This is a genomic window from Paraburkholderia domus, from assembly GCF_905220705.1.
Taxonomy (GTDB): Bacteria; Pseudomonadota; Gammaproteobacteria; order Burkholderiales; family Burkholderiaceae; genus Paraburkholderia; species Paraburkholderia domus.
Genome location: NZ_CAJNAT010000009.1, coordinates 57302 through 169080, shown reverse-complemented (window position 1 = coordinate 169080; position 111779 = coordinate 57302). Strand labels below are relative to the sequence as shown.

General features: G+C 60.7%; 117 protein-coding genes and 7 pseudogenes (1 of these 124 cut by a window edge). 60 read left to right on the top strand and 64 right to left on the bottom strand.

Annotated elements, in window-relative coordinates:
* Nucleotides 1-96 precede the first annotated feature (96 nt).
* Nucleotides 97-198: pseudogene (locus KHO31_RS39340) on the top strand (TOBE domain-containing protein); the annotation flags it as partial.
* Between the two features lie 63 nt (nt 199-261).
* Here KHO31_RS39340 and KHO31_RS18330 read toward each other — a convergent pair.
* Together KHO31_RS18330 and KHO31_RS18325 are read right to left on the bottom strand one after the other, a co-directional pair.
* Nucleotides 262-459, bottom strand: coding sequence for a hypothetical protein (locus KHO31_RS18330; protein ID WP_201072486.1), 198 nt, complete (start codon nt 457-459; stop codon nt 262-264).
* A gap of 28 nt (nt 460-487) precedes the next feature.
* On the bottom strand, nt 488-781 hold the full coding sequence (locus KHO31_RS18325; RefSeq protein WP_236071301.1) for a hypothetical protein: 294 nt from the start codon (nt 779-781) through the stop codon (nt 488-490).
* Nucleotides 782-992: 211 nt separating this feature from the next.
* Between KHO31_RS18325 and KHO31_RS18320 the strand changes: the two genes are divergently transcribed.
* Nucleotides 993-1307, top strand: coding sequence for a DUF6566 family protein (locus KHO31_RS18320; RefSeq protein ID WP_201072484.1), 315 nt, complete (start codon nt 993-995; stop codon nt 1305-1307).
* 86 nt (nt 1308-1393) lie between these two features.
* On the opposite strand, the gene KHO31_RS18315 is transcribed toward KHO31_RS18320, so the two are convergent.
* From KHO31_RS18315 to rhaM, 7 genes are all read right to left on the bottom strand, one after another.
* Nucleotides 1394-1753 carry a host attachment protein gene (locus KHO31_RS18315; protein ID WP_236071299.1) on the bottom strand — a complete coding sequence of 120 codons (360 nt, stop codon included), beginning with the start codon at nt 1751-1753 and terminating at the stop codon, nt 1394-1396.
* Nucleotides 1754-2111: 358 nt separating this feature from the next.
* Nucleotides 2112-3119: a rhamnose ABC transporter substrate-binding protein gene (rhaS, locus tag KHO31_RS18310; protein WP_201072482.1), complete on the bottom strand. Its 1008-nt coding sequence runs from the start codon at nt 3117-3119 to the stop codon at nt 2112-2114.
* Between the two features lie 94 nt (nt 3120-3213).
* Nucleotides 3214-4230: an ABC transporter permease gene (locus KHO31_RS18305; RefSeq protein ID WP_211623866.1), complete on the bottom strand. Its 1017-nt coding sequence runs from the start codon at nt 4228-4230 to the stop codon at nt 3214-3216.
* Complete coding sequence (locus tag KHO31_RS18300; protein WP_211623863.1) at nt 4223-5281, bottom strand: ABC transporter permease; 1059 nt, start codon at nt 5279-5281, stop codon at nt 4223-4225. The genes KHO31_RS18305 and KHO31_RS18300 overlap by 8 nt, the downstream gene beginning before the upstream one ends.
* Nucleotides 5278-6807: a sugar ABC transporter ATP-binding protein gene (locus tag KHO31_RS18295; protein WP_211623861.1), complete on the bottom strand. Its 1530-nt coding sequence runs from the start codon at nt 6805-6807 to the stop codon at nt 5278-5280. Before KHO31_RS18295 ends, KHO31_RS18300 begins: the two co-directional genes overlap by 4 nt.
* Nucleotides 6808-6885: 78 nt before the next feature.
* The gene (locus KHO31_RS18290; RefSeq protein WP_201072475.1) at nt 6886-7779 is read right to left on the bottom strand and encodes an amidohydrolase family protein; all 894 of its coding nucleotides are present in this window, start codon (nt 7777-7779) and stop codon (nt 6886-6888) included.
* A 41-nt stretch (nt 7780-7820) separates the two neighbouring features.
* Entirely contained in the window at nt 7821-8156 is a 336-nt protein-coding gene (gene rhaM, locus KHO31_RS18285; protein WP_201072474.1) for an L-rhamnose mutarotase, read from the bottom strand.
* 131 nt (nt 8157-8287) lie between these two features.
* Between rhaM and KHO31_RS18280 the strand changes: the two genes are divergently transcribed.
* Nucleotides 8288-9286, top strand: a complete 999-nt coding sequence (locus KHO31_RS18280) for a LysR family transcriptional regulator (RefSeq protein ID WP_201108308.1) — start codon at nt 8288-8290, stop codon at nt 9284-9286.
* A 15-nt stretch (nt 9287-9301) separates the two neighbouring features.
* On the opposite strand, the gene KHO31_RS18275 is transcribed toward KHO31_RS18280, so the two are convergent.
* From KHO31_RS18275 to phoU, 5 genes are all read right to left on the bottom strand, one after another.
* On the bottom strand, nt 9302-10084 hold the full coding sequence (locus KHO31_RS18275; RefSeq protein ID WP_201072472.1) for an SDR family NAD(P)-dependent oxidoreductase: 783 nt from the start codon (nt 10082-10084) through the stop codon (nt 9302-9304).
* An 84-nt stretch (nt 10085-10168) separates the two neighbouring features.
* Complete coding sequence (gene rhmD, locus KHO31_RS18270; RefSeq protein WP_201072471.1) at nt 10169-11347, bottom strand: L-rhamnonate dehydratase; 1179 nt, start codon at nt 11345-11347, stop codon at nt 10169-10171.
* A gap of 48 nt (nt 11348-11395) precedes the next feature.
* Nucleotides 11396-12724 carry an MFS transporter gene (locus KHO31_RS18265; protein ID WP_201085009.1) on the bottom strand — a complete coding sequence of 443 codons (1329 nt, stop codon included), beginning with the start codon at nt 12722-12724 and terminating at the stop codon, nt 11396-11398.
* Between the two features lie 90 nt (nt 12725-12814).
* On the bottom strand, nt 12815-13567 hold the full coding sequence (locus KHO31_RS18260) for an SDR family NAD(P)-dependent oxidoreductase (protein WP_201072467.1): 753 nt from the start codon (nt 13565-13567) through the stop codon (nt 12815-12817).
* Between the two features lie 216 nt (nt 13568-13783).
* On the bottom strand, nt 13784-14479 hold the full coding sequence (gene phoU, locus KHO31_RS18255) for a phosphate signaling complex protein PhoU (RefSeq protein WP_211623860.1): 696 nt from the start codon (nt 14477-14479) through the stop codon (nt 13784-13786).
* A 574-nt stretch (nt 14480-15053) separates the two neighbouring features.
* Between phoU and KHO31_RS18250 the strand changes: the two genes are divergently transcribed.
* Entirely contained in the window at nt 15054-15251 is a 198-nt protein-coding gene (locus KHO31_RS18250; protein ID WP_201072462.1) for a DUF3562 domain-containing protein, read from the top strand.
* 247 nt (nt 15252-15498) lie between these two features.
* Here KHO31_RS18250 and KHO31_RS18245 read toward each other — a convergent pair whose 3' ends face one another.
* Both KHO31_RS18245 and KHO31_RS39335 read right to left on the bottom strand, forming a co-directional pair.
* A complete protein-coding gene (locus tag KHO31_RS18245) occupies nt 15499-15912 on the bottom strand; it encodes a RidA family protein (RefSeq protein ID WP_201072460.1) in 414 nt (137 codons plus the stop codon).
* A gap of 8 nt (nt 15913-15920) precedes the next feature.
* Nucleotides 15921-16136, bottom strand: a complete 216-nt coding sequence (locus KHO31_RS39335; RefSeq protein ID WP_236061009.1) for a GDCCVxC domain-containing (seleno)protein — start codon at nt 16134-16136, stop codon at nt 15921-15923.
* 234 nt (nt 16137-16370) lie between these two features.
* On the opposite strand from KHO31_RS39335, the gene KHO31_RS18240 reads away from it, so the two are divergent.
* The 4 genes and pseudogenes from KHO31_RS18240 to pstS (KHO31_RS18225) all read left to right on the top strand — a co-directional run bounded on the left by KHO31_RS18240 (nt 16371) and on the right by pstS (KHO31_RS18225) (nt 19443).
* Nucleotides 16371-16685, top strand: coding sequence for a hypothetical protein (locus KHO31_RS18240; RefSeq protein ID WP_201072458.1), 315 nt, complete (start codon nt 16371-16373; stop codon nt 16683-16685).
* A 346-nt stretch (nt 16686-17031) separates the two neighbouring features.
* Nucleotides 17032-17250 (top strand): hypothetical protein, encoded by a 219-nt coding sequence (locus KHO31_RS18235; RefSeq protein WP_201072456.1) that lies wholly within the window; start codon nt 17032-17034, stop codon nt 17248-17250.
* A gap of 226 nt (nt 17251-17476) precedes the next feature.
* Nucleotides 17477-18238, top strand: a pseudogene (gene pstS / locus KHO31_RS18230) (phosphate ABC transporter substrate-binding protein PstS); the annotation flags it as partial.
* Nucleotides 18239-18412: 174 nt separating this feature from the next.
* Nucleotides 18413-19443, top strand: a pseudogene (gene pstS, locus KHO31_RS18225) (phosphate ABC transporter substrate-binding protein PstS).
* A 134-nt stretch (nt 19444-19577) separates the two neighbouring features.
* Here the strand turns inward: pstS (KHO31_RS18225) and KHO31_RS18220 are convergent.
* The gene (locus tag KHO31_RS18220) at nt 19578-20513 is read right to left on the bottom strand and encodes a CHAD domain-containing protein (RefSeq protein ID WP_201108983.1); all 936 of its coding nucleotides are present in this window, start codon (nt 20511-20513) and stop codon (nt 19578-19580) included.
* 257 nt (nt 20514-20770) lie between these two features.
* On the opposite strand from KHO31_RS18220, the gene KHO31_RS18215 reads away from it, so the two are divergent.
* Nucleotides 20771-21010 carry a hypothetical protein gene (locus tag KHO31_RS18215; protein WP_201108982.1) on the top strand — a complete coding sequence of 80 codons (240 nt, stop codon included), beginning with the start codon at nt 20771-20773 and terminating at the stop codon, nt 21008-21010.
* Between the two features lie 59 nt (nt 21011-21069).
* On the opposite strand, the gene KHO31_RS18210 is transcribed toward KHO31_RS18215, so the two are convergent.
* The 5 genes from KHO31_RS18210 to KHO31_RS18190 form a co-directional block, all read right to left on the bottom strand.
* Complete coding sequence (locus KHO31_RS18210; RefSeq protein ID WP_201108981.1) at nt 21070-21675, bottom strand: EAL domain-containing protein; 606 nt, start codon at nt 21673-21675, stop codon at nt 21070-21072.
* Nucleotides 21563-22258 carry a PAS domain-containing protein gene (locus KHO31_RS18205; RefSeq protein WP_211623858.1) on the bottom strand — a complete coding sequence of 232 codons (696 nt, stop codon included), beginning with the start codon at nt 22256-22258 and terminating at the stop codon, nt 21563-21565. Before KHO31_RS18205 ends, KHO31_RS18210 begins: the two co-directional genes overlap by 113 nt.
* Nucleotides 22259-22666: 408 nt before the next feature.
* The gene (locus tag KHO31_RS18200; protein WP_201108979.1) at nt 22667-22951 is read right to left on the bottom strand and encodes a hypothetical protein; all 285 of its coding nucleotides are present in this window, start codon (nt 22949-22951) and stop codon (nt 22667-22669) included.
* 139 nt (nt 22952-23090) lie between these two features.
* Nucleotides 23091-24338 (bottom strand): MFS transporter, encoded by a 1248-nt coding sequence (locus KHO31_RS18195; protein ID WP_211623856.1) that lies wholly within the window; start codon nt 24336-24338, stop codon nt 23091-23093.
* Between the two features lie 300 nt (nt 24339-24638).
* On the bottom strand, nt 24639-24947 hold the full coding sequence (locus KHO31_RS18190; RefSeq protein ID WP_201079906.1) for a hypothetical protein: 309 nt from the start codon (nt 24945-24947) through the stop codon (nt 24639-24641).
* A gap of 446 nt (nt 24948-25393) precedes the next feature.
* Between KHO31_RS18190 and KHO31_RS18185 the strand changes: the two genes are divergently transcribed.
* On the top strand, nt 25394-25552 hold the full coding sequence (locus KHO31_RS18185) for a hypothetical protein (RefSeq protein ID WP_201079904.1): 159 nt from the start codon (nt 25394-25396) through the stop codon (nt 25550-25552).
* A 163-nt stretch (nt 25553-25715) separates the two neighbouring features.
* On the top strand, nt 25716-26042 hold the full coding sequence (locus tag KHO31_RS18180) for an H-NS histone family protein (RefSeq protein ID WP_201079902.1): 327 nt from the start codon (nt 25716-25718) through the stop codon (nt 26040-26042).
* A 180-nt stretch (nt 26043-26222) separates the two neighbouring features.
* Here KHO31_RS18180 and KHO31_RS18175 read toward each other — a convergent pair whose 3' ends face one another.
* Nucleotides 26223-26723 carry an arsenate reductase/protein-tyrosine-phosphatase family protein gene (locus tag KHO31_RS18175; RefSeq protein WP_201079900.1) on the bottom strand — a complete coding sequence of 167 codons (501 nt, stop codon included), beginning with the start codon at nt 26721-26723 and terminating at the stop codon, nt 26223-26225.
* Nucleotides 26724-26907: 184 nt separating this feature from the next.
* On the opposite strand from KHO31_RS18175, the gene KHO31_RS39720 reads away from it, so the two are divergent.
* A complete protein-coding gene (locus KHO31_RS39720; RefSeq protein ID WP_268963685.1) occupies nt 26908-27030 on the top strand; it encodes a hypothetical protein in 123 nt (40 codons plus the stop codon).
* Nucleotides 27031-27046: 16 nt separating this feature from the next.
* Here the strand turns inward: KHO31_RS39720 and KHO31_RS18170 are convergent, their stop codons facing one another.
* Nucleotides 27047-27727 (bottom strand): J domain-containing protein, encoded by a 681-nt coding sequence (locus KHO31_RS18170; RefSeq protein WP_201079898.1) that lies wholly within the window; start codon nt 27725-27727, stop codon nt 27047-27049.
* A 459-nt stretch (nt 27728-28186) separates the two neighbouring features.
* On the opposite strand from KHO31_RS18170, the gene KHO31_RS18165 reads away from it, so the two are divergent.
* The 5 genes from KHO31_RS18165 to KHO31_RS18145 all read left to right on the top strand — a co-directional run bounded on the left by KHO31_RS18165 (nt 28187) and on the right by KHO31_RS18145 (nt 33120).
* Complete coding sequence (locus KHO31_RS18165) at nt 28187-28846, top strand: NADPH-dependent FMN reductase (protein WP_211623854.1); 660 nt, start codon at nt 28187-28189, stop codon at nt 28844-28846.
* Between the two features lie 354 nt (nt 28847-29200).
* Complete coding sequence (locus KHO31_RS18160) at nt 29201-29416, top strand: transcriptional regulator (protein ID WP_201079894.1); 216 nt, start codon at nt 29201-29203, stop codon at nt 29414-29416.
* A 192-nt stretch (nt 29417-29608) separates the two neighbouring features.
* The gene (iaaH, locus tag KHO31_RS18155; RefSeq protein WP_201086209.1) at nt 29609-31063 is read left to right on the top strand and encodes an indoleacetamide hydrolase; all 1455 of its coding nucleotides are present in this window, start codon (nt 29609-29611) and stop codon (nt 31061-31063) included.
* A gap of 79 nt (nt 31064-31142) precedes the next feature.
* Nucleotides 31143-31919, top strand: a complete 777-nt coding sequence (locus tag KHO31_RS18150) for a CDP-diacylglycerol diphosphatase (protein ID WP_201086208.1) — start codon at nt 31143-31145, stop codon at nt 31917-31919.
* 112 nt (nt 31920-32031) lie between these two features.
* Nucleotides 32032-33120, top strand: a complete 1089-nt coding sequence (locus KHO31_RS18145; RefSeq protein ID WP_201079888.1) for a fatty acid desaturase — start codon at nt 32032-32034, stop codon at nt 33118-33120.
* Nucleotides 33121-33204: 84 nt separating this feature from the next.
* Here the strand turns inward: KHO31_RS18145 and KHO31_RS18140 are convergent, their stop codons facing one another.
* On the bottom strand, nt 33205-33411 hold the full coding sequence (locus KHO31_RS18140; RefSeq protein WP_407945945.1) for a PAS domain S-box protein: 207 nt from the start codon (nt 33409-33411) through the stop codon (nt 33205-33207).
* A 683-nt stretch (nt 33412-34094) separates the two neighbouring features.
* Here KHO31_RS18140 and KHO31_RS18135 point away from each other — a divergent pair.
* Nucleotides 34095-34628, top strand: a complete 534-nt coding sequence (locus KHO31_RS18135; protein ID WP_236071297.1) for a hypothetical protein — start codon at nt 34095-34097, stop codon at nt 34626-34628.
* 147 nt (nt 34629-34775) lie between these two features.
* Here the strand turns inward: KHO31_RS18135 and KHO31_RS18130 are convergent, their stop codons facing one another.
* Entirely contained in the window at nt 34776-35768 is a 993-nt protein-coding gene (locus KHO31_RS18130; protein ID WP_201079885.1) for an acetyltransferase, read from the bottom strand.
* Nucleotides 35769-36067: 299 nt separating this feature from the next.
* Between KHO31_RS18130 and KHO31_RS18125 the strand changes: the two genes are divergently transcribed.
* The 5 genes and pseudogenes from KHO31_RS18125 to KHO31_RS18105 all read left to right on the top strand — a co-directional run bounded on the left by KHO31_RS18125 (nt 36068) and on the right by KHO31_RS18105 (nt 41641).
* Nucleotides 36068-37006 (top strand): transporter, encoded by a 939-nt coding sequence (locus KHO31_RS18125; RefSeq protein ID WP_236061604.1) that lies wholly within the window; start codon nt 36068-36070, stop codon nt 37004-37006.
* A 98-nt stretch (nt 37007-37104) separates the two neighbouring features.
* A pseudogene (locus KHO31_RS18120) lies at nt 37105-38562 on the top strand (putative PEP-binding protein); the annotation flags it as partial.
* A gap of 40 nt (nt 38563-38602) precedes the next feature.
* On the top strand, nt 38603-39535 hold the full coding sequence (locus KHO31_RS18115; protein WP_201079881.1) for a 1-phosphofructokinase family hexose kinase: 933 nt from the start codon (nt 38603-38605) through the stop codon (nt 39533-39535).
* A gap of 200 nt (nt 39536-39735) precedes the next feature.
* Nucleotides 39736-40386, top strand: coding sequence for a BON domain-containing protein (locus tag KHO31_RS18110; protein WP_201079879.1), 651 nt, complete (start codon nt 39736-39738; stop codon nt 40384-40386).
* 151 nt (nt 40387-40537) lie between these two features.
* Nucleotides 40538-41641, top strand: a complete 1104-nt coding sequence (locus tag KHO31_RS18105; protein ID WP_211623850.1) for a phytoene desaturase family protein — start codon at nt 40538-40540, stop codon at nt 41639-41641.
* 294 nt (nt 41642-41935) lie between these two features.
* Here KHO31_RS18105 and KHO31_RS18100 read toward each other — a convergent pair whose 3' ends face one another.
* From KHO31_RS18100 to KHO31_RS18085, 4 genes are all read right to left on the bottom strand, one after another.
* On the bottom strand, nt 41936-42106 hold the full coding sequence (locus KHO31_RS18100) for a hypothetical protein (RefSeq protein WP_211623848.1): 171 nt from the start codon (nt 42104-42106) through the stop codon (nt 41936-41938).
* A 166-nt stretch (nt 42107-42272) separates the two neighbouring features.
* Nucleotides 42273-42770, bottom strand: coding sequence for a TPM domain-containing protein (locus KHO31_RS18095; RefSeq protein WP_201079873.1), 498 nt, complete (start codon nt 42768-42770; stop codon nt 42273-42275).
* Between the two features lie 2 nt (nt 42771-42772).
* On the bottom strand, nt 42773-43609 hold the full coding sequence (locus KHO31_RS18090) for a TPM domain-containing protein (protein WP_211623890.1): 837 nt from the start codon (nt 43607-43609) through the stop codon (nt 42773-42775).
* Between the two features lie 20 nt (nt 43610-43629).
* Nucleotides 43630-44250, bottom strand: coding sequence for a LemA family protein (locus KHO31_RS18085; RefSeq protein ID WP_201079871.1), 621 nt, complete (start codon nt 44248-44250; stop codon nt 43630-43632).
* A 497-nt stretch (nt 44251-44747) separates the two neighbouring features.
* Between KHO31_RS18085 and KHO31_RS18080 the strand changes: the two genes are divergently transcribed.
* From KHO31_RS18080 to KHO31_RS18045, 9 genes and pseudogenes are all read left to right on the top strand, one after another.
* Complete coding sequence (locus KHO31_RS18080) at nt 44748-46181, top strand: DUF2252 domain-containing protein (protein WP_211623846.1); 1434 nt, start codon at nt 44748-44750, stop codon at nt 46179-46181.
* Nucleotides 46182-46547: 366 nt separating this feature from the next.
* On the top strand, nt 46548-48017 hold the full coding sequence (locus KHO31_RS18075) for a patatin-like phospholipase family protein (protein WP_201079867.1): 1470 nt from the start codon (nt 46548-46550) through the stop codon (nt 48015-48017).
* A gap of 105 nt (nt 48018-48122) precedes the next feature.
* Nucleotides 48123-49211, top strand: coding sequence for a transporter substrate-binding domain-containing protein (locus KHO31_RS18070; protein WP_201079865.1), 1089 nt, complete (start codon nt 48123-48125; stop codon nt 49209-49211).
* A gap of 625 nt (nt 49212-49836) precedes the next feature.
* A complete protein-coding gene (ydiK, locus tag KHO31_RS18065; protein WP_236061606.1) occupies nt 49837-50952 on the top strand; it encodes an AI-2E family transporter YdiK in 1116 nt (371 codons plus the stop codon).
* 1 nt (nt 50953) lies between these two features.
* The gene (locus KHO31_RS18060; protein WP_201079861.1) at nt 50954-51610 is read left to right on the top strand and encodes a hypothetical protein; all 657 of its coding nucleotides are present in this window, start codon (nt 50954-50956) and stop codon (nt 51608-51610) included.
* Nucleotides 51611-51702: 92 nt separating this feature from the next.
* On the top strand, nt 51703-51969 hold the full coding sequence (locus KHO31_RS18055) for a hypothetical protein (RefSeq protein WP_201079859.1): 267 nt from the start codon (nt 51703-51705) through the stop codon (nt 51967-51969).
* 171 nt (nt 51970-52140) lie between these two features.
* Complete coding sequence (locus KHO31_RS18050; protein WP_201108393.1) at nt 52141-53397, top strand: cation:proton antiporter; 1257 nt, start codon at nt 52141-52143, stop codon at nt 53395-53397.
* Nucleotides 53398-53608: 211 nt separating this feature from the next.
* Nucleotides 53609-53827 (top strand): annotated as a pseudogene (locus tag KHO31_RS40025) (SulP family inorganic anion transporter); the annotation flags it as partial.
* Complete coding sequence (locus tag KHO31_RS18045; protein ID WP_201139279.1) at nt 53824-55308, top strand: SulP family inorganic anion transporter; 1485 nt, start codon at nt 53824-53826, stop codon at nt 55306-55308. The pseudogene KHO31_RS40025 and the gene KHO31_RS18045, both read left to right, overlap by 4 nt.
* A 124-nt stretch (nt 55309-55432) precedes the next feature.
* On the opposite strand, the gene KHO31_RS18040 is transcribed toward KHO31_RS18045, so the two are convergent.
* The 3 genes from KHO31_RS18040 to ppk2 all read right to left on the bottom strand — a co-directional run bounded on the left by KHO31_RS18040 (nt 55433) and on the right by ppk2 (nt 57831).
* Nucleotides 55433-56449 (bottom strand): hypothetical protein, encoded by a 1017-nt coding sequence (locus KHO31_RS18040; RefSeq protein WP_201086203.1) that lies wholly within the window; start codon nt 56447-56449, stop codon nt 55433-55435.
* A 23-nt stretch (nt 56450-56472) separates the two neighbouring features.
* The gene (locus KHO31_RS18035; protein WP_201079849.1) at nt 56473-56727 is read right to left on the bottom strand and encodes an RNA recognition motif domain-containing protein; all 255 of its coding nucleotides are present in this window, start codon (nt 56725-56727) and stop codon (nt 56473-56475) included.
* Between the two features lie 285 nt (nt 56728-57012).
* Nucleotides 57013-57831: a polyphosphate kinase 2 gene (ppk2, locus tag KHO31_RS18030; protein WP_211623844.1), complete on the bottom strand. Its 819-nt coding sequence runs from the start codon at nt 57829-57831 to the stop codon at nt 57013-57015.
* Between the two features lie 633 nt (nt 57832-58464).
* On the opposite strand from ppk2, the gene KHO31_RS18025 reads away from it, so the two are divergent.
* Entirely contained in the window at nt 58465-59121 is a 657-nt protein-coding gene (locus KHO31_RS18025) for a nitroreductase family protein (RefSeq protein WP_201079846.1), read from the top strand.
* Nucleotides 59122-59235: 114 nt separating this feature from the next.
* On the opposite strand, the gene KHO31_RS18020 is transcribed toward KHO31_RS18025, so the two are convergent.
* The gene (locus KHO31_RS18020) at nt 59236-59670 is read right to left on the bottom strand and encodes an Hsp20/alpha crystallin family protein (RefSeq protein WP_201079844.1); all 435 of its coding nucleotides are present in this window, start codon (nt 59668-59670) and stop codon (nt 59236-59238) included.
* A 218-nt stretch (nt 59671-59888) separates the two neighbouring features.
* Between KHO31_RS18020 and KHO31_RS18015 the strand changes: the two genes are divergently transcribed.
* Entirely contained in the window at nt 59889-61589 is a 1701-nt protein-coding gene (locus KHO31_RS18015; protein WP_211623842.1) for a bifunctional aminoglycoside phosphotransferase/ATP-binding protein, read from the top strand.
* A gap of 108 nt (nt 61590-61697) precedes the next feature.
* Nucleotides 61698-62210, top strand: a complete 513-nt coding sequence (locus tag KHO31_RS18010) for a universal stress protein (protein WP_201079842.1) — start codon at nt 61698-61700, stop codon at nt 62208-62210.
* Nucleotides 62211-62547: 337 nt separating this feature from the next.
* On the opposite strand, the gene KHO31_RS18005 is transcribed toward KHO31_RS18010, so the two are convergent.
* Genes KHO31_RS18005 through KHO31_RS17995 form a run of 3 tightly spaced genes read right to left on the bottom strand, consistent with a single transcriptional unit; the run spans nt 62548 to nt 64336 of the window.
* Complete coding sequence (locus KHO31_RS18005; protein WP_211623841.1) at nt 62548-63534, bottom strand: zinc-dependent alcohol dehydrogenase family protein; 987 nt, start codon at nt 63532-63534, stop codon at nt 62548-62550.
* A gap of 1 nt (nt 63535) precedes the next feature.
* Complete coding sequence (locus KHO31_RS18000) at nt 63536-63850, bottom strand: CBS domain-containing protein (protein WP_201086200.1); 315 nt, start codon at nt 63848-63850, stop codon at nt 63536-63538.
* A 30-nt stretch (nt 63851-63880) separates the two neighbouring features.
* Entirely contained in the window at nt 63881-64336 is a 456-nt protein-coding gene (locus KHO31_RS17995; protein WP_236061608.1) for a hypothetical protein, read from the bottom strand.
* Between the two features lie 684 nt (nt 64337-65020).
* On the opposite strand from KHO31_RS17995, the gene KHO31_RS17990 reads away from it, so the two are divergent.
* Nucleotides 65021-66811 carry a PHA/PHB synthase family protein gene (locus KHO31_RS17990; RefSeq protein ID WP_211623839.1) on the top strand — a complete coding sequence of 597 codons (1791 nt, stop codon included), beginning with the start codon at nt 65021-65023 and terminating at the stop codon, nt 66809-66811.
* A gap of 10 nt (nt 66812-66821) precedes the next feature.
* Nucleotides 66822-68225 (top strand): bifunctional enoyl-CoA hydratase/phosphate acetyltransferase, encoded by a 1404-nt coding sequence (locus KHO31_RS17985; protein ID WP_201079834.1) that lies wholly within the window; start codon nt 66822-66824, stop codon nt 68223-68225.
* Between the two features lie 74 nt (nt 68226-68299).
* On the opposite strand, the gene KHO31_RS17980 is transcribed toward KHO31_RS17985, so the two are convergent.
* The 4 genes from KHO31_RS17980 to KHO31_RS17965 are packed head-to-tail and all read right to left on the bottom strand — an operon-like array spanning nt 68300 to nt 72766.
* A complete protein-coding gene (locus KHO31_RS17980) occupies nt 68300-69442 on the bottom strand; it encodes an ABC transporter permease (protein ID WP_201079832.1) in 1143 nt (380 codons plus the stop codon).
* A 2-nt stretch (nt 69443-69444) separates the two neighbouring features.
* Entirely contained in the window at nt 69445-70977 is a 1533-nt protein-coding gene (locus KHO31_RS17975; protein ID WP_236071295.1) for an efflux transporter outer membrane subunit, read from the bottom strand.
* Complete coding sequence (locus tag KHO31_RS17970) at nt 70977-72062, bottom strand: HlyD family secretion protein (protein ID WP_201079830.1); 1086 nt, start codon at nt 72060-72062, stop codon at nt 70977-70979. Before KHO31_RS17970 ends, KHO31_RS17975 begins: the two co-directional genes overlap by 1 nt.
* Nucleotides 72059-72766 carry an ABC transporter ATP-binding protein gene (locus KHO31_RS17965; protein ID WP_201079934.1) on the bottom strand — a complete coding sequence of 236 codons (708 nt, stop codon included), beginning with the start codon at nt 72764-72766 and terminating at the stop codon, nt 72059-72061. The genes KHO31_RS17970 and KHO31_RS17965 overlap by 4 nt, the downstream gene beginning before the upstream one ends.
* Before the next feature lie 396 nt (nt 72767-73162).
* On the opposite strand from KHO31_RS17965, the gene KHO31_RS17960 reads away from it, so the two are divergent.
* The 3 genes from KHO31_RS17960 (at nt 73163) to KHO31_RS17950 (ending at nt 76491) form a co-directional block, all read left to right on the top strand.
* The gene (locus KHO31_RS17960) at nt 73163-73999 is read left to right on the top strand and encodes a universal stress protein (RefSeq protein WP_211623837.1); all 837 of its coding nucleotides are present in this window, start codon (nt 73163-73165) and stop codon (nt 73997-73999) included.
* A 255-nt stretch (nt 74000-74254) separates the two neighbouring features.
* Nucleotides 74255-74617, top strand: a complete 363-nt coding sequence (locus tag KHO31_RS17955) for a Bax inhibitor-1 family protein (protein ID WP_211623835.1) — start codon at nt 74255-74257, stop codon at nt 74615-74617.
* A gap of 38 nt (nt 74618-74655) precedes the next feature.
* Nucleotides 74656-76491 (top strand): AMP-dependent synthetase/ligase, encoded by a 1836-nt coding sequence (locus tag KHO31_RS17950; RefSeq protein ID WP_211623886.1) that lies wholly within the window; start codon nt 74656-74658, stop codon nt 76489-76491.
* 140 nt (nt 76492-76631) lie between these two features.
* On the opposite strand, the gene KHO31_RS17945 is transcribed toward KHO31_RS17950, so the two are convergent.
* The 11 genes from KHO31_RS17945 to KHO31_RS17895 all read right to left on the bottom strand — a co-directional run bounded on the left by KHO31_RS17945 (nt 76632) and on the right by KHO31_RS17895 (nt 84726).
* The gene (locus KHO31_RS17945; protein ID WP_201086198.1) at nt 76632-76952 is read right to left on the bottom strand and encodes a chaperone modulator CbpM; all 321 of its coding nucleotides are present in this window, start codon (nt 76950-76952) and stop codon (nt 76632-76634) included.
* Nucleotides 76953-76957: 5 nt separating this feature from the next.
* A complete protein-coding gene (locus tag KHO31_RS17940) occupies nt 76958-77899 on the bottom strand; it encodes a DnaJ C-terminal domain-containing protein (protein ID WP_211623833.1) in 942 nt (313 codons plus the stop codon).
* Nucleotides 77896-78396, bottom strand: a complete 501-nt coding sequence (locus KHO31_RS17935) for a universal stress protein (RefSeq protein WP_201086197.1) — start codon at nt 78394-78396, stop codon at nt 77896-77898. The genes KHO31_RS17940 and KHO31_RS17935 overlap by 4 nt, the downstream gene beginning before the upstream one ends.
* A gap of 71 nt (nt 78397-78467) precedes the next feature.
* Nucleotides 78468-79157, bottom strand: a complete 690-nt coding sequence (locus tag KHO31_RS17930) for a CBS domain-containing protein (protein ID WP_201079820.1) — start codon at nt 79155-79157, stop codon at nt 78468-78470.
* A 261-nt stretch (nt 79158-79418) separates the two neighbouring features.
* Nucleotides 79419-79655 (bottom strand): UDP-glucose 4-epimerase, encoded by a 237-nt coding sequence (locus tag KHO31_RS17925; protein WP_201079818.1) that lies wholly within the window; start codon nt 79653-79655, stop codon nt 79419-79421.
* A 74-nt stretch (nt 79656-79729) separates the two neighbouring features.
* A complete protein-coding gene (locus KHO31_RS17920; RefSeq protein WP_201079816.1) occupies nt 79730-80380 on the bottom strand; it encodes a BON domain-containing protein in 651 nt (216 codons plus the stop codon).
* Nucleotides 80381-80464: 84 nt separating this feature from the next.
* The gene (locus tag KHO31_RS17915; protein WP_211623831.1) at nt 80465-81505 is read right to left on the bottom strand and encodes a zinc-dependent alcohol dehydrogenase family protein; all 1041 of its coding nucleotides are present in this window, start codon (nt 81503-81505) and stop codon (nt 80465-80467) included.
* Between the two features lie 117 nt (nt 81506-81622).
* Nucleotides 81623-82369 (bottom strand): beta-ketoacyl-ACP reductase, encoded by a 747-nt coding sequence (locus tag KHO31_RS17910; RefSeq protein ID WP_201079812.1) that lies wholly within the window; start codon nt 82367-82369, stop codon nt 81623-81625.
* Between the two features lie 335 nt (nt 82370-82704).
* The gene (locus KHO31_RS17905; protein ID WP_201079810.1) at nt 82705-83163 is read right to left on the bottom strand and encodes a universal stress protein; all 459 of its coding nucleotides are present in this window, start codon (nt 83161-83163) and stop codon (nt 82705-82707) included.
* A 74-nt stretch (nt 83164-83237) separates the two neighbouring features.
* Entirely contained in the window at nt 83238-83573 is a 336-nt protein-coding gene (locus KHO31_RS17900) for a hypothetical protein (protein ID WP_201079808.1), read from the bottom strand.
* A 319-nt stretch (nt 83574-83892) separates the two neighbouring features.
* Nucleotides 83893-84726, bottom strand: coding sequence for a potassium channel family protein (locus KHO31_RS17895; protein ID WP_201079806.1), 834 nt, complete (start codon nt 84724-84726; stop codon nt 83893-83895).
* Between the two features lie 370 nt (nt 84727-85096).
* On the opposite strand from KHO31_RS17895, the gene KHO31_RS17890 reads away from it, so the two are divergent.
* Together KHO31_RS17890 and KHO31_RS17885 are read left to right on the top strand one after the other, a co-directional pair.
* Nucleotides 85097-86710 (top strand): oleate hydratase, encoded by a 1614-nt coding sequence (locus KHO31_RS17890; protein WP_236071313.1) that lies wholly within the window; start codon nt 85097-85099, stop codon nt 86708-86710.
* A 91-nt stretch (nt 86711-86801) separates the two neighbouring features.
* Nucleotides 86802-88103 carry an NRAMP family divalent metal transporter gene (locus KHO31_RS17885; protein ID WP_211623828.1) on the top strand — a complete coding sequence of 434 codons (1302 nt, stop codon included), beginning with the start codon at nt 86802-86804 and terminating at the stop codon, nt 88101-88103.
* A gap of 37 nt (nt 88104-88140) precedes the next feature.
* Here the strand turns inward: KHO31_RS17885 and KHO31_RS17880 are convergent, their stop codons facing one another.
* Genes KHO31_RS17880 through atpD form a run of 9 tightly spaced genes read right to left on the bottom strand, consistent with a single transcriptional unit; the run spans nt 88141 to nt 94755 of the window.
* Nucleotides 88141-88986: a F0F1 ATP synthase subunit gamma gene (locus KHO31_RS17880; protein ID WP_201079800.1), complete on the bottom strand. Its 846-nt coding sequence runs from the start codon at nt 88984-88986 to the stop codon at nt 88141-88143.
* Nucleotides 88983-90551, bottom strand: a complete 1569-nt coding sequence (locus KHO31_RS17875) for a F0F1 ATP synthase subunit alpha (protein ID WP_236061614.1) — start codon at nt 90549-90551, stop codon at nt 88983-88985. The genes KHO31_RS17880 and KHO31_RS17875 overlap by 4 nt, the downstream gene beginning before the upstream one ends.
* Nucleotides 90538-91287 carry a F0F1 ATP synthase subunit delta gene (locus KHO31_RS17870; RefSeq protein WP_211623826.1) on the bottom strand — a complete coding sequence of 250 codons (750 nt, stop codon included), beginning with the start codon at nt 91285-91287 and terminating at the stop codon, nt 90538-90540. The genes KHO31_RS17875 and KHO31_RS17870 overlap by 14 nt, the downstream gene beginning before the upstream one ends.
* A gap of 9 nt (nt 91288-91296) precedes the next feature.
* Complete coding sequence (locus KHO31_RS17865) at nt 91297-91545, bottom strand: F0F1 ATP synthase subunit C (RefSeq protein WP_054037454.1); 249 nt, start codon at nt 91543-91545, stop codon at nt 91297-91299.
* Nucleotides 91542-92240 (bottom strand): F0F1 ATP synthase subunit A, encoded by a 699-nt coding sequence (locus KHO31_RS17860; RefSeq protein WP_211623824.1) that lies wholly within the window; start codon nt 92238-92240, stop codon nt 91542-91544. Before KHO31_RS17860 ends, KHO31_RS17865 begins: the two co-directional genes overlap by 4 nt.
* A complete protein-coding gene (locus tag KHO31_RS17855; protein WP_201079795.1) occupies nt 92237-92518 on the bottom strand; it encodes an N-ATPase subunit AtpR in 282 nt (93 codons plus the stop codon). Before KHO31_RS17855 ends, KHO31_RS17860 begins: the two co-directional genes overlap by 4 nt.
* Nucleotides 92511-92828 carry an AtpZ/AtpI family protein gene (locus KHO31_RS17850; RefSeq protein ID WP_201079794.1) on the bottom strand — a complete coding sequence of 106 codons (318 nt, stop codon included), beginning with the start codon at nt 92826-92828 and terminating at the stop codon, nt 92511-92513. The genes KHO31_RS17855 and KHO31_RS17850 overlap by 8 nt, the downstream gene beginning before the upstream one ends.
* Entirely contained in the window at nt 92825-93283 is a 459-nt protein-coding gene (locus KHO31_RS17845) for a F0F1 ATP synthase subunit epsilon (protein ID WP_201079792.1), read from the bottom strand. Before KHO31_RS17845 ends, KHO31_RS17850 begins: the two co-directional genes overlap by 4 nt.
* Nucleotides 93280-94755 carry a F0F1 ATP synthase subunit beta gene (gene atpD, locus KHO31_RS17840; RefSeq protein WP_201079790.1) on the bottom strand — a complete coding sequence of 492 codons (1476 nt, stop codon included), beginning with the start codon at nt 94753-94755 and terminating at the stop codon, nt 93280-93282. Before atpD ends, KHO31_RS17845 begins: the two co-directional genes overlap by 4 nt.
* Nucleotides 94756-94904: 149 nt before the next feature.
* Between atpD and KHO31_RS17835 the strand changes: the two genes are divergently transcribed.
* From KHO31_RS17835 to KHO31_RS17805, 7 genes and pseudogenes are all read left to right on the top strand, one after another.
* On the top strand, nt 94905-95300 hold the full coding sequence (locus KHO31_RS17835; RefSeq protein WP_211623822.1) for a hypothetical protein: 396 nt from the start codon (nt 94905-94907) through the stop codon (nt 95298-95300).
* 383 nt (nt 95301-95683) lie between these two features.
* Complete coding sequence (locus KHO31_RS17830) at nt 95684-95923, top strand: hypothetical protein (protein WP_201079787.1); 240 nt, start codon at nt 95684-95686, stop codon at nt 95921-95923.
* Nucleotides 95924-95960: 37 nt separating this feature from the next.
* On the top strand, nt 95961-97421 hold the full coding sequence (locus KHO31_RS17825) for an MBL fold metallo-hydrolase RNA specificity domain-containing protein (protein WP_201079785.1): 1461 nt from the start codon (nt 95961-95963) through the stop codon (nt 97419-97421).
* 136 nt (nt 97422-97557) lie between these two features.
* Complete coding sequence (gene arcC, locus KHO31_RS17820; RefSeq protein ID WP_201079783.1) at nt 97558-98469, top strand: carbamate kinase; 912 nt, start codon at nt 97558-97560, stop codon at nt 98467-98469.
* A gap of 148 nt (nt 98470-98617) precedes the next feature.
* Nucleotides 98618-98953: pseudogene (locus KHO31_RS17815) on the top strand (universal stress protein); the annotation flags it as partial.
* A 60-nt stretch (nt 98954-99013) separates the two neighbouring features.
* Nucleotides 99014-99199, top strand: coding sequence for a universal stress protein (locus KHO31_RS17810; RefSeq protein WP_211623818.1), 186 nt, complete (start codon nt 99014-99016; stop codon nt 99197-99199).
* On the top strand, nt 99196-100023 hold the full coding sequence (locus KHO31_RS17805; RefSeq protein WP_211623816.1) for a universal stress protein: 828 nt from the start codon (nt 99196-99198) through the stop codon (nt 100021-100023). Before KHO31_RS17810 ends, KHO31_RS17805 begins: the two co-directional genes overlap by 4 nt.
* Before the next feature lie 111 nt (nt 100024-100134).
* Here KHO31_RS17805 and KHO31_RS17800 read toward each other — a convergent pair whose 3' ends face one another.
* Nucleotides 100135-100611 (bottom strand): universal stress protein, encoded by a 477-nt coding sequence (locus KHO31_RS17800; RefSeq protein WP_201079775.1) that lies wholly within the window; start codon nt 100609-100611, stop codon nt 100135-100137.
* A 325-nt stretch (nt 100612-100936) separates the two neighbouring features.
* Here KHO31_RS17800 and KHO31_RS17795 point away from each other — a divergent pair, with 325 nt between their 5' ends.
* The 5 genes from KHO31_RS17795 to KHO31_RS17775 all read left to right on the top strand — a co-directional run bounded on the left by KHO31_RS17795 (nt 100937) and on the right by KHO31_RS17775 (nt 106500).
* The gene (locus KHO31_RS17795) at nt 100937-103081 is read left to right on the top strand and encodes a sensor histidine kinase (protein WP_211623814.1); all 2145 of its coding nucleotides are present in this window, start codon (nt 100937-100939) and stop codon (nt 103079-103081) included.
* Nucleotides 103078-103725 carry a response regulator gene (locus tag KHO31_RS17790; RefSeq protein ID WP_201108401.1) on the top strand — a complete coding sequence of 216 codons (648 nt, stop codon included), beginning with the start codon at nt 103078-103080 and terminating at the stop codon, nt 103723-103725. Before KHO31_RS17795 ends, KHO31_RS17790 begins: the two co-directional genes overlap by 4 nt.
* A gap of 185 nt (nt 103726-103910) precedes the next feature.
* A complete protein-coding gene (locus tag KHO31_RS17785; RefSeq protein WP_201079769.1) occupies nt 103911-104342 on the top strand; it encodes a response regulator in 432 nt (143 codons plus the stop codon).
* Nucleotides 104335-105117, top strand: a complete 783-nt coding sequence (locus KHO31_RS17780; protein WP_201079767.1) for a helix-turn-helix domain-containing protein — start codon at nt 104335-104337, stop codon at nt 105115-105117. Before KHO31_RS17785 ends, KHO31_RS17780 begins: the two co-directional genes overlap by 8 nt.
* A 351-nt stretch (nt 105118-105468) precedes the next feature.
* Nucleotides 105469-106500: an Acg family FMN-binding oxidoreductase gene (locus KHO31_RS17775; RefSeq protein WP_211623812.1), complete on the top strand. Its 1032-nt coding sequence runs from the start codon at nt 105469-105471 to the stop codon at nt 106498-106500.
* 27 nt (nt 106501-106527) lie between these two features.
* On the opposite strand, the gene KHO31_RS17770 is transcribed toward KHO31_RS17775, so the two are convergent.
* Nucleotides 106528-106803: a DUF1488 family protein gene (locus KHO31_RS17770; protein WP_201079763.1), complete on the bottom strand. Its 276-nt coding sequence runs from the start codon at nt 106801-106803 to the stop codon at nt 106528-106530.
* 349 nt (nt 106804-107152) lie between these two features.
* Between KHO31_RS17770 and KHO31_RS17765 the strand changes: the two genes are divergently transcribed.
* The 3 genes and pseudogenes from KHO31_RS17765 to KHO31_RS17755 all read left to right on the top strand — a co-directional run bounded on the left by KHO31_RS17765 (nt 107153) and on the right by KHO31_RS17755 (nt 108381).
* Nucleotides 107153-107446 carry a c-type cytochrome gene (locus tag KHO31_RS17765; protein WP_201079928.1) on the top strand — a complete coding sequence of 98 codons (294 nt, stop codon included), beginning with the start codon at nt 107153-107155 and terminating at the stop codon, nt 107444-107446.
* Between the two features lie 46 nt (nt 107447-107492).
* Nucleotides 107493-107867 carry a DUF3564 domain-containing protein gene (locus KHO31_RS17760; protein ID WP_201079761.1) on the top strand — a complete coding sequence of 125 codons (375 nt, stop codon included), beginning with the start codon at nt 107493-107495 and terminating at the stop codon, nt 107865-107867.
* 36 nt (nt 107868-107903) lie between these two features.
* Nucleotides 107904-108381, top strand: a pseudogene (locus tag KHO31_RS17755) (hypothetical protein).
* A gap of 46 nt (nt 108382-108427) precedes the next feature.
* Here KHO31_RS17755 and KHO31_RS17750 read toward each other — a convergent pair.
* Complete coding sequence (locus tag KHO31_RS17750) at nt 108428-108619, bottom strand: DUF2964 family protein (protein WP_201079757.1); 192 nt, start codon at nt 108617-108619, stop codon at nt 108428-108430.
* 291 nt (nt 108620-108910) lie between these two features.
* Between KHO31_RS17750 and acs the strand changes: the two genes are divergently transcribed.
* The 3 genes from acs to KHO31_RS17735 all read left to right on the top strand — a co-directional run.
* Nucleotides 108911-110887, top strand: coding sequence for an acetate--CoA ligase (gene acs, locus KHO31_RS17745; RefSeq protein WP_201079755.1), 1977 nt, complete (start codon nt 108911-108913; stop codon nt 110885-110887).
* Nucleotides 110888-110994: 107 nt separating this feature from the next.
* Complete coding sequence (locus KHO31_RS17740; RefSeq protein WP_201079753.1) at nt 110995-111600, top strand: acetate uptake transporter; 606 nt, start codon at nt 110995-110997, stop codon at nt 111598-111600.
* Between the two features lie 51 nt (nt 111601-111651).
* Nucleotides 111652-111779 carry the beginning of a YoaK family protein gene (locus KHO31_RS17735; RefSeq protein WP_201086185.1) on the top strand. Its footprint extends 616 nt past the window's final position, so only the first 128 of its 744 coding nucleotides appear in the window; the start codon lies at nt 111652-111654; its stop codon lies beyond the right edge, outside the window.

Here is a 111779-nt window from a genome sequence, read left to right as displayed (position 1 = left end):
TGGCCGACATGTGATTCGCGCCGAATGACGACCATACGACAAGGCGCATTCATCCACCCTAAGGCTAGGATAGTACTAATTTGTAGAGATCGAAGTGCTATCTCGGCCAACGATAGCGTTGAACGCCTTGCGCTCGCGGCCGGAAAATCCGCCACCGCAATTTTCAAAGCCTCGAGCGTGATCGTCGGGGTCGAATGACAGCAGTGAATCGATGCGCGGCCGTTCAGGAACAGCGCGCGCGACTCGCTATGGCATCAACGCTCACGCACCCAACTCCTGAAATGCGTGACCATTGGTCTCGAGCCCCTTCAGGATGTCCGGTGTCAGCTCGCTCTGCCACACATGTCCATCGAATTGCCACTCACTTGTGTCAACGAGGTCCGGAAGACCCGCGCCCTGACGCACATACAGTCCGAGTGTCGGTTTCTTCAGGTTGATGTAGAAATCGAATTCCTGCATGGAGCACCTCATGCGAGAGTCGGCAGAGTCAACTATCGTCGACGTTGTCCGCGTAGTGGTCGATAGCGACCTTACACTCGTCCACAACGACCTGAAGGAACGCGGGTTCATTTCTTTCAACCCATCGTTCCACATGGAGAAAGCGTTCCGTTCCAAGATCGGCGATGCGCTCCGCATCTGAGGTCGTGACATCGACTGTGGCGATCCCCCGGCTACCCTGCAGCGGTGAAATCGTTGCGGCAATCAGAAACCGCCGGTATGAAAGTTCATTCTGTGCCATAAAACCTCCCGCCAACCGAAAAGTTTGAGCCTCAAGATTCATTTTGTACTCGAAGTCTATGAGCAAGTCATACCTAGGGGAACATGGGTTTCTCCGATGTTAGATATTGGTGAAATACGTCTGCCGGTTTGCCATATAACCTCAATATCCACGTGCCGGACTGCCGGGGTTACGGCATGATGACGCTGGAGAGAAGCGCGCATGCTGCATTGCGAGCGGATATCAATCATTGAACGCTGCAAAGGAGAGAACGATGCCAGCACGCACTGTTTCTTACGGCGAATTCGAGATCGCTGTGCACCCTGAGCGTAACCAGCTCGGCGCCTGGATCGCCAGTGTGAGTGTGAGTCACGGCGCCCGAACCATCATTGATGTTCGCCCCAAAACCGTTCAACCCGAGTGGCTAACCGAAGAAGAAGCGGCAAGAGATGGGGTCGAATGGGGGCGACGGTTCATCGATCAGGAGTTCAACACGCCGGAGTCTCGCTCCTGGGTTGCCGAGCGGTCTCATGCGGAACGCTGGTTCCGTGATGCCGAAGAATCGGGTGGCTCGGAAACCAGCGCATAAGTAGCGCACAGGCCCTGCCAGGTCACGATCCGCGGCAAGGCCGAATTCACTCTATGTGAATGCTATATGACACCAAAGACAGCTGATCAGTGTCGCCGCAGGCGTGCCTCAATTTCCCGGGTATTGAGCGTCGACAGATCCTCGCTCACTTGCTCGAATATCATTCGGCGGGTTTCCTCGCTGAGATCGGCTTTGACCATGCCGAGAAATTTTGGCTCGATGGCGAGTCTCAGACGATTGTAGAGTTGATGGAGCCGGCCGGCCTCCAGATATTCGGCAACGCGCTTTGCGAATTTCTCGCGGTCCTTTTCCGTGAGCATCGTGCCCGTATACTCGGTGTTGATGAGAGATTCTTTCTCATGCAAGTCGATCGTCAGTCCTGGCGTCTGGAAAAAACGCGCGCGACCTCCGTCAGCCACAACAAGCCACGTCATTCCGATCATCATGCACCTCTAAGCAGGGATTAGTCTCCGTGTACGGCATCCGTTCTGACTGCTCGCCGTCGCCCTCGCCGAAAACCGAAACCATCAAAGTCCGGTAATGATTACTCGCTGTTCGAACTGCTATCACCCAAGATAGCAGTTCGGACCCACTACGCCCACGGGCGATTCACCGATTCAAAGTATAGGTCTTAAAGTTGGCGCAGAAGCCTCCTGCGTACATCCGCAGCGGCTTCCGGCTCGATCGTCCGGCACGCATATCCCGTACCAAACAGAGTGCCAGGTTGAGTACGGTGGCCGCAAATTGCCTGACGCCGCGCACCTTGCGCGACGGCGCCCGGCGCAGCGGCGCCCCGCTCGCTGGTTAGAAGTTGAAGTTGTCGATATTGCTCGCATCGAACGTGGTCGGCGGTCCGAGAATGATTTCGCCTTGCGGCCCGATCGTGCGCTTACCGAGCTTGCCGGCGTCAAACGATTCGCCCTCCTTGCCGCTGATCGTTCCCGAGGCCAGCGCCGCTGCCGCATAAGCCGCGAGGTATCCAAGCTGATTCGGGTCCCAAAGCTGGAACGCCTTCACCGTCCCGTTCTTCACGAACGCACGCATCTGGTTCGGTGTGCCCAAGCCGGTCACCTGCACCTTACCCTTGCTCGACGATGACGAGATATAACGCGCCGCCGCTGCAATGCCCACCGTGGTCGGCGCAACGATCGCCTTCAGATTCGGATACGCCTGCAGCAAACCTTGCGTTTCGACGAACGACTTCTGGTCGTCATCGTTGCCGTATGCGATCTTCACGAGCTTGATCTTCGAGTACTCGGGCTTCTTCAACTCCTCCTGCATCCACTTGATCCACGTATTCTGATTGGTCGCGTTAGGCGTAGCCGACAGCACCGCGAACTCGCCCTCCCCGCCCATCAGCTTCGCCACCAGTTGAATCTGACCTCGGCCGATGCCTTCCGCATTCGCCTGATTCACGAACAATTGACGTCCTTCAGGCGCGGTGTCCGAGTCGAAGGTCACGACCTTGATGCCTTGCGACATCGCTTTCTTCAAATATGGCACGACCGCGTTCGCGTCGTTCGCCGCGATCACGATCGCGTCCTGGCGCTGCGTAATCAACGTGTTGATGTATTGCACTTGCGACGAGGCGCCCGCATCCGACGGCCCCACTACCTTGCCCACGCCGTTGAATTCCTTGATCGCGGCCATGCCGCCGTCGTCGGCAATCACTTCATAGGGGTTGTTGATCTGCTTCGGCACGAAGGCAATCTTCAGACCGCTTTTCAGGCCCGCCGCGGACGCGGCACAACTGATCGCAACCAGAGCAATGCACAGCGCAGTCTTGCCGGTGTGACGTAGGGGATTGAACATGAGGCGTCTCCTGCTTTGTTGTTGGACGAAAGGCTGTCCGGGTTGTCGGTATTTGGTATTAAGTATTTCTTTTGGAGCCGGTTTTAAGAGGACGTTATAAAGATGAAGCGGACTTCGCGATGAACCGCCGGTCACGCGCAGCGCGCCAGCGGGCAACCAGATTGGGAATCAGCACCGATGCGAGCAGCAGCACGCCGGTGACGATCGTCAACGTTTCGCTCGATACATCATCGAGCGTCAGCGCGTTTTTCAGCACGCCGATAATTAGCAGCGACAGCAGGACGCCGAACATCGAGCCGCGTCCGCCAAAAATACTCACACCGCCGAACAGCACCGCCGCGATCACCGACAATTCGAAACCTTCGCCGTTGTCGCCGCGTGCACTGGTGAACCGCAGCGTATAGACGACACCCGCCAGCGCGCTCATCGCGCCGGACAGCACGAACAGACGCAACCTGATTTTCGCCACCTCGATACCGGAGAAAGCCGCTGCGGTCGGATTTGCACCGATTGCGTAGAGGCTGCGGCCGAACGCCGTGGATTGCAGCAGCACGGTAAACAGCACCGCGCCGACGATCACGATCGCAAAGGGCAACGGAATAAAGGTCGAGCCGACCGTGTCCATGCCGAACGCCGTATAAGCCGCCGGAAAATCCGCGACCGCCTGGTCGCCGAGCAGCACGTACGCCAGGCCGCGAAACAGTGCCAGCGTGCCGATAGTGACCGCGAGCGAAGGCAGATTCGGCTTCACGATCACGAGGCCGTTCAGCAGGCCCGCCAGCGCGCCGGCAATCAATACCAGCACGATGACAACCGGCATCGGCAAGCCCATGTGCCACAGCACCCCCATCAACGCACTGGACGCGCCCAACACCGATGCCACCGAAAGATCGATTTCCGCGGCGACGATAATCAGGGTCATGGGCAGCGCCATCAACGCGATCTCGGTCAGATCGGCGAGGATGTTGCTGACGTTCGCACCGGTGAGAAAGACAGGTGACAGCAATCGCCCGAGTGCGAGCGACAGGGCCAGCACGACGACCAGCAACACTTCCCATTGCAAAGGCGTTTCGCGTTTGCGCGTGAGCAGCGCGGAATCGGGTTTAGCCATGATCGCGTTTCCTCATCATGCGTTTGGCGACAGAACGGGCCAGCAAGGTGTCGGCGGTAATCGCTGCGACGATCAGCGCGCCCTGGATCGCCTGCTCCCAGAATGGCGAGACGTGCAGCACGACGAGCGCGATGCTGATCACACCTAGCACGAGCGCGCCGAGCGTGGCGCCGAGAATGGTGCCCACACCGCCGGTGATCGCGACGCTGCCCACCACGGCGGCGGCAACGACCTGCAGTTCGATGCCCTTTGCGGTGCTTGCATCGACCGTGCCGAAGCGCGCCAGCCACAACGCGCCCGCAAAACCGGCAATCGCACCGGACAGCAGAAAGCCCGCCATGACGCGACGTTCGACGTTCACGCCCGCCAGCCGCGCCGCTTCCGGATTCGAGCCGATCGCGTAGTGCTCGCGTCCACCGCGAAACTGCTTCAGATAGACAGCCAGACCGGCCAGCACGACGATCGCGATCAGCGCGAGCGTCGGTATGCCGAAGAACGTGCCGGTAGCGAGACGGGAAAACGCATCGGGCAAACTGGTCGCGTTGATCTGCCCGCCGTGTACCCACGCATAGTCCGCACCGCGGAAAATGTAGAGCGTGGAGAGTGTCGCCACCAGCGACGGCACACGCCCCACGGCAACCAGCAACGCATTGATAGCGCCCGCCACCAGCCCGATCGCAAGTCCGGCCAGCAACGCGACGATCACCGGCATATGCGGAAACGCAACGTAGAGACTCCCGACCGCATACGCGCTAATGCCGACCGTCGACCCTACCGACAGATCGATATGCCGCATCAGGATCACCACCGTCATGCCGGCTGTCAGCAAGCTGATGATCGATACGTTCAGCAACACGTCACGCAGGTTCTGCAGGTTTAGAAACTGCGGCTTCGCGAGCCCCGTGCCCACAATCAACAGAATCAGCACGACGAAGAGCGTCGTTTCGCGGCTCTTTGCGATGCTTGCGATAAAGCCGCCCGGCGCATTGCCGGTGCGCTTGGGGACCTGCGCCTGAACCGGCGCGGGGTGGGTAGAAGAATGGCGCATCATGCGGCGGCCCCCAACGGTGGAATCGGCTGGCCGAGTGCGGCGCCCATGATGCGTTCTTCGTTGGCTTCGGCGCGCGCGATATCCGCGCTGATACGCCCCTCGTGCATGACCAGTACGCGATCGGCCATGCCGAGTACTTCCGGCAGTTCGCTCGAAATCATCAGCACGGCCATACCGTCGCGCACCAGTTCCGCCAGCGCGCCATACACCTCGGCTTTGGCGCCGACGTCGATGCCGCGTGTGGGTTCGTCGATGATCAGGACCTTCGGGTTAGTGGCTAGCCACTTGCCCAGCACGACCTTTTGCTGATTGCCGCCGGAAAGCGTGCCCACCGGCGCATTCGGATCCCCCGCTTTGAGGCGCAAACGCGTGCCCCATTGATTGGCCAGTTGCGTTTCGCTGCGGGTGGAAATCAGGCCATGTTTGACGAGACGCCCGAGCACCGTCATCGAGGCATTGCGCGCAATGCTCAACTCCAGGGCCAACCCTTGCTGGCGACGGTCCTCCGGTACTAGCGCGAGGCCCGCACGCACCGCTGCGGCCGGACTGCCTGCGGTAAGACGCTTGCCGCCAAGCGAAATCTCACCCGAGTCGAGCGGATCGATGCCGAAGATCGCGCGTGCGACTTCGCTGCGACCCGCGCCGACAAGGCCCGCCAGCGCGACGATCTCGCCGGCGCGGACGTCGAAGGAAATGTCCTTGAAGACGCCCACCCGCGTGAGTCCACGCACTGACAGACGCACTTCGCCCGGTGGCCGGTCTGCTTTCGGATAGAACGTCTCCAGGTCACGGCCCACCATCTTCGCGACGATGGATTCGGTGGTGAGATCGGCGGTGAGGCCGTCGAATACCTTTGCTCCATCGCGCATGATCGTCACGCGTTGCGTCAGCGTGAACACTTCGTCCAGCCGGTGCGTGATGAACAGAATCGCCACATCGCGCTCGCGCAGCTTGCGCACAATCGCAAAGAGCCGCTCCACTTCGGGCAGCGACAAGGCGGCAGTCGGTTCGTCCATGATCAGCACGTTCGCGTTCAAGGACAACGCCTTCGCAATTTCGATCACCTGCTGATCGGCAATCGACAGACCACGCACCAGTTGATCCGCACGCAGATCGACCCCCAGCGAGGCCAGCAAGCCATCCACCTCGCGACGCATGGCGTCATACTGAATACGTCCGATCCGGTCGACCGGCTGCCGCCCCATGAAGATGTTCTCCGCGATCGAGAGATCGAAGAACAGCGTCGGCTCCTGATAGATCACCGCGAGGCCCGCGTCACGCGCTTCAGCAGGCGTAGCGAAGCGGCGCGCCACGCCGTCGACCAGCAGCTCGCCGGTATCCGGCTGATGCACGCCCGCGAGAATCTTCACGACCGTCGATTTACCCGCGCCGTTTTCGCCGAGCAGCGCATGCACTTCGCCCGGCCACAACGCGAGATCGCCGTCGGATAACGCACGGACCCGGCCGAATGATTTGCTCGCGTGCCGCAGTTCGAGCCTGGGCACCGCGGATGGGGATGGCTGCACGACTTGTCTCCTTCTTTTTTCGCTTTCGGGAATGCGTCAGATGCGATGGGTCAGATGCGATGGGGCAGATGCTATGTGTCAGATACGATAAAAGCGCTCCGCGTTACGGCAAAACAGCGCTTCTTTCTCAGCAACGCTCGCGCCGTCGACGATCGACGCGTACGCGCGCCACAAATCCACGTAAGAACCGAACAACCGGTCGACCGGAAAGTTCGACGCGAACATCGCGCGTTCGACGCCGAACGTATCGATCGTTTCGAGCACATAAGGCCGCAGGCTTTCGACGGTCCACTGATGATCGAACATGGCGAGTCCGCTGATCTTCACCGCGACGTTTCTGCATCCCGCGAGCGCGCGCATACCGTCACGCCACGCGCGATAACCGGCGACGCTGCTGCGGTCCACGAACATGCCCGCATGGTTGATGATGAAAATCGTATCGCCATGCGCGCGAGCCAACGCAGCCGCCTCTTCCATCTGCGCCGGATACAGTTGCAGATCGAACGACATGTCGTAACGGCGCAGTAAGGCAAGATGCTCGCGCCACTGCGGCTCACGCATGAAATGACGGCCAACGTAATCGAACAGCTTGTTCTCGTGCACGTTCAGGATCTGCCTGATGCCACGCGTATTGGCGAACGACGCGTGCGCTTCAAGGATTTCCGGTGCGTTTGCCGCGGACAGATCCACGGCGGCGACAATCGCATTGGGCATGCCGCGCGACGCCGGACGATCCGCGATCGACTGCAACCAACGGGTTTCCTCGACCGGATCGGCGGGATCGTGATTCGCTTCGACGTGCACCAGTTTCAGCACTTCGATATCGCCCGCCTCGCCGAGCAAATCGTCGAGCAGATAGTCGTGCTTCAACTCCCGCGCGTCACCCACGAACGACACGCCCGGGTTTTCCAGCCACGGATAGCGATGCGTTTTCAGATCCCACAGATGGATATGCGAATCGACAACCTGCATGCGACACCCTCCGCCCATTGGGCTAAGCACAGTCAGCAACGTCAGCGGTTAAATGAGCTAAGCGAATTCAGATGAAAGACCGGTTCAAGCGGTTGCTGAAACGGCGTATGGTCAGGGGCCGTCTGCATGATGTCGGCCATGTAATCCCACCATTTGCGCATGACGTCGAGTTGCCGCAGCGCGTTCATCGTGTGATTCGTGCTGCGCGTCAGAACGGCGAAAAGGTGGTGCGAGTCCGCATCGAAGAAGATCCGATAGTCGCGCACACCGGCGTTGTGCAATGCATCAACCAGCTCGGGCCAGATTTGCGCATGACGTCGTTCGTATTCCTCGCGCATGCCGGGGTTGAGCACCATCCGGAAAGCGATTGTTTCCATTGCGGCCTGTCTCCCGTCGTATCCGGGCGCTTTCGCTGAGAAGCGTCTGATACGACTATAATTCCTGCGTCGATAGCATCTCAATCCGTTGTTGGGATTGGGCGATCCACAAACCGAATCGCACCGGAACCATGAGCCAACATTCAGCTGCCATCGCACTCGTCAACCGGCTCAAGTTCAAGCATCTCGCACTGCTCGTCGCGCTTGACGACGCGCGCAATCTCCATCAGGCCGCCGAGGCGATCAACGTCGCGCAACCCAGCGCGAGCCGCATGCTCGGCGACATCGAGGAAGCGTTCGGCTTCCTGCTGTTCGAGCGCAACGCGCGCGGCATGACGCCCACGCCGCTCGGCGTGGTCACGCTGGCGTATGCGCGGCGCGCGCTCGCCGAGCTGACCCGTTTTGCCGAGGACCTCGACGTCAAACGCCGCGGCGGGCATGGACAGTTGACCGTCGGCGCCATCATGGGTGCCGCGCCCGATCTGCTGGCCATGGCCGTCGCCGCGCTGAAAACCGAAAGCCCTTTGCTGAACGTGCGCATTCTTGGCGAAACCAGCGACCAGGTCGTGCAATTGCTGCATCGCCGCGAAATCGATCTTGCGCTTGGACGCCTGACCAGTCCGTTGCAACACAACGATTTCAGTTTCGAACCGCTCGCACGCGAGACATTGCTGCTGGTCGTGCGTTCGGTGCATCCACTGGCGCAGCGCTCGCACATCACACTGCGGGAGCTGATCGACTGGCCGTGGGTGGCACAACCTGTTACCAGTCCGGCGCGCGTGCTGTTCGAAGAGGAACTCGCGCGCGCGGGCCTTGCGACGCCGGTCAACCTGACCGAGTGCGCGTCGATTTTCGCTACGCTGCAATTGCTCGAGAACTACGACGCTGTGGCCATGCTGCCCGAGTCGGTCGTGCGCGATCATGTGCGCGGCAAGCTGCTGGTCGCGCTGCCGCTCGAAATCGGCAAGAGCCTCGCCGGTTTCGGCATTCTCACGCGCAAGGAAGAAGCCCTCGCTGAACCGGCGCTGCGCTTTATCGATTTGCTGCGCGGCTTCTCGCGCAAGCTCGCACGCGACGATTCCGTCTCCGCAGTGAGCACGCCTGTGATCGTATCCGCACCGGTTCATTGACGCCGGCATCGCGCGCTACTGCAAGTTGACGAACAGGCCGCCGTCTACCAGCAGCGCGGCGCCGGTTACATAACGCGCGCGGTCGGAAGCCAGGAATACCACGCAATCGGCCACGTCCTCCGGGCGGCCCAATCTGCCCAGCGGAATACGCTTTTCGAAGTAGGCTTTTTTGGCTTCGTCGGCGAGATCTTCCGCATTCAGGTCGGTCGCGATCGTGCCGGGCATCACCGAATTGCAACGAATGCCGTATGGCCCCAATGCCACCGCGCATGACTGCATCAGCGAATGCACGCCCGCTTTGGTCGGCGTGTAGTGCGTTTGCATGCCACCGCCTACCAGGGCGCTGATCGAGCTCGTCGCCACGATCGCGCCGCCCGTGCCCTGCGCTTTCATCTGCTGCGCGGCAGCTTGCGTGACGTAGAACGCACCGTTCAGATTGACTGCCACCGTCGACTCCAATACTTCAGGCGGCATATCGAGAAAAGCGTGAAACGGACAGATGCCGGCATTGCTCGCGAGCACGTCGACTTTGCCGAAGGCTTCGACCGTGTGGCGAACGAGCTCGTGACCGGTTTCGCGTAAGGCAACGTTGCCTTCGATCGCGATGACGCGCCGCCCCAACGCTTCGATTTCGCCAACGACTTCCGCGACGGCCGAACGGCGCCCATACGATGCGTCGTTATCACCCCAGTAGTTGATCGCCACATCCGCGCCTTCGGTTGCGCACGCAACCGCTATCGCACGACCGATGCCGCGCGAGCCACCGGTAACGATCACGACCTTGTCCTTGAGCAGCACGTCATTCTCCTGTTGGCTGGATCAATACTGTGTCTTGCGAGTTGAAAGCGAGGCCAACTCGCCTTCAATACGTATTCAACGCGTTCAGCGTGGATAAGGCCGCACCAGCGCGCATTCCGGATTGAGCCGAACGCCGAACCCTGGCGTGTCCGGCACCTTCATCCGTCCATTTACCGGGATCGGTTCGTCGAGCAGCAGCGGCGTAAACATCGGCACGACTTCATCCGCCTTCGGCGCCATCATCAGAAATTCCGCGAACGGCGAGTTGTGCCGCGTGACGACGAAGTGATAGCTATACACCGACGATCCATGCGGCACCACCATCACATTGTGGGCATCGGCGAGCGCGGAAATCTTGATGAGTTCGGTAATGCCGCCGCACCAGCCCACATCCGGCTGAATCAGATCGCAGCACTGCATTTCCAGCAGCATGCGAAAACCCCAACGCGTCGCTTCATGCTCACCGGTCGATACCATCATGCCGCGTGGCACGTTACGGCGCAGTTCGGCGTAACCCCAGTAGTCGTCCGGCGGCAGGCACTCTTCGATCCATTTCAGACCGTATTCGTGCGCCGCCTGTGCGAGCCGCGTTGCATACGGTACGTCGAGGCTCATCCAGCAGTCGTACATCAGCCAGAAGTCGTCACCGACACGGCTACGCATCTCGGCTAGCTTTTCCAGATTCTTCCTGAGGCCCTCGTCGCCTTCAGCAGGACCATGCTGCAACGGCAATTTTCCGCCGATGAAACCCATCTCCTTCGCGAGGTCCGGACGCGCGCCGGTCGCGTAGAACAGGAGTTCATCACGCACCGGACCGCCCAATAGTTGGTACACCGGCTCCTTGCGGACTTTGGCGAGCAGATCCCACAACGCGAGATCGACACCCGAGATCGTATTCAGCACCACGCCTTTACGGCCGTAGTACAGCGTCGAGAAATACATCTGGTCCCACATCTTCTCGATGTCGGTAACGAGCTGCCCCTCGAGAAAGCGTGCGAGATGTTTCTCAACGATGAACGCGCCGATTTCGCCGCCCGTCGTCACCGCAAAACCGACCGTGCCGTCGCTCGCTTCGATCTCTACGACCAGCGTGCCGAGCACATTGATACCGAACGACTGGCGGCTCTGGCGATACTCTGGATACCGCGCCATCGGTGTCGAAATATGATCGTCGATCCAGTGTCCGTCGGGTTGATCGTGATAGTCCGCACCGCCACCGCGGACGATGAAGGCACGCACGTGCCGGATAGTAGGCATGGCCATGAAATGGGCTCCGTTGTTGGTGCGTCGAACGCGCAGCCGAAAATACGCCTAGCGGGCGCGGTGCTGTAAGTGCTGGAACGACCCGCTCGAATGTGCGCCATCACGACGCAACAGCGTGCCGATCATGAGCGCCGCCAGCAGACTCGACACGCCCAATACGATCAGCCCTGCCGAGGTCGACGAAAACGCCCGTTCCGCAGCGGTGCGCAGACTCGGCGCAATAAATCCGCCGAGGCCGCCCAGTGAATTGATCAGCGCAATCCCGCCCGCCGCCGCGGCACCCGTGAGGTAGCGCGTTGGGAATGTCCAGAACAGCGGTTGTGCCGCGATGAAACCGCTGGCCGCGCAGCACAGCGCGATCAAGCCGATCGACGGGTTATGCGCGAGCCCCGAGGCGCCGATACCGAGGCCTGCGAGCACCAGCAGCGCGACCGCCCAGCGCCGGTGGCCACCTGTGCGATCCGCACGACGCGGCACATACCACGTCACCGCCAGCGCACACAGCCATGGCACAGCGCCGACGAGGCCCACGCGCAAACCGACTGTCGTGCCGAGCAACGCGGCCACTTGCTGCGGCAAATAGAAGATCACGCCGTAGACACTCATCTGAATCAGCAGATAGATCGCCGATAGCAGCAACACACGGCGGTCCAACAGCGCTGCGAGAATGTGATGTGGCCCATGAGCAGATGCGGCGCGCGCGTCGTCGTCGAGCGCGCTGCGCAAGGTGCGTCGCTCTTGCGCAGCGAGCCAACGCGCGTCTTCAGGGCGGTTGTCGAGATACCAGAACGCCCATACGCCGACCAATGAGGCCAGCGTTCCCTCGATCAGAAACAGCCACTGCCAGCCGGCCAAGCCCATTGCGCCATGCAATTCGAGCAAGGAACCCGACAACGGACTGCCGAAGATGAACGCCAGCGGCGCACCGAAATAAAACACGCCCACCGCGCGCGCTCGCGCCGCTTGCGGAAACCAATGGGTCAGGTAATAGATCACGCCAGGGAAGAAACCTGCTTCGGCGACACCGAGCAGAAAACGCAGTGAGTAGAAAGCAGTCGGCGTATGCGCAAGACACATCGCCGCAGAGACAAGCCCCCAGGTCACCATGATCCGGCACATCCACGCGCGCGCGCCGACCTTATGCAGCAAAAGATTGCTCGGCACTTCGAATAATGCATAGCCGACGAAGAACACGCCCGCACCGAAGGCGAAAGCCGCATTGGACAAACCCGTATCGTGCTGCAAGGCCTTCTGCGCGAAGCCGATATTGGCGCGATCGAGAAACGCCAGCACGTACATCAGCAGCAAAAAGGGCAACAGCCGGCGCATGACCTTGCTGTTGATCGCCTCCAGCGAAGCGGGCGAATCCGGATTCATGTCGTCTCCTTCACAGAGTACAAGGGTCGCGCTCTGCGGGTTTTACCTTTTGCACGGCTACGGCTACTGCTCAGGTGACGCTGTGATGACTCAGTATGTGGCGCGGCCGCCGGAGAGGTCGAATACCGAGCCGGTGCTGAACGCGCAGTCTTCGGAAGACAGCCAGAGAATCAGCGACGCCGCTTCTTCCGGCAGCAGGAACCGGTTCATCGGAATCTTCGAGAGCATGTAGTCGATATGCTGCTGCGACATCGAATCGAAGATCTCGGTTTTGGCCGCTGCGGGCGTAACTGCATTGACGAGGATGTTCTTCGTCGCCAGCTCTTTGCCGAGGGATTTGGTCAAGCCGATCAGCCCGGCTTTGGAGGCGCTGTAGTGCGAGGCGTTCGGGTTGCCCTCTTTGCCAGCCACCGAGGCAATATTGACGATCCGGCCGTAGCCCTGTTTGAGCATTTGCGGCACGACCGCACGGCAAGTCAGATAGGGGCCGATCAGATTCACGTCGATCACGCGGCGCCAGACCTCGGGGTCCAGCTCCCACGTCGCGCCGTTGCCGCCGGTGATGCCGGCGCAGTTGATCAGCACGTCGATCGCGCCATGCGCGGCGACTGTTTGTGCCACCGCCTCAACAACTGAGGCTTCCTGGGTGAGTTCGACCGTGACCGCCGTTACCTTGCCCAGTTCGCTGAGCTCGCGCTCGCTGCGCGCCAGGCGCTCGGCGTCGATGTCCCATAGAGCGACCGACGCGCCCGAGTTCAGCGCCCGTTGAGCCACCGCGTAGCCAATGCCGCGCGCACCGCCGGTAATGGCGACAACACGCCCCTCCAGATCGATTCGATTCATCGCTGTGCTCCTGTGACAGGCCCGAGAGGCTTGCCTTTCAGTTGTTGTATTGCTGCTGTCCGTGATGGCTCTGCTTTCGTTCAGCAAATATACGAGCGGTGCGATGCGCTAACAATCCGTGTATTGGAGGGGGCGATAACAAAAGCGGATCGCCCGGCGGGATGCCTCGGTCTGCGTCATTCGCAAATCAAACCTGCCTGAGGTCGCGAATACTGTTCAGTAACGCTCAATCTGCTCTCGGGGCACGTGGCGCACGTCGGTACCCTTGACGATGTAGACGACAAGCTCAGCAATGTTGGTGGCGTGGTCGCCGATACGCTCGATGGCCTTCGCTATGGACAGATAGTCAAGCCCCATCGGGATTATCCGGGGGTCTTGCGTCATGGACGTAATGAGCCTGCGCACGAACGCCTCGAACTCGTTATCGATGGCTTCGTCGTCACCGACAATCTGTGCGGCCGCAACGGTATCCATTCGTGCAAATGCATCCAACGCATGACGAAGAATATCTGCGGCCATTTTGCCGGAGGCCTTGATTTCAGAAATGTTAACGGGCTGCGCGGCGGTCTCCATGGCAATGCGGCGTGTTCGCTTGGCGATCTTCCGTGCTTCATCGCCAGCACGCTCGAGGTTGGTGATGCACTTCGAGGCGGCCATTAGGAGTCGAAGGTCACGAGCGGTGGGCTGCCGACGAACGATGACGTTGCTAACTTCTTCGTCGATTTCTATTTCCATCGCGTTGAGCCGGTGTTCGCTCTCCAGTACCTCCTCAACAAGTGCCAAATCAAACGTGTTCAGTGCCTCCATCGCGCGCGCGATCTGGGCCTCCACCAAGCCGCCCATTTCGAGCAACCGGGTTAAAAGCAGGTTGAGGTCGACGTCAAACCTGCTGGAAAGATGCTTATCCGACATCTTCGTTCCTCCGACAAACTTGCCTGTGGCGCAATGCTCGGTTGCACGATGCCGTGGTTACTGCGGACAAACTTGCCTGTGACGCAATACCCGGTTGCACGATGCCGTGGTTCCCGCGAACAAAAGGCAGCGCGACTACGTCGCGTTGTTCGGTCGGCTTCATGATGCTGGCTTCGGGCATGGCCATCGCCCTGGTTGACAAACGATATAAACAGTATATACAGTTTTTGGGCGCTTCTGGTTTGGCGCCACCACCCCACAGATACGGCCCCCGAGTTGTCCACACAATCTCGTTGCAAGGCTGCGGATAATTCACGAGCAAGCGGCGCAAGCCCCTGAAACGATTGGATTTGCTCCGTGCGCGCTCGATGCGTGCGTTCGACAGATCGCCAGTGACCCGTACGGAATTTTTCAGTAAGCACATCATTGATCAGGTATACGAAACAATCTATGCAGATAGAACGATGGCACTGCTCTTCCCTCAACGATAGGCCGATTCAATTTGCATGCAGGCCGACAACATCGTCTAATCGCCTTTCCGCGCGTCTCTCTCTTCGAAAGCCAGGAGCACACCATGGCCCCACCCGACTTTGAACATGTCGTCAAGACAATCGCCGCTGACACCAATACACCTACTGAGACAGTGTCGAAAATGTATGTGGACGTCTGGGCCGAATACAGCGACGGCGCGAGAATCCTGGACTACCTTACCGTCCTGGTTGCCAAACGCGTTCGTGAAAATCTGCGCGGCGTTCGGCAAGACCGGCACTAGGCGATGACCACAACGTTCATCGAATCGCTCATGACACCCCGCGTCGATGTCGCGTACCGGAAAGGCCGCTGTCGCGGTGGCACACGGATGCAGGCATCGACGCGCAACAGCGACAGGCTGGGGGAAAATTAACTGGCGCGACGATGCACCCACAAAGTGTCGCCTAGGTGGTCCACGACTGCAGTTGCCATCAGATGCGATGAACCCTGCCTTTTCAAGCCGGCAAGCGTGCAGAAAAACTTCGACGTTATTTCCGCTGCGCCGCGACCATCTTGATTTCGATTAACAACTCGGGACGCGCCAGCGATGCCACGCCGAGGATCGTCCATGCGGGGAAGTCGGAACGGATGTAACGTTCCTTGACGGCCCGAAAATCGGCGAGTTGCGACGTGACGTCCATGTGGTACGAAACCAGCTCAACGAGATCGGTGAAATCGAGACCGAGATTCCGCAGAATGACTTCGGCACGCTTGAACGCCAAATCAATCTGCTCTTCAGCCGACACGGGAATGGTCCCATCCGCTCGCAGCCCGACCTGCCCTGCAATGAACACAAGACCCTTCGCCGAGACAGCAGGCGAATATTGAAAGAGGTCGAATATCTTGTTGCCGCCGAACGTTTCATCGTTTTCAGGCAATCGCAGGCGCTCAATCTTGCTCATTTTTAACGTCAGCGCTCACAGCACCGGCCCGACTGCTGCATCGGCGGACATTTGTTGGTGCCATACGAACAGTAGACACAGCAATCACCAGGTTTCGGTCTGAACGCAGCTTTGCAATGCTCGCATTCGTAACACCACACACAGGCGTCGGTGGGCATCGTCTCGTCTTTTTTATGCCCGCAGGTCGGGCACGTAATGGTGGAATCCAGCACGACCGAAATCATCATGGCGCCTGCTTTACATGGGACGGATAGATGAGAGATTCTGCCCGAGCGCGAGAGTCCAGGTTGAGCGGATCTGTCACGGCGATATCGCATCCACGGGAAAGGCTTCCATTGTATTGCGGCGTTGCAAGAATCGTAGCGATACACATGGCGCGCCGAAAAACCTGTATATTTATACAGCACTCAAACACAGATGCGCGCTAGTGAACTGGCACTTTTAATCGGGGCTGAGCCATGGATGCATGCGTTCGGAAGGATGGCCATCCGATGCCGGAAATGGCGGCGTTCATAGAAAAACTTCGCTCTGTTTTCGGCAACGAATCCGTTGATGATGCGCTCCGGCGCGGCAAAGCTGGCGAGCCGACGTTTTACGCCTGCGAAAATGGTCACGCTGTTGGCACGGCAAGTCTGGCGAACGACAATGTCTGGCGCGTCAGCGCTGACATACGGGACCGGCAATATTGCACCGGATGCGATGGCGGGTGCGTCGGACAGGGTGTTGGTTGCAAAGAATGGCTTCAACGAAAGGCAGGCAAGGAGAACTTGTGAAAAGAATTGGATTGGCCGTACTGATGACTGCACTCGCGCCGGTCGCATACGCTGCTGGCGGCTATACGGAGGTCTGGAATCCGCCCGAGGCTCGTGCGACTGCCCCGCACAGGGTCGGTGCTGCGCACAAGCTCGCAGTCCAACGGCACGTCGCCCCTCATGCGGTGAAAGTCCATGCTCGGCGCGCGCCGATGTCTTCAGTGAAACTCGTGGTGAAGCAAAGCCACATACAGCAGGCCGTGCCGACAGCCGAACCAGAGATGCTGGAGATTCCGCGTCAGCTAACGCCAGAAGGAAACATACTTCGGGTCGATTCGCGAAGTATTTCCGCCGAGGTCACACGCTGATGGAATCAGAGCGCTATAACGGCTACAACGTTTGGGGTCACGCTATCTTGCAGCAGGAGGACATCCTCCAACCGGAACGGTTTGCGGCAAGTGGCACTATCACTCGACACAACAAGCTCGTTGAGGCATCCGGCGTCCTTGGCTATTTTGATACCGAAGAGCAAGCCCAGCATGCCGGACTTGACTGGGCACGAGCGTGGATCGACAGCCACGGATGAGATAACGCCTCGCCGCCCACCGTGATGCGCGCGGCTACCACGTCGTCACCTCCTCTCTTTGCAACTCTTCAGGCTCCTTTGCGAAGCATCTGAACGACGTTTCATGACTCTTTGACTACCCCGAGGTTCGCTGAAATCCATTGAGAGCTTCAATAACGCGCCCTTGAAATCCTGCTGCTCCAAAACACAGACAAATCTCATCAGTGGGCGCCAAACGCGGGGAATCCAATTCCCGACCGTCGTAGGTGGTGTCGTGCCGGTCGTCAACCTTCCAGGCATTAAACCCGGGGAGCTGATCTTATCCGGCCCTGTGCTCGGCGACATCTACCTTGGCAAAATTACCAACTGGAATGCTCCCGCCATCGCCGCGTTGAATCCAACGTTGAAACTGCCGGACGCCGCCATTGCCGTAATCCGTCGTGCGGATGGGTCGGGCACGAGCCTCATCTGGACGCACTACCTTTCGCAGGTCAATCCGGAATGGAAGAGCAAGGTTGGCGAAGGCGCGACCGTGCGGTGGCCACACGGAGCCGGCGGCAGAGGCAACGAAGGTGTAGCCACTTTCGTCCTGCGAGTGCCAGGCGCGATAGGCTATGTCGCATGGGACTTCACCAAGCAGAACCACATGGCTTACACAGCCATGAAGAATGCTTCGGGCGCCGTTGTCCAGCCAGGGGCGTCAACATTCAGGGCTGCGGCTGCCGGCGCCGATTGGTCAAAGACTTTCTCTCAAATCCTGACGAACGAACCGGGTAAGGATGCGTGGCCCGTGGTTGGTGCCACTTTCGTGTTATTGCATGCGACCCAGGACAAGGCCGACCACGGCGCGGAAACGCTGAAGTTCTTCGACTGGGCATTCACAAACGGCAACAAGGTGGCAGAGGATCTGGACTACATTCCGCTGCCAGAATCAGCCGTGGCTGAAATCCGTTCGCAATGGGGCGTCAATACGAAAGATAGCGTGGGCAAACCAGTCACCGGGCCGTAGTTCTACACCGCTTGTACCAGAGCGCGCGATCGTGAAGGCCATCGGCAGGTCAAAGTCGCCGGTGGCAAGAATGGGCTGCGTTGGCGCTGTCATGTCATGGAGGGTCACTAAATTGACATCATGCGGGTCTAGCTTCGAGCGAGCATCCCTACAAACCTTTCGGAGAGACCGCTCATGAAGCTCGCATTGATTGCAATGGCCATTTTGAGCGGAGCGCTTTCCAGCTCAACAGCATTTGCTACCGACATCACTGGCGCCGGCAGCACGTTCGCTGCACCCATCTATACGAAATGGGCCGACTCCTACCAGAAGTCCGGTGGCGGCAAGGTCAACTATCAAGGAATCGGGTCGTCGGGTGGCGTCAACAGGTTGTCGCCAAAACTGTCGACTTCGCTGGCTCAGATGCGCCACTGAAGGACGACGAACTCGCGAAGAACGGCCTGTTCCAGTTTCCGACAGTCGTGGGCGGTGTGGTGGCAGTCACTAATGTGCCGGGTGTGAAGCCGGGCGAATTGATTTTGTCAGGCCCTGTGCTTGGCGACATCTATCTCGGCAAAATCAAAAAGTGGAACGACCCGGCAATCGGCGCATTGAATCCCGGCGTCAAACTACCCGACACGGATATCGCCGTGGTTCGTCGAGCCGATGGGTCGGGAACTAGCTTCATCTGGACGCACTATCTCACCCAGGTGAATCCGGAATGGAAAAGCAAGGTGGGCGAAGGCGCGACCGTGAGCTGGCCGACTGGAACCGGCGGCAAAGGTAACGACGGGGTCGCGGCTTTTGTCCAGCGCTTGCCTGGTGCTATCGGCTACGTCGAATGGGCCTATGCAAAGCAAAACAAGATGGCATACACCGCCATGAAAAATGCTGCAGGCACTGTCGTTCAGCCGAAGACAGAGACGTTCAAGGCTGCGGCGGCCGGTGCCGACTGGTCAAAGACGTTCTATCAGATCCTCACAAACGAACCTGGTAAGGACGCCTGGCCCGTTGTCGGCGCAACCTTTGTGCTGCTTCATACCACACAGGACAAGTCTGACCACGGCAAGGAAACATTGAAGTTTTTCGATTGGGCCTTCAAAAACGGCACTCAGGCCGCACAGGACCTTGACTATATCGCGCTCCCCGATTCGGTAACGACGGAGATTCGCACGCAATGGCGTTCGAAAGTGAAGGATGCGTCTGGCAAGCCAGTCGCTGAATAGGTACGGAAGAACAAGGACCCAGGCGACGCGTTGAATTCACAGGGGTAATGCTTTGCCCCTGGATAATCGCGGAAAAACGCAGAATCTGTAGCATTGACCACCGCGCGCTGCACAATCGACCTGATCGAATGCAGTCATGAACACTTTTTAGCCAGCGTCTCATTGACGGTGTGCAGCAGTTCATACACATGTTGCATATAATGCACTTTCTGGTCGCTTACATAATAAATCGCGTGTTCCACAACCGTTGATTTTCCAAGCTCCGCCGCATGTTTATGGAGCAGCGCTTCACTCGCAACCAGATCGTTAAGCTTCCCCAGTTCGTCCTGCAGATCGGCAAGGATTTTGATGTTTGCCGGGTCGCAATCATCCAGAACGGGCAGAAAGAATTCCAGCAAATAACGGAGCCTCTTCCCGGCGATACGAAGCTTATGAAGTTCCGGGTACTCGGGGATTTGATGCGTAACGGCCCGCCGAAACTTGTTATCCAGCGAGTTCCCGGCAGCGTCAACGCGCCTGCGCGCGAAAACAGGAAGCGATTCGTCAAACCCTGGCGCCTGAAGCTGCTCAACGGCACGACCCACGCGTTTCTGCAGCATCTGGTCTGCACCTGCGCTCTGTATCGTTGTGCGGCTGCATACAAAAGCGTCGCCCCGGCACAGGTCGATACTTTCGAGAAGCGTTGTAAAAGTATGCTTCATCGATTTGTCGTCAGTCAGGACCTGCCTCAGTATGTCCCAGTCGCGTGTCTGCCCGGCAACATCGGCAAGGGATTTGAGGTCGCGGCGATGAGCCCGGGCTTCTTTTTTGTTGAGGTACGGCTCATAAGCCCACCACAGCGTACGCAGTCGACGCAACGCAACGCGTAGTTTGTGCAGGTTTTCCCCGTCAACGCTGGCACTCAGCGCGCTTACCCGCTGCTCGACCTGCGCAATCAGTGGCGCCGCGAGTAACGGGAAGGCCTCGGCAATAGAAATTTCAGCGGAGAGCGCGCTGTCCTGGCGTCCGCCGGCACCTGCCACAACATCCCACTGGTGACCGGAATCCGTTGCGTGGAGTGCGGAATTCATCTGTGCGGACTCCCAAGGAGACGAAGTGAAGAAAAAGGCACAAGCCAGCATGTGCGACGTAACGGCGAGACTGTTGATTACCCAGTCAATCCTACAACGTACAACGCCCTAACCCAAGCGCATCATCCTCGCAATCTTGCTCGACATTATTGTCCGACGACCTTCGTTTCGTCTGATCTGAAAAGTCCGCATTGAATCGCTGCGGTCGATTTTTGGCTCGCTATATTTGGTAAAAACCCCACGCCAAAAGCTGCTCCATGTCTGCTTCACATGCACCGGCCGTCCACCGAAGCGCAGCGGAACTCCGGCTAGCGTTCAAAACCCTGACTGCGCACCATCTGCCGCGGGTGGTTGCACTCGACAAATTCGATTCCCTCTGGGACGAAGTGAATCGGGCAGCCACTTCCGCGTCGGCAACGGCCGGCATCACAGAATACGTCGCTCTGCTCAAAGAGATGCAACTCTGGTACACCGAAGAGCTGAAGGGTCCACCCTAACGCCAGCGCTGCCCGGGTACTGTGACAAGACGCGTGGTCGAAGCGGACACACCTGCACCTCAAGTGCCCGCAGGAATCCCCTGACCGGTTTCGATATAGCCAGCCTCTGAAGTCGACGATCGAAGCATGCTTGCAATGGTTTCTCCTGAAACAGCGGCGCTGTATAGAAAACCTTGCCCCTCGATACATCCGTGCTCAACGAGGAATCCTCGCTGTACGTCCGTTTCGACGCCTTCCGCAATAACATCGAATTTCAAAGCCTCGGCGATTGCGATGACGGCGAGTGTCAGCGCTTCGTATTCTGTCCCGCGGCCGATTTCATGCACAAAAACCTTGTCAATTTTGATGCGGTCGATACTGAAGCGCTTCAGATAGCTCAAGCTCGAATAGCCGGTACCGAAATCATCGAAGGCGACTTTTGCGCCGAGTTCGCGCAAGTCATGGAGCACCCGGGCCGCGTCATCGGCATTGCGCATCAGCGCGCCTTCTGTCACTTCCAGCTCGAGCAATTCGGCAGGACAGGCCGCGTCGTGCAATGCGCCACGCACCACGCTAACGATGTCGGAGCGCTCCAACTGAAGCGGGGAAACGTTCACCGAGACACGAATCGAAGGGAGGCCCTGCTCCCGCCACCTGCTTACCTGTAGACAGGCGGTGCGGAGCACCCATGCAGTCCCCTCCTGTCACGTCGCCGGATGAGTACCCCGTGATACGCTCGAACGCGGCGTTCGCAAAAATCACGATGTTCAAATCTTGCCGAACCTCGGCGATCACAATCCCATTGATACTCGCGTCTATCGCTCGGCCTTGAAGACGGAGCGCCAGTTCAGCTTTGCGCCGGGCGGTGATGTTCTCGTAAGCGATAAGAACGCCGACAACCGCTCCGTTCTGATCTTCGAACGGGAGCTTCGTTTCGGAAATCCAGACTTCCGTTCCATCAACGGCTGCCGCCGTGCGCTCGAAGTGCCGCCTGGTGAGCTCTCCTGACATAACCCGGATATCTTCGGTCTGCGCCGCGCGTGGATCGTCGCCCCAGCGCAAATCGTGGTCGCTCAAGCCAGTAAGTGCGTCCCTCGAGGGCAAACCGGCATCTCGCGCATAAATTTCGTTACCGCCAACATAGCGGTGCCTGGCGTCCTTCCAGGCAATACCTTCGGGAATTTCGGGAATATGGTCGAGCAATTGGAAAGTTGCAGGCAGCGCGCTTGTAAAACGGACGCGTGCTAACCAGCGTGTAGAGCTCGCCATGTTCGTCGAGCATTATCTGCTGGACCTGGTCGAGGTCCTGTTTCAGCCGCCCTGATTCCCGCAGCGTGCTGAGCGAATTTTCCTGCTCGGAGGTCTGGCGGTGGGCCAAAAACGTGTGATGCCAATCGCCGAGAGAATGAAAGTGACGGCAATTGCAGCGAAAGCTTTGCGGGCGAATTCCCGGTTGAACGTCAACCCTGCAATAGTGATGGTGTGACGTTGCCGCGGCGGCCCGCTGTTAGAACGATTGGGTGCGGCCCTACCATACGTGGCCTCGAGTCCGTCAGACCGACAGGATAACGGTTTGGAATACGAACTTCTTAAGCGTTGCGTGGGTAAATGTTCGAGCGCGGAGACAGGCACAGCTCACGCCGCGCAAGCTTTAATGACGCCGCTGCCAGCCAGTGGTCATGAACGCAGCACGCCCTTCAGGCGTCCCAGCTCAGCGGGTCTGGTGTATGACCGATAAAGTTCGCCAACCGTGCCGAATGCCAGGGCCGGCTTGAGCGTCGCACCAGGAAGCGCGTCGGTAATCCAATCAAAGGCATTCATTTCGCGTTGAGCAGCATGCACCGCTGCAGTGAGTACAGTGAGGGCGCGTTCCGCGGAATGCCCTCCAAGGTCGACAAAGCAGCTCTCAAACGGATGCTTCGTTGCACTTGCGACGTGTAACACTGACTTTCGAACGTCCAAATCGGTCTCCTACCAGGATTACCCCTCCTGTATAGCAACCGAATGTGACAATTCCACACATCACGGAGCCAACGGTGCGGGTTGGCTCGCGTTGCATTCCAGCCGCGATTTCAGAACCGAATTGATTACCGAGCGGCTATTAGTCCGAACACGCCGGACACGCTATCGATTCCACACTCCCCTCCTGCTCGCGCCGCCCAAAACTCGCGAGCGCCGCGAGCCCCAGCAATGCCAACCCGCTACCGAAGAGAAAGTCGGCGGAAATGCCGACATGGTCGACCACCACACCACCAATGAGGGACCCCAGCGCGATGGCAACCTGAATGATGCTGACAAACAGGGCCGAGCCCGCTTCCGGCGAATCCGGCGTGGCACGTTGAATCCAGATGCTGAAACACAGCGGCAGCGCTCCGAACGAAACGCCCCACGCGAGTACGAGCGCGACGACGCCGATCGGCGATTGTTGCAAGAGCGGCATGGCTAGCAGCGCGAACATGAGCAGAGAAACCATTGTGCCCACGGACATTTTCAGGTTACGCGTCACCGTCGATGAAACGGCGAAGTTCGAGAAGAAACCAATCATGCCGAAGCCGAGCAGCAGCCACGTAATCGTCGGCATCGTGAAGCTCGCGTTACCCAACAGGAATGGCGTGATGTACGTGTACGAAGAGAAATGCGCGCCGAAAACGAGCGCCACCATCAGCATGCTTCTGCGCGGATGCGGCCGGCGCAGCAGCGCCACCATATCGCGCAGCCGCAATGCGGCTGTCGACGGCAAGGACGGCACGAAGACGAACTGAGCCACGAGCGCGATAGCAACAAGTACGCCGGTTGCCATAAACGAAGCGCGCCATGACGCGAAGCTGGCAATGAACGTACCGAGCGGCACACCGATCACCGTCGCACAGGTCACGCCGGTCAGGATCGTCGCCATGGCTTTGGCCGAATCTTTCGGCTGAACGAGGCGCCCCGATGCAGCGGTCGCCAGCGTCCAGAATCCGCCCAAAGCCGCACCGAGCAGCGCGCGCCCAAGCAGCATGAACAGAAAATCGGGCGCGAAAGCGGAAATCAGATTCGACGCCAGCAGCAAGGCCGTCAGCAACAGAAATACTCGCCGGCGATCCATCCGTCCGGCCACCAGCATCAAACCGGGCGCGGAGATGGCGGCGATCACACCCGGCACGGTGACCATCAATCCTGCGGTACCAGGCAGCACGCCCAGATCGGCCGCGATGCGCGGCAGCAATCCAACGGGTAAAAACTCCGTGGTGACGAACGCGAATGCACCGATTGCAACGGCCACAACAGCGAGCCACGAACGTAGAGACGACGAGGCGCTATCGTCCGGCGAGGCAAGGCTCGCCGGCAGATTATCTTCCATCAGCATAGTATTGTTTGCGAGTAACTAAACAACGAGTGGGATTGGAGCAGTCACGCCGGACTAATCAATTCACGAACGGCAAATCATGAATAAAAAAGCAGGCGGTATTGGCCTGCTTACGATTGCGATCGGAAAAGACAACGGGTGAAAACCTGAACGGAACACACCTTAACATCGTATTAAATCGCCCGCTGGCCACTCCGTAAAATTGCAGTCGGGCGTGTGGGTATTCGATCAGGGTGCGGCGCGCGGAATGGTTGGAGGCGGTGCGGGCTGCTCCCCGCCGCCGCCTGAACTGCCGCCCTGCTATTGACCAAAATAGATCCTGCATTGCGGCCCGGAAGAGCACGGCCGCTCCATTCGGCCTCCCGCTTCCGTCGCGCCTGCGGCCACACCGCCATAGGAGACGTTCTGCACCGGTTGAACGGCCGGCATTATGGTCCGGCCCGTTTCACCAAACGACATGTCGGTGGTGTCCTGCGCTGATTCGTTCGCGTTCTGCATCAGCACCTGGCCCGACACAGCTTCGCCCTGCTGGCTGTCCAGTGCGCCGGCGGTGCTCGGCGCCAGAAAGAGCGCGGCGCTTGCCAACGCCATCAATAAACGTAGTTTCATGTCCAGACTCCTCGAATCCGGCGCAGCAGTTTTCATCCCCTTCAAAAAGAATTGATCCGCGAAAAAACGTCATATCACCAAATCGAACCGATGGACGGGCGAATGCGCATGCGGGACTGCTGCGGCGAGTCACCGAACTAAACGAGTAAATAGTTGCCAAACCTGAAACCGATGTCGGGCGAGCACGCGCGGCTTGCCGGAAGCGGTCGCCACCAGGCTGGAAACGCAGATTGTTGCTCCGCTGTTTCGTTATAGGTCGGCCACTCAGGATTTCAATCCCGGCGGCACCGGCTGCGTTGGCAGCGTCGGTCGCAGCTCGATCAGGAACGTGCAGCAACAAAATCAGCCGGGCCGGCGCGCGCTTCACGCGAACAGTGCGTTATGATGGTGGAATAACACACATAATCAGCCCCGCGCGAGGCACCGGCGAGAGACGGAGCGTGGGCATGAGACCGGCCATTCGCAATCAGTGCATCGTCATCACCGTTTTTTCCATAGCGGCCGCAGGGCTTATCCAGCCGTACCTGCCGCGCGGCGAAGCGCCTGAACATTCACTGATTGGCGCGGCCAGCCGGATAGGCGGCCTGGCCGGGTATATGCAGTAACGCAATTTATGGGGCACTGTTTTTGACGCTGCCACTGGGATTTCCTTCGATCAACAACCTCACCGCGAGCGGGCCCCATTTGCATGGGCTCAACGCTTTCGCGGTGTCCCCTTGCAATCTGTGTTTGACAGAACGCCGGACGCTTTAGAAGGACGAATATCTTATGGACGAAAGGAAGCGAGATAGCATGATTGCGTATCTCCGCCATCGCATGGAAGAGTTTGGTATCAAACCAGAAGACCTCGCAGCCGTACTGGCGGCCGAACCGAAGGGGCAAAAAGCCGAGCGCTACCGCAGCGCAACGGGAGATAGCTGGGACGGCCAGGGTGAAATGCCCCAATGGCTTAAACAGGCAATCAGCGCAGGTCAATCAATTGACCACTTCGAATTATCGGCCACGCCGGCACCCGCCCCGCAGCCGAGAAAACAGGTGGATTGGCTAAACGACCCGTTCGCAGGCAGCCCGCTTGCGCGCCAGAACAACCGCTAAGCCGTCTGATTGTTAAACCGCTAGCGTAAAGGCACCACCCCGTACTTTTCTGATGGCAACAACAGGTTCGGCACGTTCGTCGACGCGGGCGTGCTTGCGCCACTCGCGCTGGCGAGGACAGGTTGTGCCCCGCGCGCTTCGCCTCGGGCGTCGCTCAGCCAGAAGAAACGCCGGGGAGGTTCACAACGCGTCGCTAACGCAAACGGACGACTCGACGCTCGCGGCAGTCTCCCGCGCCCTCGCATACTGCGGCAATTCAATGAATGTGCTGATCTGCCGCACGATTTGCCAGAACACCTTTTCAAACAAACGGACACGCTCAGGCTCTGGCATTCCGTCGGCGAGCGGATCGGAAAATGTCCAGTTGCACAACGCAGGTTCCCCCGGAAAGAGCGGCGCATGATGCCCCGCGACGCTCGCGTCCAAGGCGATGACGAGGTCCATCCGCGGCGCCCATTCGCCCGTGAATTCCAGCCAGCTTTTCGGACTGAGCGCGCCGAGGTCTGAAATACCGGGCCGCAATTGCGCGATTGCAATGGGATGAACCCGCGCGGCCGGCTCCGGCCCCGCGCTGAATGCGTCGAACCGGTGTCCAGCCAGTTCGCGCAGTAAAGCTTCGGCGATGATGCTGCGTGCTGAATTCTCGCGGCAGAGAAACAGCACCTTGTATTTTCTGGTCACGCTCACCCCGTACACGTGTTTTTTTATCTCTCTGGGTCATTCTGCCAGCTCGGTCTTGCGCCCCCGTGACACTACGATGACTTAATTTGTTGCGCCACGAGAATTTGTACCAGGACGGTCAACCACGGGCATCGGGCGCTGCATTCGCGACGAAGTGTAGCAGCGCAAGGTCGAATCTTTCATTATGCTGTCGACCGCGAAGCTGATGGCGAGCGTGGGCCTGCTGGCCGCCACCATTTTCAGTTCGAACGTCGTTCTCGCGATGATCGCGCTTTCGATCGGTACGAAACACGCGCGGCAGGCTTAGCGCGCACGGCGTCTCTTCAAAACCGCAAACCGTTCAGAAACTGAAACCAGAGCCCGCCCAATACGCCGGCGGGATGGGCATCGTTTGCATTTTCTTCACGCTTGCCTGAGTTGCCGTGGTTAGGGGGTGTGCCGCGATTAGCGGCATCATCGTTCGCGGTAGTCGCCTCCGCTCGGGCTGAAACGTCAGGGACGTCCGCCGCTTTTGCTGCCGCCTCGGCTGCGGCTTCCGCCTTCTCCGCCTCGCGCCGCGACGCCTGCAAGGCTGACACGCTGTCGGCGATCTGCGCGGCGCGCTGCGCCTCGCATCGACGGCCTAGCAGCACGCCGAACAGCACGTCGCGATTGTGACCGTCGTCGGCGAAACGCATGGCGAGCGACACCATTTCCGCATAGGCCGCTTCGTCCGCAGCACGCGCCGCCGCCTCGCGTTCGGCCTGGGCTTTTTGCTGGCGGGTACGCTGGGCTTCCCAGCCGCGCATCTGCTCCGCGTAGACCGCGTCATACACCTTGCGCTGCGCGGCGTCGGAGAGGATCGCGTACGCGTCCTTGATTTCCTGGAAGGTGGCGCGCGCGACTTCTTCGGCGCCGCTATTGCGATCTGGATGCCATTTCATCGCGGCCTTGCGGTAGGCCCGCTTGATTTCTTCGTCCGTGGCGTGCACGTGCACGCCAAGCGTGTCATATAGGGTTGCCATCGTTTGCTTGATCTCGCCGGGAATCGCTTCGCGGACCATCGTAGCATGCAAAAAACGGCTTTATCGTGAAGCGGCACGCGCTTACGCCGCTGAAAGGCCAGACAAAAAAAGGCCCCGCCACTGACGTAGCGAGGCCGAGTCCCATGTCAAGGAGATGTCATGGAGGAGACGACTCGATCATAGCCGTGCGTCATCGCGCCCCCAAACAATGGTTCGCCATATGCTTATCCGGCGTGGCTTCAACTGCATAGCACGAGGCTGCGTATCGGCTTCGAAGCCTCCACCAGGCAGCCCGCCAGAGCGCCGATACCCCCGACGGTTATATCGTTAGAACAAAAAGTCGCTTCGCCCGGCTCGCGGCGGTCATTAAGATGACACTTCAAAGTCCGGTTCGCCCCGGTACGTCTACGCGCAGCCCCGCGCCAGCGTCCCGTGAGCCGCTACCGAAGGAGCATTTCGTTGACCAGTTTCGATCATCACCGCCGGCCGCTTGTCATCGGCATCGGCGGCACGACACGCGCGGCGTCGTCGACCGAGCGCGCGCTCGGCTTTGCGCTGCGTGGCGCGGAAGCCGCGGGCGCGAATACCCGCCTGTTCGGCGGCACCTTTCTGCATAGTCTGCCCCACTACGCCCCGGAAGATCCTCAACGCACCGACGAACAGTTCGAACTGATCGAAGCCGTGCGCCACGCAGATGCCCTGATCATCGCGACGCCTGGCTATCACGGCGGCGTCTCGGGCCTCGTCAAGAACGCGCTCGACACGCTCGAAGAATTGCGCGCCGACGAGCGGCCGTATCTGGATGGCCGAGCGGTCGGCTGTATCGTCACAGCTTATGGGTGGCAGGCTGCCGGCTCCGTCCTGACGTCCCTACGCTCGATCGTCCACGCGTTGCGCGGGTGGCCCACACCTTTCGGCGCCGGTATCAACACGCTGGAAACGCGCTTCGACACCGTCGACACCTGTTCCGACGCCAAAGTCGTCGATCAGCTCGCCACGGTCGGCCAGCAGGCCGCGCAATTCGCACTGGCGTTCAACGCGCATCGCGTGCCGACGGCCGCGCCGCTCGGCCATGCAGTCAAGGAAGCGCAACCCGCCCGATTGCTGCACTCAGTCTAGGCGCGAATCGCATGACATCGTGGATCGCGGCTTGCGGTCCACGAACCTCCCTTACCAGCCAGTTTCCTCGGCGCGGCCGCAGCACCCCACTCCAAACCGTGCGCCACATAACAGACGATCCGCCAACCAGGCCGGATAGTGTGTTGACACTCAGCGACTATGGTCCGATCCGGCCTTGTGAAGACCGTTCCCGAACCTCGCTGATTTGCTTACGAGGAAAGATTGGTTCACCCGCTGCGTGGCGCGGCCTACGCTTGATCCTGCCCGCTCACCCACCGGTTGCCTGACGCACTGGGTTGCGTCCCGCGTGCCGGCTCCTTAGCAATACACGCGGGCACACACACTGCCACGATCATGAATTCACATATCCGCTACAAGGGCTACGAAGTCGCCCCGGCGGCACAACGGCTGCCCAATGGCCTGTTTGCCGCCAATCTGACCATCGAGAAAACCTCTGCAAGCCATGGTCAGGCCTACTCGTTCGACGCGCTCGATTATTTCTTCGACGAAGAACACGCGCTCGCCTATGCGTTCCGCTGGGGACGCATGTGGATCGACAGTCGGCAATAACGCCGGCAGGATCTCCCGATAGCGCCGATAGCAGCGCTCACGTCAGTCCAGCGCGTAGAACCAGAAGGCCAGTCGCCGTGAGAGCCGGCGACCGGCAACGAGGCAAACACAGGCTGCCTTGCGCCACTCGACATCGGTATCTAAACGGCTGTGCCAGAATAGGCGACACTTCATATCAAGGAGACGCCGGCGATGACATGGACCGTCGATGAACAGTTGGCGCTAACCGCAACAGAGGCGGTCGCGGCGATCCAGTCCGGGCACCTCAAAGCCGCCGACTACATGGCCACGCTGCTGGCGCGCGCAGCAGCCCTCTCCAGCCTCAATGCGCTCACCACGCTAGACTTCGACGGTGCGCTGGCCGCGGCGCAGCGCATCGACGCGCTGCCGCCCGAAGCGAAAGCGCAATTGCCGCTCGCCGGTTTGCCCATCGTCGTGAAGGACAACATCAACACGGCCGGCTTGCAGACTTCGGCGGGCACGCCCGCGTTAGAGGGCTTCGTGCCGAAGACAAACGCGCCTTCGGTACAACGGCTTCTCGACGCCGGCGCGATCGTGCTCGGCAAAGCCAACATGCACGAACTGGCGTTCGGCATCACCAGCACGAACTTCGCCACCCACGCCGGGCCGGTGCGCAATCCGTACGATCCCACCCTGATCCCCGGCGGCTCGTCGGGCGGCACCGCCGCCGCGATCGCCGCGCGCCTTGCGCCCGCGGGTCTCGGCACCGACACCGGCGGCTCGACCCGCATTCCGGCCGCGTTGACGGGCATCGCCGGGTTTCGTCCGTCGGTCGGTAACGGCGGCGCCGAGCGGCGCTATCACGACCCGAATGCCGTCGTGCCGATCAGCCATACGCGCGATACGGTCGGCCCGATGGCGCGCACGGTCGCCGATATCGCGTTGCTCGACGGCGTGATCACCGGAGCAGGCCCCTTGCCCCCGCTCGTGCTGAACGGCTTGCGTATCGGCTTGCCCGCACCGCTCTGGGAAGGGTTGGAAAGGCAGGTGGAAGAAGTTGCGCGCGCCGCCTTGCTCCGCCTCGACGCAGCGGGCGTCACCTTCGTGCCCGTCGCGATGAGCGAACTGGAAACCTTGAACGGCCGGGTGGGCGGTCCCATTGCGATCCATGAGCCGCGCGAAGACGTGCTCGCCTGGCTCGTCGCCAACCATGCGCCGGTCAAGACAGTGGCCGAAATGGCGGCCCGCATTGCAAGCCCGGACGTCCGCGCGATCTACGACGGCGTGCTCGCCGACGTACTCGGCGCCCATTACGACGCAGCATTGAAGCAATGGCGGCCGCGCTTGCAGCGGTATATCGCGGCGACTTTCGCGGATGAGCATCTAGACGCGCTGCTGTTCCCGACCACGCGCCTCGCCGCGGTGCCGATCGACGACCTCAACGGCTCGTCGACAGTCTCGATCGATGGCGCCGCGCCGATCGATACGATGGACGCGTTCCTGCGCAATACCGACCCGGCCAGCACGTCCGGCATTCCAGGCTTGTCGCTGGCGGCCGGGATGACCACCAGCGGCTTGCCGGTCGGGCTGGAACTGGATGGCCCGCTTGGCGACGACCGGCGACTGCTGGCGATCGGCATCGCGTTTGAGCAATTGCTCGGCGTGCTGCCCGCGCCTGTGCTCTGACGGCTTTGAAGATGCCGTCGCAGGCACCATTGAAAGTACCGTTGAAAACACCAACAAAAAAGTGCCGATCCGCATTCCGATGACACGGTCAAAACCGCCCCGTCTTCGACAAACCCTTCTGCGAACCGTCGCCGCATTGGCGGTCGCCTTTACCGCGGCTTCCTGCGCACGCCTTGCCGCAATCGATTCCAATGCGCTCTGGAAAATCGTCGATCTGCGCTGCGTACCGTCGCAACAGGCTACCGGCACACCGGGCCAATGCACGGTCGTCGACCTCGACAAACGCTATGTGATTCTGAAGGACATCGTCGGCCGCTCACAGCATCTGCTGATTCCGACCGACCGCGTCACCGGCATAGAAAGCCCGCTTGTGCTGGCGCCGAATGCACAGAACTACTGGGACGACGCATGGGTGTCGCGGCTTTACGTCGAGAAGTCCGTGAAGCGGACCTTGCCCGACAATCAACTCGGCCTCGAGATCAACTCGCAATATCGCCGCTCGCAAAACCAGTTGCATATTCATATCGATTGCATGCACAGCGGCGTGAGCGATGCACTCGCGCGCCACGCGAAAGACACGCCTGGCGAGTGGCGCTGGGATACGCTCGACGGCCAGCGCTACCGGATCATGCGCGTCACCTCGCTCACGCAGGCGAACAATCCGTTTCGCATCGTCGCGCGTGACAACAGCGGCACCGCGGCGATGGCCATGCAAACCATCCTCGTGACCGGCGCGGGGCCATCGGCGGAGAAGGACGGCTGGCTCGTCGTGAATAGCGGCCTGGATGTCGACAACGGCAGCGGTACGGCGGAAGGCTTGCTCGATCATGCGTGCCGCGTCGCGGACAGCGGTTGAACTTCCCGCACCTTTGCACGATTTCGCAGATGTATTGCTGAACAAATTGGTTCTAGCCGCGTGAATGGGTCCGTAGGATCGGTCTAAACCTGCATTCCGACCGATCCAGCCGATGGCGATTTACCTCGACGACACGCAACGCAAAGCACTCGCCCGGCAGGCGGCAAGCTGGACATGGCGCACGCAATGGCCGACATGGCTGTTGATCGTCACGATCTATGGCGGATGGTTCGGTGTGGCGACGCATGCGCGCACGCTCGGCTTGCCACTGACCACCGCGCTGCTGGCGCTACTGGGCACGTGGTACCTGTCCCTGCAGCACGAACTGCTGCACGGTCATCCGACGCGTTCGCCACGTTTCAACGCACTGCTGGGATTTGCGCCGCTCGCGGTGTGGTTTCCGTATGGCGTCTACCGTGATTCGCATCTTCAGCATCACGACGATCCGCATCTGACGCTTCCCGAACGCGATCCCGAAAGCTACTTCGTCAGTCAGCGTGTGTGGCAACGTGCGGGTTTTGCGATTCGCGCGCTACTGACGTTCCGCAATACGTTTATCGGCCGCCTGTTGGTTGGGCCAGCTTTTGCCATTGCTGCAACGGGTGTCGATGCGCTCCGCAGAATCAAACGCGGCGATTGGCGCGATGGTCCGATATGGCTGACGCATCTAGCCGCGTTAGCCGCGCTGACGATGTGGCTTCAACGCGCCTGCGGAATCCCTGCGTGGGTGTTTATCGTCGGCGTGGGATATGGATCATTGTCGTTGGGGTCGATCCGTTCGTTTCAGGAACATCGCGCGGCCCATGCGCACGAGCATCGCACCGTCATCAACGAAGCAGCATGGTTCTGGCGGCTGCTGTTCCTGAACAACAACTATCATCTGGTTCATCATGACTTGCCTCATGTCCCCTGGTTTGCACTCCGGAAGGTCTATGAAACGTCCCGGCAGCAATACATAGAACGCTCAGGAGGCTTTCTGGTACGGGGTTACGGCGAATGGCTGAAACTTTATGCGTTCGCTTCGGTTGCGCCTCCGGTTTATGGGGATCTATCCGGTTTGATCCAGGGTGATCCATGTGCTTCCGACAGTTTTGCGGGTAAATTTCGGGTAAAAATCATGGTAGTCGTCCGTCGAGGAGCGCTCCGTGAAGCTAACCTGCCCGCTACTGCTGAACGCCAAACCGCAAGACAAGCCCGATAAGATCCGCGACCGCGACTCGATGTATCTGCGGATGTCGGTCTCGGGTTCGAAGGTATGGAATCCAGACACGCGTCGCTAACATCTTCAGCGACGCGTTTGAAACCGGCAATGACGGCAATGAGTGCGGCCGAAGAGTTCTTCGCGCGAATAGCCGAAGATCTTCTCCGTCTGCGCATTCACGAGGACGATCAGGCCGTCGCCATCCGCCATCACCATGGCGCTGGGGGCCGCCTCTACGACCTGACGGAAGAGCCTGTGGGTCAGTGTGCTCAGTTGCTTGTACGGTTCCAATTCGATCTCCGGAGGTTTTGCTTTCGAATTGACTGTCGGTGCGCGCAGCCGGCCCGACTCAGCGCAAGCGGGCCTCCCTGTGGGTCGAATCATTCGCGGCGCACACTTCCCCATCCGACCCTCGAGCCCGCTTCGCCGAAGCACCCGCAAATCGGACAGATCTGTCCATAGACCCGCCGATTCCGGCCAGCCAAAGTCGCGGGATGTATGACCCTCGGCCACATTTAGTCAAATGATGGCCGTCTCAGTGCGTGAAGCGACCCTTCCCGCCAATCTGGATTTCTCGAACTTTCTGACGGGTTGATTTGTATCAATCCTCCCTTTCAACGCGGCATCTAAGGTGGGATCAACCGGCGAAAAAAATGCGCTCGCCATGGGGCCTGTGAGCCGGATGGCTTTGTGAATCCGTTTCGGCGCATGGCGGTAGCGTGAACTTACTGGCATTCATTGTCGATAGGCGACGCCGCAGAAGCGGCCAGCTTTCCCGGCAATCCGCCACTCCCGCTTGGGGCTTGGATCGCTGCCTGAGGCAAACTTCCTACAGGCGAGGCCCAGACTGGGAGGCTCTAAAACTGCTTTTCAGGTGTGAGACTTTGCTATTTCACCCCGTCTTCGACTGCAGACGATCAATCAAACGCGATTAGCCTCGCTAACGTGTTCACCGATATCAGATAGAGGCCTCCATGTCCCACCACACCGACGAAGTTGTATATCTGCTGGACCGCGCAACCACGCTTGATGCCGCCGTGCGGACCCTTGCGCTCGCGCTCGAGACTCCCAACGAGGACCCGGGATTTGCACTCAAAGGGATCGCGTACAAGGCATTGAACGACCAGCACGGTTTTACCGTCACCCTTCACGGCCTCACGCTGTCGCCCCTGTATGAGCACGTGCTGGACCGATCCCGCGATTGTCCCGATCTCTTCGCGCGGATTCGCCTGTGCCTTCCGGGAGATGGCGTGAAGCTGGGCGAAACAATCATCAGTCTTCTCATCGCAGACACCGGCGATTATTCGGACGATGGCAGCACCAATCTGTGCTACAGCACGTTTGACATCACCGGCAAACCCAGCGACCTAAGCCGGCATCGGCTTTCCGTCTCTATCGCTCAGGCCTTGCAGGCCACTTTGCCGGTGCTTTTTGCCGTAGAAGCCACGCCCTCCTCCGCGAGCGCCGTATGCAATCCGACACCAGAGGAACCAGCGCGCGTCGCCTGATGGTGGTACAGCGTGAAAAAGCGCGCAAACTCGCCAGGCGTCTACCAGGGCGCTGCACTTCGAGTGTGCAGTGACCGGAACACACGAGACGAACTGATACTGGTGTGACAAATTCGGCGCGTGCTTTGCACTGTAGACGACGCGCGGTCAAGGCGGCAACGTGTCACCGGTTACAGCAACGCCCCCACCAAACGCTTTGTCGAACGCAAGTGTGAATTCCCCCAGGCGATCATGCGAAAGCCGACCGATGCCGGCCGCGGCGAGCCGGCCACCGCCACTTGCGAACCGCCTGCATAACTCATCCGCGCCGTAAGGATTCGCAAGTGGTGCGCGCACGCTCACCGTATAGCCTCCCTGACCGCTCACGGTAAGCACGGCGTGGGCACGATCAGGTGACATTGTCGCTAGAAAGTTGGAGAAGCTGCCACGCACCCTTCGAGCCCATCCCTTATTGGGCAACACATACATTGACCCGCCCGAAAGGACAGCGCTGGGAAGCAGTCCCAGCGCCAGGTCCATGTCGTGTCGTCGCGCCTCGCACAGCGCCTGCACAACCGGCTCGTTCGCCGCGAACTGGAATGGGTCGGTGTAAGCGCACAGCGTTTCGTAAAGTCTCGCAGGTGGAATCAGGAGGTCCGCCTCACTGTCTCCATAAGAGTTGTAGTTGAGCGACGCCCCCAGTTCACGCAGTTGCTCGATCTGGTCAGGTTGGAGCCCGTGGTTTTCGGCAAGCGTTTGCGCCGCATGCGCGAGGTTGTCGCCATAGGCGCCAACGATTGCCCAGAGTCGGTGTTGCCCTCCGAGATGACGGTCCACGAGCATGCTCGTGCAAACATTGGGTGTGGTGTCAATGTATGGGCTGAGATCGAGATGTTCGGGAATCACGCCGGCAAAGTGATGATCGAAGTACTCAACTTTGGCTCCGTGCTCAAGCAACGCGAGCAACGCGGCCCGATTGGTGTCCAGAGAAATGTCCAGTACCGTCACCGATATGCCCGGGCTGACGGGAACGCGGCTGAGCAGCGCCACGTCGCGCTTGACACCCGTTATCAGCAAGGACCGCAATGGCTTCGCGAGACGCAGCTGGTGCAGCGCGCAGATTCCGTCGGCGTCACCATTGAACACATCGTAATGCTTCATCACCTTTCACCTGATCTGGCTTCAGGAATCGTTTCACGCACGATAGCCCACTGAAGGTCCTGGCTCTTGACAAATATCAATCACTAACCTCTGCGCAAGCTTAGTCTGGCCGTAGTCAATCCCGATCATAGCTAGCCTGGGCCGCCGTCAAGCGCTCATACGTGAAGCAAGCCGATACATGCGTGACGCGGGATCAGGGCCCCGGCAAAATGGAGGATTGAATGGCCACCGAACTTATGTCGGCGCAAGACACCGACCATTTCCCGCTGGACCGCGGCTACCTGTTCTCGGGGAGCGGCGTGGGCCGCGAGATCGACGCGAACACAGCAATCAAATGGTTGAAGCATCGTGACGACAGTAGTCCGGAATTCATCTGGCTGCATTTTCACGACATCCCTACCGTACTGGAGGGTTGGCCGCTGCAACATGTGCAACTACCCGAGGCGTTCGGCGATACCCTTAGGGAAGGCTCTCGCTCAACACGAATTACGCATGTCTATCAGACCCTTATCGCCGTCCTTAACGATGTCGAGTACGACCTTGAGCGGAATACGCCACTCAAGGTGGCGACGCTGTGGGTGAACGTCGGTGTTCACTGTCTGATTAGCGTGCGCAGTTCCCCGCTGCGCTCAGTCAGTCAGTTGAGACAGGCAGTCGAGGCGGGGGAAACGTTCCGCAGCCCGATGGCTCTCCTGATCCATCTGTTGCAGGAACAGGCTGATGTACTCATCGGCATTGTGCGCACGGCAGCGCAGGCCGCCAACGACGTGGATGAAACGCTGCTCGCCGGCAGACTGCCAACCCGTTCTGGCCTGGGCGGCATTCGCCGCGATCTGGTGCGCCTGCGTCGTCTACTGGCGCCTGAACCCGCCGCGCTGTTCCGCCTCGTCAACCGGCCGCCGCGCTGGGTGCTGGAAGAAGATGCCCAATCGCTCAGGCAATCCGCGGAGGAATTTTCACTGACGTTGCGCGACATAGCCGGACTTCAGGAGCGCATCAAGTTGCTCGAAGAGGAAATCGCCGACCGCGTGGCCGAGCACACTAACCGCAGCGTGCTGATCCTGACCGCTGTCACCGTGATCGCGTTACCGGTCAACCTGATCTCCGGTTTGTTGGGCATGAACATAGGCGGCTTGCCCTTGAAATACGACAATCATGGATTCTGGATCGTCGCGCTGATCGCGCTGCTGTTGACCAGCGTGGCAGCCTGGCTGATTTTTCGCCCACTACGTGATTGAAACCGTCACGCTCAGGTCACCGGCCCGTGCCCGGTTTGCAGCACGCCTATCCATCTGAGCCGTAGTCCCAGCGGGATTGATGCACATCAACTGGCAGCAAGATGCTCTATACGAACGACAGCGAGCACCCGACAAAGAATGTCCCGACTTCGAAAGCGGAGCGCGCTGCCTTCGTTCTGAGCGACGAGGAAATCCTGGCCTTGTCACGCTGGGCCTGTGTCATCGAGCGCCATTATGGACAGCCGATGGACATCGAATGGGCCAAGGACGGCCAGACCAACGAGATGTTCATCGTGCAGGCCCGCCCGGAAACCGTTCAGTCACGGCGCGAAGCAAGTGCAGTGAAGACCTATCACATCAGGAAAAAGGGCCGCCAGTTGCTGGCCGGGGTCAGCGTCGGCGAAGCGGTGGCGAGCGGCAGGGTCTGCGTCATCGAAAATCCCAGCGAGATGGGCCGCTTTATCGACGGCGCCATTCTCGTCACGCGCACGACCGACCCCGACTGGGTGCCCATCATGCGGCGCGCCTCTGCCATCGTCACCGACCACGGCGGGCGCACCTCGCACGCGGCGATCGTGAGTCGTGAGCTGGGCTTGCCGGCCATCGTGGGGGCGGCCAGGGCGACTCATCTGCTGCACAACGAGCAGGAAGTGACCGTCTGTTGCGCGGAAGGTCGCGAGGGTTTTGTCTACGAAGGTATTGCCGACTACGAAGTCGAGGACATCGACTTTGACAGTATTCCCACGACCCGCACCAAGGTCATGCTGAACCTGGCCAACCCGGCGGCGGCCTTTCGCTGGTGGCGCCTTCTAGCTGACGGCGTCGGGCTCGCGCGAGGCCTCGGACGGATCGCGGCGGTTCAGTACCCGCATCCCGTGGTCGTCCGCATGAGCGACTTCAAGACCAACGAATACGCGAATCTGATTGGCGGGGCCGAATTCGAGCCGAAGGAAGAGAATCCCATGCTCGGATTCCGCGGCGCGTCGCGCTACTACTCGCCGCGCTACCGGGAAGGCTTTGCGCTCGAATGCCGGGCCATTCGCCGCTTGCGTGAAGAGATGGGCTTCAGGAACGTCGTCGTCATGATCCCGTTCTGCCGCGCGGCCAAAGAAGCCGACCGCGTGCTCGAAGTAATGGCCGAGAACGGCATCAGGCGCGGCGAGGCCGGGCTCGAGGTCTATGTCATGTGCGAGATCCCGTCGAACGTGATTCTGGCGAAGGCCTTCGCACAGCGCTTCGACGGCTTTTCAATCGGCAGCAACGACCTGACACAGTTGACCCTCGGCGTGGATCGCGACTCAGCAGAGCTTGCGGAACTGTTCGACGAACAGGACGAAGCCGTTCGCTGGATGATCCAGAACGTGATCACCCAGGCGCACCGGGTCGGCGCCGATGTCGGCTTGTGCGGACAGGCGCCGAGCGATCAACCCGAGTTTGCCGGCTTTCTGGTGGAATGCGGCATCGATTCGATGTCGGTGAGTCCCGACAGTTTCATCGCGGTGAAGCGCCGCGTTGCGACCGCCGAAGAGACCGTACTTTCCGATCTCGCTGAATAGACAGGCCCGTTTCACCGCAGGCTCCACAACAGGATTGATCATGGCAGACATTGTGACGGTAACGCTGAATCCCGCGGTAGACGTGGCGACGTCTGTCGAACAGATCATCGACACACGCAAGCTCAGATGCAGTGCCGCTCAGCGGGACCCCGGCGGTGGCGGGATCAACGTGGCACGCGTGGTGCATCGGCTGGGGGGCGATAGCGCCGCACTCTATCTCCACGGAGGCGCAACCGGTCAGGAGCTGCAGCAACTGATCGATGCGGAACATCTGGCCGGCCTCGGCATTGAGATCACCGGCGAAACACGCGAAAATTTTTCGGTTCAGGAGACGTCGACCGGGCGCGAGTACCGCTTCGTGATGCCGGGTCCCACCGTCGCGGAAAGCGACGTGCAACGATGCATCGACCAGATCAATGCATTGGGGGCGCCGCCGCGCTATCTGGTGATGAGCGGCAGCTTGCCCCCCGGCGCGCCGGTCGATACTTATGCGCGCATCGCGCGCGCGACTTGCGCGCCCGGCACACGTGTTGTTCTCGACACGTCGGGCCCCGCGCTTGCCGCCGCACTCGAAGCAGGCGTGTGGCTCGTCAAGCCGAGCCTGAATGAGTTGCGCGGCCTGACGGGGCAACCACTCGTCAACGAGGTTGAATGGCTCGCCGCAGCAGAGGAATTGGTCCGCGACGGGCGCGCACAGATCGTGGCCCTGACGCTCGGCGAGCAAGGCGCAGTGCTGGTGACCGCCGAGCGTTTTTTGCGGGCAACGGGGCTCTCCGTACAGGTGTCCAGCTCCATAGGGGCGGGCGACAGCTTTGTGGCTGCAATGGTCTGGGCGCTCAACCGCAATGCCAGTCTCGATGAGGCTTTTCACTACGGCGTAGCCGCAGCATCGGCAACACTGCTGACTGCCGGCACAGCGCTTTGCAAGCAGGCCGATGTCGAGCGGCTCTATCGTGAAGTGTCGAGCCGCTGAGATGGCCGTTCGCTTCTGCACAAACCGGCGGCATCTCCAATCATCCGCTGGTCACATTAGAGTAGCGGTCGATTCCAGAGCGTTCGCTCGCGTGTAAAAGACGCGTGCTTGACCGGTATCAATATATTTAGCGTGAGCTGCGCGACCCTATAACCTATGCATCGCGCAGGGTTGCGGGATGCGTTGCCCAGGAGAGAGAGATGAAGTCAGATGAGGCGCTCAAGCATGACATCGAACAGGAGTTGCTGTGGGATTCCGCCATCGATGCCCGCAATATCAACGTGACCGTTCATGGTCGTGTCGTGACACTCGAAGGTTCCGTGTCGAGCTATCCCCAGAAACTCGCCGTGCAGAAAGCCGCCCAGCGTGTGGCTGACAGCCGCGCGGTGGTGCTGGAACTCGTCGTGCGGCCGCCCTCGCCTTCGAAGCACACGGATGAAGAGCTGGCCGCAGCGGTCATGTCCACTTTGAAATGGCAGGAAGGCGTGCCGGAGAACGCAATACAGGTAGTCGTGGACCACGGCTGCGTCACGCTCAGCGGAGAAGTCAACCACGGCTATCAACGCCAGACGGCCGAAACGGTAGTGAGCCGCATGCGCGATGTGGTTGGCCTTTCCAATCAGATCACCGTGCGCGGCGCTGAGGTTGCCACCGATATCCGCACGCAGATAGGCCACGCGCTGGCGCGGCGGGCACAGCGCGAGTCGGCGCGCGTCAACGTGAATGTGCACGATGGTGTCGTCAGGTTGACCGGAACCGTCGATTCGTTGGCGGAAAAGCGTGCAGCGTGCGGCGTGGCGTGGGCAGCGAAAGGCGTGCGGTGGGTGGTGGACGAGTTGAGCGTCGCATGACGCGCTGTTCTGTAGTGATCGGGCAGCCAAGGCGCCCACCGATTCGGGACGCATTGATGTAACAGCTCTGCTCGCGCGCTTTCCGGCGCAGCACAAGGCGATCGGGCGTTGGTTCGCCGCCTGCGAAGCCGCGCGGCATTCGGCCTTTGCGATGTTCGCAATGCGCGGCATGCCGCATTGGCTCGCTTGGGGAATGCGCCTGATTCACGGCGACGAAGTCGAACGTTGGGCGCAATGCACGCTTGCCAGCGCCTTGGCCGAAGTGCCCGACGCGCAATTGCGTGCGGTGCTCGGGGCCCGCTGGGCCGACTACGGTGCGCCGCCCGATAGCGCGCCGATGCTCGAGCATGCGCTCGTCACCGGTTCGTACAACGCCGGTGCATATTATCCGGCCGGTGGTCCGGGACGCTTTGCGCAGACGCTCGTGCCGGTCATTGAAGCGGCCGGCGGTGCGCTGCAGCTGGGCGCCACGGCGGATCACATCGTTGTGACCGGCGGCCGTGCGGTCGGTGTGGCGTTTAGCCAAGGCGGCGCGCGCCGGACGGAGTTTGCGAGTCACGTCATATCGGCGATGGGAATCGCCAACACCGTCGCCTGCCTCGACGCCGCCACAGCACCGGCGTGGCAGGATACGCTGCGCGGCTTGCGCCCGGGTCTTGCGCACCTGGCGCTGTACATCGGCCTCGACGGCGATATCGCTGCGGCGGGCGCATCCGGCGCCAATGTATGGATCTACGAAAGCGCGGAGATTGGCCGGGTGTGGCGCAACGTGGAAGAAGATGATCCACCCGGGCTGTTCGTGTCGTTCCCCTCAATGAAAGACCGGGCGTGCAAGGGCAAGCCGACCGCCGAGGTGATCGCATTGTGCGATGCACGAGCTTTCGCCCCTTGGCTGGATACGCAAGAAGGGAGACGTTCCGCGCAGTACCTCGAACTCAAGGGACGAATCGAAAAACGACTGCTGGCGCGATTCTGCGCGCACTTCCCTGCCCTCGCGCCTCTGATTCGCTTCCGCGAACTGTCGACGCCCTTGACGCAGCAACGCTACTTGCGCGCGGCAGGTGGCGCCATGTATGGGCTTGAGATGACGGCAACCCGTTTGACGAGCGCCGCATTGCGCGTGCGCACGCCCGTCCACGGCTTGCTGCTTGCTGGACAGGACGTGACAGGGCCCGGCATCGCAGAGGCATTCATGGGCGGCCTGATGGCCGCGGCGGCTATCGAACCGGCGTTGCTCAAGCGCTTCGCCAGCTAGGCCAATCGCGGCACGGCCAGGCAAGATCATCCGCTACTGCTGCGCGCTAGGCCCTGAGTCCGTCATTCAGTCTGCCCCGCTCGATTCCTGATCCACGTCAATCCTCCGGTTGACTCCACGCCGATACTGAGGGCACTTCACCCCTGCCGGAAAATCCTATGGCCCAGTCGATGAAAGCTGCTGTCGTCCACGCGTTTGGAGAACCACTTCGCATCGAGGAAGTGCCCGTGGACCGATCCAGAAGGCGTGGCGGCAGAATCTCAGTGCGGTCACGCCGCGATCAGCTTACCTCGCTCACTTCTTCAGCAACGCAAGCATGGTTTGCTCGAGGGACACGAGCCTGGCATTCGTCAGCTCCGCATGGAGCTTTATCGCCCGAATCAGAAACTGGACGTTTGCGTCATCGCTTTTCGAGGTGAGGTCATCAAATTCTGAAAATATTTTGCTAACGGCATCGGCATTCATGGTCGTTCCTTGCAAGGTTGGCAGAGGGCTTACGAATCAATTCAACTCCCGTTCGAGGAGTATTCAATCTGGCGCTGCCCCAATGGCTTCAGGGCAAACGCAAGCGCCTCAACGTGTTTAAGCAGCGCCATACTGTTTCCTGCCGCCGCTTCGAGCGAGCTACCACTCAAAGCACGGCCGGCTTACTCGACAATTCGTCGCGTTTTTCCTGTTGCGCTGGAAAATGTCTTTTCAGCAGCGCCGTCACCTCCTCGATGCCCCGGAGTACTCCGGCGTGATAGTTGCCCAGCTTGAAAGCGGCCTCCATCTGCCGGCAGATGGCTTCCCACTCACCGGCTTTCACCCGTGCATGCACCCCGCGGTCCGCAACGATCTCCACATCGTGATCGGCTAGCAGGAGATAAATGAGCACCCCGTTGTTGTGTTCGGTATCCCAGACTCGCAACTCGGAAAAGACATCGATTGCACGTTCCCTCGCCGACATTCCGTCCAGCAGCGCCCCGATATGCAACGCACCTTCGACTGCAAACCGGATCTGCCCAATGTGGGCCCGATGGCTTTCCTGGATGGCCTTTTCAATGGCGTGCAGTGTCGGAGTCGGAAAAGCACGATTCACGTGCCACCGGGTCACGAACAAATGCTTGACGATACGTTTGAGGTCCATGGCTACCACCTGCCCGATGCACCGCCGCCGCCAAATCCGCCGCCACCGCCCCTGAAGATCGTGCGACCGGAGCCGCTGCCGAATCGGCCGGATTGTCCGCCGATCGCACGCCCCCCGGCGTAGGCGCCAAGGCCGCTGCCGAGCAAGGTGAATGCGAGAGCGATCGCACCTGCCACCACGGCGATGAGCAGTGTGCCCGACAACAGCCACGCGACGACCGCGACGGCTCCGCCCGTTACCACAGAGCCGGGTAGTCTCCCTAGTACCACTCGAAACACGCCGCCCGCGACCATGGTGAGCACGAAAAGAATCGGCAGATAGCGCGCGAGTTGCCCGGACGCGCCACCTGCATGCTGTTCCGGAGACGGCAGAGGCTCGCCATCGACGACGTGCATGATGCCGTCGACGCCGGCCGTCACACCGCCGTAAAAGTCACCTTGCTGGAATCTCGGAACAATCGTCTCGTTGATGATGCGGCTGCTGGTTGCGTCGGTAAGCGCTCCCTCGAGCCCGTAGCCGACTTCGATGCGCAGGGTCCGGTCGTCTTTGGCGATGATCAGCAGCACGCCATCGTCAACGCGCTTGCGTCCCAGCTTCCATTGCTCAACCACGCGCAGCGAATACTGTTCGATGGTTTCCGGCTGGGTGGTGGGCACAATCAGCACGGAGATCTGGCTCCCCTTTTTAGCCTCGAACGCCTGCAATGTCTGTTCTAACGTCGAACGCTGTTCGCTGGTGAGCGTGGCCGTCTCGTCGGTGACACGCGCGGTCAATGCGGGAATCGCCACGTCCGCGCTGGCACCGCACGGCAAGAATGCGAGGACGGCGAGCAGCAGCATGCTGAGGGGTTTGAGGATATTCAATTTGCCGCTCCACTGGCCGGCGTGGGCGCCGTGCTGAAATCGACCTGTGGAGGATGCGCGATCGCAGCCTCGTCCGACACCGAGAAATTAGGTTTCTCCTTGTAGCCGAACAGGCTAGCGGTGAGATTGGATGGGAACGACCGCACGGTCGTGTTGTAGTCTTGCACTGCCTTGATATAGCGGTTTCGGGCCACGGTGATGCGGTTTTCGGTTCCTTCGAGCTGCGCCTGCAAGTCGCGAAAGTTGGCATCGGACTTCAACTGCGGGTAATTCTCAGAGACGACAAGAAGTCGCGATAGCGAAGACGACAACTGTGCCTGGGCCGCTTCGAATCTGGCGAACGCCTGTTGGTCGTTGATGAGCTCGGGAGTCGCCTGCACGGAACCGACCCGGGCACGCGCCTCGGTCACGCTAATGAACACGTCGCGTTCCTGGCTTGCGTAGCCCTTCACCGTGTTCACGAGATTCGGAACCAGGTCAGCGCGACGCTGGTACTGGTTGAGCACCTCCGACCAGCTTGCCTTCACCTGCTCATCCTGAGTCTGGATAGCGTTGTAACCGCATCCGGAAACGGATAGCACGATGACAGCAACCAGCACTAGACATAGGGTGCGCATTGAACCTTCCTGTTCTTCTGGGAACTGCCCCAAGTAAGCCTCTAACGAGGACTACGGCGTAGTGAGAGACCGATCGGCGCTACTTCCCTGCATCGTCGATGCAGGCAGCCTCAGACTAAGCGTAAGGACCGGATGGACGTTGATCCAAATCAAGTGACCCGTCAGGAGAAAAACCGGTCTTGCGCACTGCGGCACGCGCGCGCCAATGGTGAACGGAAGGACGATCTGTTTCCGGAGAAGTTCAGCACGTACGGAGGCTTCATGCGTGCGATTACAGATCGATGGAATCGGCTGGAATACCGCGGCACACACGGGAAAGGAAAATATTTCTTTCGCCTCCACTTGGCCCGTCGTCGACGCAATTGTGCCGACTGCAACCGAGACCGATTACTGTCCGATTCGGTCGGCCGAAAGCGATTCGTGTATCCAGTCGCTTGACCTGCGTCAATTGCTGAGGATGGCGAAGATCTATCGTTGAAAAAATTGGGGAGATTTCCATGCAAAAGGTTTCCTTGAGATTACTTGAAGGGGCTAAGCCAGGCGATTCCGGGGAAGTACCCGTCGCGCCGGATCTGCATCCGCGAACCGAACGGTATGCTTTCGGAAAGACGCTGCGAAAGAAAATTCCGCGCGAGTTGCATGCGGCCTGGAATCCACCTTCCAGGCGGCCAGATCCCGTGCACTTGGTGAAAGAATCCGACAAAGGGCGCATCCCGGAACTGGTTCCCCTCCGCCACGGGCGCATGGCCCAGTCAGCGTTTACCTTTTATCGGGGGGCGGCGCTCAACATGGCGGAGGACCTCGCGTCGACGCCGAGCACCGGCGTGCATGTCCAGTGCTGCGGAGATGCGCACCTGGTCAACTTCCGCGGTTTTGCCACACCTGAACGCAACGTTATCTTCGCGATCAACGACCTCGACGAGACCCTCCCCGCCCCCTGGGAGTGGGATATCAAGCGCCTCGCTGCGAGCTTCGTGATCGCCTGCCGGGACAACGGTTTGAGCGAATCCACAGCAATGGACGCAGTCCTGACCTGCGTCAGATCGTACCGCGAACACATGGCCGAGTTCAGTGAAATGAAATCGCTGGACCTCTGGTATTTTGCCCTTGAAATCGAAACGCTGATTTCAGGCATCCGGGAGCCGGACATACGCCGCCGCGCCATCAGGCGCCTCGAAAAGGAACGCCGGGCCAGCATCGCGGAGGAAGTGTTTCCCAAGCTCGCTGAGGGTTCGGACCATACTGCGCTCATCAAGGACCAGCCTCCGACCATCTTCCACATGAAAGGCCATCTCGCGGGGAAAATCGACGCCGGTATCTTGAAGGCCTATGCCCTTTACCGCGAAAGTCTGACACCCGCCCATCACGTGATACTCGATCGCTTCAGGCTCCTGGATGCCGCGATCAAGGTGGTTGGGGTCGGGAGCGTCGGCACCCGCTGCTGGGTGGCCTTGTTGATGGACGGCGCAAGCGATCCGCTCATTCTTCAGATCAAGCAGGCGCGACCCTCCGTTCTGGAGGCCTACGCGGACAAAAGCGCCTATCCAAATCACGGACAGCGCGTCGTCAACGGCCACCGGCTGATGCAGCCATCGAGTGATATTTTTCTGGGGTGGTGCGAGGGAACGGCAGGGCGTCACTTCTATGTTCGCCAACTCCGCGACGTCAAGATTAAAGCTGCCGTCGAGGCGTTCGGAAAAGCGGAGATGACCGTTTTCGCTGACTGGTGCGGTCAGTCGCTCGCGCTCTCCCACGCGCGCTCCGGGGACGCCTCCGTGATCAGCGGTTATCTGGGCAAGAGCGATGTGTTCGACGAGGCGCTTGCAGCCTTTTCCGTCGCGTACGCCGATCAGACCGAAGCGGATCACGATTTGCTGAAGCGTGCGATCCGCAACGGCAAGATAAAAGCCCAATTCGAAGCGCAGCGATGAACTGCGCCGGGATGCACCGTCGGGTATGTTGGTGTCGACACGCTCTGTAAAAACCATGTTGAGCGTCCGGGCGCCGCCCGATGTCGTTGCACAGGACGCGTAACGCGGAAATACATTCCACGTTCAACAGCCAGACTGGTATCGGAGAGCCAGGCGGCAAGGACGACCAAGGGGCAACGCTAACGCCGAGGCCGGATAGGACCATGGTCCAATTGCAAGCGCGTCACATCCGGCCTAGTTTCGCAGTGAGAAAGGACCATGGACCTCGCTAACTCAGGAGAAGGCATGCTTGCCAGCGTATATGGTGCAGCAGCTCTTGGGATCGAGAGGTATGGCATCTGTAAGAGGTGATCCGGAGGTCCTCCGATGCGACGGCCGAACTCAATATTGCTTTTGTTTGCACTGTTGCTCCTGCTCGGCGGTTGCGCGACCCGGCCAATCAATCCGCCGATAACGCGCATCGATCCGGCTGGCGGCTATCGGCTTGTGACGCGCCCGCAATATTCCACAGACAACGGAAACCTCGTGATCCTTGCCTTTTCCGGCGGCGGCACACGCGCAGCGGCGTTCTCATATGGGGTCCTGGAGTTCCTGCGCAAGACCGAAGTCACCGGACCGAAAGGCAACACAACACGTCTGCTTGACAATGTGAGCATCATTACCGGCGTGTCAGGGGGAAGCTTCACCGCGCTCGCCTACGGCCTCTATGGTGACAAGCTCTTCGACGATTATGAGCAGCGCTTCCTCAAGCGCAATGTGCAAGGCGAAATCACGTGGCGCACGCTTAATCCAGTTCATTGGCCGTCCCTCTGGTCACGTGGATGGGGCCGCTCCGAGCTGGCGGCCGATCTATACGACGAAATCCTGTTCAACGGAGCGACGTTTGACGACCTCAATCGCGGCAAAGGCCCGTTAATCATCGCGTCGGCCACAGATATTTCCACGGGCACCAGTGTGCCTTTTACACAAGGCACCTTCGATGTGCTCTGCTCCGATCTGGGCCCAATGCATCTCTCGCGTGCCGCGGCGGCGTCGTCTGCCGTACCCGTAGTGCTATCGCCCGTTACGCTCAACAATTACGGCGGTACTTGTGGCTACACGCCCCCTTCCTGGGTGAAGCCATTTGTCGCCGCGGACAACCCGCCGAGGCCTGCCGCACGCACGACTCGCCATATGAGCGAGCAAGCGGCGTTCGAAGACAGCGCCAACCGGCCATACCTGCATCTCGTAGACGGCGGAATTTCAGACAACCTCGGGATGCGGAGCGTGCTGGACGCACTGGAAATCATGGAGACGCTGTATTCGATCGATCAGCCCACACCACTCGATCATATACGCAGGGTTGTTGTTTTTGTCGTCAACTCAGTGTCCTCGCCAAAAACGAAATGGGACAAATCGGAATCCCCGCCGGGCACGGTGCAGATTCTGCTGAAATCCGCGGGGGTTCCCATTGACCACTATTCGTACGAGGCGACTGAACTGTTAAAGGACACCGAGGCACAGTGGGAATCCATGCGCAGGCTTCGGAAGTCGCCTGCATTTACCAAGAGCAAGGATCCTGAAGTGGCGAGCGATGTGCGCACACCAGACGTGACGATCTATACGATCGACGTCTCGTTCAACCGGCTCACGGACAAGGCAGAGCGGGACTATCTGAACGAACTGCCCACCTCTTTTTCCCTCCCGGCCGAGGCGGTCGACCGGCTGCGCGCCGCTGCAGCAACGATCATCAAGGCATCGCCGGAGTTCCAGCGGCTATTGCAGGACGTCGGGGCAAAAATCGCGCCCAAGCCGTCGCTTGATGGTGCAGGTACAGGGGCACCCGCTACGAGATAGAGCATGATGAAAGCCCGGCTGCCGCGACAAAGCCGTGCGGGACGGTCGTACTGCCAGGCGAAGTGCTTCCCGGCAAACGAGACTGCGGTTAGAAGAGGGGGAGACATGTCAGCCATCATTAGCCGCCTCGTCGCGATGGTGTCGCTGGCGGCCGTGTTGATTTCCGGGGCGTGGGCACAGCCCCTCGATCAACCGGTACGTGTGGCCACATTTGTTCTACCTCCATTCGTGATGCAGCAAGGGCGGGCGCTGAACGGCTTCAGCATCGAACTCTGGAACGAGGTCGCTGTGAGAATCGGCGTCAAGACGCGCTATCAGATGACGTCCGACGTCAAGACCTTGTTCGACTCCTTGCGCTCGGGCAATGCTGATATCGCCGTGTCCGGCCTGTTCTACAGCACGGAGCGTGACCGGGAATTCGACTTCTCCTATCCGATCATGGAGGTAGGCCTTCAGATCATGGTGCGGGATAAGGGGGAGGCCGCGGCACCTGCCCTACTAAGGAGCTTGCTGGAACTGGTGTTTTCGCGGACGAGCCTCGCCTGGCTCGGCGCCGCCCTTTTTCTCGTCGTACTCGCAGCGCATATCATGTGGTTCCTCGAACGCCGGCAGGAGGGCGAAACGATTACCGGCGGAACCTATTTTCCCGGCATCTTGCATGCGATGCACTGGGCTGCCACGACCCTGCTGACGCAGGGAGATCAAAGTCCGCGTCAATGGTTCACCCGAACGCTCGGCGTTCTCTGGATGTTTATCGGCATCGTTTTCATCGCCTTCTACACTGCCCAGCTGACAACGACGCTCACGGTGAATCAGATTGAAGGCGCCATCAACGGACCGGAAGACTTGCCCGGCAAGCGGGTTGCCACCCTCGTCGGCGGCACGCCCGTCGCCTATCTGCGCGAGCACAACGCCGTGGTGCAGGAGTTCTCGCAATCGAGCGAGGTATATCAGGCGCTGCTGGATGGGAAGGTAGACGCCGTCGTCCAAGGCTCGGCCGGCCTGGATTACTACTCAGCCCATGAGGGCAAGGGTCTGGTAAAGATGGTCGGTCCTGAGTTCAACAAAAATGACGTCGGCTTCGTTTTCCCATTGAACAGCCCGCTGCGCAAGAAGGTCAATGGTGCGTTGCTTTCCATGCGCGAGGACGGCACGTACCAGCGGATTTATGACAAATGGTTCGGCGCAAAATAGCAACGTTCAGACCGAGCGACACTCGTTCGCCTTCAGCGATTTTTTCGGAGAATTAACCTCCCCGGACGTGCTCAGGACCCAGGATTCCCAATAAGCGTGTCGTCGGAACCGTCTTGACGCATGCAGCATTTAGATAAGGTTTCTACGATGAAAACCTGTGCCACTATCGCGAAGACGGTAGGCTCCCGCTACCCCTCCCGATCGCAGCACGATAGCCCCCACGGCTTACGTCGTCGCCTCGACTATTAGTCCGTGTCTGTACTCGCTTCCTTGTCCTCATAGTTGCGCTCCAAATTCTACTTGGCGGCGCTTTCTCCGCGGCACGCGTGGCGCCGTCATGCCGATCGTGAGATCCACTAAAGCGATCCGCTCTGATATTGATCTCGCGCAAGATTCCAGGCGAGCGGCGTCTTATGCTGAATTCTGGAATCCGGTCGGCACTACGCTCAATTTGCGAAAAGCGTTGGTCGGAAAGCCTGACCTGCGGCGCGATTGCGGCCAGTGCCTTCAGTGTTGAGAAAGGCTGGAAATGAAACATCCTCACCTATCAGTTGACTCGTACGGGCGGATTGTGAACACGCGTCCAAACGTCGATGTAGCACGCGTTGTACTCGGTGCGGCCGCGTTGCTGCTACTGGTCTGTGGCAGCCTCTTTATCCTCAGCCCATTCCTCCTCGCACTCGTCTGGGGGGCCACGATCGTCACCGCGACGTGGCCAGTGCTGCTCTCGGTGCAGCACCACCTGCACGGCCACCGTGGGCCAGCCGTGGCAGTAATGCTGTGTTCACTGCTGATTGTGATCGTACTGCCTTGCTACGGTGCGTTGGCGACACTTAGCGCGCACGCGGCCGATATCATGACATTCGTGAAGGGTCTGCCGACCTTCGCACTACCACCGCCGCCGCACTGGCTCTCGGCCATCCCGGTGCTTGGCTCACGTGCCGCGAAGGAGTGGCAGACCTTATCGGACGCGGGACCTGGCGGCATCCTGGCGACGCTTCAGCCCTATGCGAAAAGCACGGCGTTGTGGCTGATAGCCCATATGGGCTCCATCGGCTCGGTCATGCTGCACCTGATGCTCACCCTGGTTATCTGCGGCCTGCTCTACGCGAAGGGTGAAGTCGCCGCGCTGACCACGACCCGGCTCGCACGCCGCGTTGCGCCAGACAATGGCGAGGCGATCGTGCGACTCGTGGGTCTGTCAATTCGCGCGGTGGCGCTCGGCGTTGTGGTGACTGCACTTGTGCAAGCCTCCCTGGCCGGCCTTGGGCTCTGGATCGCCGGCGTACCGTTTGCGGGGATCCTGACCGCGCTTCTGTTCATCCTGTGCCTTGCGCAGATCGGTCCGCTGCTGCCGCTTCTGGGCAGCGTGGCCTGGCTGTTCACCCACGAAGCGCAGGTTGCCGCGATCCTGCTCCTCGTCTGGGCAATTTTCGTCTCGACTATAGACAATTTTCTCCGGCCCGTGCTGATCCGTCGGGCGATCGCCTTGCCATTGGTGCTGATTCTCGTCGGCGTGATTGGTGGCCTGATCGCGTTTGGCATAGTCGGCTTGTTTATCGGCCCAGTCATCCTTGCTGTCACATACACGCTGATGCAGGCATGGCTCGCTGACGGTGAAGCGGAATCAGAACCCGCCGGTCCCGGGGCGACACCAGTGGATGGCGATGCAACCATCTGCTCGACCGACTCGTCGGTGCGCACCTTCGAGGCATCTGGCGTACAGCAGAGCGAGAAATAGAATGAGCATCTGGAATGAAGAATATGAAAGGCTGCTTGATCCGATCGACCGGATCTCGGAAATCCTGTTTGGCCTGATCATGGCTGTCACCATCATCGGCTCACTGTCTATTGCCACGGCTGGGCAAACCCAGGTGCGCACCGTCACGTTATCCGCGCTTGGCTGCAATCTCGCGTGGGGTTTGGTCGATGCGGTGATGTACCTCATGCGGACGGCGACCGAGCGCACGCACAATCGGCTTATAGCAAGACAGGCGTGTGGGGCAGATCCAGAAACTGCATGCCGGTTGATTGGCAGGTCGTTGCCGGCGCATGTCGCACGCGTAAGTGGCCCGGAGGAAATTGAGGGAATGCGGCGCCGACTGCTCACGCTAGAGTTTGACGGTCAACCCGTTTTGCACGCCAGAGATTTTCTCGAGGCGTGCGGGGTTTTCTTTCTGGTTGTCATAGCCACATTTCCTGTGGTGCTCCCGTTTCTGCTGACGACTAACGTCATGCTGGCCATGCGCCTGTCGCGGATCATCACGTTAGGAATGCTGTTTTTCACGGGGATGAAGCTTGGGCAGTACGCAGGGTATGCAAAGCCAGCGCGGACCGGATTCGCGATGGCGTTGCTGGGTGCTGCACTGATTGCGGCCGTCATGGCCTTAGGTGGATGAATACGTAAGACATCCACCTGGACACACACATAGCAAACGCGAGTGCCGCGTGCAGGTTCCGCAAGGTGACTACATTCAGGAAGGCGAAACGTATGGAACAGCCCATCACAGACCTTACAGAGCCGATTTTGTCAATCGATTCGGCTATCTGGTTTTCGGCCTACGGTTTCGGCTGGGGATATTGTGCGTTTGCGCTTCCGGCTGAGGTTGTTTGCGAGTGCCTGGGTGCTACGGATGGTAGCCCCGAACAACTGCTGCTGGCCTTTCGGGTTGGAAAACCACGCCTTTTGGCCGCGGCCGAACGTACAGCACGCCCGGGCATCGGCAAGCGGCTACCGCTTTCCGCCAATGATCTTTGACGCGGCGTCGCCATTCCAACGTGGAACAGGGGCGCCGAGTCACCAACCTGTAGTTGATTCAGGTCAATGTCCACGGGTCCGCCCGGCATCTAATGAATGATGATGTCGTCGCTAAGTCGTTACGCGCGGATTCGGTAAAAGCGCGGCCACGCATAATCGGAGACTAGACTGATGGTCCTTATCGCCGCGTTCATCGCGATCGTTTTCCTCTATAGCCTGGTATCGCGGTGGCTGGAGAAGACGATCCTCACCGCGCCCATCCTGTTCACCGCGGCCGGTGCACTCATGGCGGTTTCACCTGAGGCGCTAAACGAACTGGCGCTTGACCGGAAAAGCCTGTTGCTGGTCGCCGAACTGGGATTGGTCATGACGCTTTTCACCGACGCTTCCCGCGTTACCCCGCGTATGCTCAAGGGGCACACCAATTTGCCGGTTCGCCTGTTAAGCGCGGGCATGCTTCTGACGATCGCGCTTGGCGCCTTGTGCGCCATGATCGTTTTCAGGACCCTCACCTGGTGGGAAGCGGGCATCCTTGCCGCGATTCTCGCTCCGACCGACGCAGGGCTCGGACAGATGATCGTGAACAGCAAGCTTGTGCCACAACGTATTCGCCAGGCGTTGAATGTTGAGGCGGGTCTTAACGACGGGCTCGCCGTCCCCTTCATGATGTTCTTTATCGCGTTGGCGCTGGCCCAGGAGGGCGGCGGCGGCGGCTCAGTGCTCACACGCTTTCTCGGTCAGCAGATCGGCTACGGAACGCTGGTCGGACTTGGCGTCGGGCTTACGGGCGGTTGGTTGCTAGGGCTTGCCCGCCGCAAGGAATGGATGGCCGAACCGCTCGCGCAGCTAGGTGTGGTGGCCCTGCCGCTCGCTTGCGTGCTTGCTTCGGAAGCCATCGGCGCTAGCATGTTCATTGCGGCATTCGTTGCCGGACTTTCTGCCCACGTGGGCTTCAGCGAGGTTGGCAAACACAGCGTCGAGTTCACCGAGGAATGGGGGCAACTCTTCAACTATGTTGTCTTTTTCCTCTTCGGCTTGCTCGTCACCCGGTTCTGGGACGGCTTCACCTTTGCCATCGTGGCCTACGGCGTACTGAGCCTGACATTGATTCGCATGGCTCCGGTGGCGATTGCGCTGAGAGGCACAGGCCTTAGCCGGTCGACCGTACTATTTATGGGCTGGTTCGGCCCGCGGGGACTGGCGTCTATCGTCCTGGGACTCGTCTATCTCGAGGGGGAAACAAACCTGCCGGGAGAATCGACCATCAAGCTTGCCGTCGCTGCGACAGTATTGCTAAGCATTTTCGCTCACGGACTCACCGCGCTTCCTGGGATCGGCCGCTACGCAACAGCGATTGCGAAGTTGAACAACGGTGCGCCGGAGCATGAGCCGCCTGGTTCTGGCCGAAAAAATGCGGAGGCGCGCTGAAACACTCAGGCGCCCCTTCCGTGAGTTTTCTCGGGTGCATCGCAGTTCTACCCGGCCATTGTACCGGCGCGACTGGTGACGCTGCAGGTCGCAGGAGGCGAGCCCCCCGGACGCAGGCGCAGTGGGTTTTGATCAGACCCGGCGTGCGCGTATTCTGCGGGAATGCGATGGACGGCGTATCCAATCTAGTTCCTCCCGGAGGGTCCTGGCGATGCCTGCTACCAGCGTCAAGTCGAAAGTGTCGTGGCTGGTTCGATTGTTGCCTGCCGCGACGTGGCTGCGGGTGCTTAAGGGTGCGTCGCTACGTGCCGACGTGCTCGCCGGTATCACACTTGCCGCGTATCTGTTGCCGGCTGGCGTGGCCGATGCGTCTCTGGCGAACCGTCCCCCTGAGGCGGGACTCTATGCCTGCCTGTTTTCTCGGGGTTGCTCTTCTGGCTTTTCTGCGGTTCTAACCACACATCGATCACCGTCACTTCAGCGCTCTCGGTACTCGTGGGCGCATCGTTGGGCACAGTCACGGGCGGAGATGTCACCCGTTTTGGCGCACTCGCAGCCTGCACGGCACTCCTGGTAACCGGGATGGCGATCCTGGCTTCGCTCATGCGAGCCGGCAAGATCGTCAACTTCATCTCCGAAACCGTGCTCGTCGGTTTCAAGACCGGCGTGGCGTTGTTCATCGGCAGCACGCAGTTGCCCAATCTGTTCGGTTTCAAGGGCGGCCATGGCGATTTTTTGGAGCGTATGGCCGACTTCTTCACGCAGGTGCGCCAGACAAATCCAACAGCGCTTGCGATGGGCGTCGTTGCGCCGGTAGTGCTCGTGTTCGGACAGGCGTTCCTGAAGAACAGGCCCGTGGCGCTGCTGGTCGTAATCGGCGGCGTTGTGGCGGCGTCACTAATGGACGCCGGTGCAAAGGGCGTGAAACTGCTAGGAACCATTCCGCAAGGGCTGCCCCCGCTTGGGCTTCCAGCCGTGCACTGGAGCGACGTGGACGACCTGCTGCCGCTGGCAATGGCGTGCTTTGTGCTCGGGGCAGTCGAGACGATCGCCATCGGTCGCATGTTTGCACACAAGCATGGTTACAGGCTTGCCGCGAATCAGGAGTTCCTGGCCCTTGCTGCCGCGAACGTCGGCGCCGGCCTAGGTCGGGGATTCCCTGTTTCCGGCGGCATGTCGCAATCCCTGGTGAACGAAAGCGGCGGCGCACGCACACCGCTCTCGGGTCTCGTCGCGTCACTGATCATCCTGGTCGTGGTGCTCTTCTTTTCGGACCTGCTACGCAATCTGCCGCAACCGGTGCTGGCAGCGATTGTCCTCGTCGCGGTGGCCGGGTTGTTCAAGTTTGACGAAATGAAGCGGCTCTGGCGCTTCGATCGCAGAGAGTTTGCGATCGCTGCGGCGGCACTCGTTGGCGTGCTCACCACGAGTCTGCTGCGCGGCGTGCTGATTGGCGCGGTGATTTCCATCGTACTGCTGTTGCGGCGCGCGTCCGAGCCGCCTGTGGCATTGCCTGGACGCGTCCCTGGAACCGAACTTTACGGCAACATCGCAATCAACCCGGAGAACCTTCGCACCGACGGTGTCTTTGTCTTTCGCGCCGATGCAGCGATCCTGTACTTCAACTGCGAGTTCCTGTACGACCGCTTTCTCGAATGGCTGGCACAGGAAACTGGAACGATCAAGCTCGCGATCTGGAGCTTGTCCACTGTCGCCGCCGTCGACCTGGCCGGCTCGGAGATGCTAGTACAACTACGTGACGAGTTGGCTCAACGGTGCATCGTGCTGGAACTCGCCGACGCCCGCGGTCCGGTGCGCGAAGATCTGCGCGCAGCCGGGCTTGAGGCGCACTTCGGACCGATCGAAGCCAATGCGTCGATCGCGGGGATCATTCGCGCCAAGCAAAGCTGATCCCGGCGATGCGTGATCGTGGTGATGATCGGTGGGCCATTCCTATGGTACGGGCAAAAAAACGACCTTCGGACACGGGCCTGTGTGGTTCGACGGACGAAGGAAGGCATGTAGAACCCAGCGGTTATAGCTCGCGCATTGCCTGATCGAGAAGCAATCCTCCCGGCAGCAGTTCGGCGCGCGCAAACCGCACAAGCGATATCGCACGCACTTGGGGCGGCCTGGTCGGAATGTGCGCAATGTGAAACTCGAGCTCATCCGCGGCTTGCACACTGTCCTTCGTCTGCACTACATTCATCCGGTCCAATCGAATTTTCTTTTTGGTAAGGTGGACGTGCTTGCCTGGTTCCATCAGAACCTGGCAGACCCCGTCGAGTTGACGCTCAAGGGCGTCCGTTGGAACTCTCAGGTCACCGAGACGCCGGGAGTTATCGTCAATCTGTGCCTGCAGTTGAACAAGTTCTTCGCGTGCAACAGAAGCACCACCCCCACACACGGAACGCATGCCTGTGCCTTCACGCTGTAGCAACAGTAAGCGTGTCTTGAGCAATGCGCGGCCCTTGTCGAGTGCATCACGACGATCTTTCGCCAGTTTGGCCAGCCCCGTGAGCGCTAGCTGGTCGATCACTCGCCGTACGATCTCCCGTCGCAATTCCGATTCCGATCGGCCGCAGATCCTTACACGGTGGTCACTAAAGCAAACAGTAGTTTGCGCGACATCACGACGTACCGCGTTTCCCTCAAGGGCGACGCCTAGTACGCGACGTTCAGTCATTGCCATTCCGAGCACCGCATAAGCGTGTTCCGAGTCCGGATTCTGTTCGAAGTACACACGTAATTCTTCCGAGCGGCTAATCCTTCCCGTCAGGTCTTCCGGCCTGGCGAAAAAGGCACGCATGTAGAGATCCGACGCCCACGTGCGTGCGCTGGCTTCGTGAGGTGCAGGTAGGGATGCGACCAGGCCGGTCGCATATCGGAGCGATGCCGCGACCGCTGGCCCCAGACGTTCCCGACAGCGCTGTACCATTCCCAGTCGAGGATTCAGCGCCATGACCCGGTCGATGGCTTCCGTAACCTGTTCCGGTTCTTGCCGGTCAGTGCGAGCGTCGTCATTGCTTCGCAGCCAATTCATAATGCCCATGTTGGTCTCCGTTCGGCGTTACTTCACTCGGAGCGGTCCTTCATGACCTGGACATTTATTTTTCGGTTTTTCCAGAACATATTGTGCACTCGGGGCTGCAGACGACGGAGCATTTCCGGACCCGTGCCTTCGAAGTTCACCACCACCGCGGGCCGTGAACCCTCGCCTGGAATATGCTTGATGCCGTCGAAGGGCGGAAACCCATACCTGGTCAGGAATTCCTGGATCTCCTGATCGCTGGTGCCTGTCTCGATGTTGCCAATCCACAAATCTGCCATGATGCTCCTCCATGCCGATGCCCGTTCTCATCCGGTCTGCGGACCGATGATCAGACAAGGGTGCTTTTCCAGTTTAGTGTCAGGCTCTGCGACCTTCGCATTCCGCCAGACAATCGAACAGCACGGGCCGTAGTTCGTCGTGGGCAAACTCTACGAAATCATTCATGCGGCGTTGAAATCGCCCTCGTCGCGGCCTTCAATCCTGTGAACCTTTGATCCCATGAGGCTCGGCCTCGGCATAAGAATCGGCGCAACGCGCATGTGCTTGACGCGAGATCGCCTCTGTCAAAAATGTTCGGGGATAATCTTGAACGGATACTCAGGATCCTGGTAGTCTCCGCGCTTCTGCCGCTTGGGCAGTCGCACTTCTTGCGGGGGCACCTTCTCGTACGGAATCCGGCTGAGCAGATCACGGATAATGTTCAGCCGAGCCTTTTTCTTGTCGTCCGACATCGCCACTGACCACGGCGCCCACTCCGAATCCGTCGCCGCGAACATGTCGTCACGCGCACGTGAATAGTCGTACCAGCGGCGATAGGACTCAAGGTCCATCGGAGAGAGCTTCCACACCTTGCGACCATCCTCGATTCGAGCCTTGATGCGCCGTGTCTGCTCGTCCGGATTGACCTCGAGCCAGTACTTCAACAGGATGATGCCCGAGTCGACCATCGCCTTCTCGACGCCTGGGATATCGTTCATAAAGCGAACCGCCTGATCCTCCGAACAAAACCCCATGACACGCTCGACACCCGCACGGTTGTACCAACTGCGATCGAAAATTACCACCTCGCCAGCCGCAGGAAAGTGCGGCACGTACCGCTGTATAAACATCTGACTTTTTTCGCGTTCGCTGGGCGCAGGCAGTGCAACCACGCGAAACACACGCGGACTAACGCGCTCGGTGATTGCTTTGATCGCGCCACCCTTACCCGCCGCGTCACGCCCCTCGAACACGAGGCAGACCTTCACGCCTTCGCGCACGACCCACTGCTGAAGATTAACCAATTCGACGTGCAATCGCCGAAGTTCTTTCTCATAGTCTTTATTGCTCAGCTTGTCGCGCGTCGCGGGACCATTCTGATCTAATTGACTGACGGAAGACATTTGTGAATCTCCATCAAGTGTTACCACACACCCTGCGGCAGCATCAGATCCGCGCGACTTCAGCAGGTATTGCGCGGTGGCTACACCGCCCGGCCACGCAATCAAGCTCGTCTGGCGCTACCTCGTGCGTTGCGCGCCACCCCGCTACCTCCGCCTGGCACCATTTTTGTTCGATGAATGCATGGGACACGATGTTCCGACGCAGTCCGATTAGCGGAACGATTCGGCGTACGCGGCACCGTGCCTCTTTACTCATTCTCTTGCGATTTTATGCGTCTTGAACTCTACGGATTCCTCCCAGTCTCGGGCTTATGCAAAGGACTGCGTTGATCTATGTCAAAGCTACCGGCCCCTCGATAGGAAGGCCTGGCGCAGCGGATGGTAAGCGGCGACGTGTCGGAGACGATGCGCGAAGGCGTGGTGACGGTGTTGCGATCGCTTTTGACGCGATAGCCGCGTCAGGCACAAAGTGTTGCGTGCCTGCGCAAGGCGGTAAGTCTGCTGGGATTGATTGAGCGCATGACCCGCCACCACTCGTGGCTTGATTGAGATCAAGGGGTGCGCTAGCGCTCGAACTATCGTGAAGATGGCAATGCGCCAACCGGATCCATGTGACGTCAAGAGGAGTTTGAGATGACTGAGATGCAATTTCTGACCTACGAAACCCTGCCTGATGCACGCCCCGGATCGGCTGAGGGCGCTGCGCCAAAAACCATCGCGCTGCCACCGCCCGACCAGCGTTCAGGTCTACCGCTGATGACGGCGCTTTCGTTTAGATCAAGCACCCGTGAATTCGCACCCACCCCGCTGTCAATGGACACGCTCGGAGAATTGCTGTGGGCTGCGGACGGCGTCAACCGTCCGATCAGCGGCGGGCGCACCGCGCCATCGCCACATGCCTACAACGAAATCGACATTTATGTGGCGCTGCCCAATGGAGTCTATCGTTACGATGCGCCCAACCATCAACTGCTGCTCAAGCACGCCATCGATGCGCGCAATCTAACCGGCTATCAGGATTTCGTCGGCAAGGCGCCGCTCGACCTGGTGTATGTGGTCCGGACATCCCGTCTGCAGGAGATGCAGCAGCAACAGCGCGAACGGTTTTCAGCCGTCACCGCTGGCGCGATTGCGCAGAACGTAGCGCTCTATTGCGCATCAGCCGGGCTTGTCAACGTGATCCGCGGCTGGATCAATCATCGGCTCCTCGCCGACGCGTTGCGGCTCAATGAGGATGAACTGCCGCTCCTCGCGCAAACCGTCGGCTTGCCGAGCAGGCAGCACGCTTGAGATTGAGATTGGCAGGCCGCCTGGAGGCCGTTGGAATGGCCAATCCAAGGGTCGGCGCAACGGCCTTCAATAGCCAGGGTGCGCAACTCCAACGCGCACCCTGCCGCCATTTAGCTAGCTGATCTGCAGGCGCTTCTGTGTTGAAGCCGCCTTCTTCGGCAACGTCAGCGACAGCACGCCGTCCTGATACTGCGCCGCCGCCGTCGCTTCATCCACTTCGCTCGCCAGCGAGAACGACCGGCTGATTACGCCCGAATAACGTTCGCGTCGCAGTACCCGCTCGCCTTCCTTCAAGTCCTTGTTGCGTTCCACCATTGCGCTGATCGATACGGTGTTACCGTCGATCTTCACATCGATGTCTTTTTTATCGACGCCCGGCAGTTCTGCTTTGACCGTGTACGCAGTATCGCTTTCCGTCACGTCGAGCTTCATGTCCAGGAGCGGCGTGTCGTCGCCCGTTGCGATGCCGCGCAGAGGACGGAACAAACCATGAAACAGATCCGATACCGGTTCCATCGAGAACGGGTCATAACGTGTCAAGTTGCTCATCGTAGCTACTCCTCAAATAGTCCATGATCGCCATGGATGTCACACAGCATCAAATAACCACGGCATCAACGACTTTAGGCCTGTACATAGAGCGTCCGTTGATATGTATCAATTGACGCGCGTAACCGGAACGGTTCGCAAAACACTGACCTCCATCAATTCCGGGGGCCGGAGTCTGCTTATGCTGGAAATGCCCTCTTGAATCTGCGGAGTCATCCATGCTTACCCGATCAACCGCGTCCATTCGCCAGCCGCTTCATGCGCAGCATCGTGAACGCATCGCCCGCCGCGGTTGGTCGCGCATCGACGCAGCGTTGCAACGCCCCTGCTCGTATCGCCATCCGGCGGGGCGGATCCGGCGAATCGAAACCCACATTTCCGTGATCTATCTGGCCGGGCGATTTGCGTACAAGATCAAGAAGCCTGTCGACCTGGGATTCGTCGATTTCACCGACATGGCCGCAAGGCGGCACGCCTGCAAAGAAGAAGTGAGGCTGAACCGGCGGCTCGCTCGCAGGCTCTATCTCGGCGTGGTGCCAGTCGCGCGCCTCGGACGCATACTCAAGGTGGATGGACGAGGGACGTCTGTCGAGCATGCGGTCCGGATGAAGCGATTCGACGAACGAGAATTGTTCTCCGATCTGCTCACGCGCGGCGAACTGAATGTCGTGCAGATCGACCATGTGGCCGAACATCTCGCAGCGTTTCACCGCTCCAGTGCTTCGAACCCACCGCGCAAAACGCTGGGGGCGACGACGTGCTTGCACGCACAGATGGAGGCCGTGCTGACGTCGCTCGAGCGGGAAGCGAGCACGCTCGTGCCCGCTGGTGTGCGTCAGTGGTGCGAAAGAGAAGCGGTGCGGCTAGCCGGGCATTTTGAAGCGCGTCGCATCGGCGGGTTCGTGCGCGAATGCCACGGCGATTTGCACCTCGATAACATCGTGCGCAGAGGCAACGACGCTGTCATGTTCGACTGCATCGAATTCAGCGACGCCTTGCGCTGGATCGACGTCGCCAGCGACCTCGCCTTCCCGTTGATGGATCTGCAGGCGCATGGCCGCGACGATCTCGCGTCAGCGCTCCTGAACGGCTGGCTGCAACGGACTGGCGACTTCGGGGCACTTCCGGCGTTGCGTTTCTATATCGTTTACCGGGCGCTGGTGCGTGCGTTTGTCGAAGTACTGAAGGTGCGTGGGTCGTCCGCCGCGGACGGTCTCGCGCGCGCCCGGAACTATGTTGACTGCGCCGCCCGGATAGCAAGCGCGCCGCAGCCGTATCTGCTGCTCTGTCACGGCTATTCCGGCTCCGGCAAATCGGTGGCGAGCCAGGCGCTTGCCACCCGTATCGGCGCAATCCGCCTCTCCAGCGATACCGAGCGCAAACGTGCGCATCCGTTCGCGCCGCCAGATCATCACGCCCTGCCCGCTGTTGCGTACTCGCGCAAAGCGATCGACTCACACTACGATGCCCTTCTAGCGATTACGCGCCGCATGCTCGATGCAAGCTATCCAGTACTAGTGGACGCGACGTTCCTGAAACAGCGGCATCGTGTGTCCTTCATCGAGTTGGCATGCGCGTTCGACGTACCAGTGTTTCTGCTGGATTTCCACACGTCTGCCCGGCAGCTGGCCGAGCGCGTACGCAAACGCGCAACGGACCCAGGGCAGTCGTCCGACGCCAACGCAGCGGTGCTGGTCAGGCAACTCGCGAACGAAGAGCCGCTCACACCCGACGAAGCCGCCTTGACGGTTGCTTTCGACACGGACGTACCGCTCGGCGCCTTTCAGCAGGCGATGTACTGGAAACCGTTGTTGATCCGCCTGCATCCGGGGGGGCCGGTAGAACACGCTGGTCGCAGCGGCACGCCCCCCTGGCAGACGAGCGGCTGGGACGCGGTAGGTTGCCAGAGCGCCGCCTGAATCCGCCTGCGTTCGCACCGTAACCGATACGGCTTGATCCAGATCAGTATTCCTCAGCCGTTCGTTGGCCAAGATGAATGCATACCGTTCCCATTGACGAGGTCTGACATGTATCGACACATTCTTGCCGCCATCGACGGCAGTGAAACATCCACACGAGCGTTCGACGCCGCCCTGCAACTCGCCCGCGAGTCCGGCGCTGAGTTGCAGCCACTTTATGTCGTCGACGTGCCACCGATGGTCTATGACGCCCCCGGCTACGATCCGAGCATCGTACGTGACGCGTTCCTGGCGGAAGGCAAACACGTGGCCGACAACGCGCTTGCACGGATGAAGCACGACAATGTCCAGGGGGCGCCGCGGATCATCGAAACCAATCTGGTTGACGGCGATTTCGATGTCGCCCACGGCATTCTTCATGCGGCCGAGGATCTGAAAGCCGACCTCGTCGTGATGGGGACGCACGGACGGCGCGGCGTTCGGCGACTCGTGCTCGGCAGCGTCGCGGAGCGCTTTTTGCGGATTGCGCAGTGTCCCGTTCTGATGATCTCCTCGCACGGCGTTCCCGAAGTTGCCACCGGCACCACCGGCGCAGCCGAACACGAAAAGGCGTCGACCTGATCTGCTGGTTCCTGATCGTTCATATGGATCACAGCGCCTGTGGCAATGCTCGTGTCGAGTTTGAACTCGATTTGGTGCAATGGAATGGCGTTCATGCAGGACTCGGGCCGGCGGTCACACCGCGAGGCATTCGCTTCGATCTCCCCACGGCGATAGCGGCACTCCAATCATCAGACGCGCAACGAGCGCAGATCGAGGGCTGGCGGAAATGATCGGGCAACGCCGGCAACGGGGATGACGCACCGGGTTCCGTCACAACCAGGACGGGCTTGCCCACGTCCTGGCGCCGCAGGATGAGCCGGCAAGCACTTGCACGGAATCGCGCCTGGCTATCCCGTTAGCGGATTGCCAGCACCGCGGCTCCCGTCAGCTTTCCCTCGCGCAGATCGGCAAGCGCCCGGTTAGCCTCGCCGAGCGGATAACGCGTCGTTTCGATGTCGAGTGGAATCCTGGCGGCCAGACGCATGAACGCAAGCCCGTCTTCGCGCGTGAGATTGGCCACCGACACCACGCGACGCTCGCCCCATAGAAAGTCATACGGAAAAGACGGGATGTCGCTCATGTGAATACCGCCGCACACCACAATGCCGCCTTTCACCACCGCCTTCAGGGCGATCGGCACAAGTGCACCAACGGGCGCGAACAGCAGCGCTGCGTCGAGTTCGTCCGGCGCCACTTCGTTACTGCTGCCCGCCCACGTCGCGCCGAGCCGCAGCGCGAGCTGTTGAGCCGCCAGATCGCCGTCACGCGTGAATGCATAAACCGTGCGCCCCTGATGACGCGCGACCTGGGCGACGATATGCGCGGCCGCCCCAAAACCGTAGATACCGACCCGCTGCGCGTCGCCTGCCATGGCCAACGTGCGATAGCCGATGAGACCCGCGCACAGCAGTGGCGCCGCTTCCACGTCTGAATATTGTTCAGGCAGATGAAAGCAGTAACGGCTGTCGGCGACCGTGCGCTCGGCATAACCGCCGTCGATCGTATACCCGGTAAAACCAGGCTCGTCGCACAGATTCTCGCGGCCGGAGAGACAGTAACGGCAGTGACCACACGTACGGCCGACCCATGGCACGCCGACCCGTTCCCCCACACTAAAACCGCTGACTCCCGCCCCCACTTCCGCAACGGTGCCGACGATTTCATGGCCCGGGATCACCGGGCGCTTTGGATGGGGCAGCTCGTGGTCAATCAGGTGCAGGTCGGTACGGCAAATGCCACATGCGTGGACGTCGATCAGCAACTGGTCCGCAGCCGGCACGGGATCTGGAACCTGCAGGTCGCGCAGGGCGCTCCCGGTATCGTCGAATACCATTGCCCGCATCTCACACCGCCCTTGCTTGATGGTTGCCGTTGGCACGGTCGCGGGAGGCGCTCTGTCTCACCTTGTCGGATACGCGCTTGATCGCAATCACCTGAATATAGTCGTGGACACGCGCACCGGCCGACAGACGACTGATTTCATCGCCGACCATGCGGGCCAGATCGCCTTCGCTAATCATGCCGATGACCTGCCCTCCCGTGTCAACCACAGGCATGCCACTGATGTGATTATCCGCAAGCAGTTTTGCCGCCGCCCGCACAGTCATTTCAGGTGCTGCAACCACGACCGCCGGGGTCATTACGTCGATGGCACGCATAAGTCTCTCCTTAAGGAAATATCGTGGACGTCACTGCACTTCGCCGACTACCCCGCGAAAACTCATCTCAGCACGCCTGATCTGGTCCGCGCATATTCCGTAAGTCCATGCCGGGTCCCCATCACTCGCGTACATGCCGCGGCACATGCCCTTTAGCCGGACTGTCGTCGTGCCGCTCTCATCGGTGGTCCGCTCGGCCCAGAAATAGGCAACGCCCGATTCGTGAGGCGTTTCGGTCTCAATCACCGAATCATTGAGGCGGCTGATCGCCGTTCTCGAGCAAAGCTGCACATAAAGCCGCGTGCGGTTCCATATCTCATCGCACGCCGCGCGGGAACTACAGGTCACCCACGCCTGTTCTCGCGCCGCCTCAAGCTGCGTTTCGGTATGCCGGAACGCAATCATCTGGTTTGCCGTGGTGCAGGCCGCAAGACTGACCGTCATCGACAGGAACAGGGCCTTGGCCAAAACAACCGGCAGGCGCATGCATTTCATATCAGCTCGCTCAGCGCACAAAATGGTTGGATCGAGTCTCGCGCTGACAGTCGCCGGCGCAGCAAGGACTCCCGAGAAGACAGGCGGACAGATAGCAAAACCCGGCTGCGGCATCGCAGAATAATTCTGCTCTTTGATAGCTTGTCAGCGGACCATATGACCGATTAAAGTGCCGCCGCTCGCGTATATCGTGGAAGCTAGTCTACGTGCAGGTTCGTCGCCATAATTGACCAAGGTCAACCGCGTCGCGTGTCAATGGCATCAGTTGGTAGTTAGCGCGGATGGGCCACCTTCTTGAGCTGGCTCGAAAGCACAAATAGCGCCTCTCGCGAAGATGTCACCTATCGACCGTGGCAGGCGACGGAGTTCAACCGGCTCGCGCAGATAAGAAGCTGCCGCGCGCGAGCAGCCGCGCGTGACTCGATTGACTCAGATCAATCACGGCGGCCATCGGAAAGCTACAGTCCTCTACGAAAGCGCTTGCTGCTGCGCACAATCCGGAACGGGGCGCCACACCAGAGTGCGTCAAAACCGTGCACTGAAACACTTCGCCGTCGGCGCCCTCTGTGCCGTGGAGGTTGTCGCACAGGACGTGCGTTCTACGCCGGAAGGGACGCCGCGCCGACACAGCCGTTTCATCGTAAGCCAAGCGCCGTAGAACCTGAGGAACCTGAAATGGACACCCGCGCCAAGCCGGCCACCGCTGAAAACCCCACGTTTTTTTATAGGCCCGCGGTATCCACCGCCACCGAATCCTTTCGTGCGCTCGATCATGCGAAAGAAGCCATGATCGCGCGCATGACCGGGGGCCTGTCGCCCGCGTCGCTACGAGCAGCGCTTGCCGACTGGCTCATTCATCTCGCGGCGGCGCCTGGCAAGCAACTGGAACTTGCGTCGCTCTGCGCCCAGAACGCGCAGCGCATCACTGAATACATGGTTCGGACCGCGCTCGGTTGCTACGCGCTGCCGTTGGCAGAACCGTCTGCAGGCGATAGCCGGTTTGTGGCCGAATCATGGCAAACCGAACCTTACCGGTTCTGGCAACAGATCTTTTTGTTGACCGAACAATGGTGGAATGTCGCAACCCGTGACGTGCCGGGCACCACTCACCATCATGAGGACGTGGTGTCGTTCAGCGCCCGCCAGTTGCTCGATATGGTGGCGCCGACGAATTTCCCGTTCACCAATCCAGAGGTCTCGCAGCACGCAGCTTCGACGCTCGGCCTAAGCCTCATCGACGGCGTGCGCAACGCGCTCGAAGACGCGGCCCGGCAGGCGGGCGGCCAACCGCCGGCGGGACTCGATCAGTTCAAGGTCGGGGTCAATCTCGCCGCCACGCCCGGCAAGGTCGTGTTTCGCAATCACCTGATCGAACTCATTCAATACAGCCCCACGACCAGCAAGGTGCTGGCCGAGCCGGTCCTGATCGTGCCAGCGTGGATCATGAAGTACTACATCCTGGATCTCTCGCCGCATAACTCGCTGATTCGCTATCTGGTCGAACTGGGACACACCGTGTTCTGCATCTCATGGCGAAACGTGGATGCCGACGACCGCGAACTCCGCCTCGATGATTACCGGCAACTCGGCGTGATGGAGGCGCTCGACGCCGTCTCGAGCATCGTCCCGGACTGCAAGATTCACGCGACCGGCTATTGCCTCGGCGGCACCTTGCTGTCCATCGCAGCGGCAGCGATGGCGGGTTCCGGTGATGACCGGCTGGCTTCGGTCACGTTATTTGCCGCACAAACAGATTTTACCGAGCCAGGCGAACTGCAGCTTTTCATCGACGACAGCGAAGTGTATTTCCTCGAAAGCATGATGTGGTCGCAGGGCTATCTTTCCCCCGATCAGATGTCGGGGGCATTCCAGCTACTGCAGTCGAACGACCTCATCTGGTCGCGTATCGTCCACGACTATTTGCTGGGCGAACGCGCGCCGATGATCGACCTGATGGCGTGGAACGCCGATGCCACGCGCATGCCGTACCGGATGCATTCCGAGTACCTGCGCCGCCTCTTCCTGAACAACGATCTGGCGTGCGGCCGGTATGAGGTCGACGGCCGTCCGGTATCGATCCGCAACATTCGCGTGCCGCTGTTCGTGGTTTCGACGGAACGCGATCATATTGCGCCGTGGCATTCGGTCTACAAGATCCACAACCTGTCGGATACCGAGATCACGTTCGTTCTCGCCAATGGCGGACACAATGCCGGGATCGTCAGCGAGCCTGGGCACGCGCTTCGCCATTTCCGGACCTATCGGACGGCGGCGGACGATCTGTGCGTGAGCCCTGACGAATGGCTCGCTGCGAGTACATCGCAGCAAGGCTCATGGTGGCCCGCGTGGACAGACTGGCTCAAGGCTCATTCAAGCCCGCAGCGCGTCGCACCGCCCGTTGCCGCGTCCGATGCGCACGGGGGGCCACTCGGCGATGCGCCCGGCACCTATGTCTTTCAGCACTGAGGGGCTCACAATGGACGACATCCTGTTGCGCAATCGAACCTTCGACCAGCTTGAAATCGGCGAATCCGCTTCGCTCGTCAGGCTCGCCGAGCAAAACGACATCGACCTGTTTGCCGCCATGTCAGGCGATGTCAATCCAGCCCGTACCGACGCCGTCTTTGCATCGGGCGATCTGTTCGGGCACGTGGTCGTGCAGGGGATGTGGACCGCCAGCCTCATTTCGGCCGTGCTCGGCACGAAACTGCCAGGTCCCGGCACCATCTACCTCGACCAGAATCTGCAGTTCCAGCGTCCGGTCGTGCCCGGCGATATCATCACCACCACGGTTACCGTGAAGGAGAAACGCGTCGAGAAGCACATCGTCCTGCTCGATACACGTTGCACCAACCAGAAGGGCCAGGTGGTGCTGCTCGGCACCGCCACCGTGGTCGCACCCGATACGCCGGTCATCTGGCCGCGCACGGTCCGTCCGGATATCGCGGTGCGTCGTCACGACCGGTATGAGGCATTCATTCGCAACGCCCGATCCAGTCCCGCGCTACGCACGGCGATTGTGCATCCGTGTTCGGTGGATGCGATCAGGGCAGCCATCGAGGCCCGTGACGAAGGCCTGCTCGACCCGCTGCTGGTCGGGCCCGAGGCGAAGATCCGCGCCGCCGCTGAGGCCGCCCAGGTCAGCCTCGACGGCGTCACGATCGAAGCCGTCGAGCACAGCCATGCAGCTGCCGCCCGCGCGGTCGAACTGGGCGCCGCCGGCAAGGTCGACGCGTTGATGAAGGGCAGCCTGCACACTGACGAACTGCTTTCCGCCGTGGTTGCATCCTCGTCGAACCTGCGAACCGGGCGAAGGATCAGCCACGCGTATGCGATGGACGTGCCGGCGTATTCGAAGCCGCTGATCGTCACCGATGCGGCCATCAACATTGCACCGTCGCTGGAACAGAAACGCGATATCTGCCAGAACGCGATCGATCTTTTGCATGTGCTGGGCGTTGAAGTGCCGCGCGTCGCCGTGCTGGCGGCCGAAGAAACGGTCAACCCCAGAATGCCGACCACGCTCGACGCCGCCGCGCTCACCGTGATGGCCGCGCGCGGCCAAATCACCGGTGCCCTGGTCGACGGGCCGCTCGCCTTCGACAATGCAATCAGTCTGGCCGCAGCACAAGTCAAGGGCATCAACTCGCCCGTCGCCGGTCAGGCTGACATCCTGCTCGTACCCGATCTGGAAGCAGGCAACATGCTGGCCAAACAATTGATGTACTTCGCCGGCGCCGACGGCGCTGGCATTGTGCTTGGCGCGCGTATTCCGATCATCCTGACCAGCCGCGCCGACACCCTGCGAGGGCGCCTGGCCTCTGCTGCCCTCGCCAAGCTGGTGGCGGCACATAACCGACGAGGGCTTGTCCGATCATGAGCACCCCGCTGCTGCTTACGTTCAACCCAGGCTCGTCGAGGTTGGGCTTTTGCAATCGCCGGTGATCGGGAACGCTATCCCCTGAAGATATCGAACGGCTCGATCGTGAGCACCTTGCGCACGCCGATATAGCTGGAGATCCCGGCAATCAGCACAACCATGCCGAACGCCAGCGCAAGATTCCAGAACGTCGTAATCGCCGCGTAGTTGGGCACCGAGACCTTGGCTAGCGAAATCACCACGGTGACCAGACCGACGCCCAGACCATACCCCGTGAGCGCCGTGAAGGTCGCCATGAACAGGATCATGTACACCAGTTCACGCCCCTTCGCGCCGATGGCCTTGAGCGCACCGAACTTGTCGAGATTCTCCAGAATGAACGTGTAAAACGTCTGGCCCGAGATCGACAGCCCGACGATAAAGCTGATCACCGTCATCAACAGGATGTTGGTGCCGATACCCGTCTGATACGTGTAGTAGTTCGCAATGCGCTGATTGAACTCATTTTTGGTCAGCGCAAGGTAACCGAGTTTGGCCACCTGCTGCTTGATGCCGGCAATCGCGGCGCCATTCTTCGCCTGCACCAGGATATAGGAGATCGTGAAGCGCGTTCCCGGAACGTACTGGATTGCGCGATTGTAGGTCGTGTAAAGCGTCGGCACGCCGTTCAGTCCATTCGTGGCGACTCTCGCAACGCCCACAATCACCCCACGGCGGTCGTTGAGCTCGAATGCCGTGCCGATCTTCGGGTTCTCCAGTTTCGAGAACTCCGAGTCCTTTACCACCATGAATGCATCGTCGGCATAGATATCCAGAATGTTGCCCTGCTGGATTTCCGGGCGGCCGAACAGGCTGGCGTCGTCCAGCCCGACAACATTGACCGCCTGATACTTGCCGTCCGCGAGCCTGACCTGCGCGCCGCCGATATAGAGCGGCACCGCATAGGCCACGCCGTTCATGCTAAGCGTCGCGTCCAGCAGGTAGTCGGGCAACGGAATCGGGCTCGTCGGCGTGTTGACGGCCGGATCCATGATCCACATCGACGCACCAATATTGGTCACCGTCGAATAGGCGCGGTTCAGGATGCCGGCGAACATCGCGGTCATCTGCATCATCAGGAATACCGCGAACGTGATGCCAATCAGCAACGCGGAGAACTTCGCCCGGTCGTTGACCAGCAACTTGAAGCCGATCCGCATGATGCCACTGTACTTCATGATCACTGACCTCCGCTCGCCTGCTCCTGCCCGTTCCACCATCCGCCGCCGAGTGCGACGAACAAGGCGACCGTGTCCTGATGGCGCTGCGCGACGGCCTCGAGATAGGCAATGGTCGCCTGGTGGAGTTGCACGTCGGCGACCAGGACGTCCAGGTAGCCAACCGTTCCTGCGCGGTAACTGGCCTGCAACAGGGACAACGCCCCTACCGCGTCGCGCTGCGCTTCCGCTTGCGCCTCCAGGGCCTGCGCGTCGTATTCCAGCGCCTTCAGCGCATCGGCGACCTGCGCGAAAGCAGCCAGCACGGTCTGCCGATAATTGGCTTGCGACTGCTGGTACGCGTCGATTGCCGCCTTGCGGCCATACCACAGGCTGCCACCCTGAAATAGCGGAATCGTGATCGACGGACCGATGCTCCAGAACCTGAAGCTGTCCGTCGAGAGATTGCCGAAGCTGGTTCCGCCCGCACCGTAAGTCCCATTCAGGCTGATGCTCGGGAACATCGCGGCGGTCGCTACGCCAATGTTTGCACTGGCCACATGCAACTGCGCCTCTGCAGACAGAATGTCCGGGCGCTGCCGAACCAGTTCGGAAGGTAAGCTCACGGGAAGGTCTTTGGGCAGCGAGAGCGAGCTTAACTCGATTTCCGGCAGGTTCGCTTCGGACGGAAACGCGCCTTCCAGCGTCGCAAGCAGATGGTCTGCCTCGCTGATCTTCTGCCTTAGGGGGGCAAGGGATGCTTGGTTAGCGGCGATCAGACTGCGCACGCTCAGCACGCTCGCATACGCAGACGTGCCGGCGCGCACCTGGGCTTCGGTAATCTCGAGTTGCTGTTTCTCGAGACCGATCAATTGCTCCGTCGCGCGAATCTCCGCGGCATAGGCCGCCTGGGCGATAGTGGTGTTCACCACGTTGGCCGACAAGGTGAGGTAGGCAGCCTTGGTCAGGTAGCGCTGGTAGTCGGCCTGAGCCTGCAATCCTTCCACTGTGCGGCGCTTGCCGCCAAATACATCGAGCGCGTAACTGATGGTGCCGCTCGCTGTAATCAGATTAAAGATCGTGCCCTGCCCCGCCGAGCCGGCCGCTTGCGGCGCAGTGCGCTCGCGCACGCCGTCCACCTGGGCGCCAATCTGTGGGAAAAACACCCCGTAGCCGGCACGCAGGCTGTCCTGGCTCTCGCGCAAGCTCGCCTCGGAGGCCTCGAGCGTCGGGTTGTGGGCGAGCGCCTCGTCCACGCTCGCGTCGAGTTGCGCTGATCCGAACAGCCGCCACCAGTCGAACGGCACTGCGGCGCCCGGCGTGAAACGCTGTGTCTCGCTATCTGCGGTGACTGTCACCTTAGCCAGCGGTTCATGGGTGTAGGCGAGCACGGTGGGCGGCGCCGGGTGGTTGAAATCGGGCCCTACCGCGCAGGCGCCAAGCACGACCGCGGCCATCATGCCCGGCAACACGGCCGGCATAACCCCGCGCAATGCGGAGCGCCGCAAGATGCGCGACTCGAGCGCGTTGCCGCATGTCTGGATGAGAGAAGACATTATTTGGGCCCGATAAAGACGTCAACCAGCAGGCCCGGATAAACCATCGGAAGGTCTTTCTTCCTGAAGCGGAAAATTACCGGCAACACGCGCAGATCGACCTTTTCCTGGCGTTGATTGGATAGCTCGATCTTGGGCGAGACATAGGGCTGCACACGCACGAACTCCAGCGGCACCTTGACGTCGGTGCCGCGCACCGAGAGTTGCGCCTGAATGTGCCCAGGAGCCGGCAGCCGCGAGACGAGAATCTCGTCGATGTAGCAACGCACCGACAGATAGTCCTGCGACGCGCCCATGACGATCAGCGGATCGAATCCCTGTGTGTAGGCGTCGTACACGCCCTGCGACGACACATAGCTGCCGGGCGTTCCGTTGAGGGCCAACACGATCCCATCGGCTTGGGCCTTGACGGTATATTTTTGCAGCAGTGCGCTAGCGGCCTTGTAGGACTGGGTGAGCGCCTCATACTGCTTCTGTGCGTTGCTGATGTCGTAACTCCACGCTCCGGCCCGCGTCAGCTCGTACTGCCGCCGCGCGACTTCCAGCGTGGTCTGCGCCTGGGCAACCGCGTCTTGCGCGGTATCCACCACGTCCTTGCTGATCGAACGGTTGTCGATCTGGTAAGAGGCAAGGCGCTTGTCATACTGATCGCGCGCGGCTTTGAGGTTCGACTGCGCCTGATCGACCTGCGCCTTCGTCACCGCCAATGTTTCCTTGCGCGGTTGTGCCTGGAGTTCCTGCAAGGCAACCCACGCCGCCTCGGACTGCGCGCGCAACTGCTCGGTGGTGGCGACCTGCACGGAGTCGTCGATCTTCAGCAAGGGCGTTCCCGCCGTGACCTGTTGGCCCTCATGCACCAGTACCTGCGTGATTGGGCCCGACACTTCCGGATAGATATTGACGTTCTGACCACCTACCTGTTCGCTTTCGACAATGCCATCCGCGTAGATCGCCGTCGCATACGGATTACTCACCGGCGTGAACACGGGCGGTTCAGCTTTGCGTTGCATGCCGAAAACAAAGGCGCCGGCCAGCCCCGCCAGAATGCCGAGGATCGAGAGCGCAAAAATGATCCTGGTTCTCATTCTGTGCCCTTGTCGAGACCGGTGATGCGCCCGTCTTCCATATGAATGATCCGGTCAGCGTATTCGTTGATGCGTGCATCGTGCGTCACGATAACGATGCAACGATTCTGATCGAGGATCTTCTCCTTGACGAAGGCAATGATCATCCTTCCTGTGTCGCCGTCGAGCGAAGCGGTGGGTTCGTCGAGAATCAGGATCTGCGGGCCGCCCACGATCGCGCGGGCAATCGCCACGCGCTGCTGCTCGCCCCCGGAGAGCTTGACCGGCAATATCTCGCCGCGGTTTTTCAGACCCACGACTTCGAGGTATTTCCCCGCGGCCGTGATGGACTCTTTCCAGTCGCGATGTTTCAGGATCAGCGGGATCGCGACATTTTCGGCGCTAGTCAGTCGTGGAAACAGATGGTAGTCCTGGAAGACAAAGCCGATGGTATTCAGACGAAAATCCGCCAACTGGTCGTCGTTCAATGTCCAGATGTCGTCGCCGTTGACACTCACCGTGCCCGCATTGGGGCGCAGGATGCCGGAGATCATACTGAGCAAGGTGGTCTTGCCGCTTCCCGACGGTCCGACGATAAATAAGATCTCGCCGAAGTGCGCGACAAAGTCGACGCTGTTGACGGCCGTCGTCCGCGTGCTGCCGTCGCCGAACCATTTGGTCAGGCCGGTCGCCACGATGGCTTCGTGTTTCGCCTGCTCATTCATCTCGGGAACCCATGGCCGCTGCCCACGCCGGATCAGACCTCTGATCCGGCGCTGTCTTTTTCGAGCCAAGGGGCAGCGTTTTGCGTTGCGTACATGAGTAACCATCGTGTCCGAAAACGAACCCACGCCATTGATTTGCATCAACGGCGTGTCGTCTATGACCAGACCACGGATTTCCGACGTGCCTTGCTCCTCGATGGGTACGCACAGACGCTGGCGACGTGCATGTCGGCATGCGTCGGCGGCGACGACCGTCGGCATAGGACCCTGGTCAAACCACACACTCGCGCGGGGCGTCGGAGTAGCGTTTGATCTGCGTCAACTGCGCCATCGCTATCGTTCCTAGACTCAGGCTCACGTATCCACGCGTCACCTTCTCTTCCTGGAGCGACTGCCATGAGCTACAAAACCATCGTTGTCCATTTGGACACCAGCCCGAACGCCCATCCGCGGCTCGAAATCGCGCTGCGCCTCGCCAAACAGTTCGGCGCCCATCTGACCGGCGCGTTCGCCCTCTTTAGCCCGGACCCGCGCTCGCTCTATGTGATGGCCGGGACTGCGGAGTACTACAAGCAGCATGAAGCGATGCGTGCGGAGCGCCGCGCGGCGCTGGAACGGCTGTTTCACGCCGAACTCCGGCGCGCGGGGGTTCCTGGCGAATGGGTCGCCGTCGACGAACCCGCCAGTCTCGCCATCCCGCGCGCGGGCCGCTGCGCCGACCTGATCGTGGCCGGCCAGGACAATCCGGCTGATCCGGAATCGTATATCGGCGACTTTTTCCCGGAAAACCTGATTCTGTCTTGTGGACGCCCAGTGTTACTGGTGCCGTATGCGAGTAATGAAAGGTCGACAGGCGAACGGGTTCTGGTTGCGTGGGATGGCAGCCGCGCCGCCACCCGTGCCGTGCACGACGCGCTGCCGTTCATGCGCACGGCGAAAAAGACCACGATCCTTACCGTCAATGGCGAGCACGACGGCGAGCGCGCCCGGATTCCCGGCGCGGACATCGCCACCGTGCTTGCCCGGCATGGCGTGCGCGCCGAAATCGCCGACATCGAAACCGGACCGGGCGGCTCGGTCGGCGAGGTGCTGCTCTCGCAGGTGGCCGACGGCGGCGTCGATCTGCTGGTGATGGGCGGCTACGGCCATGCCCGCTGGCGCGAACTGGTAATGGGCGGCGCCACGCGCACGATTCTGCGCTCGATGACCGTGCCAGTGCTGATGTCGCATTGAGAGCGGCGCCTTATCTTCTCATTCTGTTCTGCGCATCGCCACTTGCCCGGCATTGCTGATCTCCGCGCATTGCACATCGTCCGCCGCAGACACCACTCAGGCGGCGCGCCGCCCGGGATGACCTTGATGTGCATCAAGGTGCCCAGCGACTCGCGGTGCGAGATTGGCTGTGCGAGATTGGCTGTGCGAGATTGGCTGTGCGAATGACGGTGCAGACGGGAGGCCGCCAAGCTCGCGATCTCAGGAGGATTAATCATGCGAAACTACGTCGCCAGCGACGCTCGAGAAAAAGAAGCACGGCGTGGGTTGGACAGCAGCGACCTCGGCCTTCGGCAGTATATGCTGCGCGTCTATAACTACATGGCCGGGGACCTGGCACTCACGGGTGTGATTGCCTACGTCGCAGCGATGAGTGGCTTTTATGTGTCAGTGGCTGCAACGCCCCTTTTCTGGGTTGTGCTGCTCGCACCGCTGGGGCTGGTCATGTTCCTGAGTTTCCGCATCGAAAGCATTAGCCTTGGCGCAGCACAGATTCGACTTTCTCAACATCTTCCTGATGCTGATGCGACTCCTCGGCAACCGCCGCCGCTAGGCGAACGGTTGAGGTTGAGATTGTGAAAGCAGAACAACACGTCACTATCGATCTTGCTCACGTAATGGCGACCCAACTCGAATCAGCACAATCGTCGGATCTCTCCTCCGTTCGCACGCTCCCGGCGCTTTTTGCCTGGCGCGTAGCCCGAACCCCGCAGTCCGAGGCATATCGGCAATACGATGAAGCGACCGCGCAGTGGGCCAGCTTCACGTGGCACGACGCGGGTGAGCGCGTCGCGCGCCTTGTGACATCACTCTCACGCCTGGCATTACCACGTGGTGCGCGGATCGCCATTCTGCTACCCAACGGACTGCATGCCGTTTGCTTCGACCAGGCGGCGCTCGCGCTTGCGTGTGTCCCCGTGCCCATGCATGCGCTCGACAATCCCGCCAGCATCGCTTACATCTTGAGCGACAGCAATGCGTCGCTGTTGGTGGCGGCTTCGGATACTCAATGGCAGGCCATTGCCAGCACGGGTGTTTCTCTACCATCTTTGCTACAAGTGGTGGTGCTCAAGAAGGAACTGCCGGACACGGCGATGACCGGTAACTTGCCCGTGCTGACCATGAAAGAGTGGCTTTCCAGCGCCACCTCCACAGTACCAGGTCAAGACGTTCAGCAAGCCGCTCCGGATGAGCTTGCCGCATTGGTTTATACGTCTGGCACGACAGGCAAGCCAAAGGGTGTGATGCTCACTCATGAAAACGTCGTGTCCAACGTCAAGGCCGCGTTGCAACGGATTGTTCCCAGGGAGAGCGACGTTTTCCTGTCATTCCTGCCTTTGTCACATACATTCGAACGAACAGCCGGGTACTACCTTCCGATCGCAGCAGGGTGCTGTGTCGCGTTTGCACGCTCCGTCAAGCAACTATCGGAGGATCTCAAGACCGTAAAGCCAACAATTCTGATCTCGGTGCCGCGAATTTATGAACGTGTGTTCGCCGGTGTCGAAGCCTCGTTGGCGAAATCGGCAGTGAAGTCCTGGCTATTTGACGCCGCACAAGCCGTTGGCTGGCGTCGATTCGTTCGCACGCAGGGATTAGCGGATGGAAGCCCCACGCAGGCAATCCTGGATGCGTGCACCTGGCCTTTGTTGAACGCGTTGGTCGCGCAGACACTGCAGAGCCAATTTGGCGGGCGGCTACGCGTGGCTGTGGCTGGCGGGGCGCCGTTGCCGCAACAGATTGCGCGCTGCTTCCTCGGCCTGGGCGTACCCATCATCCAAGGATACGGGATGACCGAGACGTCCCCCGTTGTGGCGGTCAACACGCTCCAGGACAACGATCCTGCGACGGTAGGTCGCCCACTCCCGGGTATAGAAGTGCGCATAGGCGAAAACAAGGAACTGCAGGTTCGCGGCCCAAACGTCATGCGCGGTTATTGGAAGCGTGATGACGATACCGCCAAAGCATTTATCGACGGCTGGTTGCGCACCGGCGATCAGGCCGCGATTGAAGCGGGTCGTATCCGCATCCTGGGTCGCCTCAAGGAAATCATCGTAACGTCGACTGGCGAGAAAATTGCACCCGTCGATCTGGAGCTGGCCATCATGGCTGACAGCTCATTCGAGCAAGCATACGCGTTTGGCGACAACCGCCAGTTCATCAGCTGCGCCGTTGTACTCGCCAACGGCTATTGGAGCCAATTGACCGCGACTTTGGGACTTGATCGACTGGATCCCGCCAGCTTGAATTCACCCGCTGCGCGAGAAGCCGTCTCTATGCTCATCCAGGAACTGACACGCAACTTCCCCTATTACGCTCAGCCGCGTGCAGTCATCCTGTCGATTGAACCATGGACGATCGAGAATACATTGTTGACCCCGACCTTAAAGCTCAAACGACACAATTTGGCCGCGCATTTTGCCAAAGAAATCGAACAGATCTATCAGCATTAAGTATACCTATCCGGTACTTCGACTGGGGCCACGGCGAGTGAGTCACCTGCTACCTGCTCCCATATTGACTGGACCGCGCCAACCCAAAATGTCACTTTCCTGCCGGTAATCATTCGGCAGGCGCAATTGCGCAGAAGCGCTCACACGCCGTGAGCGCGCGTCATGCGCGCACGCAATGCATCGATCTCGTCGAGCAGATCAAGTGCGAGCGCGACGCCTGGAGGGTTGATCCGGAGGTCGCGTGCGAGCCGCCGCGCGGTACGCACACGACGCAGCGACGCGCCGCTGAAGCGCCATTCCTGCGGCCCCGCTCCTTTTGGCTCAAATACGCCTTCCGACACCCAAAGCGTCAATTCTTCTTCCGATGCACCGCTTACCCGGCTCAATTCGATGAGCGTGAACTCCACATCCTCACCGACAACCTGTCCTTGCAAATAGGTTGACGTAGTAAATTCTTTCACGATGGTCACCCATAAAAGTGCGCGCGGGGATCGAAGTTGAATGCCTGTCGCATCGCGTCGTAAGCCGCCTTCGCACTATCGTTGTCGGCCGGCGGTAGTACGATGTTCAAGATCACATACAGATCGCCTGGCGGGTTTGCTGGAATCCCTTTGCCTTTGAGCCGTAAGCGCCTGCTATCGCCCGAACCCGGCGGTACCGTCATTTCGACGGAACCGTCAGGTGTCGGGACCGCAATGTGCGCTCCTAACGCCGCTTCCCACGGGGTAACAGGTAACTCGAGTGAAACATCGCACCCGTTCACGCGAAAGCGCGGGTGTTCCCGAAAGCCAATTTCCAGGTAGAGATCGCCGGCGGTTCCGGGTGTCGCGCCTGGCGCTCCCTGACCGCTCAGACGAAGATGCTGCCCGGCGCGTATGCCCTTTGGAATCGAAACATCCAGCGTACGCGATTCAAGTGTGACATGGCCTTGTGTATCGATCATCGGCACTTGCAGCGAAATCGACCGTTTGGCCCCGCGATAGGCATCTTCCAGATCGATAAGCACCTTCGCGTGGTGATCCTCTCCTTGCGCGTTGAAGGCGTGCCGTCGCGAACGCGCTTCACGTGCTCCGCCAAATATCGACTCGAACAAATCATGGAAGTCGGCTTGCGAGCCGGCCTCGTTGCCGGCTCCGCTAAATTCGAAGCCCTCGTCCCAGTTCGGTGGGGGTTGAAAATCCTGGCCGTTTCGCCATTCGCTGCCCATACGGTCGTAGGCCGCACGCTTCTCCGGATCCTTGAGCACGTCATAGGCCTCGCCCAGTTCCTTGAAACGGTCTTCCGCATCAGTATGTTTGCTAATGTCCGGGTGGTATTTGCGCGCGAGCTTGCGATACGAACGTTTGACATCCTCTTGAGACGCGCCGCGCTCAAGGCCCAGAATCTCGTAATAGTCTTTGTATTTCATCTGAAAGCAGACCCATGAGGAGCAGGGACTCGCGTCTGCTGTAAGTCAGTGCCGCCGCTTCGGACCAGTATCACCGGGCACGTCGCCATGCGCAGGAACTGCTCCGCGACGCTGCCAAGCACCGCCCTGCCGATGCCGTGCCTGCCGTGCGTGCCCATCACGACAAGCTCGGCACCGCGGCGTTGTACGAACCGATGCAGGCAACTCGGGATATCGTCCGCCGAGCTCAGCGTTTCGTCGATTTCGGTATCGCCCGCCACCCCACGTTCGGCCATAGCCTTGCGCACAGCTTCCAGGGTAATCCGCCCATCCTCACGGAGCACTTTGCGGAGCGCCTCCGGGTCGTAATAACCGGCATACGGTGAAACGCACCATGGATTGACGATATAGACGGCATGAAGCCACCCGTTAGCAAGCGCAGCAATGTAGAGCGCTTCGTCCAACGCGCGCTTCGATGCGTCACTTCCGTCCACGGCCAATACGATCTTGCGATACATGATCTTATGCCCTGAGAATCGCGCGTCCCGATCACGAGACTGGCGCATCGAGACAATTCGCGCTTGACCTTTTATATTCCCGGCATCACCGGGTAAGGTTCGGTATGGTCTTCCACCCGCTTCACTCCAGGAATGCTTTCTGCCGCAACGCGAACGGCTTCGACTGCCTCCATCGAGTGAAAAGTGCCCCACAGGTGCACAACACCTTCGTTCACGACAATGTTGCGTCCGGCGAAGGCCCATTTATGGCCGGCCAGTTCCCCCATTAGCGTCGCACGGATATCCGCATCCGAGAGGACTGCGTCCGCCAACGGCTCATCGGGAATGCTGGCCAATGCCTGAACAAGATTGGCACGGCTCACGATACCGACAACCTGACCCGCCCTTATCACGGGAACCCGCTTGATACGCCGTTTTTCCAGAATGCCGGCCACTTCGCTCAGCGGCGTGTCTTCGCTCACAGAAACGACTTTGACAGTCATCACGTCCCGAACTTTCGGTGCATGCGTCTTGATGTAGTCTCTGGCGTCATCAGTCGACGAAAAAAACTCAAGCCACGACGAACGCTGGTGTGCGTCGGTGCCGACTTCTACCCGGCGCAGCAGATCGCCTTCGCTGATCATGCCTGCGACGTGCCCTTGGGCATCTACAACGGGCGCGCCGCTGATTCCTTTATCGACAAAAATCTTCGCAACTTCGCGCACGGTCATGTCGGGCATGACGGATATCACGTTGCTGGTCATTACATCGGATGCACGCATGGCTAGTCTCCTGAACTGTCTCATTCCCGGTTACCCCTACGAACCCAGATCATCGCCACGGCGCCACCTGGCAATGCAATCACCGGCCAGATTGCACAAACGCGTCGACACCACACGCACCACGCGTTTCGTGGGTGCCAGGCGCAGCGACGTGATAATCGACCAGCGATTTGGCTTCGTGTCTATTCAGGTTATGCGCGGAAGAGGTCCTGCCATTTGACATGGATCATTTCACGCGCCTGGCACGCGCCTTTCACCCGCCTAAACCGATAGCGTCTTCGACAACTTGAGCTGCACCCAGACCATGCCTTCGCGCAACCCGGCGAGCACCGCGTCACGCTCGGTCGGGAAAATGCCGCCGTGTTTGAACTCGTGGTTGAAGACGCCACCCGGTGCATTGTGGCTAAGCTGGATCGTGCAGCCGAAGCCGCCAGTCGTCTGATGCGTGAGCGCCGACACCGACCAATCGCTGTCGCAGACGTTACCCGAAAGTGCCATGAGTCACTCCTGATCTTTCGGCCGCGCGAAGCCCAAGCCGCTCCAAAGAGGCGCGCCCGGCCCCTCACGGCACGTTATTCAACTGTCAGATTGTCGATGACCGCATGCACGCCTGGCGCCGACCATGCCGCCCCGCGTGCGGCCCACCTTTCGGCAAAGGAGTCGACCTTACCCGTCAGCGTAACCGTACCTTCATGTACCTTGATAGCGATGTGTCTCGCTTCGCGCTCGGCATGGCGCTGCAGTGCCTCGCTAATCTGATTGCCGATATCCTGCGCGGCGACGGCACCGCCGATACGCATCATGTTCGACACGCCCGTCACACCGCGCATGTGCGAAACGGTCCGCGTGGCGACGTGGCTGTGATAAGCACCATCCACCTCGCCACTCAACGTCACCCAGCCCTTCTCGACCTGAACCTTGACAGCGTCTTCATACAGGCCGACGGTCCAACGCAGGATGGTGCGAACAGCGTTGGCAATGTCCTCATCGGTCCGTACATCCGTATGCAGCAGGCGGATGTCCATTTCCACCACGACCGCCTTCACGCCGGCCACCCGTTGCGCAGCCTTTTCCGCCGCGAGTTTCTCGGCGTAGCTGGTTGGGTGCCCGGACAGCGTCACCACACGGTCGCGCACTTCAACGCCGATATCCGTGATGTCAACTGCCGGATCCCACGCCAGTTCGTCCTCGACCTGCCGTTTCAATTCCGTGTCCGACTTCATTGCCTGCTCCTTGATGGCTCGCAAAAATACAGCGGCGCTTCTACGTGCAGCCGCCGATATGACGCGGCGCCGAAGCGACGCGGCCTAGGTCACCTCGATGATTACCTTCAATGCGCGCGTCTCGGCCGCGCGGCCGAACGTGTCGTAAGCGCTGGCCATATCCTCAAGTCGGAAACGGTGTGTAATGAGTTTCGCCGGATCGATGCGGCCGGCGCGAACAGTCTTGAGCAGCATCGGCGTGCTGACGGTATCGACGAGGCGCGTCGTAATCGCGATGTTGCGATCCCACAGTTTTTCGAGGTGCAGATCGGCCTTTACGCCGTGCACGCCGACATTCGCGATCACGCCACCGGGTGCGACTATCGCTTCGCACAACTCGAACGTTGCGGGTATGCCGACCGCCTCAATCGCACAATCGACTCCGGTCTGTTCGGTCAGCTTCATCACTTCGGCGGCCGGATCGGCGCGCCCGATATCGATACATGCCGTGGCGCCGAAGCGGCTCGCGACTTCAAGACGATTCGGATCGCGATCGATCATCACAATCTGTGCCGGCGAATAAAACTGAGCGGTCAGCAACGCTGCAAGGCCGATCGGTCCAGCGCCGACGATCGCCACCGTGCTGCCGGGCTGCACCTTGCCGTTCAGAACACCACATTCGAAACCGGTCGGCAGGATGTCCGACAGCATCACAAGCGCCTCTTCGTCGGCACCGGCGGGAATCGGGTACAAACTGGTCTCGGCGTGCGGAATGCGCACATATTCGGCCTGGGTTCCATCGATCTTGTTGCCGAGAATCCAGCCGCCGGTGGTGCAGTGTGAATACATGCCACGCCGGCAATAATCGCATTTTCCGCACGACGAAATGCACGAGATCAACACCCGGTCGCCGGGCTTGAACGACGACACCGCCGAGCCGACCTGCTGCACGATTCCGACCCCTTCATGGCCGAGAATGCGCCCCGGTTCGCAAGTCGGCACATCGCCTTTCAGAATGTGCAGATCGGTGCCGCAGATCGTGGTGCGCGTCATCTTGACAATCGCATCGGTAGGGGCGGCGAGTTGCGGAATGGGCCGTTCGTCCAGCGATTTCTTGTCAGGACCGTGATACACGAGCGCTTTCATGTGCTGCCTCCGTTGATCGAAACGAGCATGCTCTATGACAGACTTCAGGATGGTGGGCGCCGCGACGACTGATATGTATCAAGCGATACGCATCGTTCGAATGCAGCATTCCCAAGGTCATCGCATATGCATGCCGCCGTTGATCGCGAAATCCGCGCCTGTGACAAAACCCGCGTCGTCCGAACAGAGAAACGAAACCAGCGCCGCGATCTCGTCAGGTTGACCGAGTCGGCCGACGGGTATTTGCGGCAAGATTCTGGCATCCATGACGTCCTGGGGAATCGCGGCGGTCATTGCAGTCGCCAGATAGCCAGGCGACACCGTGTTGACCGTCACGCCATGTTTCGCGACCTCCAGCGCAAGTGACATCGTGAAGCCGTGAATGCCCGCCTTGGCTGCCGCATAGTTGGTCTGACCGAACGCGCCGCGAGCGCCGTTCACCGAACCGATGTTGACGACGCGTCCGAACCGTTGTTCGACCATCCCCTTTAGCAATGGCTTGGTCATATTGAACAGCGAATCGAGATCGGTGCGCAGAACCAGATCCCAGTCTTCCTTGTTCATCTTGGCAAAGGTCGAATCGCGCGTGATGCCGGCATTGTTGACGAGAATATCCACCGAACCAAATTCGTTCAGGACGCGCTCGGCGCAATGTGCGCACGAGTCAAAACTGGTCACGTCGGCTTCGTAGGCGTGAAAGCGGCGGCCGGCGTCGCGTTCGTGCATCAGCCAGGTGGCGACGTGATCGTTGCGCTCGGAATGCGACATGGCAACGATCATGCCGGCATCGTGCAGACGCCGACTGATGGCAGCGCCGAGCCCGCCCATTCCTCCGGTGACAAAAGCAACCCGCTTAGCCGACATGGTGTTCTCCTTGCGCCGATCCGTTGAGTTTCACAAACGGCGGCACCGCGAACGGCGCACGCCCTTCCAGCGCTCCCTTGAGCGCCCGCTCGAAATGCTGCGTCCATTCCTGTTTCGATGTAATCGCGCAGCATCGCCTGGCAACCCGCACCGAAATCCTTCCGGTCCCGCGCGCCTGGCACTGCTTCGCGAGCGGCTTTCATTGCGACGAGTTCGCGGCGGCAGTCCGTTCAATCTACGCGATGCTCCCAGAGAGCGATTGATGTGTATCAATTGTGCGGCGCTACGCGGCACATGTGGAAGGTGAACGGCCGCCACGCCCGCCTGAACAACATTCAGGCACCGGTCCACGTCTCCCTGATCAGCAACACGGAACACGTCGATTGCCGCACGAAACGTTCCGCGACACTGCCCACCACCATGCGACGTATGCCGCGCCGCCCGTGCGTGCCCATCACGACAAGGTCGGCACCGAGCCGAGCGGCGCAGCGAGCGAGGCAACTGGCAACGTCCTCGCCGATTCCTTGCGTTTCGATGATCTCGGATTCACCCTTCACGTCGAACGCCTGCATCTTTGCGCAAGCCTCATCGAGGAACCGGCGTCCTACCTGCCGCGCTGTGTCGGTCAGCAGATGCGGATCGCAGGCACCCGCGTATGTGAACGCCGCAGACTGGTCCAACACATGCACCGCCGTCAGCTTGCCACCTGTCAGTTTGGCGATCCGGATGGCCTCGTTTACCGCATACTTCGACGCTTCACTGCCGTCCACTGCCACCAGAATATTTGCGTACATGACTCCCTCCTCATGGAGTGTCGGGAAAAACAGGCACAGCGCCGCAACGGACGCAAGCTTGCCTGGCGCAGCGGTCAAACCGGGCGTCGGTCGAGTTTCCGCTCGGCGACATCGAATGCGGCCCGCACCGCTATATTGGGATCCGCGTTCAGGCAATGCTCTATCGGCACGAGCTCTCCGTTACGCATGATCAGATCAAGCCGCGCGTCGAAAACCGGACAGCGGATCTCGGCGGCGGGTGCGCTGACTCCGGCAACGCCCGACCGTTCACGAATAGCCTCGATCGCCAGGTGACAACCCGCGATAGACCTGCTGAACCGTTCGAGACGCACCAGTTGCGTAGCCGCCTCGCCCTCGATCTGCGACGTCCCGGCAAAGCCGAGATAAACGATTTGCATGCCGACACCCATCTCTGTTCTCCAAGACGTGCCGCGATATCTCAGGTGAGGCCGGCTTCTTTCTCGACTACAGGAAGATCGGCGATACATCGTTGCCGGCAGGGTCCAGCGACGCTGCTGATTCCACCACTCCTTTGCGGAACTTCAAATTCGTTCGCCGGGTGTACGTGGCCAGTCGAGCGCGCATCTCTTCGAAGTCAGGCCACCACGGTAGCAACGTACGACGGGCGGCATGATTGAATCATCGGCGCGAACGGTGTTGAACGATTGACTTGTATCAACACATATCATTCTGCCCGCGCGGCGCCGCCCATCGGCGGATCTATATGGATCAGTCGTGTGCGTCAGAAGTTGGGTCTCGCTCGGCGGAGCCGTCATCGACATGCGCTTTGGCGCCCAGGCTGCATACTTCTCTGCGCAGTGAGGCGATTTCCGCTTGCAAAGTCTTGATGTCGCGATGCATTTCACGGCGCAACAGACGCTCTTCCTGTTCGACAAAGATGGCTGCAATGCTGGCGAATACGAGCGATAGCAGACCGTAGCCCAGCAACACGACGAACGCGGCAAAGACGCGCGATGCCGGCGTAGTCGGTGCCATATCTCCGTACCCAACTGTTGCGCTGCTTTCGAATGCGAGCCAGACGCCCTCAGCGTAGGTGTGCACGCCCGGTTCGAGCCAGTAAAACCCGGCGCCCGCCGAGGCAAGCAGAGCCGCGGCCGTTGCAAGCAGCAGAAACAATCGGTTGGGCGAGAAGAATCCGCGCAGCGACACCACTATTCGCGCCGCCACCAGTCCCATGAACAGAATGCGCAGAACCCACTCGAGTGACGACCAGGGGGTGATGCCCCATGCGACGCTGGCCCCAGCTCCAACCGCGATCAGGACGTCGTAGCGGTTTCGCATGAGGAACCGCCTGGGTTTGCGGCTCAGATGCGCCATCCAGGCCAGCGAAGTGGCAAAACCGGCCACCATGCACACGTATAGCGCCCGGCCCACCTGATGAAGCATGGGCGAGTCAACGGCCAGTTCGAGGTAAAAGGCGGGAATGGCGAGCAGGCTGGCGCCAAACAGGATCCACTGCAACCAACGCCACGCGCGCACCGCCCGTGCGCCGTCATGCGGATCGATACCGTCCAGGCCGGCCACGCGAAAACCATCGTTCATTTCGCCACCGCCTCCGAGGTTACGACGCCAATCCCGTCCAGCGCCCGTTCATGACATCGCCGCTTCGGGAATCGCGATAACACCACTTGCTGCTCCAGCGTATGAGCTCGGCCTCGGCAGGCTTTGATACGGATCATAAGGTTGCGAGATGTGCCGAAACAACGCCCGCAAACGTCCGCACGCGAACCAGATCGCGCTATGTGAGGCAACCGGGCACGCCCTGATGACCGCTCTGCTTGATCCAACTCAATCGGAATGCCGGCGCGGCGGGTATGTTGGATCAACGTCCGGGGTGTGCATCCGGGCAGCCCGCGACATTCGGATGGCGACGAACATTAAAAGGAATATCCACGTGCGAAACTCAGACCAGATTCCCGAACGGTCCCTGACGGCCGGAATCGACAGCTACGATGCAGAGGACGGCAAGTTTTACCTCGTCGGCGGCGGCATCGCCTCGTTAGCGGCAGCGGCGTTCCTGATCCGCGATGGGCACGTGCGCGGCCGCGACATTGCCATTCTGGAAGCGCTCGACAAGCCCGGTGGCAGCCTGGACGGCGCGGGCTCCGCGGAATGCGGTTATATCGTACGCGGCGGGCGCATGCTCGAAAGCAAGTATCTGTGTACCTATGAGCTGTTCTCGTCGATACCGACTCTCGACGGCAGCAAAAGCGTGACGCAGGAGATATTCGACTGGAACGAAACCACCAGAACCTCATCAAGGGCGCGGCTCGTCAGGAATGGCAAACGTGAAGATTCGCCCGTTTACGGAATGGGTGAACAGCATCTGCTGATACTGGGTCGACTCTCAATCGAACCCGAAATCATGCTCGGCAACAGCCGGATATCCGATCACTTCGATGCGTCGTTCTTCGAGACAAATTTCTGGTTGATGTGGTGTACGACATTCGCGTTCCAGCCGTGGCATAGCGTGGTCGAGTTTCGGCGCTATCTCCTTCGCTTCGCGCATATGTCCTCCGGATTCAACCAGTTGCACGGCATCATGCGCACGGTCTATAACCAGTACGACTCGATGATTCGGCCGCTTCGCCGCTGGCTGGACGAGCATGGCGTTGCGTTCCGGCCGAACACCCGGGTCACCGATCTGCTGTTCGACGAAAGCAGCGCGGAGAACCGGGTCAGCGGCATCGTTTGCGAAACTGCACTTCAGCGTCTGGAGATACCGGTCAGAGCGGCAGACAAGGTCATCGTCACGCTGGGATCGATGACAGCGGGTTCCAGCCTTGGCGGCATGGACCAACCCGCCCTTTTGAATACCGTCGACGGCACGGGCGCCTGGCCCCTGTGGAAGACGATCGCTGCGGGCCGCCCCGAGTTCGGCCACCCTTCCGTTTTCGCGGACCATATCGACGAGTCGAAGTGGCTGTCATTCACGGTGACGTTGCGCGACCCGACGCTGTTCCGGCTGATCCGCGACCTGACCGGCAATGTGCCGGGTGAAGGCGGCCTGATTACGTTTGCCGAGTCGAGCTGGCTCGCGTCCATCGTCTTGCCGCATCAGCCGCATTTCATCGGTCAACCCGCGGAAGTGCAGGTGCTGTGGGGCTACGGCTTGCGGGTCGACCAGCCCGGCGACTTCGTCGGGAAGCCCATGTCGGCATGCACCGGTCGTGAAATCCTGACCGAAATTCTTGGTCATTTGGGTATCGAAGCAGAGGCATCGCGCATTCTCGAACACGCCAACTGCATTCCCTGTCTGATGCCGTTCATCACGAGCCAGTTCATGCCGCGCAGCGAGGGCGACCGGCCGGACGTGACGCCTGACGGCTGGCAAAATCTTGCGTTCACGGGCCAGTTCTGCGAGCTACCCAACGATGTCGTTTTCACCGTCGAATACTCGATTCGTTCCGCGCAAAACGCGGTGTACGCGCTACTCGGACTCGATCTTGCGGCACCGGACGTCTACAAGGGCCAGCACGACCCGCGAATCGTGTACAAGGCGTTTTCAACGTTGCGTGACCACTAGCGGTCACTATGCCGCCTCCCGCTGAAACCGTGCGCCAAGGTGCGCCGCTCTCGAACAAAACCATGCCAACGTCTCTCAGCGAGGTAAAGCAGTGGACATCAACGGGTCGCCGGAGACCAAAAGCTTTCATGCGCTTCTTGGACGTCTGAAGGAGCATCCGCTGGCACGCGTCGGCCCCGGCCTCATCACCGGGGTTGCCGACGACGATCCGAGCGGCATCGCCACCTACTCGCAGGCAGGCGCGCAGTTCGGTCTGAACATGCTCTGGACGATGCCGCTCGCCTTCCCGTTGATGGCCGCTGTGCAGTCCATGTGCGCGAACCTCGGCCGGGTGACCGGCAGGGGGCTCGCCGCCAATATCAAGATCGCATTTCCACCGGTCGTGCTTCAGGGCGTCGTGCTGTTGCTGCTCGTCGCCAATGTCCTGAATATCGCCGCCGACGTCGCCGCCATGGGCGAAGTCGCGGAACTTGTGAGCGGCATCGATCGCCATCTGATGACCGCCTGCTTCGTGTTTGGAACACTGCTGTTGCAGATGCTTGTGCCCTACCATCGGTACGTGTTCTTTCTGAAGTGGCTGACCGTCTCGCTGCTCGCCTATGCCGCCGTGTTGTTTACGGTTCATGTGCCGTGGAGCCAAGTTGCGCTGCGCACGCTCTGGCCACACCTTACATTGAACGCCAATACGGCGGCAGTCGTCGTCGGCGTGTTCGGCACGACGATCAGCCCTTACCTGTTTTTCTGGCAGGCTGCCGAAGAAGTCGAAGATATGCAGGCTCATGACGCTAACGTTGCGCTGGTGAGTGACGCGCGCGCTGCGCCCACGGAGCTTCGGCGCATTCGCTGGGACACCTGGAGCGGCATGTTCTATTCGGACGTCACGGCCTATTTCATCATTCTCGCGACTGCTGTCACCCTGCACGCGGCCGGCATGACCGACATCACGACGGCCGCGCAAGCCGCGAGCGCGCTGCGACCGCTTGCCGGCAACTTCGCGTACGTGCTTTTTGCGCTGGGTATTCTCGGCGTCGGACTGATCGGCGTACCGGTGCTGGCGGGGTCCGGCGCCTATGCGCTCTCCGAAGCGATGGGCTGGCGCGAGGGGCTGGAGCGCAAGGTGCGCGATGCACGCGGTTTCTACGCCATCATCGCCGTCAGCGTGCTGGCGGCGCTCGCCATCCAGTATTCGCCGATCAGTCCGATGAAGGCGTTGTTCTGGAGCGCCGTCATCAATGGCGTAGTGGCCGTGCCGCTGATGCTTGTGATTCTGATCCTTGTGTCCAGAAAATCGGTAATGGGCGCGTTCACGGCGAGCCGGCCGCTCATCATTCTGGGCTCGATCGCTACACTGGTGATGGGTGCGGCAGCTGTCCTGATGCTGCTGCCGTCGTAGACGCAGGCAGCCCGATCGCGGTTGCGTCCGAACCTGATCAAAAACTTGCCGTGGCACCCGCCGCAAGTTCCACGATATCGGCTGTGATCTCGTCCTGACGAACCTGCCGGTAGCTTTGCGTGAGTTCGGCGAGCGTCTCCTTCACATTGGCGCGCGCGGCCAGCATCGCGCGCACGCGCGCCTCGTTTTCCGCAGCGAACGACAGCATCAACGCCTCGCACAACTCGACATACACGTAGGCTTCGACTAGTCCGGCAAGCAGATGGTCAGCGGGCAATGTGAGCAACGGCGGCTGGACGCGCCGCTCAACAGAAAATCGCGAGAAATCGAACGGAATCAGGCTGTGTTCAACGATCTCGCAGTGCACGGCGATGCCCGGCACTGCGTGAATGACCGAGACGTGAGTCGCGCCTCGATTGCCAAGACGCGTATAGAGCGCGTCAGTGACCCGGCTCGCGAGCGACGGCACATCGTCGGCATGGGAGGCCGCGGGAGAACTCCACGCGAACGGCAGCCGGCGTTCGTTTGCCACAATTTCGCCGCGCGTACCGACGAGCAGCAGTTCGCACGGCGCCGACGCCAGACGAGACAACGCCTGATCGATGATCTGCTCGTTGAACGAGCCGACAAAACCCTGTTCCGCGCACAGCGCGATGACGATCCGCGCGTCGTGGTCCGGCATGCGCGCAGGTTCAGTTGAACCGTGGGCCAGCACGGCACCGATCGCAGCGCCAACTGTCAAAGCCGACGAACGGATGCCAGGCAGCCGCCCTTGCGCTTCGCGCGAGCGTGCTGCCGCAATGCCACGCATCGCGCCAATGACGGCATCCAGTTGCCGGGCGGTCGCGCTGCGCGATTCGATTTCGGTGAGTTTTCCGCTCATGGCCGATTCTCGACGCTTGCCGTGCCGCTAGCGGCCGTTGGCGCGAGCTGCTGCACCAATTCACGAACCGCGGCGACGAGCACCGCCTGCACGCCGGCGCTCAACGGCGCCGGTGAAGACAGCGAAAAGCCTTGCGCAATCTGGGCTTGCAGGCGCTGGGTTTCCAGATGCCCAGCCAGTTGTGTTCGCACTTGCGCGACAATCCTGCCCGGCACCGAATCGAACACCCCATCCGCCAGTGCTGACAGCAGTGCGATCTGTTCGAGCGTGCTTAACGCGCTGAAGCGCGGCTGCGCGATCAACGCACGAATACGTTCCCCGCGAGCTATCTTGCCGGCGACGTGCACGTCCGCCAGTCCCCCGAACCGGCTGAACATCTCCAGCTCCAGAAACTGCGCGTAATCGAGGCGCAGCCGTCCCGACACACCTCGCAAAGCCGGATGCTGCGCCTTGCCGCCGACGCGGCTGACGCTCAAGCCCACATCGACCGCCGGACGCTGGTTCGCCGCGAACAGCGCCCCGTCGAGCACGATCTGACCATCCGTGATCGAAATGAGATTGGTCGGGATATACGCGGACAGGTTGCCCATGTCGGTTTCCGCGATCGGCAGCGCGGTCAGCGAACCGCCACCCAGCCCGGCCGAAAGCTTCGCCGCGCGCTCAAGCAGGCGGGCGTGAACATAGAAGATGTCACCCGGATAGGCCTCGCGTCCCGGCGGCTCGCGCGTCAGCAGCGCCAATTCACGGTGCGTCGCGGCATGCTTGGTCAGGTCGTCGACCACAATCAATGCATGCTGTCCCCGATCGCGAAAATACTCGGCGATCGTGAAGCCCGCGAAAGGTGCGATCCATTGCAATCCCGGCGCTGACGCCGCGGCGGCGACAACGAAGATGCAGCGCTCGGGCGCACCGTACTGACGCACCGATTCGATGACCCGCTGCACAGCGGTCGTGCGCTGGCCAATCGCGACATAGACGCAGATCATGTCCGAATGCTTCTGGTTGACGATTGTGTCGATCGCTAAAGCGGTCTTGCCCGTGGCACGGTCGCCAATGATGAGTTCGCGCTGCCCGCGGCCGATCGCGAACAACGCATCGACGAGCAGCACGCCCGTTTCGACCGGTTCGCTGACAAGGTCGCGCTCGATAATCGCCGGCGCAGGCCGTTCGACCGGCATGCGCCTATCGGCAACGATGGGATCGTCGCGGTCGAGTGGTCGCCCGAGCGGATCGATCACACGCCCCAGAAGCCCGTCTCCGACCGGCACTTCGAGCACGGTGCCGGTGCGGGTTACGCAGGAGCCCGCTTCAACCGACGTGCCGTCGTCCAGCAGCACGACACTGATGACGTCCGCGTCCAGCGTGTGTGCGAAGCCGGTCGCGCCGCTCTCGAAACGGAGCAGTTCGTTCAGGGCCGCATCCGGCAGTCCCGAGACAAATGCAATGCCATCGCCAAAACGTTCAACGCGGCCGAGCGTCTGCGCCTGCGGCTTCACAACGGTTCGGGCGAGTGTGTCGCGCTGGTCCGCAAGCCAGGGATCACCGGTCATATCAGCGGGGCCCATTGTCGCTACTCTGCAAAGCCGCGCTGATCTGCGCGAGATCTGCCTTGAAACTGTTGCGCACCACCGCGTGCGCAGCCATCAATTCCATGCCTGCGATCAGCGAAGGGTCGACCGCAATCTGGAGGGATATCGGCCTGTTCAGACAGCCTGCCAGCGCGGCGCGGCAGCTCTCCTGCTCCTGCTGGCTAAGCGTGCGCGGTACGGACAGCGAAAGCGCAACACCGTTTACGCCGAGTTCCGCGCGAACCTGTGCGGGCAGTTGCATGACCCCGTCAACCAGACCTTCGACAAAACCGCTCACCCGCGCACTTTCAGGCAACCGGTCAAGCAGCTTTGTCGCGATGTCGCAGGCGAGTTGGCTCGCCCGGGCTGCGACAAGTTTTCCCTGTTCCAGGCAGGCCGCCTCTGTTTCGGCGGCGGCTGTCGCGCGCAGCCTGTCCGAGTCAGCGTGCGCCGCGGCCAGCAGCGCAGCCTTCTCGCTCTCAGCTTCCGCAGCGATCGTTTTCATGGCTTCGGCGCGAGCGGAGACAAGCCGCTGCGTCTCGCGAACCGCCGCATCGCGCTCGAGCGTTGCAGCGTGCTTCGCTGCGTCAGCGTCCGCGATCAGCGCTTGCGCCGCTTTCTGACGCTCGGCGATGATGTCCGCGACCGGACGGAACAGGAAGCGCGCCAGCAGCCATATGAGCACGAGCGCATTGATGGTCTGCAACGCGAGCGTGGACCAATCGATTCGCATGGCCGCCGCCTACTTGACGAACGGGTTGGCGAAGAGCAGCAACAAGGCGATCACGAGACAATAGATCGCCATCGTTTCGATCATGGCAAGCCCGACAAAGAGCGTGCGCGACACGGTTCCGGCCGAGTCCGGCTGCCGTGCGATCGCATCCATCGCGGCTGCGACCGCGCGGCCTTCGGCAAGCGCCGGCCCGATCGCGCCGAACGACACGGCGAGCGCGGCGGCGGCGATGCTGACAACTTCGATGAGGTTATTCATGATATTTCACTATTTTCTGTAGTGGCCTGTTGATGGGTATCGCTGATTGCCGTACCGATGAAAACCATCGCCAGCACGGAAAAAATATAGGCCTGGACAGCGCCGGTGAGCAGGTCCAGCGCCATCAGCGGAATGGGAACGAGCAGACCCGCGAGCGACAGGACGATGCCGATCACGAACACGCCGCTCATCACATTGCCGAACAGACGCACGACAAGTGAGAACGTCCGCGTGATCTGCTCGACGACGTTCAACGGGATCATGATCCAGCTCGGCTCGGCGAATGCCGCAAGGTAGCCGGCCGTGCCGCGCGTGCGGATGCCGTAGAAAACCGTCGCGCCCAGCACGATCAGCGCCAGCGCGGCATCGGTCTCGATATGCGCGGTCGGCGGCGTCACCCCGGGTACGAGCGCCGACCAGTTGGCAATCAGCACGAAGATGAAGAGCGTGCCGATCAACGCACGGTAAGTGGCGGGCCCGGTTTGCATAGTGTCGCGAATCTGCCGATCGATCGTGACGACCAGCAGTTCAAGCGCGGTTTGCAGCCTGGTCGGCGCGAGCGACAAGCTTCGGCTCAACAAGGCCGCCGCCACGGTCACCAGAATCATGATCACCCAGGTGACGAGTACCGGCTCCGTGATGGATAACGGACCGATATGCAGCAACGGTGCGGTGGCCAGCGGTGAGGCGATCATCGGCCACCTCCGTAGCGGCGTATCGCGATTCCGCGCGCCAGCAGAAACCCCGTCATGCCCGCGAGCAGCGCGAGCGCGCCGGGATGCGCGAGCATCAGCAGCAGCGCGCCGGTGAGCGCAAATCTGGCAAGCTGCAAGGCCAGCGCCGCCATCGCTTTGCCCGCTGCAAACAACGGCCAGTTCCAGCTCAGCGACACGAAGTGCCATGCGCCGGCCAAGGTTCCGATTGCGAGCCCCAGCGCGAGTTGGGTCGCCATCGACGGTAGTGGACTATTCATGGTGATTCCGTTGCTGGCGATGCATCCATTTCCATGCCGACCAGAAGCCCACTGCAGCGCCGATCATCAGCAGCGGCGCCGAAAAAAACACGCGAGTGCCGAACATCCGGTCAAGCCAATGTCCCAGCGCGAGGCCGATCAGGGTCGGCAGGACAATGGCCCAGCCGAGGACGCCGATCTGCCCGAGCCGGCTGCCGAGCGAGGGCTCTGGCTCCTCGCGCCCGCGCAAATCGCGCTCGGCGGCCTGTCGGGCGGCGCCGGCGATCCGTTCGTCCCGCTGCTTGCGCTCGTCCGTGTGGCGCCCGTTCATGGCAGCATTCCTCCAACGCTATCTGCGGCCGTGCCGTCGGAGCCCGCGCGCGGCCGCAGATAACGGAGCATCTGACGCACGGCGCGAGCATGCAACTGCAACTGGTCGACGCGGGCGCGCCGCGCCGCATCGGCCTCGCTGGCGTGGCGGCCGCGAACGCCTGTTTCGAGGCCTTCCAAAGAGTCACCGGGGACCGCTTCGCGGCAAGCAATGGAAACCTCCGTTCCGTGCGATACCAGTAGCACCCCGCCATCTACCGCGCAGTAGTGGATCGAGCCATCCGCACACGTCCAGCGGACTACCGACGGCGTCAGCAGCGTGACGAAGTCGGCATGGCCCGTCCGGATGCCAAACGAGCCGCTTTCATCTTCCGCGCGCAGGGAGACGATCTCGACAGCGTCGAACCACACCTGCGACGGCGTCGCCAGGGTAAGCGTCAAGGGTGTGCCACTCATTTCAACTGCGCCGTGGCCAGAGCCACGCCGTCCTGCGCTGCGGCTTGCTCTTTGAGGCGGCCTTCGTCGAGTGTGCCGATCATGTATAGCGAGCTTTCCTGCCACGTGTCGCACTCGCCTGCCAGAATCGCCTTGCAGCCGGCGATCGTGTCGGCAAGCGCCACCGAACGGCCCGCTTCCCCCGTAAAGGCTTCGGTGACGGCGAACGGCTGGGTCAGGAAGCGCTGCAAGCGCCGGGCACGCCCCACGAGGGCGCGGTCCTCGGCACCCAGTTCCTCGATACCGAGCAAGGAGATGACATCCTGCAGCTCGCGGTAGTGTTCAATGATCTTGCGCACCTCGATGGCGACGTTCGCGTGTTCCTCGCCGACCACAAGCGGATCGAGCAGGATCGACGACGATGCGATCGGGTCGATCGCGGGATACATGCCTTCGGCGGCCATCGCGCGCGACAACACGACCATGCTGTCGATGTGCGCGGCGATCGCGGTCACTGCGGGGTCGGTGAAATCGTCGGCCGGCACGTACACCGCTTCGATTGCAGTGACCGACACGTCGCCTACCGACACAATGCGCTCCTGCAGACTTGCGACTTCGCTTGCAAGCGTGGGCTGGTAGCCGACTCTGGACGGCATGCGCCCCAGCAGGCCCGACACCTCGGCACCCGCCTGCACAAAACGGAAGACGTTATCCATAAGCAGGAGAACGTTCTGGTGGCGTTCGTCGCGGAAGTACTCGGCGATTGTCAGCGCTGTAAAGGGCACGCGCCAGCGCGCACCAGGCGGCTCGTTCATCTGCCCGTAGACCAGCACCGTGCGCGCCAGCACGCCGGATGTGCGCATGTCGAGCAGCATTTCGTGCCCTTCCCGTGAGCGTTCGCCAACGCCCGCGAATACGGAGATTCCTTGATAGCGCTCCACCATCGCATGGATCAATTCCATGACCAGCACTGTCTTGCCGACTCCCGCCCCGCCGAACATCGCGGCCTTGCCGCCCTGGGCGAGCGGCGCAAGCAGGTCGATCACCTTGATGCCCGTTGTGAACAGCGTGGTGGTGCCTTTCTGCGACGCGAGCGGCGGCGCGGCGCGATGAATGGGACGGCGTTCGGTCTGTGCGGATAAGGCTTCGCCGTCGTCACATGTCGCACCGGTCACATCGAGCAGCCTGCCTAGCACAGCCTCGCCGACGGGCGCCTCGATGGGCCCGCCACAGACGCTTACGCGGGCGCCGCGCCGCAATCCCGCGGTGGATTGCAGCGCCAGCGCACGCACCGTTGTTTCGCTCAAGTGGGCTTGCACCTCGGCGAGCACCGGTGCGAGGTCGTCGGACAGGATGATGAGTGCGTCGCTCACCGGCGGCAGCATGTCATCGGCAAACGTCACGTCGACGACCGCGCCACGTACGGCGACCACATACCCGTCGTTTGCGGCCGGTGGGGCTATCGAGGACGAGGTTGCCAGATGCGCTGACATTGTTGGGCCTCCATGCGGCCGATTTCGAACAGTCGTAAGATACCGCCGCGGTCACTCGATTAACTGATCTCCATCAAACCGGTGAGAAATGCCGCGCTCAATCTCCTGACGAGTCAGCACATCCATGCAAGCGCTTTGAATCTGGCTATGTGTCCTTTGAGCACGTGGGCAAAAACGGCCAACGCGCCATTTGCATCTTTCCGCGCTTCTGCGGCTGTGACATTGCATTCGGCAACTGCTGGTCGGCCCACAAGCTCGCGCATTTCCCTCATGGCCTGATCAGCGCCTCGTCCGCCGAAGCTGCAAAAGAAAGCTACCTGCGCAAACCGCGCGCGATTCTCGATGAGATACGAGCGAACCGGCGCGGACACGGAACCGGCCCAGACCGGCGTGCCGATCACAACGAGCTGGTACGCAGCGACATCGTGTCCGGCTGGAACGATTTCGACGGGACGCTTGCTGATGGCGTCGACAAGCGAGCGCAGATAGCCAGCCACGCCTGTCCGATTGCTGCAATCGCAAATTGCCTCGAGATCCGCGGATAGCATTTTCGCGATCGCCAGAGCAAGCAGCCGTGTGGTACCTGTGCGCGAGTAATAGACGACAAGAACTTTCGCTTCGGGCATTTCAACCTCTCTATCCCCTGCCGCGCGTTCACATGCGGGATTCGCTGTGCATGCCTAGAGCATAGGTGTGCATGAGCGGGTTCTTATGATCCATGTCAAGCAACGGACTCAGCCGTGATCACGGCACATCTCGTGTAGGGAAATGCTGACACGAACGTAGGACGTCCTACGCGAAGCTCAGCGCCATCTGATTTGTTTCGACCGGCCGCTGACCAATACTGATTTTCAAGACAAGCAGGAATCGATTGCCCCGGCGACGTCCTCACTGACAGCGCCTAAGTTGACCCGTAAGGAGACCGGCCATGTCAAACGCTAACTCTTCCGCCAACACCGCAACGCCGGCCGCCCGCCCCAAAAACATGCGTGACGCCGCGAGCGAGTTCGATGAAATCCTCGCACTGGCCCGTGAGGCCGGCATGCTGATCACGCTGGACGGGCAAATCGGCCGGGAGAAATACCAAAGCATCGCGGGCTCGCTTCACGCCTTCAGGCGCTTCGCCGAAGCGCTCTACGAGAGCCTGGCCCAACGCGCGGCGGTCTGACGAAGCGTGCGGTTCACTTGCCATTCGAGGTGGCGCAATGAAACTGACTTTTCTAGGTGCGACCGAAACGGTCACCGGCTCGAGATATCTGCTGGAGGGAGCCGGCCTTCGGGTGCTGATCGACTGCGGGCTCTTTCAAGGCACAAAGAATCTGCGTCTGCGTAACTGGGGGGCGTTTCCGGTTCCGGTCGAAACGCTCGATGCGGTGATCCTGACGCATGCCCACCTTGATCACAGCGGCTACCTGCCGGTCCTCGCGCGGATGGGATATCGGGGACCCGTCTATTGCACCCGTGGCACCCGCGACCTGTGCGAAGTGATGTTGCGCGACAGCGCCAAACTGCAGGAAGAAGAGGCCGCCTTCGCGAACCGGCATGGATTTTCGAAACATCATCCGGCGCTGCCGTTATACACGCTCGAAGACACTGAAAAGGCGCTGCAGTTGCTCGTGCCACGCGAGTTCGATGTACCAAAACAACTGAACGAACAAGCGTGCTTCCGGCTGTTGCCGTCCGGGCACATTCTGGGCGCCGCCAGCATTGTGGTGTGCATGGAAGGCAAGGTGATCGCGTTCTCGGGGGACGTTGGCCGTCCGAACGATCCGATCATGCGCGCGCCCATGCCGCTTGCACACGCCGACTATCTGGTGGTCGAGTCCACCTACGGGGATCGTCTGCACGATCCGGGCGATCCGGCCACCGAACTCGCCGAGCTCTTCGCACGCACTTTCCGGCACGACGGTGTGGTTGTGATTCCGTGTTTCGCGGTCGGCCGCGCGCAATCCATCCTTCACTACATCGCCCGCCTGAAGGCATCTGGCCGGATGGCCAATGTACCGGTCTTTCTCGACAGCCCGATGGCATCGAGCGTCACGCAACTGTACCGGCATCACGTCGGCGAGCATCGCCTCACGATGACCGAAGCCAACGCGATCAGCAGCGCGGCCGAGATGGTGCGCACCGTCGACGAATCCAAAGCCGTCTCGGCCCGGCACGGTCCGATGGTGGTAATCGCCGGCAGCGGGATGGCGACCGGCGGGCGGGTCGTGCATCACCTGAAGACGTTTGCGCCCGATAGCCGCAATACCATCGCGCTGGTCGGCTACCAGGCTGCCGGCACACGCGGCGCGGCGCTTGCCGCCCATGCGCCCGCGATCAAGATTCACGGCGACTATGTGCCTGTACGGGCTTCGGTGGTCACGCTTTCGTCGCTGTCCGCGCATGCGGATTACCACGAGCTGACGACATGGCTTCACTCCATCTCCGTGCCGCCGGAGCGAACGTTCGTCACCCACGGCGAGCCTGCCGCTGCTGATGCACTGCGGCGTCATATCGAAGAAACGCTTCAATGGCGCTGCGAGGTGCCCACCTATCTCGAATCCGTCGAACTGCCCGGAACGGCTGGCGATGCAGACATTCATCCCTGCGCGGCAACGGCGATGTCCGGCCCTGAAATCGCTGATCCAGATCAATCAGTCAGCCGTCCCGAAGTGACCTAATCAATGTATCTCGTACACAGCCGGGAAAAGACAAGGAATAGGGATCATCGCGGAATGCGCCGATTGTGTTTTCGCAGGCCAAAAACCGCATGCACACAAGGTGGTACTCGTGGCGACACTCGCTTAAGGAACTATCATGCGTATTCTGATCGCACTGGGCCGCAGCGCGCTGCTTCGGCGTGGCGAGTCGATGACGATGTCCCACCAGATCGCCAATATCCGCCGCGCCGCACAGCAAATAGCGCGGCTTGCCGACGGCAACCAGCTGGTCATCGCGCATGGCAACGGCCCTCAGGTCGGTCTGCTGGCATTGCAGGCCGCCGCCGCGGGTGCGGCTGGTGCGGCGCCGCTGGATGTGCTCGACGCCGAGTCGGAAGGCATGATCGGCTATCTGCTCGAGCAGGAACTGGCCAACGCTTTGCCGCCCCACCGCCAGGTGGCGACGTTGCTGACGCGCGTAGAGGTCGACGCAGACGACCCCGCCTTCATTTACCCCACCAAGCCAATCGGTCCCGTTTACACAGAGGCGCAGGCCGAACGTCTGGTAATCAGCACCGGTTGGACCGTCGCTCGGGACGGCGCCGGTTTCCGGCGCGTCGTCGCGTCGCCGAAACCGCGACGCATCGCGGCGCTTCAGCCCATTCGCTGGTTGCTCGACCACGATACCGTGGTCATCGCGGCCGGCGGCGGCGGAATTCCGGTCACGGTCGCAGCAGATGGCCGGACGCGCTGCGGCGTGGAGGCTGTGATCGACAAGGACCTGTGCAGCGCGCTGCTTGCAGCCGACGTCGGCGCCGATCTGCTGTTGATCGCGACCGACGTCGATGCGGTTTATGCCGACTGGCACACGCCCTGCGAATGTGTACTGCGCGAGGTGTCAATGGCGGGGCTTCGGTCGATGTCTTTCCCGGCCGGTTCAATGGGAACGAAGGTCGAGGCGGCGTGCGAGTTCGTCTCGCGCACCGGCCGGCCGGCAGTCATCGGCTCGATCGATCGCATCGAAGCGATGGCGAGCGGCACGGCAGGCACGCGTGTCACGTGCGAGTAAATCAAGATCGGCCGGATCGCCGTCGGCGCACCCAGATGAAGTCTCGCGCGCTACCGCGCCGTTGATCTGAATCAACGCCGGCGAGTACCCGGCTCCTAGACTCAGATCACGTGTTCATGTGCTACTCACCCACTTCTGGAGCGTCGCAATGACCTACAAGACCATCGTCGTTCACCTGGATACGAGCCAGCGCGCCCATCCCAGGCTCGAACTCGCCCTGCGGCTCGCAAAGCAGTTCGACGCCCATCTGACCGGCGTGTTTGCAGTGTTCACGCCCGATCCGCGCTCGCTCTATGTAATGGCCGGAACCGCCGAATACTACGGTACGCACGAACAGCTGCGCGCGGAACGCCGCAGCGCGCTCGATAGGCTCTTTCATGCGGAACTGAGCCGTGCGAAAGTTGCCGGCGAGTGGATTGCCATGGACGCCCCGGCCAACCTCGCCGTGCCGCATCGCGGCCGGTGCGCCGATCTGATCATCGCCATACTGATGTCGCATTGATGAACCGAGGGTTCGGGTCAGGTCCATTCAGGAGAGTTCATCATGTATCAACAGACTCTGGTTGCCGTAGACGGCAGTGAAACGTCCGCGCGAGCCCGTGACGCGGCATCGAAGCTCGCGCGCGACGCCGGCGTGCAACTGCAGCCTGTGTTTGTCGAACACGTCCCGGTCGGCAAGCACGTGGCAAGCAGCGCACTGACGGCCGCCCTCATCAAGGAGCCGTCATGACCTGCAAAACCCTGCTGGTGCATCTCGACGACAGCACCCATAGCGCCGCGCGGATCGAATTCGCACTTGAACTGGCTGGTCGGCACGACGCGCATCTGATTGGCCTGTATGTGGTTTGTCAGGATCTGACGCAGCCGATGTTTCTTCACGGCGAACGCGCATTGATTGCGACTCGCAAAGCGCAACAGGATGCCAATCTCAAAGGCGCGCAAGCGCGCTTCCTGACGGCGGGCGAACGAGCCGGGCGCAGCGTGGAATGGCGTGCGCCAGAAGGGCCTGCGGTACAAGCAGCGATCCTGCACGCCCGCCACGCCGACCTCCTGATCCTCGGCCAGGATGATCCGGGCGATCCTTCGTCCTATATCGCACGGCATTTTGTCGAGGACGTGCTGATGGCCTCGGGCCGCCCCGCCATTGTGCTGCCCTATGCCGGGACTGTCCGTTCGTTTGCCGAAAGCGTGCTGATCGCGTGGGACGGCAGCCGGGAGAGCGCCCGGGCGGTGGCGGATGCCTTGCCGCTGATCAAACGCGCGAAATTCGTTACCGTCATGACCGTGCAGCGGCGCCCGGATAGTGAAGCGCCAGCAGGCATCGACGTCGCCGCCTGGCTTGAACGCCACGGCATCCAGGCAGGATTTTCGGCCGCGCCCAAGGTGGCCGGCGTCCCCACGGGCGCGCTGCTGCTGAACATGCTGGCCGATCATCATATCGATCTGCTGGTGATGGGTGCCTATGGGCATACGCGCGGGCAGGAACGGCTGCTCGGCGGCGTCACACGCACCATACTTGAGTCAATGACCGTGCCGGTGCTGATGTCGCATTGATCTGACAAGTCACGAATTGCGCGAAAAAAGCCCTCGCGCAAATTAAAGCGCCCGGTTTTCAGGGCGCTTCTTTTTTGGGAGTCTCGGTTCCCCGGGCGCGCCACCGCACACTTATAGGTACGACGGGATCTCGTCCATGTCCCGTTCGCGCCGAACCAGTAGAACGGGCATCCCGGCACGCCGCACAAACGCCTCGGCGACACTGCCAAGCAACATCCGGCCGATGCCATGCCGCCCATGCGTGCCCATTACGATGAGATCGGCTTCACATTCTTCTGCCACATGACAGAGGACGGTGACGATGTCTTCGCCATACGCGTCAATCGTCCGGGTCAATCCACGCACGTTGCGCTGTTCAAAAAGCGCGCGGGCGTCTTCGAGCGTCGCCATCGCTGCTGCTGCCGCCGCTGTACCGGTTGCCTGCTCCTCCACCAATCCAGTTCCTACGTCGACCATTTGCGCAGCATGTTCGGCGACAAATACCGCCGTCACCGTCGCCTGCGCGGCCTGGGCGATTTTTAGCGCTTCGTCGAGCGCGAGTTTCGCGGCCTGGCTGCCGTCGATTGCTACAAGAATCCGTTTGTACATGACCCTCTCCTTGAATTCGCCCCCGTCTCGAGTGACTGCGGCTATCAGGCAGCGGAATACTTTCAGTCTGCGATTCGCAGCTCAGAATGCGCTTGATAAGGATCAAGCGCCGACGGCTCGCTGTCCGTCAACATTCGTGCACTGCGGCTTTCTGGGTGAGTTGGCTGCATACTGGCACGATCCGTGCAAACCGCGCACAATAGGCAGCGCACGCGTTGTTCTGGCTGGCCGCAACTAGCGAAAATCACGGTGATGTTTCCCGATCCGCGCCGCGCCTGCGCCATCAGCCGGCGTGGCGGATTGCCCACCATCCAATGAGGCGCACATGCCCTTTCGCGGTAAGACGCCGTTCGCTGAAAAATTGCCTTTCCCCATACGGGTTGTCCCGCCTGAGCGGCGTCCCATGCTTGTCGCGGCGGTCACATTTGCTGTCGTTCTTGTGGCTGCGCTCGGTGCGTGGCGCTGGGTCGGCGAACAATCATTGCGCGCTGCCAACAGCCGCTTTGGTCAGAATACTGCGCATATCACCGCTGATCTGCAGCGCGAGTTCACCACCGGTGAATCGTTGCTGCGCGGTGCGCGCGGCTTGCTCTCCGTCGCGCCGGCAACCGATGCCGACGCCTGGCGCCGATATGTCGCGCAACTCGATCTGGACGAAACGTCGTCCGTGGTCCGCGCGCTTGGCTATGCTGACGTTGACACCGCAGGTGTTGCCCGCCTGACGGGCAGCATCGGTAACGTGGCCGGACAAGCTGTCACGCCGCAACCGGTCGCACCGGTTACCCAGATGGCGCCGGCCGCTGCCGATGCGATGCCGGTCGGCTACGACCTGGCTAGCAGTCCCGCGAGCCGTATGGCGTTGCTGCATGCCATCGACACAGGGGCAAGCGCGCTCGACGCGGACGCAGGGCCGTTTGGCGATATCGGCTCGAACCCCCACCCTCGTCTTTACGTCTATTTTCCGGTCTACTCGGACGCTGGATTACCGTCGACGCCACAAGCGCGCCGCACGGGCGTCAAGCGGCTACTGGTGGCGGCGCTGGACACCGGCCGTTTGTTCGATAACGCCCTGGCCCGGCAGCGGCGCATTGATCTGCAGGTGTTTAGCGGAACCCCTGCTACGCTGCTTTATTCGTCCGCCGCGGGAGACGACGACCTGGTGGACACCGCGCCGGTCATCCGTAAAGCCGACACCTTGCGCGTCGGCGGGGTGCCTATCACGCTGTCCTACACGGCGAGCGGTCGCTATCTGCGAGCCGAGGACGAATTTGCGGAAACCACTGTGCTGATCGCCGGCGTTGCGGCAGCATGCCTGTTCAGCGCCATGGCCTTCCTGATCGTCAGCGGGCGCGGTGCCGGATCTGCCGCGACGAGCGAGACGCGCAGCCAGTTGAACCTGAACGAAGCACGCATGATGGGCATCATCCGGTCATCGATGGAAGCCATCATTACCGTCGACGAACGGCAGAACATCGTCATCTTCAATCCAATGGCAGAGCGCGTCTTTGGATGCACCGCTATGGAAGCGGTCGGCGCATCGCTCTCGCGCTTCATTCCCGAGCGCTTTCGCGCGGGACACGAGCGGCACGTCGAACAGTTTGGCGTCACCGGCGTTTCCGATCGGCAGATGGGCAGGCAGCGTGTGCTGTTCGGCTTAAGGGCCAATGGTGAAGAATTTCCTATCGAGGCGTCGATCTCGCAGATCCGCGACGGCGATGGCAAGCTGTACACGGTTATGCTGCGCGACATCACTGAACGGGTAAAAGCGGAAGATGCGCAACGGCAATCGCGCGAGGAACTACGCGAGCTCTCGGCGAATCTCCAGAATGTTCGCGAGGAAGAAAAAACCCGCATTGCACGCGAGCTGCACGACGACCTTGGGCAGCAATTGACCGCCCTCAAGATGGACATCTCGTCGGTCGAACAGGGGCTTGAAACCACCGCTGAACCGCGCCTGCTGCAGCAGCTGCGTGGGATGCGCCGGCTGATCGATGCGACGGTCGCGTCGGTGCGCCGTATCGCGGCCGATCTGCGCCCGGTCATGCTCGATGATCTCGGTCTGATTCCGGCGATCGAATGGCTCGCCAATGACTTTACAAACCGCTACGGCATCGATGTTGAGCGCCGGATCGAAGTCGGCGACATCAACTTTACGCCGACGGGCACGACGACGCTCTTTCGTATCATCCAGGAAGCGCTGACCAATGTCGCCCGGCATGCGGAAGCGACGCTCGTCACGCTGACCGTGCATGTCGAGGGCGGCGTTTGCGTGTTGCAAATCGCGGACAACGGCCAGGGCGCGAGCCACACCGCCGCCTCCGCCGAGAAATCATTCGGCTTACTCGGTATCCGCGAGCGTGCGCACATGCTGGGCGGCACGGTCGAAATCCATACTTCCAGCGGCAACGGCTTCAAGTTAACTGTTACCTTTCCAGTCGCTGCAGTGCAACAGCAGGAGATGCAAACATGACGCGTGTGCTGATAGCTGACGATCACGCTCTGGTCCGTGACGGCCTGCGGCATATCCTGAAAGGCGCGAGCGGCTTCGAGGTGGTCGGCGAGGCCAACGACGGCGTTAGCACGATTGCGCTGATCCGCGCGAGCGCTGCGGATGTGCTCGTGCTGGATCTGTCAATGCCGGGACGAAACGGCGTTGAACTGATCAAACAGATCAAGGAGGAAAAGCCGGCGCTGCGGATCCTCGTGCTCACCATGCATGCGGAGCAGCAGTATGCGGTACGCGCGTTCAAGGCGGGCGCATCCGGGTATCTAACCAAGGAAAGCGCCAGTGCCGAACTGGTCACTGCGGTCAGCAAAGTCGCATCTGGCGGCGTCTATGTGAGCCTCGCGATGGCCGAGCGTTTTGCGCAGAGCCTGAACGAGCCTGTCGACACATTGCCTCATCAGCGCCTGTCCGACCGTGAGTTCGATGTGTTCCGCCGCATCGCCGCGGGCCAGACCCTCACCGAAATCGCCGCGGAGTTGTGTGTCAGCAGCAAGACGGTGAGTACCTATAAAACGCGCATCCTCGAAAAAATGCAGATGCCGCACGAAGCCGCGCTGGTGCGTTACGCGCTGCGCCACAAGCTGCTCGGGGAAGACGACGAAATCTAGATCCGGCGCGGCGCTCGGGCCGCAGAGCCAGACCGAATCATCACATCAATCCGCCGATCGCGCGGCTATCTCCACCTTCGCGTTCGCCCTGTGTAGGAAATTCCCTACACACCTTCGCGCTCGCCTACCCGAAGCTCGTTCGCCGCTGATTTTATTTTGAGACAGCGCGGCCGATACTTCGAGCCATGAACTCAAGCCTGTCCCAGCAAGCACTACGCGTTTTCCTCGTTGAAGACACGATCCCGATCAGACGGCGAATGGCGACGCGTTTTCGCGCGATCGATGGTGTCGAGATCGCCGGCGAAGCCGAGGAATCAGGTGCCGCGCTCGCCGGTATCGACGCCACCGGAGCCGACGTCGTGGTCGTTGATTTTCGCCTGACCGGTGGCACCGGTCTGGAAGTGCTGCATAGCCTCGCGCACAGCACTTCGCCGGTGATCACGATCGTGCTGACGAATCATTCGGGTGCGGGGTTCAGGCAGGCGTGCCTCGCGGCCGGCGCACAGTACTTCTTCGACAAGACGAGCGAATTCGATCTTGCATGCGACACGATCAAGCGGATTGCCCACGAGCGTTGCGCACGTGGCCTCAATTACACAGGAGTTCACCATGTCTGACGTCGCCGAATATTCTGAAATCATGCCGCTGCAGCGTATCCCATTGCCGGCATCAGGCCATTCCGCACTCGCGCCGTCAGTACCGGCCAGGGCCGCCGCGCGCTGCTCGAACTGCTCGATGCGCTCGATCTGTATGCCGCAAGGCCTGACGCCAGCCGAACTGGAACGCATGGAGTCGCTGATGGGCGTTTCCCGCGCGATCAAACAAGGTGAATCGCTATACCGCGCCAACGATTCGTTCCAGAGCATCTATGCGGTCCGCGCCGGCTCGTTCAAGACCGTCGTCATGCATCGCGACGGCCGGGAACAGGTCACCGGTTTTCATCTGGCCGGTGATTCACTCGGTCTCGACGGCGTCTGCTCCGGGCAGCACAGTTGCGACGCGATCGCCATCGAGGACAGCAACGTCTGCATCATCCCGTTTCATCTTCTCGAAGCCATGTGTCGCGAGGTGAAGGTCGTGCAGAAGCACGTCCATCGTCTGATGGGCGGCGAGATCGTTCGCGAAGCGACACTCATGATGCTGCTCGGCACGATGTCCGCCGACCAGCGGGTCGCCGCCTTCCTGTTGAACCTGTCAGGAAGGCTCAAGACACGCGGCTACTCGCCGGCCACGTTCAATTTACGCATGACACGCGAGGAGATCGGCAGCTACCTCGGGATGAAACTCGAAACCGTCAGCCGCATGTTCTCGAAGTTTCAGAAGGATGGCCTTGTCGATACGCATGGCAAGCAGATCAGGATTCTCGACCTTGATGGCCTCGCGCGCGTCTAGTCCCAGAGTGAGATACATGGCGCGCTGCGCGGCAGCTTCAGTCGGCACGGAGTTTTAACGGCGGTCCGTGGAAAGAGTAATCGTGTTCAGGCGGCGCAGCCAGCCGCCTCTTTTTTTGCCAGCGTACGCCGCATTTTGGCCAATCGCGGCTCGCACCGCGGAACCACGGCAGCGAGCCGGAAAGGTGCTGCGTTAGATCCGTCATTCATTTCACTGCGATACGACCATTAGCGCTTGACCTGAGTCAAGCCACGCATAAGGCCATCTGACACGATGGCTTGACGACGTGATCCGACAACCGGCAGCGCATGCACGGTTCGGCCGATCCGGAAAACGCGCAGGAGGCCATAAATGAACGCACTTCCCCAGGACTCGGCTTGGTCTATCGACGAACATCAATTCGACCCGAATGCCGGCATCGAAGAAAAAATACGGTTTGCACTGCGATACGCAGTGCTGGCGCCTTCCAACCATAATACGCAGCCGTGGCATTTCATCGTCGACGGTGACTGCGTCACGCTGTGCGCGGACCGTTTGCGGGCGCTGCCGGTGATCGATCCCTTTGACCGCGAGCTGATCATCAGTTGCGGCGCGGCGCTTTTCAATCTCCGCGTTGCGCTGAGCCGCTTCGGTCTTGCCTACGCGATTACGCTGTTTCCCTCGCCTGCCGACGTGGACGTGCTGGCGCATCTGCGGATCTTGCGCGATGGCCGTTGCGACGCCAGCCTTGCACCACTATTCGACGCAATACCGCGGCGCGTCACGACCCGCGAAACCTTCGCTGACGAGCTCATCCCGGTCGAACTCCAGTTGAGGCTCGAGCAAGCGGGCGCGGCCGAGGGCGCGGATATCGTCTGCGCCGGGAACGCGGTCATTCGCGAGCGCCTGGCCATGCTGATCGCTGAAGCCGATCGGGCGCAATTCAAGGATCCTCGCTTCAGGCGCGAACTCGCGAGCTGGATCCATCCAAAACGCAGTCAGGATGGCATGCCAGCGTTGTCGCCGGGCATGCGCATCCTGCTCGATCTCGCGGTGCCTCTGGTAGGTTCGGTGATTCGCACGTTCGACGAGGGTGGCGGCATGGCGGCCGCCCATCACACGCTGGTCACCGGCTCGCCGCTACTGGTATGTATCGCCACCGGAGCGGACGATGCCGCAGCGTGGCTGGCGGCAGGTCAGGCGCTTGAACGGGTGCTGCTTACCGCCGCGGACGAGGGCCTCACGGCGTCCTATCTGAATCAGCCGATCGAAGTGACTTCCCTGCGCGACACATTGCGTGCTGCCCTGAATCTGGACGGCGTGCCGCAATTGCTACTGCGTATCGGCCGAGGTCGGCAGCCTTCTCATTCGCCGCGGCGTCCGCTTGCCGAAGTCGTATCGTAGGGACGAAGCGGCCCGCTGACGGCCGCTTCAGTCGCAAAAGCGAAAGTAGCCACTGTGCAGCATGACCGGCCTGGCGCCCACTTCGTCCAGCAAGCGCCGCGCCGCCTGTTCGATCGGATAACGATGAGTATCGAACGCGGCGATCAGGTCGTCTTCACGTAACGACGCTGCGCCAAAATGATCTTCGAGTGCTTCCGCGGTAATCGCGCACTGAACCCGCTCGCCGCCGATCTCTGCCGGAAAGGCGATGACCAGATCGCGAGCGCAATATTCCGGACGTTCCTGGGGAAAATGAATATGCATGACAACAGCCTGAAGATAGGCGCGGCTCTTAAGGCTCCGTCATGCGAGCGACTGCAATGCCCGCGTGGCAAAGCGAAGAGAGTGCCGCCACGCGTGGCACCCGTCTTTGAACAGAATAGGCCTTGTTTGCCGGTCACCCTATTTTCGCCGACGATCAGGCTTGACTCAGGTCAAGTGACCTCTTGGGCGGCACGCCGGGAAGCGAACGTCCGCGCACATGAGAAAGGCGATTGATCTGAGTCAATCGCGCGGGCGGCACCGACCCTACACTGAACTCAGAACCTGTCCTGGAGTGTGTCTCGTGAATGCCCCGCATCTGCACTATCTCACTACAAGCGCACTTGCGCTGTTGCTGGCAGCAAGCGGCGCAGCGCTTGCTCAGTCCGAACCGACCGCGCTAGTCGATCAACAGCATTGCATGTTCTGCCATACCCGGGATGCGCCTTTTCTCGCACCTTCGTTTCAGCAGATTGCGGACCGTTATCGCGACGTACCAAACGCGAGCGTGATGCTTGAGCACAAGCTGCGACTCGGCGGCAAGGCCCACTGGGGCGACATGGCAATGCCGCTGCCCGCGGATCGCGGCGGCCCGTTGACACCGGAAGATGCTCACACGTTGGTCCAGTGGGTTTTAAGTCAATAGCCACCCAGTTCGTTTGCACATGTTCGTGAAATGTACGGAGAACCTCATGCGTCTCACCATCCACCTCGACACGTTCGATCGTGTCAATCCGATGGCATTCGCCATCCTGTGGCTCGACAATGAAAAACGTCAATGGTCACGCGAAGGTCATATGGGGCTCGATCTGCCCGAATGGGGCGCGTTGCACGTCGATTGCGGCAACACGCTCGTCTGCGGGCCGCACGATTCGACGCCCTGCTGCGTACTCGAAGGGCTCGATCTGAACGCCACGTCTGGGCCATTCGAGGGCGAAACCGGACGCGCGCAATGGTGCTCGGATGCGGGCAGATCGCTGATAACGGGCCATTGGCACGTGCAATGTGTCGACAACGAGAACACGGAGCCGGAAGACGGCATCTTCGCCGCCGACGACAACCCGTGAGCGTTGTTGGCGCTGCCACCAGCATGAGGTGCTACTGTGGGAATGATTGCCAATCTTGACGGCGTGCGTCATGCGTACGGTCTCTGCTTCGTGCGCGCGCCCTGGGCCTATTTCACGCGTTTGACGCTCGACCAGCAATGGGGCGACGGCTGGGAACGCGTGCCTTATGAACAGCACGCCGGCCCCCCCTTATAGCGATAGTCCCGAGCAGATCCTGACCGTCGCCTTCGATGGTCCGCTGTATCCCCCCGATCTCGGCTATGACGGCAAAGAGCGCAGCGCCAACGAAATCAATCGCGGCGAGATGCCATGGCTGCGTACGCAAAGTTTTGCCGGCAATGCACCGATTCACATCATGGCGGGCATCACGCTCGAGTCATTTGTGGAGCAGGTCGAACTCGCGGGCGGGCGCGTGTTTGCCCCACTCGGCTGGGGCGCTTTGCGGCTCGAACCGAGTGAGCACGCGGCATCATCAGATACGCCGGCTCGGGCATGCGGCACGGTCAAAGCCTGAAGCGGGCAACAACACCGACGTAGGCACGCGCTTCACGCGCGATGGGCTAAGTGTCGTCTCCGGTCGTTGGCATCAGCAGGATAACGAAACTGGCAACGCCGACAATCAGAGCCAGCGCACCATAGTGGATAAAAGCGGAACTGTCGAACAGCAAACCGCGGATAGTTGCACCCAGACCCGCCAATGCCGTAAAAACGGCCACCGCCGCCAGGATGATTCTGGGTTCTGCCTGGACCATGATGCCCCCTTATGCTCAAAGCACACGACTCCGTACCGGCGTGACATTCTCGAACAGTCAATGACGAACTCATCATCGCCCCGCCGGAGGTATTGCGATTGATTTGCATCAAGCACCGGCCGCTCTTCCACCCAGTCCTTCCCTTGATGTGTATCAACCCGACGATCGGCCGCGCGGTCATAGTTGACCTCTACGCACGCACCGGCACCACGGCCATCAAGAGCCTTCCTTCAGGCGACTCGCCGTTCCAGGCGTTGCCTTATCCCTGACTTTCACGTGAGGAGACACTGGATGTCTACCATCGAGCTTAATGACCTCAACACTACGGCGGCGCGGATCCCCGCGCTCAAGCACGCAAGCATCGACGGCATGGAGGCTTACCATGCGCTCGTGGCCGAGGCCGAGCGCGATCACGAAGCGTTCTGGGCGCGCCTTGCCAGAGAGCATCTCGAGTGGCGCCGACCATTCACGAAGGTCCTCAACGATTCGAACGTACCGTTCTATCAATGGTTCGAAGACGGCGAACTCAACGCTTCATACAACTGCCTCGATCGCAACCTTGCCAACGGACTTGCCGGCAAAACGGCCATCGTGTTCGAGGCCGACGACGGTAAGGTCACTCGCGTCACATACCAGGAGCTCTATCACCGCGTGTGCAGACTCGCCAACGCACTGCGCGCGCGCGGCGTAAAGAAAGGCGACCGGGTGGTGATTTACATGCCGATGTCGGTGGAAGGCGTCGCCGCCATGCTGGCATGTGCGCGTATTGGCGCGCCGCACTCCGTCGTGTTCGGCGGCTTTTCCGCCAAATCGCTACACGAACGGATGGTCGATGTCGGCGCGGTGGCAGTGATGACGGCCGACGAACAGGTGCGCGGCGGCAAGACACTGCCGCTCAAGACAATCGTCGACGAAGCCCTTGCGATGGGCGGCGCCGAAGCCGTCAAAACAGTCGTCATCTATCGGCGTACCGGCGGCCGGATCCCCTGGATCGCGGGACGCGACACGTGGCTGCACGAGCTCGAACGAAACCAGCCGGATACCTGCGAGCCGGAATGGGTCGGCGCCGAACATCCGCTATTCGTGCTGTACACCTCGGGGTCGACCGGCGCGCCCAAAGGCGTGCAGCACAGTACCGGCGGTTATCTGCTGTGGGCCGCCATGACGATGAAATGGACCTTCGACATCAAGCCGGCCGATGTCTTCTGGTGTACCGCCGACATCGGCTGGATCACCGGTCACACGTATATCTGCTATGGCCCTACCGCCGTCGGCGCAACCCAGGTGATCTTCGAAGGGGTGCCCACCTATCCGAATGCCGGCCGTTTCTGGGACATGATCCAGCGCCATCAGGTCAGCATCTTCTACACCGCGCCGACCGCCATCCGGTCTCTCATCAAAAGCGCCGAGGCTGACACCGCTGTGCATCCTCGCAGCTTCGACCTGAGCAGCCTGCGCATTCTCGGTACGGTCGGCGAGCCGATCAACCCGAGTGCATGGAACTGGTACGCCGAACATGTCGGCGGCGGCCGCTGTCCGGTACTCGACACGTTCTGGCAGACTGAGACGGGCGGCCACATGATCTCGCCGTTGCCGGGCGCTACCCCGCTCGTGCCGGGATCGTGCACGCTGCCGCTGCCTGGCATCGACGCGGCGATCGTCGACGAAACCGGCCATGAAGTGGCCAATGGGCAGGGCGGCGTGCTCGTCATCCGCAAGCCGTGGCCGTCAATGATCCGCACGATCTGGGGCAATCCAGAGCGCTTTCGCAACGGCTACTACCCCGACGAGCTCGGCGGCAAGCTGTACCTCGCCGGCGACGGCGCGATTCGCGACCGCGACACAGGCTACTTCACGATCACCGGTCGTATCGATGACGTGCTGAACGTGTCCGGCCACCGCATGGGCACGATGGAAATCGAATCGGCACTGGCGGCCCATCCGCTCGTCGCCGAAGCTGCGGTCGTCGGGCGTCCGGATGAAACGTTCGGAGAAGCCATCGTCGCCTTCATCGTGCTGAAAACGGCGCGGCCCACCGGTGCTGAGGTGAAGCGCGTAGCGGACGAGTTGCGCGCCTGGGTCGCCAAGGAAATCGGTCCAATCGCAAAACCGAAAGACATCCGGTTCGGCGACGCAATGCCCAAGACTCGCTCCGGCAAGGTCGTGCGCCGGTTGTTGCGCTCAGTCGCGAAAGGCGAAGCAATTTCGCAGGACACGTCGACTGTCGAGAATCCCGCTGTGATTTCCCAGTTCGCCGATTCGGTCTGAACGCTCCAGTGGTCCGACGTTCGATTGCGATGTGACCCTTGCGCGGCGCGCGTCTTCACGACGGTCGCGCAATCCATGTCTACTCCTATTTGCATGAGGAATTCATCATGAATATCAAAGCCCCTAATCCCGCTGCACTCGGCCTGGCCGGTTTTGCCTTGACGACCTGGCTGCTCAGCATGATCAACGCCGGCTGGTTCAGCGGCGATTCGATGGGCATGGTGCTCGCCGTCGCTTTCGCTTATGGCGGCACCGCGCAGGCACTCGCCGGACTCATGGAAATACCACGCGGCAATACGTTCGGCGCGACGGCCTTTCTGAGCTATGGTGCGTTCTGGTGGTCGCTCGCCCTCTTCGTGCTGTTCCTGCACGGCACCGTGCCCGCGGCGTTCGTCGGCTGGTATCTGTTCCTGTGGGGCGTGTTCACGCTTTATATGTGGGTCGCGACATGGCGTGCGCCGCGCGCATTGCAACTGGTGTTTCTGTCTCTGTGGGTCACTTTCTTCGTGCTGGCAGCGAGCGAATGGACCGGCCTCGTGTGGTTGCACCACGCCGGCGGCTACCTCGGCCTGCTGACGGCGCTGCTGGCTTTCTACCTGTCGGCGGCGGAAATCATCAACGAGACACATGGACGTACGGTGCTGCCGGTGGGAACCGTCGCTCAGGAGATCGACGTGACCGTAACGGTCACCGAGGGACTCCGCAGCGCTTGAAAGCAGGCGGCGGCTATCGTGCGGCGCCGCGAATACGGATAAAATGTCGGCATGCCGATCAACTATCTTCGAGGATTCACGAAACCTGAGCGCAGCGACGCGGCGAATCTGCGCCTGGGACGATCGCTAGCTTTTGTCGCCGGCGCGGCCAACGCCGGCGGCTTCCTCGCTGTGGGGCA

Excerpts from the sequence above, each read along its gene's own strand:
- KHO31_RS18330 (WP_201072486.1), bottom strand. The coding sequence starts at position 459 with ATGCAGGAATTCGATTTCTACATCAACCTGAAGAAACCGACACTCGGA.
- KHO31_RS18325 (WP_236071301.1), bottom strand. The coding sequence starts at position 781 with ATGAATCTTGAGGCTCAAACTTTTCGGTTGGCGGGAGGTTTTATGGCA.
- KHO31_RS18320 (WP_201072484.1), top strand. The coding sequence starts at position 993 with ATGCCAGCACGCACTGTTTCTTACGGCGAATTCGAGATCGCTGTGCAC.
- KHO31_RS18315 (WP_236071299.1), bottom strand. The coding sequence starts at position 1,753 with ATGATGATCGGAATGACGTGGCTTGTTGTGGCTGACGGAGGTCGCGCG.
- rhaS (WP_201072482.1), bottom strand. The coding sequence starts at position 3,119 with ATGTTCAATCCCCTACGTCACACCGGCAAGACTGCGCTGTGCATTGCT.
- KHO31_RS18305 (WP_211623866.1), bottom strand. The coding sequence starts at position 4,230 with ATGGCTAAACCCGATTCCGCGCTGCTCACGCGCAAACGCGAAACGCCT.
- KHO31_RS18300 (WP_211623863.1), bottom strand. The coding sequence starts at position 5,281 with ATGATGCGCCATTCTTCTACCCACCCCGCGCCGGTTCAGGCGCAGGTC.
- KHO31_RS18290 (WP_201072475.1), bottom strand. The coding sequence starts at position 7,779 with ATGCAGGTTGTCGATTCGCATATCCATCTGTGGGATCTGAAAACGCAT.
- rhaM (WP_201072474.1), bottom strand. The coding sequence starts at position 8,156 with ATGGAAACAATCGCTTTCCGGATGGTGCTCAACCCCGGCATGCGCGAG.
- KHO31_RS18280 (WP_201108308.1), top strand. The coding sequence starts at position 8,288 with ATGAGCCAACATTCAGCTGCCATCGCACTCGTCAACCGGCTCAAGTTC.
- rhmD (WP_201072471.1), bottom strand. The coding sequence starts at position 11,347 with ATGGCCATGCCTACTATCCGGCACGTGCGTGCCTTCATCGTCCGCGGT.
- KHO31_RS18265 (WP_201085009.1), bottom strand. The coding sequence starts at position 12,724 with ATGAATCCGGATTCGCCCGCTTCGCTGGAGGCGATCAACAGCAAGGTC.
- KHO31_RS18260 (WP_201072467.1), bottom strand. The coding sequence starts at position 13,567 with ATGAATCGAATCGATCTGGAGGGGCGTGTTGTCGCCATTACCGGCGGT.
- phoU (WP_211623860.1), bottom strand. The coding sequence starts at position 14,479 with ATGTCGGATAAGCATCTTTCCAGCAGGTTTGACGTCGACCTCAACCTG.
- KHO31_RS18250 (WP_201072462.1), top strand. The coding sequence starts at position 15,054 with ATGGCCCCACCCGACTTTGAACATGTCGTCAAGACAATCGCCGCTGAC.
- KHO31_RS18245 (WP_201072460.1), bottom strand. The coding sequence starts at position 15,912 with ATGAGCAAGATTGAGCGCCTGCGATTGCCTGAAAACGATGAAACGTTC.
- KHO31_RS39335 (WP_236061009.1), bottom strand. The coding sequence starts at position 16,136 with ATGATTTCGGTCGTGCTGGATTCCACCATTACGTGCCCGACCTGCGGG.
- KHO31_RS18240 (WP_201072458.1), top strand. The coding sequence starts at position 16,371 with ATGGATGCATGCGTTCGGAAGGATGGCCATCCGATGCCGGAAATGGCG.
- KHO31_RS18235 (WP_201072456.1), top strand. The coding sequence starts at position 17,032 with ATGGAATCAGAGCGCTATAACGGCTACAACGTTTGGGGTCACGCTATC.
- KHO31_RS18220 (WP_201108983.1), bottom strand. The coding sequence starts at position 20,513 with ATGAATTCCGCACTCCACGCAACGGATTCCGGTCACCAGTGGGATGTT.
- KHO31_RS18215 (WP_201108982.1), top strand. The coding sequence starts at position 20,771 with ATGTCTGCTTCACATGCACCGGCCGTCCACCGAAGCGCAGCGGAACTC.
- KHO31_RS18205 (WP_211623858.1), bottom strand. The coding sequence starts at position 22,258 with ATGGCGAGCTCTACACGCTGGTTAGCACGCGTCCGTTTTACAAGCGCG.
- KHO31_RS18195 (WP_211623856.1), bottom strand. The coding sequence starts at position 24,338 with ATGCTGATGGAAGATAATCTGCCGGCGAGCCTTGCCTCGCCGGACGAT.
- KHO31_RS18190 (WP_201079906.1), bottom strand. The coding sequence starts at position 24,947 with ATGAAACTACGTTTATTGATGGCGTTGGCAAGCGCCGCGCTCTTTCTG.
- KHO31_RS18185 (WP_201079904.1), top strand. The coding sequence starts at position 25,394 with ATGAGACCGGCCATTCGCAATCAGTGCATCGTCATCACCGTTTTTTCC.
- KHO31_RS18180 (WP_201079902.1), top strand. The coding sequence starts at position 25,716 with ATGGACGAAAGGAAGCGAGATAGCATGATTGCGTATCTCCGCCATCGC.
- KHO31_RS39720 (WP_268963685.1), top strand. The coding sequence starts at position 26,908 with ATGCTGTCGACCGCGAAGCTGATGGCGAGCGTGGGCCTGCTGGCCGCC.
- KHO31_RS18170 (WP_201079898.1), bottom strand. The coding sequence starts at position 27,727 with ATGGCAACCCTATATGACACGCTTGGCGTGCACGTGCACGCCACGGAC.
- KHO31_RS18160 (WP_201079894.1), top strand. The coding sequence starts at position 29,201 with ATGAATTCACATATCCGCTACAAGGGCTACGAAGTCGCCCCGGCGGCA.
- iaaH (WP_201086209.1), top strand. The coding sequence starts at position 29,609 with ATGACATGGACCGTCGATGAACAGTTGGCGCTAACCGCAACAGAGGCG.
- KHO31_RS18150 (WP_201086208.1), top strand. The coding sequence starts at position 31,143 with ATGACACGGTCAAAACCGCCCCGTCTTCGACAAACCCTTCTGCGAACC.
- KHO31_RS18145 (WP_201079888.1), top strand. The coding sequence starts at position 32,032 with ATGGCGATTTACCTCGACGACACGCAACGCAAAGCACTCGCCCGGCAG.
- KHO31_RS18135 (WP_236071297.1), top strand. The coding sequence starts at position 34,095 with ATGTCCCACCACACCGACGAAGTTGTATATCTGCTGGACCGCGCAACC.
- KHO31_RS18130 (WP_201079885.1), bottom strand. The coding sequence starts at position 35,768 with ATGAAGCATTACGATGTGTTCAATGGTGACGCCGACGGAATCTGCGCG.
- KHO31_RS18115 (WP_201079881.1), top strand. The coding sequence starts at position 38,603 with ATGGCAGACATTGTGACGGTAACGCTGAATCCCGCGGTAGACGTGGCG.
- KHO31_RS18110 (WP_201079879.1), top strand. The coding sequence starts at position 39,736 with ATGAAGTCAGATGAGGCGCTCAAGCATGACATCGAACAGGAGTTGCTG.
- KHO31_RS18105 (WP_211623850.1), top strand. The coding sequence starts at position 40,538 with ATGTTCGCAATGCGCGGCATGCCGCATTGGCTCGCTTGGGGAATGCGC.
- KHO31_RS18100 (WP_211623848.1), bottom strand. The coding sequence starts at position 42,106 with ATGAATGCCGATGCCGTTAGCAAAATATTTTCAGAATTTGATGACCTC.
- KHO31_RS18095 (WP_201079873.1), bottom strand. The coding sequence starts at position 42,770 with ATGGACCTCAAACGTATCGTCAAGCATTTGTTCGTGACCCGGTGGCAC.
- KHO31_RS18090 (WP_211623890.1), bottom strand. The coding sequence starts at position 43,609 with ATGCTGCTGCTCGCCGTCCTCGCATTCTTGCCGTGCGGTGCCAGCGCG.
- KHO31_RS18085 (WP_201079871.1), bottom strand. The coding sequence starts at position 44,250 with ATGCGCACCCTATGTCTAGTGCTGGTTGCTGTCATCGTGCTATCCGTT.
- KHO31_RS18080 (WP_211623846.1), top strand. The coding sequence starts at position 44,748 with ATGCAAAAGGTTTCCTTGAGATTACTTGAAGGGGCTAAGCCAGGCGAT.
- KHO31_RS18075 (WP_201079867.1), top strand. The coding sequence starts at position 46,548 with ATGCGACGGCCGAACTCAATATTGCTTTTGTTTGCACTGTTGCTCCTG.
- KHO31_RS18070 (WP_201079865.1), top strand. The coding sequence starts at position 48,123 with ATGTCAGCCATCATTAGCCGCCTCGTCGCGATGGTGTCGCTGGCGGCC.
- KHO31_RS18060 (WP_201079861.1), top strand. The coding sequence starts at position 50,954 with ATGAGCATCTGGAATGAAGAATATGAAAGGCTGCTTGATCCGATCGAC.
- KHO31_RS18055 (WP_201079859.1), top strand. The coding sequence starts at position 51,703 with ATGGAACAGCCCATCACAGACCTTACAGAGCCGATTTTGTCAATCGAT.
- KHO31_RS18050 (WP_201108393.1), top strand. The coding sequence starts at position 52,141 with ATGGTCCTTATCGCCGCGTTCATCGCGATCGTTTTCCTCTATAGCCTG.
- KHO31_RS18040 (WP_201086203.1), bottom strand. The coding sequence starts at position 56,449 with ATGGGCATTATGAATTGGCTGCGAAGCAATGACGACGCTCGCACTGAC.
- KHO31_RS18035 (WP_201079849.1), bottom strand. The coding sequence starts at position 56,727 with ATGGCAGATTTGTGGATTGGCAACATCGAGACAGGCACCAGCGATCAG.
- ppk2 (WP_211623844.1), bottom strand. The coding sequence starts at position 57,831 with ATGTCTTCCGTCAGTCAATTAGATCAGAATGGTCCCGCGACGCGCGAC.
- KHO31_RS18025 (WP_201079846.1), top strand. The coding sequence starts at position 58,465 with ATGACTGAGATGCAATTTCTGACCTACGAAACCCTGCCTGATGCACGC.
- KHO31_RS18020 (WP_201079844.1), bottom strand. The coding sequence starts at position 59,670 with ATGAGCAACTTGACACGTTATGACCCGTTCTCGATGGAACCGGTATCG.
- KHO31_RS18015 (WP_211623842.1), top strand. The coding sequence starts at position 59,889 with ATGCTTACCCGATCAACCGCGTCCATTCGCCAGCCGCTTCATGCGCAG.
- KHO31_RS18010 (WP_201079842.1), top strand. The coding sequence starts at position 61,698 with ATGTATCGACACATTCTTGCCGCCATCGACGGCAGTGAAACATCCACA.
- KHO31_RS18005 (WP_211623841.1), bottom strand. The coding sequence starts at position 63,534 with ATGCGGGCAATGGTATTCGACGATACCGGGAGCGCCCTGCGCGACCTG.
- KHO31_RS18000 (WP_201086200.1), bottom strand. The coding sequence starts at position 63,850 with ATGCGTGCCATCGACGTAATGACCCCGGCGGTCGTGGTTGCAGCACCT.
- KHO31_RS17995 (WP_236061608.1), bottom strand. The coding sequence starts at position 64,336 with ATGCGCCTGCCGGTTGTTTTGGCCAAGGCCCTGTTCCTGTCGATGACG.
- KHO31_RS17990 (WP_211623839.1), top strand. The coding sequence starts at position 65,021 with ATGGACACCCGCGCCAAGCCGGCCACCGCTGAAAACCCCACGTTTTTT.
- KHO31_RS17985 (WP_201079834.1), top strand. The coding sequence starts at position 66,822 with ATGGACGACATCCTGTTGCGCAATCGAACCTTCGACCAGCTTGAAATC.
- KHO31_RS17980 (WP_201079832.1), bottom strand. The coding sequence starts at position 69,442 with ATGAAGTACAGTGGCATCATGCGGATCGGCTTCAAGTTGCTGGTCAAC.
- KHO31_RS17975 (WP_236071295.1), bottom strand. The coding sequence starts at position 70,977 with ATGTCTTCTCTCATCCAGACATGCGGCAACGCGCTCGAGTCGCGCATC.
- KHO31_RS17970 (WP_201079830.1), bottom strand. The coding sequence starts at position 72,062 with ATGAGAACCAGGATCATTTTTGCGCTCTCGATCCTCGGCATTCTGGCG.
- KHO31_RS17965 (WP_201079934.1), bottom strand. The coding sequence starts at position 72,766 with ATGAATGAGCAGGCGAAACACGAAGCCATCGTGGCGACCGGCCTGACC.
- KHO31_RS17960 (WP_211623837.1), top strand. The coding sequence starts at position 73,163 with ATGAGCTACAAAACCATCGTTGTCCATTTGGACACCAGCCCGAACGCC.
- KHO31_RS17955 (WP_211623835.1), top strand. The coding sequence starts at position 74,255 with ATGCGAAACTACGTCGCCAGCGACGCTCGAGAAAAAGAAGCACGGCGT.
- KHO31_RS17950 (WP_211623886.1), top strand. The coding sequence starts at position 74,656 with ATGGCGACCCAACTCGAATCAGCACAATCGTCGGATCTCTCCTCCGTT.
- KHO31_RS17940 (WP_211623833.1), bottom strand. The coding sequence starts at position 77,899 with ATGAAATACAAAGACTATTACGAGATTCTGGGCCTTGAGCGCGGCGCG.
- KHO31_RS17935 (WP_201086197.1), bottom strand. The coding sequence starts at position 78,396 with ATGTATCGCAAGATCGTATTGGCCGTGGACGGAAGTGACGCATCGAAG.
- KHO31_RS17930 (WP_201079820.1), bottom strand. The coding sequence starts at position 79,157 with ATGCGTGCATCCGATGTAATGACCAGCAACGTGATATCCGTCATGCCC.
- KHO31_RS17925 (WP_201079818.1), bottom strand. The coding sequence starts at position 79,655 with ATGGCACTTTCGGGTAACGTCTGCGACAGCGATTGGTCGGTGTCGGCG.
- KHO31_RS17920 (WP_201079816.1), bottom strand. The coding sequence starts at position 80,380 with ATGAAGTCGGACACGGAATTGAAACGGCAGGTCGAGGACGAACTGGCG.
- KHO31_RS17915 (WP_211623831.1), bottom strand. The coding sequence starts at position 81,505 with ATGAAAGCGCTCGTGTATCACGGTCCTGACAAGAAATCGCTGGACGAA.
- KHO31_RS17910 (WP_201079812.1), bottom strand. The coding sequence starts at position 82,369 with ATGTCGGCTAAGCGGGTTGCTTTTGTCACCGGAGGAATGGGCGGGCTC.
- KHO31_RS17905 (WP_201079810.1), bottom strand. The coding sequence starts at position 83,163 with ATGTACGCAAATATTCTGGTGGCAGTGGACGGCAGTGAAGCGTCGAAG.
- KHO31_RS17900 (WP_201079808.1), bottom strand. The coding sequence starts at position 83,573 with ATGGGTGTCGGCATGCAAATCGTTTATCTCGGCTTTGCCGGGACGTCG.
- KHO31_RS17895 (WP_201079806.1), bottom strand. The coding sequence starts at position 84,726 with ATGAACGATGGTTTTCGCGTGGCCGGCCTGGACGGTATCGATCCGCAT.
- KHO31_RS17880 (WP_201079800.1), bottom strand. The coding sequence starts at position 88,986 with ATGAGCGGAAAACTCACCGAAATCGAATCGCGCAGCGCGACCGCCCGG.
- KHO31_RS17875 (WP_236061614.1), bottom strand. The coding sequence starts at position 90,551 with ATGGGCCCCGCTGATATGACCGGTGATCCCTGGCTTGCGGACCAGCGC.
- KHO31_RS17870 (WP_211623826.1), bottom strand. The coding sequence starts at position 91,287 with ATGCGAATCGATTGGTCCACGCTCGCGTTGCAGACCATCAATGCGCTC.
- KHO31_RS17865 (WP_054037454.1), bottom strand. The coding sequence starts at position 91,545 with ATGAATAACCTCATCGAAGTTGTCAGCATCGCCGCCGCCGCGCTCGCC.
- KHO31_RS17860 (WP_211623824.1), bottom strand. The coding sequence starts at position 92,240 with ATGATCGCCTCACCGCTGGCCACCGCACCGTTGCTGCATATCGGTCCG.
- KHO31_RS17855 (WP_201079795.1), bottom strand. The coding sequence starts at position 92,518 with ATGAATAGTCCACTACCGTCGATGGCGACCCAACTCGCGCTGGGGCTC.
- KHO31_RS17850 (WP_201079794.1), bottom strand. The coding sequence starts at position 92,828 with ATGAACGGGCGCCACACGGACGAGCGCAAGCAGCGGGACGAACGGATC.
- KHO31_RS17845 (WP_201079792.1), bottom strand. The coding sequence starts at position 93,283 with ATGAGTGGCACACCCTTGACGCTTACCCTGGCGACGCCGTCGCAGGTG.
- atpD (WP_201079790.1), bottom strand. The coding sequence starts at position 94,755 with ATGTCAGCGCATCTGGCAACCTCGTCCTCGATAGCCCCACCGGCCGCA.
- KHO31_RS17830 (WP_201079787.1), top strand. The coding sequence starts at position 95,684 with ATGTCAAACGCTAACTCTTCCGCCAACACCGCAACGCCGGCCGCCCGC.
- KHO31_RS17825 (WP_201079785.1), top strand. The coding sequence starts at position 95,961 with ATGAAACTGACTTTTCTAGGTGCGACCGAAACGGTCACCGGCTCGAGA.
- arcC (WP_201079783.1), top strand. The coding sequence starts at position 97,558 with ATGCGTATTCTGATCGCACTGGGCCGCAGCGCGCTGCTTCGGCGTGGC.
- KHO31_RS17810 (WP_211623818.1), top strand. The coding sequence starts at position 99,014 with ATGTATCAACAGACTCTGGTTGCCGTAGACGGCAGTGAAACGTCCGCG.
- KHO31_RS17805 (WP_211623816.1), top strand. The coding sequence starts at position 99,196 with ATGACCTGCAAAACCCTGCTGGTGCATCTCGACGACAGCACCCATAGC.
- KHO31_RS17800 (WP_201079775.1), bottom strand. The coding sequence starts at position 100,611 with ATGTACAAACGGATTCTTGTAGCAATCGACGGCAGCCAGGCCGCGAAA.
- KHO31_RS17795 (WP_211623814.1), top strand. The coding sequence starts at position 100,937 with ATGCCCTTTCGCGGTAAGACGCCGTTCGCTGAAAAATTGCCTTTCCCC.
- KHO31_RS17790 (WP_201108401.1), top strand. The coding sequence starts at position 103,078 with ATGACGCGTGTGCTGATAGCTGACGATCACGCTCTGGTCCGTGACGGC.
- KHO31_RS17785 (WP_201079769.1), top strand. The coding sequence starts at position 103,911 with ATGAACTCAAGCCTGTCCCAGCAAGCACTACGCGTTTTCCTCGTTGAA.
- KHO31_RS17780 (WP_201079767.1), top strand. The coding sequence starts at position 104,335 with ATGTCTGACGTCGCCGAATATTCTGAAATCATGCCGCTGCAGCGTATC.
- KHO31_RS17775 (WP_211623812.1), top strand. The coding sequence starts at position 105,469 with ATGAACGCACTTCCCCAGGACTCGGCTTGGTCTATCGACGAACATCAA.
- KHO31_RS17770 (WP_201079763.1), bottom strand. The coding sequence starts at position 106,803 with ATGCATATTCATTTTCCCCAGGAACGTCCGGAATATTGCGCTCGCGAT.
- KHO31_RS17760 (WP_201079761.1), top strand. The coding sequence starts at position 107,493 with ATGCGTCTCACCATCCACCTCGACACGTTCGATCGTGTCAATCCGATG.
- KHO31_RS17750 (WP_201079757.1), bottom strand. The coding sequence starts at position 108,619 with ATGGTCCAGGCAGAACCCAGAATCATCCTGGCGGCGGTGGCCGTTTTT.
- acs (WP_201079755.1), top strand. The coding sequence starts at position 108,911 with ATGTCTACCATCGAGCTTAATGACCTCAACACTACGGCGGCGCGGATC.
- KHO31_RS17740 (WP_201079753.1), top strand. The coding sequence starts at position 110,995 with ATGAATATCAAAGCCCCTAATCCCGCTGCACTCGGCCTGGCCGGTTTT.